The 114,514-nt window shown below is 33.4% G+C and carries 127 protein-coding genes, 1 tRNA gene and 1 riboswitch (1 of these 129 only partly in view); of the genes, 66 read left to right on the top strand and 62 right to left on the bottom strand.

What is annotated here, in order from left to right:
• The 5 genes from pnuC to ED556_RS01120 form a co-directional block, all read left to right on the top strand.
• A protein-coding gene (gene pnuC, locus ED556_RS01140) for a nicotinamide riboside transporter PnuC (protein WP_296318699.1) crosses the window boundary here: on the top strand, positions 1 to 388 show its 3' portion. The gene continues 245 nt to the left of window position 1, outside the view; 388 of the gene's 633 nt are visible here — the last part of the coding sequence; the start codon falls outside the window, past its left edge; its stop codon occupies positions 386 to 388.
• Positions 349 to 912 (top strand): ATP-binding protein, encoded by a 564-nt coding sequence (locus ED556_RS01135; RefSeq protein ID WP_296318698.1) that lies wholly within the window; start codon positions 349 to 351, stop codon positions 910 to 912. The genes pnuC and ED556_RS01135 overlap by 40 nt, the downstream gene beginning before the upstream one ends.
• 1 nt (position 913) lies before the next feature.
• On the top strand, positions 914 to 2,467 hold the full coding sequence (locus ED556_RS01130) for a DUF4301 family protein (RefSeq protein WP_296318697.1): 1,554 nt from the start codon (positions 914 to 916) through the stop codon (positions 2,465 to 2,467).
• A 1-nt stretch (position 2,468) separates the two neighbouring features.
• Entirely contained in the window at positions 2,469 to 2,873 is a 405-nt protein-coding gene (arfB, locus tag ED556_RS01125; RefSeq protein WP_296318696.1) for an alternative ribosome rescue aminoacyl-tRNA hydrolase ArfB, read from the top strand.
• A gap of 54 nt (positions 2,874 to 2,927) precedes the next feature.
• Positions 2,928 to 3,019, top strand: a riboswitch (TPP riboswitch).
• Positions 3,020 to 3,220: 201 nt separating this feature from the next.
• A complete protein-coding gene (locus tag ED556_RS01120; protein WP_296318695.1) occupies positions 3,221 to 5,440 on the top strand; it encodes a TonB-dependent receptor in 2,220 nt (739 codons plus the stop codon).
• Here the strand turns inward: ED556_RS01120 and ED556_RS01115 are convergent.
• Positions 5,437 to 5,868, bottom strand: coding sequence for a hypothetical protein (locus ED556_RS01115; RefSeq protein ID WP_296318694.1), 432 nt, complete (start codon positions 5,866 to 5,868; stop codon positions 5,437 to 5,439). The genes ED556_RS01120 and ED556_RS01115 overlap by 4 nt on opposite strands.
• A gap of 167 nt (positions 5,869 to 6,035) precedes the next feature.
• Here ED556_RS01115 and greA point away from each other — a divergent pair, with 167 nt between their 5' ends.
• The 3 genes from greA to ED556_RS01100 all read left to right on the top strand — a co-directional run bounded on the left by greA (position 6,036) and on the right by ED556_RS01100 (position 7,371).
• Entirely contained in the window at positions 6,036 to 6,509 is a 474-nt protein-coding gene (gene greA / locus ED556_RS01110; protein ID WP_296318693.1) for a transcription elongation factor GreA, read from the top strand.
• A 34-nt stretch (positions 6,510 to 6,543) separates the two neighbouring features.
• On the top strand, positions 6,544 to 6,891 hold the full coding sequence (locus ED556_RS01105) for a hypothetical protein (RefSeq protein ID WP_296318692.1): 348 nt from the start codon (positions 6,544 to 6,546) through the stop codon (positions 6,889 to 6,891).
• An 87-nt stretch (positions 6,892 to 6,978) separates the two neighbouring features.
• Entirely contained in the window at positions 6,979 to 7,371 is a 393-nt protein-coding gene (locus ED556_RS01100) for an HIT family protein (RefSeq protein ID WP_296318691.1), read from the top strand.
• Here the strand turns inward: ED556_RS01100 and ED556_RS01095 are convergent.
• Positions 7,364 to 8,587 carry a HAMP domain-containing sensor histidine kinase gene (locus tag ED556_RS01095; protein ID WP_296318690.1) on the bottom strand — a complete coding sequence of 408 codons (1,224 nt, stop codon included), beginning with the start codon at positions 8,585 to 8,587 and terminating at the stop codon, positions 7,364 to 7,366. The two genes, ED556_RS01100 and ED556_RS01095, sit on opposite strands and share 8 nt — an antisense overlap.
• A gap of 97 nt (positions 8,588 to 8,684) precedes the next feature.
• Here ED556_RS01095 and ED556_RS01090 point away from each other — a divergent pair, with 97 nt between their 5' ends.
• The 3 genes from ED556_RS01090 to aat all read left to right on the top strand — a co-directional run bounded on the left by ED556_RS01090 (position 8,685) and on the right by aat (position 10,857).
• Positions 8,685 to 9,554 carry a flavin reductase family protein gene (locus ED556_RS01090; protein WP_296318689.1) on the top strand — a complete coding sequence of 290 codons (870 nt, stop codon included), beginning with the start codon at positions 8,685 to 8,687 and terminating at the stop codon, positions 9,552 to 9,554.
• 38 nt (positions 9,555 to 9,592) lie between these two features.
• Positions 9,593 to 9,970: a DUF3127 domain-containing protein gene (locus ED556_RS01085; RefSeq protein WP_296318688.1), complete on the top strand. Its 378-nt coding sequence runs from the start codon at positions 9,593 to 9,595 to the stop codon at positions 9,968 to 9,970.
• Positions 9,971 to 10,233: 263 nt separating this feature from the next.
• On the top strand, positions 10,234 to 10,857 hold the full coding sequence (aat, locus tag ED556_RS01080) for a leucyl/phenylalanyl-tRNA--protein transferase (protein WP_296318687.1): 624 nt from the start codon (positions 10,234 to 10,236) through the stop codon (positions 10,855 to 10,857).
• Here aat and ED556_RS01075 read toward each other — a convergent pair.
• The 3 genes from ED556_RS01075 to ED556_RS01065 are packed head-to-tail and all read right to left on the bottom strand — an operon-like array spanning position 10,852 to position 12,647.
• Positions 10,852 to 11,502, bottom strand: a complete 651-nt coding sequence (locus ED556_RS01075) for a DUF2490 domain-containing protein (protein WP_296318686.1) — start codon at positions 11,500 to 11,502, stop codon at positions 10,852 to 10,854. The two genes, aat and ED556_RS01075, sit on opposite strands and share 6 nt — an antisense overlap.
• A 13-nt stretch (positions 11,503 to 11,515) precedes the next feature.
• Complete coding sequence (locus ED556_RS01070; protein WP_296318685.1) at positions 11,516 to 12,118, bottom strand: hypothetical protein; 603 nt, start codon at positions 12,116 to 12,118, stop codon at positions 11,516 to 11,518.
• Entirely contained in the window at positions 12,084 to 12,647 is a 564-nt protein-coding gene (locus tag ED556_RS01065) for a DNA-3-methyladenine glycosylase I (protein WP_296318684.1), read from the bottom strand. Before ED556_RS01065 ends, ED556_RS01070 begins: the two co-directional genes overlap by 35 nt.
• Positions 12,648 to 12,725: 78 nt before the next feature.
• On the opposite strand from ED556_RS01065, the gene ED556_RS01060 reads away from it, so the two are divergent.
• Positions 12,726 to 13,343, top strand: coding sequence for a thioredoxin family protein (locus ED556_RS01060; RefSeq protein ID WP_296318683.1), 618 nt, complete (start codon positions 12,726 to 12,728; stop codon positions 13,341 to 13,343).
• On the opposite strand, the gene ED556_RS01055 is transcribed toward ED556_RS01060, so the two are convergent.
• The 6 genes from ED556_RS01055 to ED556_RS01030 form a co-directional block, all read right to left on the bottom strand.
• Positions 13,340 to 14,062, bottom strand: coding sequence for a hypothetical protein (locus tag ED556_RS01055; RefSeq protein WP_296318682.1), 723 nt, complete (start codon positions 14,060 to 14,062; stop codon positions 13,340 to 13,342). The genes ED556_RS01060 and ED556_RS01055 overlap by 4 nt on opposite strands.
• Before the next feature lie 83 nt (positions 14,063 to 14,145).
• A complete protein-coding gene (gene truB, locus ED556_RS01050; RefSeq protein ID WP_296318681.1) occupies positions 14,146 to 14,841 on the bottom strand; it encodes a tRNA pseudouridine(55) synthase TruB in 696 nt (231 codons plus the stop codon).
• A 98-nt stretch (positions 14,842 to 14,939) separates the two neighbouring features.
• On the bottom strand, positions 14,940 to 15,737 hold the full coding sequence (locus tag ED556_RS01045) for an undecaprenyl-diphosphate phosphatase (RefSeq protein WP_296318680.1): 798 nt from the start codon (positions 15,735 to 15,737) through the stop codon (positions 14,940 to 14,942).
• A gap of 40 nt (positions 15,738 to 15,777) precedes the next feature.
• A complete protein-coding gene (locus tag ED556_RS01040) occupies positions 15,778 to 16,038 on the bottom strand; it encodes a DUF3098 domain-containing protein (protein ID WP_296318679.1) in 261 nt (86 codons plus the stop codon).
• 136 nt (positions 16,039 to 16,174) lie between these two features.
• Entirely contained in the window at positions 16,175 to 16,309 is a 135-nt protein-coding gene (locus tag ED556_RS01035; protein ID WP_296318678.1) for a hypothetical protein, read from the bottom strand.
• 149 nt (positions 16,310 to 16,458) lie between these two features.
• A complete protein-coding gene (locus ED556_RS01030) occupies positions 16,459 to 17,337 on the bottom strand; it encodes a permease-like cell division protein FtsX (RefSeq protein ID WP_296318677.1) in 879 nt (292 codons plus the stop codon).
• Positions 17,338 to 17,458: 121 nt separating this feature from the next.
• Here ED556_RS01030 and leuS point away from each other — a divergent pair, with 121 nt between their 5' ends.
• From leuS to ED556_RS01000, 6 genes are all read left to right on the top strand, one after another.
• Complete coding sequence (gene leuS, locus ED556_RS01025; protein WP_296318676.1) at positions 17,459 to 20,329, top strand: leucine--tRNA ligase; 2,871 nt, start codon at positions 17,459 to 17,461, stop codon at positions 20,327 to 20,329.
• A 63-nt stretch (positions 20,330 to 20,392) separates the two neighbouring features.
• On the top strand, positions 20,393 to 20,752 hold the full coding sequence (locus tag ED556_RS01020) for a hypothetical protein (RefSeq protein ID WP_296318675.1): 360 nt from the start codon (positions 20,393 to 20,395) through the stop codon (positions 20,750 to 20,752).
• Between the two features lie 147 nt (positions 20,753 to 20,899).
• Positions 20,900 to 22,003, top strand: a complete 1,104-nt coding sequence (ald, locus tag ED556_RS01015; protein ID WP_296318674.1) for an alanine dehydrogenase — start codon at positions 20,900 to 20,902, stop codon at positions 22,001 to 22,003.
• 38 nt (positions 22,004 to 22,041) lie between these two features.
• Positions 22,042 to 22,608, top strand: a complete 567-nt coding sequence (locus ED556_RS01010; RefSeq protein ID WP_296318673.1) for a hypothetical protein — start codon at positions 22,042 to 22,044, stop codon at positions 22,606 to 22,608.
• An 83-nt stretch (positions 22,609 to 22,691) separates the two neighbouring features.
• Entirely contained in the window at positions 22,692 to 23,387 is a 696-nt protein-coding gene (locus ED556_RS01005; RefSeq protein ID WP_296318672.1) for a zinc metallopeptidase, read from the top strand.
• 98 nt (positions 23,388 to 23,485) lie between these two features.
• Entirely contained in the window at positions 23,486 to 24,193 is a 708-nt protein-coding gene (locus ED556_RS01000) for a Bax inhibitor-1 family protein (RefSeq protein ID WP_296318671.1), read from the top strand.
• A gap of 50 nt (positions 24,194 to 24,243) precedes the next feature.
• Here ED556_RS01000 and ED556_RS00995 read toward each other — a convergent pair whose 3' ends face one another.
• The 3 genes from ED556_RS00995 to ED556_RS00985 form a co-directional block, all read right to left on the bottom strand.
• Positions 24,244 to 24,714 (bottom strand): Lrp/AsnC ligand binding domain-containing protein, encoded by a 471-nt coding sequence (locus ED556_RS00995; protein ID WP_296318670.1) that lies wholly within the window; start codon positions 24,712 to 24,714, stop codon positions 24,244 to 24,246.
• Between the two features lie 80 nt (positions 24,715 to 24,794).
• Positions 24,795 to 25,313: a hypothetical protein gene (locus tag ED556_RS00990; protein WP_296318669.1), complete on the bottom strand. Its 519-nt coding sequence runs from the start codon at positions 25,311 to 25,313 to the stop codon at positions 24,795 to 24,797.
• A 157-nt stretch (positions 25,314 to 25,470) separates the two neighbouring features.
• Positions 25,471 to 26,835, bottom strand: a complete 1,365-nt coding sequence (locus ED556_RS00985) for a saccharopine dehydrogenase C-terminal domain-containing protein (RefSeq protein ID WP_296318668.1) — start codon at positions 26,833 to 26,835, stop codon at positions 25,471 to 25,473.
• 82 nt (positions 26,836 to 26,917) lie between these two features.
• Between ED556_RS00985 and ED556_RS00980 the strand changes: the two genes are divergently transcribed.
• Positions 26,918 to 27,307, top strand: a complete 390-nt coding sequence (locus ED556_RS00980) for a DUF423 domain-containing protein (RefSeq protein WP_296318667.1) — start codon at positions 26,918 to 26,920, stop codon at positions 27,305 to 27,307.
• Between the two features lie 65 nt (positions 27,308 to 27,372).
• Positions 27,373 to 28,989, top strand: coding sequence for a phosphoenolpyruvate carboxykinase (ATP) (pckA, locus tag ED556_RS00975; protein ID WP_296318666.1), 1,617 nt, complete (start codon positions 27,373 to 27,375; stop codon positions 28,987 to 28,989).
• A gap of 60 nt (positions 28,990 to 29,049) precedes the next feature.
• Here pckA and ED556_RS00970 read toward each other — a convergent pair whose 3' ends face one another.
• Together ED556_RS00970 and ED556_RS00965 are read right to left on the bottom strand one after the other, a co-directional pair.
• Positions 29,050 to 29,799: a uroporphyrinogen-III synthase gene (locus ED556_RS00970; protein WP_296318665.1), complete on the bottom strand. Its 750-nt coding sequence runs from the start codon at positions 29,797 to 29,799 to the stop codon at positions 29,050 to 29,052.
• Between the two features lie 11 nt (positions 29,800 to 29,810).
• Positions 29,811 to 30,470 (bottom strand): DUF4271 domain-containing protein, encoded by a 660-nt coding sequence (locus ED556_RS00965; protein ID WP_296318664.1) that lies wholly within the window; start codon positions 30,468 to 30,470, stop codon positions 29,811 to 29,813.
• Positions 30,471 to 30,578: 108 nt separating this feature from the next.
• On the opposite strand from ED556_RS00965, the gene ED556_RS00960 reads away from it, so the two are divergent.
• The 3 genes from ED556_RS00960 to ED556_RS00950 are packed head-to-tail and all read left to right on the top strand — an operon-like array spanning position 30,579 to position 33,111.
• The gene (locus ED556_RS00960; RefSeq protein ID WP_296319795.1) at positions 30,579 to 31,304 is read left to right on the top strand and encodes a polyprenol monophosphomannose synthase; all 726 of its coding nucleotides are present in this window, start codon (positions 30,579 to 30,581) and stop codon (positions 31,302 to 31,304) included.
• Position 31,305: 1 nt separating this feature from the next.
• Positions 31,306 to 32,649: a dihydroorotase gene (locus ED556_RS00955; protein WP_296318663.1), complete on the top strand. Its 1,344-nt coding sequence runs from the start codon at positions 31,306 to 31,308 to the stop codon at positions 32,647 to 32,649.
• Between the two features lie 3 nt (positions 32,650 to 32,652).
• A complete protein-coding gene (locus tag ED556_RS00950) occupies positions 32,653 to 33,111 on the top strand; it encodes a DUF4296 domain-containing protein (protein WP_296318662.1) in 459 nt (152 codons plus the stop codon).
• On the opposite strand, the gene ED556_RS00945 is transcribed toward ED556_RS00950, so the two are convergent.
• A complete protein-coding gene (locus ED556_RS00945; protein ID WP_296318661.1) occupies positions 33,108 to 34,127 on the bottom strand; it encodes an NAD-dependent epimerase/dehydratase family protein in 1,020 nt (339 codons plus the stop codon). The genes ED556_RS00950 and ED556_RS00945 overlap by 4 nt on opposite strands.
• A gap of 133 nt (positions 34,128 to 34,260) precedes the next feature.
• Here ED556_RS00945 and tyrS point away from each other — a divergent pair, with 133 nt between their 5' ends.
• The gene (gene tyrS / locus ED556_RS00940) at positions 34,261 to 35,559 is read left to right on the top strand and encodes a tyrosine--tRNA ligase (protein WP_296318660.1); all 1,299 of its coding nucleotides are present in this window, start codon (positions 34,261 to 34,263) and stop codon (positions 35,557 to 35,559) included.
• A gap of 84 nt (positions 35,560 to 35,643) precedes the next feature.
• On the opposite strand, the gene ED556_RS00935 is transcribed toward tyrS, so the two are convergent.
• From ED556_RS00935 to ED556_RS00925, 3 genes are all read right to left on the bottom strand, one after another.
• The gene (locus tag ED556_RS00935; RefSeq protein WP_296318659.1) at positions 35,644 to 36,084 is read right to left on the bottom strand and encodes a YHS domain-containing (seleno)protein; all 441 of its coding nucleotides are present in this window, start codon (positions 36,082 to 36,084) and stop codon (positions 35,644 to 35,646) included.
• A gap of 42 nt (positions 36,085 to 36,126) precedes the next feature.
• Positions 36,127 to 37,104, bottom strand: a complete 978-nt coding sequence (locus ED556_RS00930; protein WP_296318658.1) for an acyl transferase — start codon at positions 37,102 to 37,104, stop codon at positions 36,127 to 36,129.
• Positions 37,105 to 37,262: 158 nt separating this feature from the next.
• A complete protein-coding gene (locus tag ED556_RS00925; RefSeq protein WP_296318657.1) occupies positions 37,263 to 39,152 on the bottom strand; it encodes a T9SS type A sorting domain-containing protein in 1,890 nt (629 codons plus the stop codon).
• Between the two features lie 230 nt (positions 39,153 to 39,382).
• Here ED556_RS00925 and ED556_RS00920 point away from each other — a divergent pair, with 230 nt between their 5' ends.
• Both ED556_RS00920 and ED556_RS00915 read left to right on the top strand, forming a co-directional pair.
• On the top strand, positions 39,383 to 40,069 hold the full coding sequence (locus ED556_RS00920) for a response regulator transcription factor (protein ID WP_296318656.1): 687 nt from the start codon (positions 39,383 to 39,385) through the stop codon (positions 40,067 to 40,069).
• The gene (locus ED556_RS00915) at positions 40,069 to 41,109 is read left to right on the top strand and encodes an ATP-binding protein (RefSeq protein ID WP_296318655.1); all 1,041 of its coding nucleotides are present in this window, start codon (positions 40,069 to 40,071) and stop codon (positions 41,107 to 41,109) included. Before ED556_RS00920 ends, ED556_RS00915 begins: the two co-directional genes overlap by 1 nt.
• On the opposite strand, the gene ED556_RS00910 is transcribed toward ED556_RS00915, so the two are convergent.
• Positions 41,092 to 42,135 carry a glycosyltransferase gene (locus ED556_RS00910; protein WP_296318654.1) on the bottom strand — a complete coding sequence of 348 codons (1,044 nt, stop codon included), beginning with the start codon at positions 42,133 to 42,135 and terminating at the stop codon, positions 41,092 to 41,094. The genes ED556_RS00915 and ED556_RS00910 overlap by 18 nt on opposite strands.
• Before the next feature lie 146 nt (positions 42,136 to 42,281).
• On the opposite strand from ED556_RS00910, the gene trmB reads away from it, so the two are divergent.
• The 8 genes from trmB to ED556_RS00870 all read left to right on the top strand — a co-directional run bounded on the left by trmB (position 42,282) and on the right by ED556_RS00870 (position 47,321).
• Positions 42,282 to 42,962: a tRNA (guanosine(46)-N7)-methyltransferase TrmB gene (trmB, locus tag ED556_RS00905; RefSeq protein ID WP_296318653.1), complete on the top strand. Its 681-nt coding sequence runs from the start codon at positions 42,282 to 42,284 to the stop codon at positions 42,960 to 42,962.
• Entirely contained in the window at positions 42,959 to 43,597 is a 639-nt protein-coding gene (locus ED556_RS00900; RefSeq protein WP_296318652.1) for a LysE family transporter, read from the top strand. The genes trmB and ED556_RS00900 overlap by 4 nt, the downstream gene beginning before the upstream one ends.
• Positions 43,598 to 43,927 carry an MGMT family protein gene (locus tag ED556_RS00895; protein WP_296318651.1) on the top strand — a complete coding sequence of 110 codons (330 nt, stop codon included), beginning with the start codon at positions 43,598 to 43,600 and terminating at the stop codon, positions 43,925 to 43,927.
• A 109-nt stretch (positions 43,928 to 44,036) separates the two neighbouring features.
• A complete protein-coding gene (locus ED556_RS00890) occupies positions 44,037 to 45,176 on the top strand; it encodes an Mrp/NBP35 family ATP-binding protein (RefSeq protein WP_296318650.1) in 1,140 nt (379 codons plus the stop codon).
• A 51-nt stretch (positions 45,177 to 45,227) separates the two neighbouring features.
• Positions 45,228 to 45,467, top strand: coding sequence for a NifU family protein (locus tag ED556_RS00885; protein WP_296318649.1), 240 nt, complete (start codon positions 45,228 to 45,230; stop codon positions 45,465 to 45,467).
• Between the two features lie 37 nt (positions 45,468 to 45,504).
• Complete coding sequence (locus tag ED556_RS00880) at positions 45,505 to 46,560, top strand: NAD(P)/FAD-dependent oxidoreductase (protein ID WP_296318648.1); 1,056 nt, start codon at positions 45,505 to 45,507, stop codon at positions 46,558 to 46,560.
• Between the two features lie 50 nt (positions 46,561 to 46,610).
• Entirely contained in the window at positions 46,611 to 46,946 is a 336-nt protein-coding gene (locus ED556_RS00875; protein ID WP_296318647.1) for a 2Fe-2S iron-sulfur cluster-binding protein, read from the top strand.
• A 12-nt stretch (positions 46,947 to 46,958) separates the two neighbouring features.
• A complete protein-coding gene (locus tag ED556_RS00870; protein ID WP_296318646.1) occupies positions 46,959 to 47,321 on the top strand; it encodes a hypothetical protein in 363 nt (120 codons plus the stop codon).
• 9 nt (positions 47,322 to 47,330) lie between these two features.
• On the opposite strand, the gene ED556_RS00865 is transcribed toward ED556_RS00870, so the two are convergent.
• The 5 genes from ED556_RS00865 to ED556_RS00845 form a co-directional block, all read right to left on the bottom strand.
• A complete protein-coding gene (locus ED556_RS00865; protein WP_296318645.1) occupies positions 47,331 to 48,230 on the bottom strand; it encodes a metallophosphoesterase family protein in 900 nt (299 codons plus the stop codon).
• 93 nt (positions 48,231 to 48,323) lie between these two features.
• Entirely contained in the window at positions 48,324 to 49,502 is a 1,179-nt protein-coding gene (locus tag ED556_RS00860; RefSeq protein WP_296318644.1) for an acyl-CoA dehydrogenase family protein, read from the bottom strand.
• Between the two features lie 106 nt (positions 49,503 to 49,608).
• On the bottom strand, positions 49,609 to 50,334 hold the full coding sequence (locus ED556_RS00855; protein ID WP_296318643.1) for a methyltransferase: 726 nt from the start codon (positions 50,332 to 50,334) through the stop codon (positions 49,609 to 49,611).
• 48 nt (positions 50,335 to 50,382) lie between these two features.
• The gene (gene rimM / locus ED556_RS00850; protein ID WP_296318642.1) at positions 50,383 to 50,910 is read right to left on the bottom strand and encodes a ribosome maturation factor RimM; all 528 of its coding nucleotides are present in this window, start codon (positions 50,908 to 50,910) and stop codon (positions 50,383 to 50,385) included.
• Positions 50,911 to 50,971: 61 nt separating this feature from the next.
• Complete coding sequence (locus ED556_RS00845) at positions 50,972 to 51,472, bottom strand: 30S ribosomal protein S16 (RefSeq protein ID WP_296318641.1); 501 nt, start codon at positions 51,470 to 51,472, stop codon at positions 50,972 to 50,974.
• Positions 51,473 to 51,640: 168 nt separating this feature from the next.
• Between ED556_RS00845 and ED556_RS00840 the strand changes: the two genes are divergently transcribed.
• Together ED556_RS00840 and dnaE are read left to right on the top strand one after the other, a co-directional pair.
• On the top strand, positions 51,641 to 52,711 hold the full coding sequence (locus ED556_RS00840) for a DUF6252 family protein (protein WP_296318640.1): 1,071 nt from the start codon (positions 51,641 to 51,643) through the stop codon (positions 52,709 to 52,711).
• A 136-nt stretch (positions 52,712 to 52,847) separates the two neighbouring features.
• Positions 52,848 to 57,233: a DNA polymerase III subunit alpha gene (gene dnaE, locus ED556_RS00835; RefSeq protein ID WP_296318639.1), complete on the top strand. Its 4,386-nt coding sequence runs from the start codon at positions 52,848 to 52,850 to the stop codon at positions 57,231 to 57,233.
• A gap of 2 nt (positions 57,234 to 57,235) precedes the next feature.
• Here dnaE and ED556_RS00830 read toward each other — a convergent pair whose 3' ends face one another.
• Both ED556_RS00830 and ED556_RS00825 read right to left on the bottom strand, forming a co-directional pair.
• Positions 57,236 to 57,565: a metalloregulator ArsR/SmtB family transcription factor gene (locus tag ED556_RS00830; RefSeq protein ID WP_296318638.1), complete on the bottom strand. Its 330-nt coding sequence runs from the start codon at positions 57,563 to 57,565 to the stop codon at positions 57,236 to 57,238.
• The gene (locus ED556_RS00825) at positions 57,555 to 57,980 is read right to left on the bottom strand and encodes an SRPBCC domain-containing protein (protein WP_296318637.1); all 426 of its coding nucleotides are present in this window, start codon (positions 57,978 to 57,980) and stop codon (positions 57,555 to 57,557) included. Before ED556_RS00825 ends, ED556_RS00830 begins: the two co-directional genes overlap by 11 nt.
• Before the next feature lie 275 nt (positions 57,981 to 58,255).
• On the opposite strand from ED556_RS00825, the gene trxA reads away from it, so the two are divergent.
• From trxA to ED556_RS00800, 5 genes are all read left to right on the top strand, one after another.
• Entirely contained in the window at positions 58,256 to 58,594 is a 339-nt protein-coding gene (gene trxA / locus ED556_RS00820) for a thioredoxin (protein WP_366663738.1), read from the top strand.
• 67 nt (positions 58,595 to 58,661) lie between these two features.
• On the top strand, positions 58,662 to 59,591 hold the full coding sequence (locus tag ED556_RS00815; RefSeq protein ID WP_296318635.1) for a DUF58 domain-containing protein: 930 nt from the start codon (positions 58,662 to 58,664) through the stop codon (positions 59,589 to 59,591).
• Between the two features lie 70 nt (positions 59,592 to 59,661).
• Positions 59,662 to 59,735: transfer RNA gene (locus tag ED556_RS00810), tRNA-Asp, on the top strand.
• A gap of 396 nt (positions 59,736 to 60,131) precedes the next feature.
• Positions 60,132 to 60,965, top strand: a complete 834-nt coding sequence (locus ED556_RS00805) for a universal stress protein (RefSeq protein WP_296318634.1) — start codon at positions 60,132 to 60,134, stop codon at positions 60,963 to 60,965.
• A 28-nt stretch (positions 60,966 to 60,993) separates the two neighbouring features.
• A complete protein-coding gene (locus ED556_RS00800; protein WP_296318633.1) occupies positions 60,994 to 61,719 on the top strand; it encodes a VIT1/CCC1 transporter family protein in 726 nt (241 codons plus the stop codon).
• Here the strand turns inward: ED556_RS00800 and ED556_RS00795 are convergent, their stop codons facing one another.
• The 7 genes from ED556_RS00795 to ED556_RS00765 all read right to left on the bottom strand — a co-directional run bounded on the left by ED556_RS00795 (position 61,720) and on the right by ED556_RS00765 (position 66,323).
• Positions 61,720 to 62,361: a hypothetical protein gene (locus ED556_RS00795; protein WP_296318632.1), complete on the bottom strand. Its 642-nt coding sequence runs from the start codon at positions 62,359 to 62,361 to the stop codon at positions 61,720 to 61,722.
• Between the two features lie 8 nt (positions 62,362 to 62,369).
• Positions 62,370 to 63,044, bottom strand: a complete 675-nt coding sequence (locus ED556_RS00790) for a hypothetical protein (protein ID WP_296318631.1) — start codon at positions 63,042 to 63,044, stop codon at positions 62,370 to 62,372.
• A gap of 2 nt (positions 63,045 to 63,046) precedes the next feature.
• The gene (locus tag ED556_RS00785) at positions 63,047 to 63,499 is read right to left on the bottom strand and encodes a hypothetical protein (protein ID WP_296318630.1); all 453 of its coding nucleotides are present in this window, start codon (positions 63,497 to 63,499) and stop codon (positions 63,047 to 63,049) included.
• Between the two features lie 57 nt (positions 63,500 to 63,556).
• Complete coding sequence (locus ED556_RS00780) at positions 63,557 to 64,009, bottom strand: Hsp20/alpha crystallin family protein (protein ID WP_296318629.1); 453 nt, start codon at positions 64,007 to 64,009, stop codon at positions 63,557 to 63,559.
• Between the two features lie 189 nt (positions 64,010 to 64,198).
• Positions 64,199 to 64,606, bottom strand: a complete 408-nt coding sequence (locus tag ED556_RS00775) for a hypothetical protein (protein WP_296318628.1) — start codon at positions 64,604 to 64,606, stop codon at positions 64,199 to 64,201.
• A 13-nt stretch (positions 64,607 to 64,619) separates the two neighbouring features.
• On the bottom strand, positions 64,620 to 65,474 hold the full coding sequence (locus tag ED556_RS00770; RefSeq protein WP_296318627.1) for a universal stress protein: 855 nt from the start codon (positions 65,472 to 65,474) through the stop codon (positions 64,620 to 64,622).
• Positions 65,475 to 65,489: 15 nt separating this feature from the next.
• Positions 65,490 to 66,323: a universal stress protein gene (locus ED556_RS00765; RefSeq protein WP_296318626.1), complete on the bottom strand. Its 834-nt coding sequence runs from the start codon at positions 66,321 to 66,323 to the stop codon at positions 65,490 to 65,492.
• Between the two features lie 122 nt (positions 66,324 to 66,445).
• Between ED556_RS00765 and ED556_RS00760 the strand changes: the two genes are divergently transcribed.
• The gene (locus ED556_RS00760; RefSeq protein ID WP_296318625.1) at positions 66,446 to 66,865 is read left to right on the top strand and encodes a CBS domain-containing protein; all 420 of its coding nucleotides are present in this window, start codon (positions 66,446 to 66,448) and stop codon (positions 66,863 to 66,865) included.
• Positions 66,866 to 66,952: 87 nt separating this feature from the next.
• Here ED556_RS00760 and ED556_RS00755 read toward each other — a convergent pair whose 3' ends face one another.
• From ED556_RS00755 to ED556_RS00735, 5 genes are all read right to left on the bottom strand, one after another.
• Positions 66,953 to 67,795: a universal stress protein gene (locus ED556_RS00755; protein ID WP_296318624.1), complete on the bottom strand. Its 843-nt coding sequence runs from the start codon at positions 67,793 to 67,795 to the stop codon at positions 66,953 to 66,955.
• Positions 67,796 to 67,807: 12 nt separating this feature from the next.
• Positions 67,808 to 68,656, bottom strand: a complete 849-nt coding sequence (locus ED556_RS00750; protein WP_296318623.1) for a universal stress protein — start codon at positions 68,654 to 68,656, stop codon at positions 67,808 to 67,810.
• Positions 68,657 to 69,160: 504 nt separating this feature from the next.
• Entirely contained in the window at positions 69,161 to 70,003 is an 843-nt protein-coding gene (locus ED556_RS00745) for a universal stress protein (RefSeq protein WP_296318622.1), read from the bottom strand.
• 89 nt (positions 70,004 to 70,092) lie between these two features.
• The gene (locus tag ED556_RS00740) at positions 70,093 to 71,151 is read right to left on the bottom strand and encodes a response regulator (protein ID WP_296318621.1); all 1,059 of its coding nucleotides are present in this window, start codon (positions 71,149 to 71,151) and stop codon (positions 70,093 to 70,095) included.
• Positions 71,148 to 72,371: a PAS domain-containing sensor histidine kinase gene (locus ED556_RS00735; protein WP_296318620.1), complete on the bottom strand. Its 1,224-nt coding sequence runs from the start codon at positions 72,369 to 72,371 to the stop codon at positions 71,148 to 71,150. Before ED556_RS00735 ends, ED556_RS00740 begins: the two co-directional genes overlap by 4 nt.
• A gap of 129 nt (positions 72,372 to 72,500) precedes the next feature.
• Here ED556_RS00735 and ED556_RS00730 point away from each other — a divergent pair, with 129 nt between their 5' ends.
• The 3 genes from ED556_RS00730 to ED556_RS00720 all read left to right on the top strand — a co-directional run bounded on the left by ED556_RS00730 (position 72,501) and on the right by ED556_RS00720 (position 74,245).
• A complete protein-coding gene (locus ED556_RS00730; RefSeq protein WP_296318619.1) occupies positions 72,501 to 72,920 on the top strand; it encodes a hypothetical protein in 420 nt (139 codons plus the stop codon).
• Between the two features lie 76 nt (positions 72,921 to 72,996).
• The gene (deoD, locus tag ED556_RS00725; RefSeq protein ID WP_296318618.1) at positions 72,997 to 73,695 is read left to right on the top strand and encodes a purine-nucleoside phosphorylase; all 699 of its coding nucleotides are present in this window, start codon (positions 72,997 to 72,999) and stop codon (positions 73,693 to 73,695) included.
• Positions 73,696 to 73,789: 94 nt separating this feature from the next.
• Positions 73,790 to 74,245: a pyridoxamine 5'-phosphate oxidase family protein gene (locus tag ED556_RS00720; RefSeq protein ID WP_296318617.1), complete on the top strand. Its 456-nt coding sequence runs from the start codon at positions 73,790 to 73,792 to the stop codon at positions 74,243 to 74,245.
• Between the two features lie 16 nt (positions 74,246 to 74,261).
• On the opposite strand, the gene ED556_RS00715 is transcribed toward ED556_RS00720, so the two are convergent.
• The 9 genes from ED556_RS00715 to ED556_RS00675 all read right to left on the bottom strand — a co-directional run bounded on the left by ED556_RS00715 (position 74,262) and on the right by ED556_RS00675 (position 81,205).
• Complete coding sequence (locus ED556_RS00715; protein ID WP_296318616.1) at positions 74,262 to 75,254, bottom strand: 2-hydroxyacid dehydrogenase; 993 nt, start codon at positions 75,252 to 75,254, stop codon at positions 74,262 to 74,264.
• Between the two features lie 407 nt (positions 75,255 to 75,661).
• Positions 75,662 to 76,333: a DUF6624 domain-containing protein gene (locus ED556_RS00710; protein WP_296318615.1), complete on the bottom strand. Its 672-nt coding sequence runs from the start codon at positions 76,331 to 76,333 to the stop codon at positions 75,662 to 75,664.
• 33 nt (positions 76,334 to 76,366) lie between these two features.
• Complete coding sequence (locus ED556_RS00705; protein WP_296318614.1) at positions 76,367 to 76,513, bottom strand: hypothetical protein; 147 nt, start codon at positions 76,511 to 76,513, stop codon at positions 76,367 to 76,369.
• A gap of 263 nt (positions 76,514 to 76,776) precedes the next feature.
• A complete protein-coding gene (locus ED556_RS00700) occupies positions 76,777 to 77,292 on the bottom strand; it encodes an outer membrane beta-barrel protein (protein ID WP_296318613.1) in 516 nt (171 codons plus the stop codon).
• Positions 77,293 to 77,345: 53 nt separating this feature from the next.
• A complete protein-coding gene (locus tag ED556_RS00695) occupies positions 77,346 to 77,492 on the bottom strand; it encodes a hypothetical protein (RefSeq protein ID WP_296318612.1) in 147 nt (48 codons plus the stop codon).
• 43 nt (positions 77,493 to 77,535) lie between these two features.
• Complete coding sequence (locus tag ED556_RS00690; protein ID WP_296318611.1) at positions 77,536 to 78,120, bottom strand: DoxX family membrane protein; 585 nt, start codon at positions 78,118 to 78,120, stop codon at positions 77,536 to 77,538.
• Positions 78,121 to 78,297: 177 nt separating this feature from the next.
• Positions 78,298 to 79,203 carry a T9SS type A sorting domain-containing protein gene (locus ED556_RS00685; RefSeq protein ID WP_296318610.1) on the bottom strand — a complete coding sequence of 302 codons (906 nt, stop codon included), beginning with the start codon at positions 79,201 to 79,203 and terminating at the stop codon, positions 78,298 to 78,300.
• Between the two features lie 15 nt (positions 79,204 to 79,218).
• Entirely contained in the window at positions 79,219 to 79,989 is a 771-nt protein-coding gene (locus ED556_RS00680) for a cupin domain-containing protein (protein WP_296318609.1), read from the bottom strand.
• 19 nt (positions 79,990 to 80,008) lie between these two features.
• Positions 80,009 to 81,205, bottom strand: a complete 1,197-nt coding sequence (locus tag ED556_RS00675; protein ID WP_296318608.1) for a C1 family peptidase — start codon at positions 81,203 to 81,205, stop codon at positions 80,009 to 80,011.
• 109 nt (positions 81,206 to 81,314) lie between these two features.
• On the opposite strand from ED556_RS00675, the gene ED556_RS00670 reads away from it, so the two are divergent.
• The 5 genes from ED556_RS00670 (at position 81,315) to ED556_RS00650 (ending at position 86,707) form a co-directional block, all read left to right on the top strand.
• Positions 81,315 to 82,223 carry an AraC family transcriptional regulator gene (locus ED556_RS00670; RefSeq protein WP_296318607.1) on the top strand — a complete coding sequence of 303 codons (909 nt, stop codon included), beginning with the start codon at positions 81,315 to 81,317 and terminating at the stop codon, positions 82,221 to 82,223.
• Positions 82,224 to 82,274: 51 nt separating this feature from the next.
• Positions 82,275 to 83,447, top strand: coding sequence for a VCBS repeat-containing protein (locus ED556_RS00665; RefSeq protein WP_296318606.1), 1,173 nt, complete (start codon positions 82,275 to 82,277; stop codon positions 83,445 to 83,447).
• A gap of 256 nt (positions 83,448 to 83,703) precedes the next feature.
• Entirely contained in the window at positions 83,704 to 83,877 is a 174-nt protein-coding gene (locus tag ED556_RS00660) for a hypothetical protein (RefSeq protein WP_296318605.1), read from the top strand.
• Positions 83,878 to 83,981: 104 nt separating this feature from the next.
• On the top strand, positions 83,982 to 86,012 hold the full coding sequence (locus ED556_RS00655; protein ID WP_296318604.1) for a tetratricopeptide repeat-containing sensor histidine kinase: 2,031 nt from the start codon (positions 83,982 to 83,984) through the stop codon (positions 86,010 to 86,012).
• A 26-nt stretch (positions 86,013 to 86,038) separates the two neighbouring features.
• Entirely contained in the window at positions 86,039 to 86,707 is a 669-nt protein-coding gene (locus tag ED556_RS00650) for a response regulator (protein WP_296318603.1), read from the top strand.
• Positions 86,708 to 86,948: 241 nt separating this feature from the next.
• On the opposite strand, the gene ED556_RS00645 is transcribed toward ED556_RS00650, so the two are convergent.
• On the bottom strand, positions 86,949 to 87,443 hold the full coding sequence (locus tag ED556_RS00645) for a DUF456 domain-containing protein (protein WP_296318602.1): 495 nt from the start codon (positions 87,441 to 87,443) through the stop codon (positions 86,949 to 86,951).
• 125 nt (positions 87,444 to 87,568) lie between these two features.
• On the opposite strand from ED556_RS00645, the gene ED556_RS00640 reads away from it, so the two are divergent.
• Genes ED556_RS00640 through ED556_RS00625 form a run of 4 tightly spaced genes read left to right on the top strand, consistent with a single transcriptional unit; the run spans position 87,569 to position 91,196 of the window.
• Positions 87,569 to 87,928, top strand: a complete 360-nt coding sequence (locus ED556_RS00640) for a BlaI/MecI/CopY family transcriptional regulator (protein ID WP_296318601.1) — start codon at positions 87,569 to 87,571, stop codon at positions 87,926 to 87,928.
• A gap of 2 nt (positions 87,929 to 87,930) precedes the next feature.
• Positions 87,931 to 89,544, top strand: a complete 1,614-nt coding sequence (locus tag ED556_RS00635) for a M56 family metallopeptidase (RefSeq protein WP_296318600.1) — start codon at positions 87,931 to 87,933, stop codon at positions 89,542 to 89,544.
• Positions 89,545 to 89,547: 3 nt separating this feature from the next.
• Positions 89,548 to 90,681, top strand: coding sequence for a tetratricopeptide repeat protein (locus tag ED556_RS00630; RefSeq protein ID WP_296318599.1), 1,134 nt, complete (start codon positions 89,548 to 89,550; stop codon positions 90,679 to 90,681).
• A 41-nt stretch (positions 90,682 to 90,722) separates the two neighbouring features.
• Positions 90,723 to 91,196, top strand: a complete 474-nt coding sequence (locus tag ED556_RS00625; protein WP_296318598.1) for a hypothetical protein — start codon at positions 90,723 to 90,725, stop codon at positions 91,194 to 91,196.
• A gap of 138 nt (positions 91,197 to 91,334) precedes the next feature.
• Here ED556_RS00625 and ED556_RS00620 read toward each other — a convergent pair whose 3' ends face one another.
• The 4 genes from ED556_RS00620 to ED556_RS00605 form a co-directional block, all read right to left on the bottom strand.
• The gene (locus ED556_RS00620) at positions 91,335 to 92,075 is read right to left on the bottom strand and encodes a Bax inhibitor-1/YccA family protein (RefSeq protein WP_296318597.1); all 741 of its coding nucleotides are present in this window, start codon (positions 92,073 to 92,075) and stop codon (positions 91,335 to 91,337) included.
• A 3-nt stretch (positions 92,076 to 92,078) separates the two neighbouring features.
• Positions 92,079 to 92,942: a hypothetical protein gene (locus tag ED556_RS00615; protein ID WP_296318596.1), complete on the bottom strand. Its 864-nt coding sequence runs from the start codon at positions 92,940 to 92,942 to the stop codon at positions 92,079 to 92,081.
• Positions 92,943 to 93,004: 62 nt separating this feature from the next.
• Positions 93,005 to 94,138, bottom strand: a complete 1,134-nt coding sequence (locus ED556_RS00610; protein ID WP_296318595.1) for a glycosyltransferase — start codon at positions 94,136 to 94,138, stop codon at positions 93,005 to 93,007.
• Entirely contained in the window at positions 94,139 to 95,107 is a 969-nt protein-coding gene (locus ED556_RS00605; protein ID WP_296318594.1) for a lysylphosphatidylglycerol synthase domain-containing protein, read from the bottom strand.
• Positions 95,108 to 95,135: 28 nt separating this feature from the next.
• On the opposite strand from ED556_RS00605, the gene ED556_RS00600 reads away from it, so the two are divergent.
• The 6 genes from ED556_RS00600 to ED556_RS00575 all read left to right on the top strand — a co-directional run bounded on the left by ED556_RS00600 (position 95,136) and on the right by ED556_RS00575 (position 99,403).
• A complete protein-coding gene (locus ED556_RS00600; protein WP_296318593.1) occupies positions 95,136 to 95,774 on the top strand; it encodes an outer membrane beta-barrel protein in 639 nt (212 codons plus the stop codon).
• A 3-nt stretch (positions 95,775 to 95,777) separates the two neighbouring features.
• The gene (gene ruvC, locus ED556_RS00595; RefSeq protein ID WP_296318592.1) at positions 95,778 to 96,332 is read left to right on the top strand and encodes a crossover junction endodeoxyribonuclease RuvC; all 555 of its coding nucleotides are present in this window, start codon (positions 95,778 to 95,780) and stop codon (positions 96,330 to 96,332) included.
• Entirely contained in the window at positions 96,333 to 97,466 is a 1,134-nt protein-coding gene (gene hemW, locus ED556_RS00590) for a radical SAM family heme chaperone HemW (RefSeq protein ID WP_296318591.1), read from the top strand.
• Positions 97,463 to 98,212, top strand: coding sequence for a cyclase family protein (locus ED556_RS00585; protein WP_296318590.1), 750 nt, complete (start codon positions 97,463 to 97,465; stop codon positions 98,210 to 98,212). Before hemW ends, ED556_RS00585 begins: the two co-directional genes overlap by 4 nt.
• Entirely contained in the window at positions 98,212 to 98,841 is a 630-nt protein-coding gene (locus tag ED556_RS00580; RefSeq protein ID WP_296318589.1) for a DUF4230 domain-containing protein, read from the top strand. The genes ED556_RS00585 and ED556_RS00580 overlap by 1 nt, the downstream gene beginning before the upstream one ends.
• 202 nt (positions 98,842 to 99,043) lie before the next feature.
• A complete protein-coding gene (locus ED556_RS00575) occupies positions 99,044 to 99,403 on the top strand; it encodes an MmcQ/YjbR family DNA-binding protein (protein ID WP_296318588.1) in 360 nt (119 codons plus the stop codon).
• Here ED556_RS00575 and ED556_RS00570 read toward each other — a convergent pair.
• Positions 99,398 to 100,237 (bottom strand): AraC family transcriptional regulator, encoded by an 840-nt coding sequence (locus ED556_RS00570; RefSeq protein ID WP_296318587.1) that lies wholly within the window; start codon positions 100,235 to 100,237, stop codon positions 99,398 to 99,400. The genes ED556_RS00575 and ED556_RS00570 overlap by 6 nt on opposite strands.
• 138 nt (positions 100,238 to 100,375) lie before the next feature.
• On the opposite strand from ED556_RS00570, the gene ED556_RS00565 reads away from it, so the two are divergent.
• Genes ED556_RS00565 through ED556_RS00540 form a run of 6 tightly spaced genes read left to right on the top strand, consistent with a single transcriptional unit; the run spans position 100,376 to position 105,811 of the window.
• Complete coding sequence (locus tag ED556_RS00565) at positions 100,376 to 101,290, top strand: dihydrodipicolinate synthase family protein (RefSeq protein ID WP_296318586.1); 915 nt, start codon at positions 100,376 to 100,378, stop codon at positions 101,288 to 101,290.
• Position 101,291: 1 nt separating this feature from the next.
• A complete protein-coding gene (locus ED556_RS00560; RefSeq protein WP_296318585.1) occupies positions 101,292 to 101,558 on the top strand; it encodes a DUF1272 domain-containing protein in 267 nt (88 codons plus the stop codon).
• Positions 101,555 to 103,138, top strand: a complete 1,584-nt coding sequence (locus tag ED556_RS00555) for an aldehyde dehydrogenase (NADP(+)) (protein ID WP_296318584.1) — start codon at positions 101,555 to 101,557, stop codon at positions 103,136 to 103,138. The genes ED556_RS00560 and ED556_RS00555 overlap by 4 nt, the downstream gene beginning before the upstream one ends.
• Positions 103,135 to 104,142 (top strand): 4-hydroxyproline epimerase, encoded by a 1,008-nt coding sequence (locus ED556_RS00550; RefSeq protein WP_296318583.1) that lies wholly within the window; start codon positions 103,135 to 103,137, stop codon positions 104,140 to 104,142. The genes ED556_RS00555 and ED556_RS00550 overlap by 4 nt, the downstream gene beginning before the upstream one ends.
• Positions 104,143 to 104,180: 38 nt before the next feature.
• On the top strand, positions 104,181 to 104,546 hold the full coding sequence (locus ED556_RS00545) for a four helix bundle protein (protein ID WP_296318582.1): 366 nt from the start codon (positions 104,181 to 104,183) through the stop codon (positions 104,544 to 104,546).
• Between the two features lie 20 nt (positions 104,547 to 104,566).
• On the top strand, positions 104,567 to 105,811 hold the full coding sequence (locus tag ED556_RS00540; RefSeq protein WP_296318581.1) for an FAD-dependent oxidoreductase: 1,245 nt from the start codon (positions 104,567 to 104,569) through the stop codon (positions 105,809 to 105,811).
• Between the two features lie 7 nt (positions 105,812 to 105,818).
• Here ED556_RS00540 and ED556_RS00535 read toward each other — a convergent pair whose 3' ends face one another.
• From ED556_RS00535 to ED556_RS00505, 7 genes are all read right to left on the bottom strand, one after another.
• Positions 105,819 to 106,082 (bottom strand): DUF1905 domain-containing protein, encoded by a 264-nt coding sequence (locus tag ED556_RS00535; RefSeq protein WP_296319793.1) that lies wholly within the window; start codon positions 106,080 to 106,082, stop codon positions 105,819 to 105,821.
• A gap of 66 nt (positions 106,083 to 106,148) precedes the next feature.
• Positions 106,149 to 106,625: a nuclear transport factor 2 family protein gene (locus ED556_RS00530; RefSeq protein ID WP_296318580.1), complete on the bottom strand. Its 477-nt coding sequence runs from the start codon at positions 106,623 to 106,625 to the stop codon at positions 106,149 to 106,151.
• Between the two features lie 39 nt (positions 106,626 to 106,664).
• Positions 106,665 to 107,765, bottom strand: a complete 1,101-nt coding sequence (locus tag ED556_RS00525; protein ID WP_296318579.1) for a DUF4407 domain-containing protein — start codon at positions 107,763 to 107,765, stop codon at positions 106,665 to 106,667.
• Between the two features lie 190 nt (positions 107,766 to 107,955).
• Entirely contained in the window at positions 107,956 to 111,309 is a 3,354-nt protein-coding gene (locus ED556_RS00520) for a M56 family metallopeptidase (RefSeq protein WP_296318578.1), read from the bottom strand.
• Between the two features lie 2 nt (positions 111,310 to 111,311).
• On the bottom strand, positions 111,312 to 111,677 hold the full coding sequence (locus tag ED556_RS00515) for a BlaI/MecI/CopY family transcriptional regulator (RefSeq protein ID WP_296318577.1): 366 nt from the start codon (positions 111,675 to 111,677) through the stop codon (positions 111,312 to 111,314).
• Between the two features lie 119 nt (positions 111,678 to 111,796).
• Positions 111,797 to 113,044: a DoxX family protein gene (locus ED556_RS00510; protein ID WP_296318576.1), complete on the bottom strand. Its 1,248-nt coding sequence runs from the start codon at positions 113,042 to 113,044 to the stop codon at positions 111,797 to 111,799.
• Entirely contained in the window at positions 113,041 to 114,432 is a 1,392-nt protein-coding gene (locus ED556_RS00505) for a dipeptidase (protein WP_296318575.1), read from the bottom strand. Before ED556_RS00505 ends, ED556_RS00510 begins: the two co-directional genes overlap by 4 nt.
• Positions 114,433 to 114,514: the final 82 nt, after the last annotated feature.

The following is a 114,514-nucleotide window of genomic DNA, read 5'->3' as shown; positions in this document are numbered from 1 at the left end:
GTATATCTGGACGAGAAAAGTAGACGAAACACATGTAACTCCAATTTCTGTAACTGGATTAAAAGAACAACGAATAAGTGTTTTTATTTTTATAGCTACCCTTGTTTTTGTTTATATTGTATACACGACTTTCGATAAATGGACGAGTTGGGTTGCCTATGCAGATACACTTACAACTGCAATCTTTTTTGTGGGTATGTGGCTTATGGCTAGGCGTAAAATTGAAAATTGGATTTTCTGGATAATAGGTGACATCATATCAATACCTTTGTATCTTTATAAAGGATTCTCTTTTACAAGTTTTCAATATTTAGGTTTTACTATAATTGCCATTTATGGTTATTTAGCATGGAAGAAGCACTTAAACAACAACCTTCAAACTGCATAAAAATTGTTTTGTTTGGTCCTGAATCTACAGGTAAAACAACACTTTCTAAACAGTTGGCAGCACATTATAACACACTTTGGGTTCCTGAGTATGCGCGAGAGTATTTGCAAGACAAATGGGATAGAGAACAGAAAACTTGTGAGCCTAAAGATCTATTACCAATAGCACTAGGTCAGATGAAATCTGAGAACGAGTTTGCTCAAAAAGTAGATTCGCTTTTAATTTGTGATACAGACTTATTAGAAACTAAAGTTTACAGCGAAACCTATTATTCAGGTACATGTGACCCCATATTAGATAAACATGCACTGTTAAATACTTACGACTTGTATTTTTTAACTTATATTGATATCCCATGGGAAAAAGATGATTTACGGGACAAACCTAACGAAAGGGAAGCAATGTTCAAAGCATTTGAAAATGCCTTAAAATCAAACAACAGACCATATAAGGTATTAAAAGGACGTAAAGAAGAGCGATTAGAAAAAGCAATTATTGAAATCGATAAATTATTAAAAAAGTAACTTGGATTTTACAGAAAAAGATATAAAACAAATTGAAGCTCACGGTTTAACAGTTAGTGCTATTAAACAACAGATTGAACAGTTTAAACAAGGCGTTAATTACTCCAACATTTCTTCTGTAGCGACTATAGATGATGGCATTATTGTACCTACATATCTCGAAGTAGATGAATATGTAAAATTCTTTGATCAAGAAAAAGACAGTTTATCTATAGTAAAATTTGTACCAGCATCTGGAGCAGCGACACGCATGTTTAAGTTTCTGTTTCAGTTTTTAAAAGAATACAATCCGGTAATACAGTCATTGAATGCGTATATCAATAGAAATAGCTTAAAGGATTTACCCTTATTTTTAATAGCATTAGAAAAATTTCCATTTTATAATACCGTTTTAGAGCAAATTAAATCTAACGGAATAGAATACAGTAGTTTAAACCCTAACCAAAAGGCACAGGTATTTGTTAATGCAATGCTAGAAGAAACTCAGCTTAATTTTGGAAGTTTTCCAAAAGGATTATTTCCATTTCATAAATACAACAATGATATTTCTACAGCTTTTGAAGAACACTTGTTCGAGATGGCATTTTATGGGTCTAAAAAAGGACCATTAAAATTACATTTTACAATATCTGAGGTTCATAGGGATAAGTTTACAAAAGAGTTTAAGCGTATTGAAGAACGGGTTGAGGATATCACAGGTTTTGCCTACGATATATCGTTTTCTTACCAGCATCAATCTACTGATACAATTGCATTAACAACAAAGAATGAGCCATTTAGAGATGAAGATGGTCGCCTGCATTTTAGACCAGCAGGTCACGGTGCATTATTAAAAAATCTTAATGCAATTGATGCAGATTTGATCTTTATAAGTAATATAGATAATGTCGTAGTCAAGCATTATAAGGCTGAAGTTGCTAAGTATAAAAAGGTTTTGGCTGCATTATTAGTAAAGACTAGAGATAAAGTGTTCTACTATATAAATCAACTTAAGGAAAAAGAATTACATGAAGATGCTTTAAACGAAATTGGTGATTTTTTATCAAAAAAACTTAATTTTTCAATTTCAGAAGAGTTTGAAAAGTATTCGCATAAATATAAAATTGAATATTTATTCGAAGCTCTTAATCGTCCAATTCGTGTTTGTGGTATGGTAAAAAATGAAGGCGAACCAGGAGGCGGCCCATTTTGGGTAAAAGATGAATCGGGAAGATTATCGCTTCAAATTGTAGAGTCAGCTCAAGTCAATAAAAAAGATAAAGAGCAGAAACGCATATTAGAAACTGCTACACATTTTAATCCTGTAGATATTGTATGCTCTATTAAAGATTATAAAGGCGATACTTTTGATTTGCAAGAATATGTAGATCATAAAGCGGCGTTTATAACTATGAAAACTAAGGTTGGAAAAGATATAAAAGCACTAGAATTACCAGGTTTATGGAATGGTAGTATGGCGTATTGGAACACTATTTTTGTAGAAGTGCCAATTAATACGTTTAATCCAGTGAAAACGGTTAACGACTTGCTTAAGCCTACGCACCAACTAAATTAAAGTGGATTTTTCAAGATTATTACATGAGGTTAAATACCGAGCAGTAAGGAGCTCTGGTAGCGGCGGGCAACATGTTAATAAAGTGGCCACCAAGATGGAGTTGTATTTTAATATTCAAACTTCAAGTTTCTTTAGTTATGAAGAGAAAGAAAGGCTGAAAGTTGCTTTAAGTAGTAGACTTAACAGAAACGGTGTCTTAATTTTAAGTTGTTCAGAAACCAGAAGCCAACTTAAAAATAAAACCATAGTTACCAGACGTTTTATTCAATTAGTAACTGAAGGTTTAAAAGAAGAAAAAGAACGCGTTCCTACTAAAATTCCTCGTGCTGTAAAGCAAAAACGCCTAAACAATAAGCGTAGAAATTCTGAAAAGAAAGCCAATCGCAAAAAACCGAATATTGACTAAAAGAATTTCTCAATAAATAGCTGTGATTATTTTTTTGTGATTTATCTTTGTGGCGTTCTCAAAAAGGGGTGCCAATTTTGGCTGAGATCATACCCATTGAACCTAGAACAGGTAATGCTGTTTAGGGAAGCGAGCGTAAACAAAACATCTAGTAGATGTTTTTAGCGAGTGCGATTAGGTTATCAATGTAGGTTTAAATTCTGAATCTTACTAGTGGATACAAATTTACTTTTATAGGATTCTCAATGAAATCAATATGAACTTAATTGTATTAGTAATGCGTTCGAAATATTAATTATTAACCAAGAATAATTACCTCTTTTTATTCGATTATATTTTTAATCGTAATGAAAAACTTATTCAGAAATCTCTCAAAATTAGATCGACAGAGATTAACAATTTTTATTTTTTTAGTCAGCTTGTGTTCAGTATATGGACAAGAAAAGGAAAAAGATTCAACGAAGACGGAACAACTCGATGAGGTCTTGGTAAAGGCTGTACGTGTTAATGCCATATCGCCAATAACGCATAGCAACCTAAGCAAAAAAGAATTGGCCAAGCGTAACTTAGGTCAAGATATAGCAACACAACTTAAGTTTTTACCGTCGGTTGTTACAACTTCTGATGCTGGTGCAGGAATTGGTTATACTGGCTTTAGAGTTCGTGGTACGGCAAATCAAGGGATTAATGTAACAATTAATGGTATTCCATATAACGATGCTGAAAGTGCCACTACATTTTTTGTGAATCTTCAAGATTTTACATCTTCTGTTGAAAACCTTCAGTTGCAACGAGGTGTTGGGACGTCTACAAATGGACAAGCAGCTTTTGGTGCCAGTTTAAATATTTTGACTAATGTTGATACTGATGAGGCAAGTGCGAGCACATCACATTCAATAGGTTCATTTAATACAAGACGCCATAATGTTAAGTTTAGTACAGGATTGTTAAATGACCATTTTATTTTTTCAGGGCGTTTGTCACAAATTACTTCAGATGGTTACATAGATAGAGCGTCTTCAGATTTAAAATCGTATTACCTTCAAGGCTCATATAAGGATGATAATACATTAGTTAAAGCTATTCATTTTGCGGGAAGCGAAGTAACATACCAATCATGGTTTGGTGTCGATAGAGATACTGCAATTAACAATCCTACCTTTAATCCTGCTGGTGCTATTTTAGATGATCAAGGAAATATCGTTGGATTTCATGATAATCAAGTTGATGATTACAAACAAGATCACTATCAGTTACATTGGGCGCAACGCTACAATAACAATTGGAGCTCTAATGTAAGCTTCAATTACACCTATGGGCGAGGCTTTTTTGAAGAATATGAAAATGATGATGATTTAGCTTTTTATGGATTATTACCAGTGCAGATTGGAGGCGAAACTATTACAACTTCTGACATTGTTAGAAGACGTTGGCTTGACAATGATTTCTATGTATTATCCGGAAATGTTAACTACAAAGACAACCAATTTGATGTTAACTCGGGCTTATTTTTTAGCACCTACGAAGGTGATCATTTTGGAGAGGTAATCTGGTCACGTTTTGCAAGTGATTCAGAACTAGGAGACCGTTATTATTTTGGTGTTGGTCAAAAGAATGAGTTTTCAGCCTTTGCAAAAGCCGATTATAGACTAAATGATAAATGGCAATTTTATTTAGACCTTCAAGGTAGGTTTGTCGATTATTCAACTAGTGGTCAGAGTTCTGACGTTGTAGATTTTATAGTAGATGAACAGTATAATTTCTTTAACCCAAAATTTGGAGCGAGTTTTAAATTAGATAGTAAAAATCAATTTTATGCATCATTTGCTAGAGCTAATAGAGAACCTAGTAGAAATGAATTTGAAAACAATGATATCACTCCAAGACCTGAACGATTAGATGATATTGAGTTTGGATGGAGATACAATTCTGAAAAACTTAAATTAAATGTCAACGGTTACTATATGGATTATGTAGACCAATTAGTTCTCACTGGCGCTTTAGATGGTTCAGGAGCGCCAATACGTGCCAATAGTGGTAGCAGTTATCGATTAGGAATTGAGATTGATGCAAATGTTGCACTTAGTTCGAAACTTAACATACAACCTAATGTAGCCCTAAGTGCTAATAAGAATCGAGATTTTTTCTTTCAGCGTGATGGTGTGCTAACCAACTTAGGAAATACAGATATTTCGTTTTCTCCAAATGTTATAATAGGTAATACCATAGCGTATAGACCTACTGAGAATTTATACATAGCACTGTTATCTAAATATGTTGGAGACCAATTTATGAGCAATATAGAAAGTGAAACATCATTACTAGAAGCTTTCTTTGTTAATGATTTTAATGCTACTTATAACTGGAAAGTAAACTCATTTATCGACAGTGTCGACATTTCGTTGTTAGTAAATAACATTTTTAACGAAAGATATATCTCAAATGGATACTTCTTCACGTTTGATGATGATTTTTCTAATCCAGGTACAATTACAACTATTGAAGGCGCAGGATTTTATCCGCAAGCCACAACAAACTTTTTGCTAGGAGCAACACTCAATTTTTAGTTTGTAATCAAAAATTGGTTATTTCCAATAGACTCAACCCTGTATGGTAATAGCGTACAGGGTTGTTGGTTTTCGCCAATAGATTGCCCCGTTATAAGGTTGTACTCTATATCTTCTCCGCAACCGCTTACGGCATTAACTCCCACTATGCTTAATATAGAACAACTGCTAAATTGGCGACTAGGATCAGCACCATCCCATGCTCTTAAAGTTTGACTGCCAGTACGTATAATGATGATACCTCCATTACCTTGGCCTTCTAAACGCACAGGATTTCCAATATTAATAAGTTGACTAAATTGAGGTAAGTTTAGGTTGATAGTTGCATTAACACTAACATTTAACAAGAAATTACAGTTATTAATAGTATTATCACTGCTGCAACTAAAAATGAAAATACTCAGGACTAAAATCAAGATTTTTTTCATAGCATTATTCGGAATAGTTTTTAATTTTTTCTTTTTCGCAATTTACAAACAATTAATACATCAATAAATATTTTATATCTTTGTATTGTTATCTCGTGAAAGCGAGATTTTTTTATGCTGTTCCTACGCAGGTAGATAACAGCTTTTTATTTTAAAACGCATGAGTTATGAGTAAAGTATCTTATTACACAGCAGAGGGATTAAAAAAATTAAGAGATGAACTAAATCACTTAAAAGATATTGAGCGTCCAAAAGCGTCTCAAGCTATTGCAGAAGCAAGAGACAAGGGTGATTTAAGCGAAAATGCAGAATACGATGCTGCAAAAGAAGCACAAGGTATGTTAGAAATGAAAATTTCTAAAATGGAAGAAACCTTAGCTAATGCTCGAGTAATTGATGAGTCACAGTTAGATACGTCTAAAGTTTTGGCCTTGTCAATAGTAAAAATCAAAAATCAGGCTAATGGTATGGAAATGACCTATACATTGGTTGCAGAAAGCGAAGCAGACTTAGCGTCAGGTAAGATATCAGTTAACTCACCTATTGGAAAAGGTTTATTAGGGAAATCAGTTGGTGATGTAGCCGAGATACAGGTGCCTAATGGAATTATGAAGTTTGATATCTTAGAGATTTCAAGATAAAAATCTCTATATTGTAATGTAAACAATAGAAACCATGAAAAAATTTATATACATCGTGTCTTTTGCTTTTATAACTGGAGCAAATTGTTACGCTCAAAAAGAAACTCAAAGTAAAGATGAGTTATCATATTCTTGTGAAGGGGTTGTAGAGCTAGATGCTCAAAAGCAGACAATAACCCTTACAGGGAATGCAAATTTAAAGACTGACGTATTTGAATTTCAAGATGCAGATAAGATTCTAATTAACAAAGTTTCTAATGAAGTGATAATTTCAGGAGCATATAAAGTAAGATTTAAGGGAGGAACAATTGAAAGAGCATCTGAATTAAAGAGTTATCATTTGAGATATAAGATAGGTGATAAAATTGCTTATTTAGAATAAAAAGACATAAAACCATTTAAAAAAGATTCCTGTTCAAGCCTTTGAACAGGAATCTTTTTATATTTATACTATCAATTTCTCCTTAACATGGCTTCTATATTTACTAAAATAGTTAATGGCGATATACCTTCGTATAAGATTGCCGAGACGGAAGATTTTTATGCTTTTTTAGATATTAACCCTAATAGCAAGGGTCATACACTATGCATACCAAAGACAGAAGTCGATAAAATATTTGATTTAGACGAGTCTACTTATATCGGTTTAATGGCATTTTCTCGTCGTGTTGCAAAAGCTATGGAAAGTGTTATACCCTGTGAGCGAATAGGTATGTCAGTAATAGGATTAGAAGTGCCACATGCGCATGTGCACCTTATCCCGTTACATACTATGGAAGATGCACGTTTTAGAACAAAGGCGAAATTAGTTGATGATGAATTCAAGGCTATTGCTAATGCTATTTCAGAAAAATTTATGTAGATTTTTTTAAAGTAACCTGGAATGTTGTGCCTTTACCAATTTCGGATTCGAGTACTCTTATTTTTCCGTTGTGATAATCCTCAATAATTCGTTTGGATAAAGATAACCCTAATCCCCAACCACGTTTTTTGGTAGTATAACCTGGACTAAAAATTGTATACCATTGATTTTTTGGTATGCCTTTTCCTGTATCTTTTACATGGATTAAAACGTGTTTTTCGATCTCTTTTATACTTAGCGTCAGTTGGCCTTTCCCCTTCATAGCATCAATAGCATTCTTAACTAAATTCTCTATAGTCCAACTATATAATTGCTTATTAAGTTTAACGGGTATTTCAGTTTCAGGAATGTCGATATTAAAATCTACAAGTTTAGACGCTCTTGACTCTAAATAATTGAATGATTTTTTAGTTTCAACGACGACATCAGTTGTAATGAGTTCTGGTATAGAACCAATCTTACTAAAACGTTCAGTAATGGTATTAAGTCGATCGACGTCTTTTTCCATTTCAGAAATATAATCGGGGTTTACGTTTTCAGACTTTAATAATTCTGTCCAACCCACTAAAGACGATAATGGTGTGCCAATTTGATGCGCGGTTTCTTTTGCCATTCCTGTCCACAGTTTATTTTGTTCTGCGTTTTTAGTACTTCTATAAAAGAAGTAAACGACTGCAGCGAACAGAAAAATAATTAAGAGCAAGGCTAATGGATAATATTTTAACTTATTAATGAGTGATGAATTGCCATAATAAAGAGTTTGGCCTAAATCACTCATTTCAAGCGGCCTGTTTTCCTTTTGAAATTTAGAAATCAACCAATCTTTATTGGCTTCAACATAAACATTATCTATACTATCATTAAAAACCCTGGCTAATTCGTTTTTTTCCTTTAGATGAGGTTTGCCAAATATATTTCTATGACTAATGATATTCTTTTTCTCATCAATAAGCAACATTGGAGTATTGAGTGTAGAGTCTATAACGATGTATTGTGCAACGACATTAACTTCAAAATCCTCAATATTATCATAATTCTCTAAAGCATCTTTTGCATATTCCGTATATGCAAATGTCCAACTTTTCATTTTGGAGCGTTCTTCAGACTTAAAATGCTGAAAAAAGATATAAGTGTTCCATAGAATTAATGAAACAATCACAAAAGAAGAAATTATTATAATCCATCGGATTACATTTCTATTAATCTGTAGACGCATTAAATTAGATTAGTTAATGGTTTTAAATATAATGTAATTCTATGAATAATATTGTTTCGTTGGTAATATGGTTATCTTTGGTGAAAATGATTTTTATATGGTTTCTTTCCAGCCAAAAGACTTAACTACACCCAAACTACATGGATATTTATTAAGTGCTGTAGCACCTAGACCAATTGCTTTTGCAAGTACAATAGATGAAAATGGTAACCCTAATCTATCGCCATTTAGTTTTTTTAATGTTTTTAGTGCTAACCCACCAATTTTAATATTTTCTCCAGCACGTCGCGTTAGAGATAATACAACAAAACATACTTTAGAAAATGTTGAAGTTGTGAAGGAAGTTGTTATTAATGTGGTAAACTTTGATATCGTTCAGCAAATGTCTTTAAGCAGTACTGAGTACCCTGAAGGTGTTAATGAGTTTGAAAAAGCTGGATTAACAATGTTACAATCAGATAGAGTTAAACCCTTTAGAGTTGCTGAGTCACCTATTCAGTTAGAATGTAAGGTAAATGACATTGTAAAACTTGGAACGGAAGGTGGTGCAGGTAACTTAATTGTATGCGAAGTTTTAAAACTTCATTTGGCTGAAGATATTATAGATGAAAACGGAAGTATAAATCAAGAAAAATTAGATTTAGTAGCTAGAGCTGGAGGTAGTTATTACAGTCGAGCTAAAGATGGGTTTTTCGAAATTCCGAAGCCATTAAAAACTCTTGGCATTGGCGTCGATAATTTACCTGAAAGTATTAAAGAGAGTACTATTTTGACAGGTAATGATTTAGGAATGCTAGCCAATGTTGAGTCTTTACCTACTCAAGATGATGTAAAGCATTTTATTAATGATGCTTTAAAAAATCATCCTGATCTTATTACAATGACCGAAGACGAAAAACATAGAAAGGCACAAAATTATTTAAGCTACGGAGACGTTGATTCTGCGTGGAAGTTATTACTTTCGTAGCTCATTAATTAAATCAATAATACACAAAAATAAAGTCAATGGAAGTACAAGGAAGAATAAAGGTAATTGGTGAAACGCAAACCTTTGGAAGCAATGGTTTTAGAAAGCGTGAAATTGTAGTTACTACTGAAGAACAGTATCCACAGCATATAATGATTGAGTTTATACAAGACAAAACAGACTTGCTCAATAATTATCAAGTTGGGCAACAAGTGAAAATAAATATTAATCTACGTGGCCGTGAATGGGTAAATCCACAAGGCGAGACAAAGTATTTTAATTCTATTCAGGGTTGGCGTATAGAAGCGCTTCAGGCCGATTCTGCGCCATCAGATATGCCACCGGTGCCTCCAGCAACTGCATTCGAGCCAGCAACAGATTTAAATACCGATGAACACGACGATTTGCCATTTTAAGACTACAAAAATGTAAGATAATTAAAAGCCCATTTGTTTCAATGGGCTTTATTGTTTTTATAAAAAAAGTCCTGAATAAATCAGGACTTAATATTGTGGTTTTAGGTTTAACCCTTACGAACAAACTCAAAAAAAAGCAATGATGAACAAAATTCGTAGCATAAAGGTTATTTCAAATATGAGAAAAAAAGCTAATTTACCCAAGATATTGAGCTGATTTAACACATCTAAAACTTACTACAACGTTATAGTTGAGCAAAAAAATGCATTTCTTAAACAAGAAAATTGAATTTCCAAGAGTAACTGAAGCATCGGCAGACGGATTATTAGCTATCGGAGGCGATCTATCTGTCGAACGTTTACTTCATGCATATGCACATGGGATATTTCCTTGGTTTGAAGATGATGAACCTATCTTATGGTGGTCTCCAGACCCTAGGTTTGTTCTTTTTCCAGAAGATTTGAAAATTTCAAAAAGCATGAATCAATTGCTTACTAAAAAAAGGTTTAAGGTTACCATAAATAAAGACTTTGAAGCCGTAATTAGACATTGTTCTTCAATAAAGCGTCATGATCAAAAAGGAACTTGGATTACGGATAATATGATAGAAGCATATACAAAATTGCACCAGTTAGGTTATGCTATATCCGTTGAGGTATGGGATAAAAAAGAATTAGTTGGTGGCTTATATGGTATAGATATGGGCAATAAAGTGTTTTGTGGCGAAAGCATGTTTACTAAAACAAGTAATGCCAGTAAATATGGGTTTATAGAATTTGTTCGTAAATCGAAGTACAATCTAATAGACTGCCAGTTACATACCAACCATTTAGAAAGCTTAGGCGGCAAACACATTTCTCGTATTGAGTTTCTGAAGTACTTATAACTTTAAAATCGCTGAGGTTAATAAGAATAGCTTTTGTTCAGTAGCCATATTAAAGGCTTCAAATCTATACTCTAATCCTGCTTGTAATTTCAATTTTTCTTTCATTAACCAACCGATTTGTATAGTAGTTCTATGGTCTGTTTCAGGCTTAATAGTTTTACCGTGACTTAAGAGTGCTTCCATAGAACTTACAAGGTAACTTTCACCAATATCAAGCTTATCGCCATTTAAAGGAAAATCTAAAGCAAATCGATAGCGGTATCTAAAAATGGTAATGTCTCTTATAAAACGTTGTTCAAACCTAAACCGGTGTCCAAAGCGGGTTGCAAGATTTTGTTTGGTAAAATTATATTGTTGTGTTAATCGTAATTCATTGCTGCCACCATCAAAGTTTTCTCTTAGGCGATATTGAATGCCAAAACTGATACTATTGGTGTAATCTAATTTGTAGGTTGAAAAGTGAACAATATCTACTTGCCGGTTTTCAAATTCGAAGTCATTATCTCGATATAAAAAATAGCGTGCTTTAGCAGAAAAATTAATTCTGTAGGTTTCTGAGACCTTGTGGTTTATTGCAAATGAAGATTCGCCTAATGTTTCAAAATCATTTTGGCCATAGCTTTTTCCACATGTCAAAAGACACATAATTATCAATAGTCTAATAGAGTACATGGCCGTAAGATGAAGGTGCTACATTACGAAAGCCAATAAATTCGCCATTGCTGCTAAACGTAAATTCTCTCAGGTATCGCTTGCTATTTTCTGTGACTTCAGCAATAATTTCATAATTGATGGTCAATGTGTTGGATGAGGATATAATAGATGATAAGAAAGAATTAGGGTTTACTTTAGAATCATTTACATATTGTTTCTGAATTTTAAGCAGTTTTGCTTTCTTAAAATTAGATTTGAAATAAGTTTTTATACTTTCAGAAAGATACTTTTGTTTCTCAATGACTTCAATATCTTCTAGAACACCTTCTATACTGAACTCACAGCTAAAGTGTTGTTTTTGGTATTTGAACTTCACTTCATAGCTCTCTTTGTTACCATCAATTTCTTTATAAAATCGAAGTCGTTTTATAGTTTTAGGAAGTTTGTCGACAAATTGAATAACTGTTATAGGCAATACCTTTTTTTGAATTGAAAATTCGCGCTCTTGTTTGGGTTGTCCAAAAGCATCGTTAGCAGTTATACCTAAAGCGATAAAAACTAATATTACTAATCTAAACTTCATTGTATCTAAAACATAATGTTTCATGGTCATTGACCATTCCTGTTGCTTGCATATGGGCATAAACCACAGTAGTACCAACAAACTTAAAGCCTCGTTTTTTTAAGTCTTTACTTATGGTGTCACTTAGAGGTGTATTTGCTGGAGCATCTTTGTAGTTTTTAAATTTATTTTTTATGGGTTTTTCATCAACAAAACCCCATATATACTTAGAAAAAGACCCAAATTCTTCTTGTATTTTTATAAAAGCTTGAGCATTAGATATGGTAGCTTTTAGTTTCAATTTGTTTCTAATTATTCCTGAATCCTGAAGGAGTTTTTCATATTTATCGTCGTCATAAGTTGCAATTATCTTGTAATCAAAATTGTCAAAAGCTTTTCTAAAATTTTCACGCTTACGCAATACTGTTATCCAACTTAGTCCCGCCTGAAATGTTTCCAGAATTAAAAATTCGAATAAAGTATCATCATCATAAACAGGGACGCCCCATTCTTCATCATGATAGGCTTCATACAATGGATCGCCAACACACCAACCGCATCTGTGCTTAGTCATTTTGTAAGGTTTAAATAATTCCACTACTAATGTAACAACTGTTTCACAATATTGATAATAGAAACTTAAATTTGTACTATGGAAGTTTTAGAACATATGACTTTAAAAAATATACTATCAGACAGCCTAGAAAAGAGCATGTCTTATTCTGAATATAGAGATTTGGTATCTGAATTAACCGCTAACAATTCTACCACGGGACCAGAAAAAACAGATGCGTTGATTAATTATACAATGTTAAACGATAGACGAATGAAGCGTTGGGACAAAACTGTTAAAGTTTCGGATGAAGCAAAAGAAGTATTTGAAAACTCAAACCGAAAAATGACATGGGTTGTACTCACAGAAAGCTGGTGTGGCGATGCAGCACATTTAATGCCTGTAATAAACAAGGTGGCTGAGCTTAATGACAATATTGATTATAAAGTCGTTTTACGAGACGAGAATGAAGCTTTAATGAATCAGTTTTTAACTAATGGTGGTAAGGCTATACCAAAGCTTATTATGATTGATAATGAAACTAACGAAGTTGTAAACACATTTGGACCTCGACCTTCTACTGCAACTAATCTTGTAAATGATTTTAAAGCACAACATGGAGGATTAACTCCAGAGTTTAAAGAAGATTTACAACGTTGGTACAACAAAGATAAAGGCCAAACTACTATTGAAGATTTCGTAGCGCTTTTAAGCTAATTTTTACCCTTAAAATAAAATGTTATTGAGCCAATTTGATTTGCGCGGTTAGATGAATTAAACTGCACTGACTGAGCATACTCAATAGCATGTTCAATTAAACACTCGTTATTGCTATTAGATGAACCATTGATAGCAGCTTCAATAACGTTACCACTGGCATCAACAGTTATTGAAACTACAATTTTACCTGAACGTTCGCATAGGTATCTAGGCGTATCATAACTTAAAAGGCGTCGACCTTTAAGAGAATACGTCAATGTACTATTACCAGATGCATGCTCAGCTATTGTATGTTGTTTTTTGTTAAGAACATCTTTGAGCTTTTCGTAAGATTCTGTTTCATTTTGTTTTAAAGCATAGGCTTTCCCTGCATCGTAGTTTGAAACTGCAGATTCTTCAATTTCAGTCTCCTTTTCCGCTTTATTTTGCTCTAATTGCTTTGTGGTTTTTTCAAAATCATTTGCACTTACAGATTTAAAGTTTTTCATCATATTTTTAAACTCCTCATCTTCATTAAATGCTTTGTTGGTTGTAGCTTTTTGAGATTCTTCAATCTCTTTAATGATTTCTTCTTCAATCTCAGGTTCTATATCGTAGAACGTTTCAGCCATTTCACTTGAAGATTGTTTTAATTGAAAACTAAACATACCGAACGTGACAACTCCGGTAATAAGAGTTGTAATTAAAGCTGCTTTGTATTGTTCAATAAAGCTCATTTTTTAATAGTCTTCAAAAATTGTACCTAAAGCATATACGTTATTACTGACAAATTAGATTAAAAACCAGGAATAAGCATGCTTTATTTTTTTGGCAATGTCTTTATAAATTCTTCTGGAGTCATTCCATCTTCAACTCTAAAATCACCAATACGCGTGCGTCGCAAAACAGATAAATACGCTCCTGAGTTTAAAGCCTTACCAAAATCGTGAGCCAAAGACCTAATATAAGTACCTTTACTGCAAGTAACTTTAAAGTTTACTTCTGGTAATGAAATCCCCGTAATTTCGAATTCTGAAATGGTGATTTTTCGAGATTTAATTTCTACATCTTCGCCTGCACGAGCAAACTCATATAAGCGTTTACCATCTTTTTTTATCGCAGAGAATACAGGTGGAAACTGTTCAATCTCACCGATAAATTGAGATGTAGCTTTATGAATTAATTCTTCAGTAATATGCTCAGTAGGAAACCTTTCATTGATTTCGGTTTCTAGGTCGTATGATGGTGTTGTACTGCCTAACACAAAAGTGCCGGTGTATTCTTTTTCTTGGCCTTGATAGGTGTTAATCTGTTTAGTCATTTTACCAGTACATATCACTAGTAGACCTGTTGCTAATGGATCTAATGTGCCAGCATGGCCAACTTTAATTTTTTTAATCCCAAAGGCTTTACGAATTGCCCAACGTAATTTATTTACCGCTTGAAAAGATGTCCACTTTAGTGGCTTATCTATCAATAAAATTTGACCGTTTTTATAGTCTTCTTCGTTATTCATCTATTTAAATTTTTGTTACGAGCTATGGTTTAGATGCTTAATCATTTCGATGAACACAAACGATTTTTTTTGCCAAATGCCCATTATGGGCTTTCATATTAGCTAAAAAATAACGAGAATCCAATAGCAATAAGTCCAACAACTATACAGTAGATTGCAAAGTACGAGAGCTTACTTTTCTTTACTAGTGAAATCATCCATGTACAAGCAACAATACCAGTAATAAATGCAGCTAAAAAGCCAACTCCTAATACTGTAAAATTTGCTGAGTCGTAAGTTAACTCACCTCCAAGTATATCTTTAGCAATCTTTCCAAAAATCAATGGTACAACCATTAAAAATGAAAAACGAGCAGCTTTAGTTTTGTCATTTCCAAGTAAAACAGATGTAGAAATAGTTGCACCTGACCTCGAAATGCCTGGTAACATCGCCACGGCTTGTGAAATACCTATTATAAAGGCATTACTAAAACTTACATTTTTGCGAGTGTCTTTAGCTTTATCAGCTAGAAAAAGTAAGATAGCAGTAACTATAAGCATGCAACCCACTAATAAAATATTCCCTCCAAAAAGTGCTTCTAATTGTTCTTCAAAAAATAACCCAACAATTACAGCAGGTAGCATTGATATTGCAATTTTTGATATAAACTTGAGGTCATCATTCCATTGAAATTTAAAAATACCTTTAACGATTTCAATAATATCTTTTCTAAAGACAACAATGGTACTTAATGCTGTAGCAAAATGTAGTACAACAGTAAATAATAAGCTTTCTTTTGGGATTGAATTATCTCCTAAAATTGCCTTACCTAACTCCAAATGCCCACTAGAAGACACAGGTAAAAACTCAGTTAAACCTTGAATAATACCAAGTAAAATTGCATCAATTGTATCCATGAGGCAAAAGTATTAAAATAGAATAATTGGAAATAATTAGCTAGTCTTTTTTCTTATCTGGATTCAGTAATATAGCATATACCTGAATGCCAAAGCCAATTAATACAAGTGTTGGTGCTAAACGGATACGTCTCCAATTAAAGATAGACTCATCAAAAACATTTGGATCATCACTGCCACCGCCGGCCATCATTATAAAGCCAATGGCAATAAAAGCAAGACCAATAAAAAGCCATTTGTAATTCCTTTTCCCGAAGATAAATTCGCCCTTGGTTGCTTGTTTTCGTTTTTGTTCGCCCATGCTAATAGTTATAGGTGCTGCAAAGTAAGCATATTTTTAGGATAGATAAGTTAAGGCTATCAAAAAAATAAATGCTCAGCACCGAAAATTTACATTCAGCGTTGAGCATCTATTAGTGTGGGCCTTGTTCTATTTTTTAATAATACCCTGCTTTAGTATGTTTTGTAACAACTTTTGTTTTTTGTGCTTCTTTCTGTTTTGCATTGGATTCACTGAATGCAAAAACCATAATTCCGACGAGGCATAAGCCCACAAACAATATACGATTCATAATCCAAGATTTTAAGTTAAACTTCTCTTAGGTTGGCGTATAATTAAGTCATTAATTTTAGTTTAAGATTAGGTAATAGATAACTCAACTTTTATTCCATTATTGTAATGGTTTGAGTTAAAAGCTGTTAAAGTTTGAATAAAATAGTCTTAATAATAAAGCTGGTCTGTCTTTAAGTTTAGGAAGCGTTGCGTAGCAATAAAAGTGCTTATCCAAGTAATGACAATACCTAATAAGAAAACACCTGCGAATAGAGCAATAACAAGAATCATATTTTCAAGAAGACGCAACTCAGGGAAACTAATGTCTAAATAGTATAAAACAACGCCCATGCCTATCAAAGCAATGACAGCGCCAATAATCCCAAGCTTTACACTTTGCCAAACAAATGGTCTTCTAATAAAGGTTTTGGTAGCACCAACCATTTGCATAGTTTTAATAATAAAGCGTTTGGAGTATACTGCCAAGCGGATAGAACTGTTAATCAATAAAACAGCAATTAATGTAAAAAGACCACTGATAATTAATACCCAAAGCGATATCTTTTTAACGTTGTCATTCATCAATTCAACAAGATCATTATCATAGCGAATTTCTTCGATAAATGATTTTTCAGACAAACCTTCACTTATTTCAGTGAGTTTTTCAGTAGTAACGTAATCTGCTTTTAAATAGACATCTATGGAATTTTTTAAAGGATTGTACCCCACAAAATCCATAAAGTCTTCGCCTGTATCTGCTTTCATAAATTCTGCAGCTTCTTCTTTAGAAACATAAACGGCTTCTTTGGAGTAATCTGCCATTATCAAACTCTTTTCAAGTTGTTTGACTTCAACCTCTTTTGCAGTATCATTGAGGTAGATGGTCATCACCACTTGTTCTTTAAAATGGTCAGCTACTTTTTTAGAATTTAGGACCAATAGTCCAAGGCATCCTAATAAAAACAATACCAATGCTATACTTATTACTACAGAAATGTAAGAGGAAATTAATTTTCGCTTTTGGTATTTGTCAAAAGATGAGGCCATTGAATAGGATTAATGCTGTAAAAATAAAAAAGAATTTAGTTATCTAGAGTATTACAACGTTTAGTTTTTAAATGTGTTGTAATACCACTAAATTTGCAGCTTATTTGAAGGAAATACTAGGATGAAATACAATTTCAACGCAATAGAAAAGAAGTGGCAAGACTATTGGGCCAAAAACCAAACCTTTAAGGCCGAAAATAATTCGGACAAACCTAAATATTATGTTTTGGATATGTTTCCTTATCCAAGTGGTGCAGGTTTACATGTTGGTCATCCATTAGGTTATATTGCCAGTGATATCTATGCGCGTTACAAACGTCATAAAGGATTTAACGTATTACATCCTCAAGGTTATGATAGTTTTGGTTTGCCAGCTGAGCAATACGCAATTCAAACTGGTCAGCATCCAGCAGTGACTACTGAGGCAAATATTAAAACGTATCGACGTCAGCTAGACCAAATAGGATTTTCTTTCGATTGGAGTAGAGAAGTAAGAACCAGTAATCCAGAGTATTACAAATGGACACAGTGGATTTTTATTCAACTATTTGATTCTTGGTATAACAATGTTTCTGATAAAGCAGAGCAGATAAGCAGTTTGATTAATGTGTTTGAAACAGATGGAAATCAAAATGTAGATGCTATTTGTGATGAAGATATACCGAGCTTTACTGCTGACCAATGGAATGCATTTTCGGAAGTTGAAAAACAAGAAGTTCTGCTAAAATATAGATTAACTTATTTAGCAGAGACCGAAGTAAATTGGTGTCCTGCTTTAGGAACTGTTTTGGCTAATGACGAAATTATAAACGGCGTTTCAGAACGTGGTGGTCATCCTGTAGTTCGTAAAAAAATGACCCAATGGAGCATGCGTATTTCTGCATATGCCGAACGATTGCTTCAAGGGTTAGATACGATTGATTGGACAGATTCACTTAAAGAAAGCCAACGTAATTGGATTGGCAAGTCGGTTGGTGCTTCGGTTACATTTAATGTAATGGACGCCGTGCGGAGTCGAAGCAACCAAGATGTGATTTCGACTACGCTCAATCACCAAATCGAAGTATTTACAACACGACCAGATACTATTTTCGGCGTAAGTTTTATGACGCTTGCACCAGAGCACGAATTGGTATCACAAATTACAACTGAAGCTCAAAAAGCTGAGGTTGAAGCTTATGTAGAAGCTACTTCAAAACGTTCTGAACGTGATAGAATGGCAGATGTAAAAACCATTTCTGGTGTGTTTACAGGTGCCTATGCTGAGCATCCATTCACTAAAGAACCAATTCCTATTTGGATTGGTGATTACGTTTTAGCAAGTTATGGTACAGGTGCAGTTATGGCTGTACCTTGTGGTGACCAGCGCGATTACGATTTTGCAAAACACTTTGATATTCCGATACCTAATATTTTTGATGGCATTGATATTTCTGAAGAAGCTTTTGCATCAAAAGACAATGTAAAAATTGCGAATAGCGATTTCTTAGATGGTTTAAATTATAAAAAAGCCTCAAAACGTGCCATTTACGAATTGGAGCAAATTAAGCATGGACAAGGCAAAACTAATTACCGTTTACGCGATGCTGTATTTTCTCGTCAACGTTATTGGGGTGAACCTTTCCCAGTATATTATGTTGATGGTATGCCGCAGATGATAGCTACAGAGCATTTACCACTAACGTTACCAGAAGTTGAAAAATATTTACCTACAGAAGAAGGCGAACCACCTTTAGGTCGTGCTGATGTTTGGGCTTGGGATACAAAAAACAATAAAGTTGTCAGTTCGAGCGCAGTCGAGAACAAGACTATTTTCCCACTTGAACTAAACACTATGCCAGGTTGGGCAGGAAGCTCGTGGTATTTCTTTAGATATATGGAAGAAGTAGCGAATAGAGATGGTGCTTTTGCTACTGAAGACGCGTTAAAATATTGGGAAAATGTAGACTTATATATTGGTGGTAGTGAGCATGCTACAGGACACTTGTTATACTCGCGTTTTTGGGTAAAGTTTTTATACGATAGAGGTTTTGTAGGTGTCGATGAACCTTTTAAAAAGCTGATTAACCAAGGGATGATTTTGGGGACTAGTGCTTTCGTTTATAGAGAAGAAGGTACTAGTAATTTTTATTCTAAAGGTTCGGTCGGAAATATCAAGGTGCAAGAAATTCATGCTGATGTGTCTTTTGTTAATTCATCAGACGAATTAGATGTTAAAGCTTTTAAAAACTGGAGACCAGAATTTAAAGATGCTGTTTTCATTACTGAAGAAGATGGGACTTTTAAGGTACAACGCGATGTCGAAAAAATGTCTAAGTCCAAATACAATGTTGTAAATCCAGATAATATTTGCGAGCAATACGGAGCAGACAGTTTACGTCTTTACGAAATGTTTCTTGGACCATTAGAGCAATACAAACCATGGAATACTGCTGGGATTACAGGTGTGCATAGCTTCCTTAAAAAGCTTTGGAAGCTCTATCTTCCTTTTATAGATGGGTCACTGAGCGGAGCCGAAGTGGAGCCAACAAAAGACAACTTAAAAACACTTCATAAAACCATAAAAAAGGTTGAAGAAGATATAGAGAACTTCTCTTTCAATACCTCGGTATCAACATTTATGATTGCTGTAAATGAATTAACAGCTCAAAAGTGCACGAGTAGAGCCATTCTCGAACCATTATTGATTTTGATTTCACCGTATGCGCCACATATTTCAGAAGAATTATGGGAGCAATTAGGTCATACAGAATCTATTTCATCTGCTCCTTTTCCAAAATTTGAAGCGAGTCATTTGGTAGAAAGCTCTAAAAACTATCCAATCTCGTTTAATGGTAAAATGCGTTTTACACTTGAGCTACCATTAGATATGAGCAAAGATGATATTGAAAAAACAGTTTTGGCTTACGAAAAAACACAAGAACAATTACAAGGTCGTACACCTAAAAAGGTAATTGTTGTGCCAGGTAAAATTGTAAACATTGTAGGTTAATCCCTTAATAAAAAAATGTCATTTCGAGCGTAGTCGAGAAATCTCACGATTCAGAATAAAAAAATGAAGTTTAAGCTAAAAAGAAAAGGTAGGTTAGTATTATTTTTCTTCTTAGCTGTAGTTGTTAGCATATTATTGATGCAATTTTTCGAAGAGCGTTTTAATCAAGAGATCTGGCATACTGCTCCAGAGGAACGCTACAAAATGCTTGATGATATTCTTGAGAATAAATTTCTAATTGGTAAGACTAAGCAAGACGTCATTTCAATTTTAGGCGAACCAGATAAAACTCTAATTTCTGAAGGTGATTATTTTGTATATGAGTTAGGTGACCCACCAAGTTTTTTCGATTCTGATCCTCAATATTTATTAATCACCTTTGAAAATGACACGGTAGTAAAATTGAGCAAAGCGATAGATTGATTTTAGATTACCTATTATAGAATTTTCAGTTTTTTCGTCAAAAATTGAAATATTCGTAATAATAATAAATATCTCATTTTTAACTATTTAATTTCATGAATTAGAGCTAAATTCGAGTCCAATTATTAATCACAATATCTGCCGTAGATGAAAATTGGAATTCCCAAAGAAATTAAAAACAACGAAAACCGAGTAGGCATGACACCTGCCGGAGTTTTTGAACTTACTAGAAAAAATCACACTGTATTTGTACAAAAAGACGCTGGTTTAGGAAGTGGCTTTTTTGATAAAGATTACCAAGAGGTTGGTGCTAAACTATTAGACACCATCGAAGAGGTTTATGCATCAAGTGAAATGATTGTAAAAGTAAAGGAACCAATTGCTCAGGAATACGATTTAATTAAACCACATCATGTGGTGTTTACTTATTTTCATTTTGCATCGAGTGAACCTTTAACTAGGGCTATGATAAATAGCAAAGCAGTTTGCATAGCCTATGAGACGGTCGAAGATGAAGATGGTTCATTACCATTACTAACACCAATGTCAGAAGTTGCAGGACGAATGGCTATTCAACAAGGTGCTAAATACTTAGAAAAGCCGATTAAAGGACGTGGTGTATTACTAGGTGGCGTACCAGGAGTTCCACCAGGGAAAGTATTGGTATTAGGTGCAGGTACTGTTGGTATACAAGCCGCTAAAATGGCAGCAGGTTTAGGTGCGCATGTGACAATCATGGATATAAACATGAAACAATTGCGTTATGTTAATGATGTTATGCCTAACCATGTTGTAACTGAATTTTCGAGTGAATTCAATATAAGAAAGCGTATTAAAAACCATGACTTAATAGTTGGTGGCGTACTTATAAAAGGTGCAAAAGCACCGAAGCTAATCACAAAAGATATGCTTAAAGACATGCGGCCAGGTACTGTAATTGTTGATGTTGCAGTGGATCAAGGCGGTTGTATAGAAACTACGAAAGCAACGACTCACGAAGATCCTACATATATTATTGATGATGTTGTACACTACTGTGTGGCAAATATGCCTGGTGCTGTGCCTTATACCTCGACATTGGCTTTAACTAATGTTACCTTACCTTATGTTTTAAAACTGGCAGAATTAGGTTGGCGAAATGCTTGTGCTAAGGATAAATCACTAGCAAAAGGGCTTAATATTGTTGATGGTAAAATAGTATACGAAGAAATAGCAGAAGCCTTTAATTGGTCTGTTGAGGCAATGGCATAGCGCATACATTTCTCTATCTTTATTGAAAATACTAAAGCATGAAATTTATAAAGTATTTTCTATTAGCAATTGTCATTACTAATTGTAGTGCTCAAAAACAGCGAGATACATCTTCTAAACAAGAAACAGTAGAGCCAATAAATGACCAGCGTTTTCCTGATAATATTCTTGGAAGTTATAAAGGTGATTTAATCATTAAAAATGCCAAAGGTGAGCAGATAATTGGTATGGAGTTTCATATTAAAGCAACAGATTCAGTTGGCAAATACGATTACCAAATTGTATATATTATGGATGGTAATCGGCAAGAACGTAATTATAGTTTAATAACTATGGATGCAAGTAAAGGTGAATTTGTTGTTGACGAAAACAATGGTATTTTATTATCTGCCAAAGTTTATGATAATAGATTATATAGTGTTTTTGAAGTTCAAGGAAATCTGTTATTTACAATAGAAGAATTCTACGATGACCACATGATATTTCAGATTATTTTTTCTAAAGCTAATGAGAAAACTGAGTCTGGTGGTGAGCAAAATAATGTACCTAGCGTATTTTCATATCCAATAAGTGTTAGTCAACGTGCCAAGCTTATAAAGCAATAAACTGACAAAATTTCTTAACATTGATTTGGCTTACTTTTTGCTTAATATCTAGTAAATTTATAATTCAATAAAAGAAGGAAATTATGTTTGGATATTATATTTTAATCGGAGCAATAGCTCTTGTAAGCTGGTTAGTAAGCAATAAGTTGAAGCAAAAGTTTGCATTTTACTCAAAGCGTCAGCTCCAGAATGGAATGTCAGGTAAAGAAATAGCAGAAAAAATGTTGGCTGATAATGGCATATTTGATGTAGAAGTTATTTCAGTTAGAGGTCAATTAACAGATCATTACAACCCAAAAAATAAAACTGTAAATCTTAGTGAGGCTGTATATAATCAACGCAATGCTGCAGCTGCAGCAGTAGCTGCTCACGAAGTTGGGCACGCAGTGCAACATGCTACTGCTTATGGCGCATTGCAAATGCGTTCATCACTAGTGCCAATTGTAAGTATTACTTCTGGTATGTCGCAGTGGTTAGTTATTGGCGGCCTAATAATGGGAGCAGCAGCTGGTATAGGAATGGGATATTGGATTGCTGTTGCTGGATTAGTGTTTATGGCATTCGCAACCTTATTTAGCTTTATTACATTGCCTGTTGAGTACGATGCTAGTAACCGTGCATTAGCATGGTTAAAGAACAAAAACATGGTATCACAGCAAGAATACGAAGGTGCTGAAGATGCTCTAAAATGGGCAGCAAGAACCTATTTAGTAGCTGCTATTGGTGCCTTGGCATCTCTATTATATTGGGCACTACAAGTTTTTGGTGGTCGAGACTAATAACTTTTCTTTAAATATGAATGAGCTCTGAGAAATCAGAGCTTTTTGTTTTCTGTAATTTATGTTTACATTTATGAAAATTAAAAATCAATCAGTTTATGGAAAACCAAATTCAAGGACCAATAATGGTAGGTCATTTAGAGGAAAGTGAAAAAGCTACTTTTTATCGTAAAACCTACACACATGTAGCATTTGCAATTTTAGGATTTATGCTACTTGAATATATCTTTATCGGTATGTTTGAAGAGACTGTTGTCTCTATCATTAACCTCATGTTTGCAAATAGTTTTTCGTGGTTAATTGTTTTAGGTCTTTTTTGGGTTGGAAGTACAATGGCAGATAAACTGGCTCATGACCCTTCAAGGCAAACACAGTATATGGGCTTAGGTCTTTATGTTTTACTTGAAGCTATCATCTTCCTTCCAATGATATATTTAGCAGCGTATCATTCTTCAGGAACAGCTATGTTGACTCAAGCTACTATAATTACACTATGCCTTTTTGGAGGTTTAACGGCAGTAGTTTTTATGTCAAATCAGAATTTCTCTTTTCTTAAAACAGGATTGGTAATAGGTACATTTATTGCTGTAGGCCTAATTGTAGCAGGCTCAATTTTTGGCTTTGATTTAGGACTATGGTTCTCAGTTGCAATGGTAGTTTTTGCTGGAGCAGCAATATTATATCAAACATCTAAAGTAAAATACGAATATACAGGCGACCAGTATGTTGGTGCTGCTTTAGGAATTTTTGCTTCAGTGATGTTATTATTTTGGTATGTACTTCAAATTCTAATGTCAAGAGATTAGTATCAATAAATTTAAAAAATTAAAGGCTCTGGATTTTCAGAGCCTTTTTTTTAGATCTTAATTTGTCGGTTAATCTGCTGTTGCAATGATATAAACGTTTCGGTTCTTGAAACTCCAGTGATACTTTGTATTTGGGTATTTAAAACATGCATTAAGTGTTCATTATCTTTAGACAAGATTTTAATAAAAATGCTCCAGTGACCCGTGGTATAATGACATTCTATGACTTCGGGAATCCGTTTCAGTTGCTTTACAGCTTCAGGATTACTTACGGCCTTATCTAAGTAAATACCAACATAAGCCATTGTTGTATAACCCAAAACTTTAGGATTAACAATAAATTTTGAACCAGCTAGTAGACCAGATTTCTCAAGCTTTCTAAGTCTTTGGTGTATTGCAGCACCAGAAATACCAACATTTCTAGCAATTTCTAATATTGGTGTTCGAGCATCTTCCATTAAGGCTCTAAGTATCTTTTTATCTATACCATCAATAAAAACACCTTTGTCATTAACCTTCATTATTCAAAATGATTAAAATTGAAAGTTAAAAATAGTGAATCAATTTCAAATTGAAAGTTTTTGAAAGGATTTAGTTTTAATTAATCTTCATACTCTAGTTCAATAAATGTACCCGTCATTGTTGTTGATGTTGGATCATTAATGGGGTTTGCGGTAATTTCAAAATTCCCTGATAATAGGCGTATTCCTGATTCTGTCGGGTGAGTTATATTGTCTGTAATTGTAACATTCCCAATCGAAGAGTAATAACTCATTTGAGGATTACTCTGTCTAATCAACACATAAGTGACAAAATTATTGACATCAATATCGCCCATGGTTTTAATTGTGCCAGAATCGAATCCGCCAGAACTATTTAAGAAAATAGTTATCTGGTTGCCATTTGTATCACCTGCATCTATAGTGATTGTATTGTTAGTTGCCTGTTTTGTAACCTGATAAATACTATCAGAAAACTCAAAATTATTGAATGTGCCACCATTTATGACGGCATTGACACCTGGGTTTTCAGCAATTGGATTACCTGTGTTATCATCACTTTCACAAGAAAAAATAAAAAGAGTGATAATTACAATTCGAAAGAAGTGTAAGTTTCTCATAAGTAGGTTTTTTTCGAAAAAAATGACTTATAAGGTCATTGTTTTTCAGGTTTATAATTAGGGTTTTGTCGGCTTAATTTGGGATAAGCCGATATGTAATGTAGTAAATTATAATTAAATCGGGGCTTTAGAGTCTTATTCTATTATAATTTTAGCCTTAAATATTAAGAGGATTATAACCCAAATAAGGGACTTCTTTTTCAGAAAATTCCACACCAAATTCTTTTAATTCTTCTAGTATTGGAGTATAAACTTCTTTTGTAATTGGGATTTGTACTCCTGGTGTTTTTATTTTACCGTTGAGAATAGCTAAAGTTGCTATAGCGACAGGTAAACCAACAGTTTTAGCCATTGCCGTATAAGTTTGATCTTCACCTAATGCCACCATCGTCGCATCAATTTGATGTCGTTTGCCTTTAAGCTCGTAACCAAATTTGTGATACATCACTATCATATCTGTGTCTTCAGAACTCAAGGTCCAGCTATCCATTAATATTTTCTGCAAAATTTGAGCTGGTGTTGCTTTTTTAAGCTCTACTTTTTTGGTGTCGCTAAAAATGTCTAATTCAACAAATTTGTCCCAAACGATATCATCTTGATCAATTTTTAGAGCATGCCTAAACTTCAATTCAACAGAATCTGTTGGGCTGTATGGTAAAAAAGCATTCACAAAATCGCGATAACTCATATTTTCACTATCATCTATAGTGTAGCTATCATCAGTCATTCCGAGTTGGACAAAAACATTCCATGCACGGCTAAAACCTACACGTCGCATTGTGCCTCGATATAATGTTTTTACGTCATCAAGGCCATAAACCGACTGATATTTTAAAGAATCTCTATTGGCATAGGCTTCAAAACGGCCATAACCTTCAACTTCTAAAAATTCTGTTCTTCTAAATAATCTATGATAAGGGATATACTTAAACTGGCTTTCTTGTAAAAATTTTGCCGCACCACCTTGACCTGCTACAACAACATTTCTGGGATTCCAAGTAAACTTATAGTTCCATAAATTATCATCACTTTCTGGGGCAACTAAACCACCTGTAAAGGATTCGAATAAGATAAGTTTTCCACCGTCATCTCTAATCTTATCAATGACTTGCATAGCGCTCATATGGTCGATGCCTGGGTCAACACCGATTTCATTCATAAATACAAGATTGTGCTCTTTTGCTTTATGGTTAAGAGCTTGCATTTCTTGACTTACATAAGAAGCTGTCACCATATGCTTTTTGTAGGTAATACAATCTTTTGCAACTTCAATATGAAAACGAGCAGGTAACATAGAAATCACAATATCAGAATGCTTTATAGCTTCAACTCTTGACTCCGAATTAAAAACATCAAGATGAATTACCGAAACTTCAGGATTATTATCAACTAGCTTTTTAGCGTTATTGATATTAAGGTCACCTATTGTAATCTCAAGTCGTTCTGACTTAGACTTTTCAACTAAATACTTAATGAGGTATGATGAAGACTTTCCTGCTCCGATGATTAAAATCTTTCGCATAATGACTTTATATGATTAATTTTGTTGACCACGAATGTAGTAAATCCTCGATGGATTTTAGATAAATTAAATCACTTTTGTTATGAATAAAAAGTTGTTGGTAACAGGTTCTATTCTTGGAATTTTAGGTATAATTTTAGGTGCATTCGCAGCTCATGGATTAGAAGAGTTGGTCGATGAAAGTGCAATAGATTCATTTAAAACAGGGGTGCGTTATCAGATATATCATGCCTTTTTGCTATTATTTATAGGCGCCACTTCTTTTCTCACTAATAAAGCAAAATCAGCAATCTATATATTAGTTATAGTAGGTGTTGTTTTCTTTTCATTTTCAATATACGGTTTAGCTACTAATGGCCTTACAAGTTTTGATTTTAAAACAGTTGCTTTTATTACCCCAATCGGAGGTTTGCTCTTAATTTTGGCTTGGATTGTGATGTTGATTAATATCTTAAAAAGTAAGACGCTTTAGTAACTTTTAGGGTTAGTATTTAATAATAAAGTTATATTTTTGCGCAGTAATACAATACATAAAATATGGTAAATTCAGACCAATCTACGAAAACGATTTCGTTAGAAAAATATGGTATTAAAAATGCTACGGTTCACTATCAATTACCTCCAAGTGAATTACAGGAAGCAACAATACAAAAAGGACAAGGTATTGCTACAGCTTCTGGTGCTTTAGCAGTAAATACCGGTGAGTTCACAGGCCGTTCACCTCAGGATAGGTTTATTGTTAAAGATGATATCACTAAAGACAGAATTTGGTGGGGCGACATTAATATTCCGTTTGATAGTGATAAATTTCAGAAGTTATACGATAAAGTAGTGGATTACTTATCTGACAAGGAAGTATATGTTAGAGATAGTTACGCCTGTGCGGATGCAAATTATAAACTTAATATTAGGGTTATTAATGAGTATCCATGGAGCAATATGTTTGCTTATAACATGTTTTTACGTCCTACTGAGGACGAGTTAGACGCTTTTTCTCCTGAATGGACAGTTGTAAATGCGCCAGGGTTTATGGCAAATGCTGAAGTAGACGGTACACGACAACATAACTTTGCTATTTTAGATTTTACCAGAAAGATTGCCCTTATTGGAGGTACGGGATATACAGGAGAAATTAAGAAAGGTATTTTCTCGGCACTTAACTTTTTATTACCTGTGTTTAAAAACACATTACCTATGCACTGTAGCGCAAATGTTGGTAAAGACGGTGATACTGCAATTTTCTTTGGACTTTCAGGAACGGGTAAAACTACACTTTCAACTGATCCTGACCGCAGTTTAATTGGTGACGATGAACACGGTTGGACGAATGAAAATTCTGTATTTAATTTTGAAGGCGGTTGTTATGCCAAGGCAATTAATTTGTCAAAAGAACAAGAACCAGAGATATATAATGCTATAAAGAAAGGTGCAATTCTTGAAAATGTTATAATTGACGATCAAGGTAATGTGGATTTTGAAGACACTTCTATAACCCAAAATACAAGAGTAAGCTACCCAATTTATCATATCGATAATATTAAGACACCATCAATTGGTCATAACCCGAAGAATATTTTCTTTTTAACAGCTGATGCATTTGGCGTTTTACCTCCTATTTCTAAGTTGACACCTGCACAAGCTGCATATCATTTTATCTCAGGATATACAGCTAAGGTTGCTGGAACAGAAGCAGGAGTAGTAGAGCCGCAACCATCTTTTTCAGCATGTTTTGGCGCGCCCTTTATGCCATTGCACCCTGCAAAATACGCGGAGATGCTAAGCACAAAAATGAAAGAGGCTGGTGTTAATGTATGGCTAATTAACACTGGTTGGAGTGGTGGACCTTATGGCATAGGTAAACGTATGAAATTAAAATATACCAGAGCCATGATTACTGCGGTTCTTGAGGGTCATTTAGGATTATACAATTATGATGAATACCATATACATTCGGTTTTTGGTGTTGCACAACCTAGATCTTGTCCTGGAGTGCCATCTGATATATTAAGCCCTAGGGCAACTTGGAATGATGATGAAGCTTATTATAAGATGGCATTTAAACTTTCTAATGCCTTTAGAGAAAACTTTAAGCAATTTGAAGCGTATGCTTCTGAAGAAATAAGACGTGGCGGTCCACAACGTTATGCATATTAGGTAATAAAAAAAGCGATTCAATTTTGAATCGCTTTTTTTATACTATGTTGAATTAGAGAATTACTTCCCTTTATTTACTTGATCTATATATTTTTTTAGCGCCATAGTCATTGAAGGTGTTTCAGGAGTTGGAGCAGCAATATCTACGCGTAATCCTTTTGCTTCAACAGCTTTAATTGTTGTGTTTCCAAAAACTGCAATACGAGTGTCATTTTGCTTAAAATCTGGAAAATTATGGAATAATGATTCTATACCAGAAGGACTAAAGAAAACTAAAATATCGTAATAAACATCTGCTAAATCAGATAAGTCACTAATCACAGTTTTGTAAAATGTAGCTTGAGTCCAATTAACACCAAGATTATCTAAAGTACCAGGGATAACTGGCTTTACTTTATCTGTTGTAGGTAGCAAAAACTTTTCGTCTTTATACTTTTTAATTAAGGGTGATAAATCCTCAAAGTTACGTTTACCAACATAAATCTTGCGCTTTCTGTAGACTACATATTTTTGAAGGTAATAAGCAACAGCTTCAGATTGACAAAAATATTTCATAGTATCTGGTACCTTGAAACGCATTTCTTCAGCTACTCTAAAAAAATGATCTACAGAATTTCTACTAGTAAGTATAATAGCAGTAAATTTTGTAAGGTCAATTTTTTGTAATCTTATTTCTTTGGCTTCAACACCTTCAACATGTATAAACGGTCTAAAATCTACTTTAACCTTCTGACGCTCTTGCAAATCAAAATAAGGAGAGTTTTCAATTTTAGGTTCTGGCTGTGAAACCAATATCGTTTTTACTTTCATAGGTTACGCTTTTAAACGATTTTGTCGTTAAGTACCTTATACAAAATAACATAAGGTCCGATTTCGAGAGCGCAAAGATACAATAAAAAATAGAAAAAATGCGGAATAATCAATTTTTGATAGAGTAACAAAAATCTGAAGAAACCACTGATATTAATTAAAAAGAACACGCTAATAGCTAAATATATGACAATTTTTTGGTCTAGATTACTGAATAATAGTAATATATTGAATACGACTAAAATTAGTCCAGAAATGTTTCTATAAGTCGTTTTTTGGAATAAGTTGGCTCTAATAATGCCCGATATTTCAAAAATATAACCCATTAAAAGTTCTAATCCGTTTTTAGCTAGCACAAAAACCACAATGGCAGACAATAACAGAAGTAGAGGAATGAACTCCGTTGTATTAAATGTTGATTGATTAAAATACTTATAGGTAAAATAAATAAAACAACCTGCGGACAACATAAAATTAATTAATAAGATACTATTAAAGAAATCTATCTTTTTATGCTCCTTGGTATATAGTTTTAAGTATCTGTCGTTCCAAATGACAGAAATAAAATCGTAGAAGCGCGAGTTAGACAAATATCTTGCAACAACCACAAGAATTAGACATACCGCAATTAGTATGGTAAAAAAATCTTGTGATAAATAATCTCTAAGCATGCTGCTAATTTATAAAGAATAGTCAAAGATGAAAGGTATATTTATTAGTAAAATAATAGCACTTATAATTGTTCAAAAACTTTACATTTGCTAAAAGCTAGTAATTCTATGACTGATGCTATAGTCATCATACCAACCTATAACGAGAAGGAGAATATTAAAGAAATCATTGAAGTAGTGTTTTCTTTACCAGAAGATTTTCATGTTTTAGTGGTTGATGATAATTCACCAGACGGTACAGCCCAGATTGTAAAAACATTACAAAAGAACTCGCAAAATAAAGTGCATCTCATACAACGAAAAGAGAAAAATGGTTTAGGAACGGCCTACATTGAAGGTTTTAAGTGGTGTTTAGCAAAGCACTATAAATTCATTTTTGAGATGGATGCTGATTTTTCTCATAACCCAATTGATTTGATTAAACTTTACGAGGCTGCTGCACAAGATAATGCAGATGTAGTTATAGGATCGAGATATATCAAAGGCGTTAATGTTGTTAATTGGCCTCTGATGCGAATTCTTTTATCTTATGGTGCATCCTTATATGTAAAGTTAATTACTGGCATGCGTGTGCAAGATCCAACTGCAGGATTTGTTTGTTATAGACGAGAAGTTTTAGAGGAAATAAATCTCGATAAAATAAAATTTATAGGGTATGCATTTCAGATTGAAATGAAATTTAAAGCTTACAAAAAAGGCTTTAAGATTATTGAGATTCCCATTATCTTTACAGATCGAATTAGAGGCAAATCGAAAATGTCTGGAGGTATAATTTCCGAGGCAATATTTGGGGTTATTTCAATGAAATGGAACAGCCTATTTAAAAAAGACTAAGATGAAGAACCAAACGTTGATAAAAAACGCCAAAATTGTAAATGAAGGTGAAATTATTGAAGGCGATATACTTATTGAAGGTAAAACAATTAAAGAAATAAACGATTTTATTAGTGCCAAATCAGCAGATGTTAAGGTAATTGATGTAGAAGGTAATTATGTATTCCCAGGAATGATAGATGATCAGGTTCATTTTAGAGAACCAGGACTTACACATAAAGCCAATATTGAAACCGAATCTAAAGCCGCAGTTGCTGGAGGTATTACATCGTTTATAGAAATGCCAAATACTAAGCCTCAGACAACAACGGTTGAGAAACTTGAGGAGAAGTTTGACATAGCTGCAAAATCATCTTACGCCAATTATTCTTTTATGTTTGGCGGTACTAATGATAATCTCGAAGAGATTTTAAAAGTCGATACCAAAACTGTAGCTGGGCTTAAACTATTTTTAGGATCTTCTACTGGAAATATGTTGGTTGATAATCCTGATGTGCTCGAAAAAATATTTTCTAGTACAGATATGGTCATTTCTGTACATTGTGAAGATGAAGAAACAATTAGAGGAAATTTAGCCAACTTTAAAACAAAATACGGTGATGATATTCCAATGGAAATGCATCCGGTGATTAGAAGTGAAGAGGCATGTTATTTATCCTCTTCAACAGCTATAAAACTCGCTAAAAAAACTGGAGCACGATTGCATGTGTTTCATTTATCTACTGCAAAAGAGACAGAATTATTTACCAATAAAATTCCTTTAAAAGATAAAAAGATAACGGCTGAGGTTTGTATTCATCATTTATGGTTTTCTGATGAAGATTACAAGGCCAAAGGAAGCCATATAAAATGGAACCCGGCTGTTAAAACAAGCGAAGATAGAGATGGACTTTGGAAAGCATTGCTTGATGGACGTATAGATGTAATTGCTACTGACCATGCACCACACACTATTGAAGAAAAGAGTAACCCATATACAAGTGCACCTTCTGGTGGTCCATTGGTACAACATGCATTTGTTGCCTTGTTAGAAGCATACCATAACCAAAAAATTTCTCTAGAGCTTATTGCTCAAAAAACTGCTCATAATCCAGCAATACTTTTTGATGTTGAAAAAAGGGGCTATATTAAGGAAGGTTACTTTGCAGATTTAGTTATTGTAGACTTAAATAATCCATGGACGGTTACTAAAGACAATATACTTTACAAATGTGCCTGGTCTCCATTTGAGGGTAATACCTTTAAGAGTAGAATTACGCATACCTTTGTTAATGGCCAATTAGCATATAATAACTTTAATGTCCTAGACGTTAAAGCAGGAATGCGTTTAACTTTTGAAAGATAAATAATGAAGCATCTTCTTTCTTTAATTTTTATTTCAAGTATTCTTATGAGCTGTGAGCAACGGTTTCAGCCTAATAAACCTGATAATCTAATTCCACAGGAAAAAATGACTAATGTGCTGTACGATATGTTTATAGCCAGTTCTGCAAAAGGTGTAAGTCGCATAAAATTTGAAGCAAAAGGAATAGATCCAGAAACATATATTCTAAAAAAGTATGAAATTGACAGTCTGCAATTTGCTTTAAGTAATGATTACTATGCCCACAATGTTGAACTCTACAATGCAATGATAGAAGATGTTAAAGCTAAGCTAACTGCAGAAAAAACTAAGTTTGAAGCTATTGAAAAAGATGAAAAAGAGAAGAATAAAAGAAAAAAAGACTCTTTAAAACAATTGCTAGAGACTCAAAAAAAAGATCCTAAATACAAAAACTCACCATCAAGAGTTAAGCAAAATGACTAGTGCTTTAGATCTTTTAAGTACAACTCCGAAACCTTTTTTATAGAGACATCGATTGGTGTAAAGTTGTAATTTAAAGTAGTTTTTATTTTAGAATTATCGTGCTTTGTCACTGAAGTTAAAGTTTTAGCAAGTTGCTTAGATAACGTTCTGCGTTTGCCTAATAGTTTGTGGCTCAACCAATCTAATCGCCATAAGAAGGCCAGTTGCCAAGCCTTAATTTCCTTCGTTTTTTTGGAGACACCTAGAGCTTTTGCTGTTTTAATATTAAAATCTTGGAATGGTATATTTTCAGCAATAAGAATAAAACCCTCATTTTTTATATCGCTATCCATGAGTTGCACCATAATGTCAACTGTATCCCAAACATCAATATATGCAGAACTCCCTTTGGTATAAAATGATAAACCGTTATGTATTTGTTTAAACAAGCTTCCGCTACCACCACCATGCCAATAACCTGGACCTAAAATAATACCAGGATTAACAATTACAGCGTTTAGATTTTCTTGTGTACCTCGCCAAACTTCTAATTCTGCGCCGTGTTTTGTAATGGCATATACACTATGGTCAAGTTCGGTATTCCATTCAGTAGTTTCATTTATAAGAGTGTCTGGATTATTGGTTTGCCCTGCAGCAGCGATTGAGCTAACATAACAAAGCTTTTTTACATTGTGCTTTATGCTCAGATTAACAATGTTTGCAGTGCCTTCTATATTTATTTTTCGAAGAGTTCTGTATTTATCGGGCTCAAAAGACACAAAAGCTGCACAATGGTATACGTGTGTTATACCTTTAAAAGCATCAGTTAGGTTTGGTATATTAGTAATATCTGCATCGACCCATTCAATAGAATTAAACAAGTTTTCGTAATCATCAGTATAATAAGAAAACACATGTTTTACAGTATCTAACTTATGCTTTCTACGATATGTAGCGCGTATATTTTTACCTTTTGTAATTAAGTTGTAAAGTAAGTGCGAACCAACTAAGCCAGTACCACCAGTGACTAAAATCATAAAAAGTGCTTTGTGTTAAAAAGGTCGGTTACTGAGTGTAGCCGAAGTAAAGGTAGTGTTTTTTGCATTTGACTTTTGTGTTTTAAAGCGGAAACATATCTTTGCCAAACTAATTTTAGATTAAAGTTACCTCATGGAAAAGAATTTTCTTGAAGAGTTAAAATGGAGAGGAATGCTACATGATAGCATGCCTGGAGTAGAAGACCATCTTAAGGAAGAAATGCGTAGTGCATATATTGGTTTTGACCCAACAGCAGATTCTTTGCATATAGGAAATTTAGTGCCAATAATGCTATTGGCACATTACCAGCGTTGTGGACATCAACCAGTAGCTTTGGTTGGTGGTGCCACAGGTATGATTGGCGATCCATCAGGAAAATCGAGTGAACGTAACCTTTTGGACGAATCTACGTTACGGCACAATCAAGAAGCCATAAAAAACCAATTAGCACATTTTCTAGATTTTGAAAGCAATGCACCAAATGCTGCAAAATTGGTAAATAATTACGATTGGATGAAAAACTTTTCGTTCCTAGAATTTATTCGTGATGTCGGTAAACATATCACTGTAAATTATATGATGGCAAAAGATTCGGTAAAGAACAGAATTTCTGGAGAATCATCTAATGACGGAATGAGTTTTACGGAGTTTACATATCAGTTAGTTCAAGGTTATGACTTTCTGCATTTATATAAGTCTGAAAATTGCACCATTCAAATGGGCGGTAGTGACCAATGGGGGAATATTACTACCGGTACAGAGTTAATAAGACGTATTGGTAATGGTAAAGGATTTGCCATTACATGCCCATTAATTACTAAAAGTGATGGTTCAAAATTTGGAAAATCTGAAGGTGGTAATGTTTGGTTAGATCCTAATAGAACATCACCTTATAAATTTTACCAATACTGGTTAAACTCTAGTGACGAAGATGCTGAAAAGTATATCAGAATTTTTACATTTTTAGAACAAGAAGAAATTGAAACTATTGTTGCTAACCATAAACAAGCACCACATTTAAGGGTGTTGCAAAAACGATTAGCACAGGAGATCACGACTATGGTTCATTCTGAAGAGGATTTTATCAATGCTGAAAAAGCTTCGAATGTTTTGTTTAGTAAATCTTTTAAAGCTGATATTGCTACTATTGATGAAGATACCTTTTTAGATGTTTTTGATGGTGTACCACAAGCAGAGATTTCAAAATCTGAAATTGCTGAAGGTCTTGACATGATTGCAGCGTTGTCTGCAAAGACATCTTTTTTAAGTTCTAATGGAGAAGCAAGACGCGCACTAAAAGAAAATTCTATTTCTGTAAATAAAGAAAAAGTAAAAGAGGATTATAAAATCACCTCAGAGGATTTAATTAATGATAAATACGTGATTCTGAATAGAGGAAAGCGTAGCACATTTATTATTAAGGTAGCATAAAAAAACGCCCAGATGTCTCTGGGCGCTTCCAACCAATCAATCAACTTTCAACTATTAATTAATTTTTCTTTTTCATAGAAAATATTAATTTTTAATAGCCTCCCAATTTTGGTCGGCTTTTTTCTGTAAACCTTTCACATTATTTTTTTGCCATTTTTTTAGCGTGTTTACACCCCAAGAATTATAGAATAAATAAAGCTTATTATCTCTAATTTCGAAGGTCTCAGGATTGATGCTAACCTTTTTAGAATCAACAGCTACAGCATATGCGCAATAACCACCATATTGAGGTACGTACTTTTCTGGAGCTTTTAAAAAGGTGTCTAAATTTTCTTGAGAGCTAAACTTAAATTTCACGCCATCGTATTTGGTAGTGAAATTCTTTTTGCCTTCAACGGCATTATTATCAAAGTATTCTACAACATCGTAACCATTGGCAATAAATCCTTTTTTTAGATTATAGTCAATAGACTGTGCAGATAGAAAAGTAGTAGTTATTAAAAATAGAAAGAATAAAAATCTCATAGTAAAAATGTTTTTAGCTATGTCGAACTTGTTTTTACTTTCTTACAAGACCATAAGATTACAACCGCGAATATCTGAATTGTCGAAACGCCCAAGAATCTCGAATGTGTTGTTATGGACTTTTCCTAAATCTTGTGTTGCTATAAATGAGCAAGAATTGATATTAGCCAAATCAATAACATTAATACCTCCAGTTTTATTAGTGTTTTGAATGCTAAGCGCATCTTCGGTATCACGGATTAAAATTTTCATCCATGGTGGACATTCAAAAATGCCGTTTCCCATAGAATAAGCTTGGCTCAAAAGTTCTGTCATACCATATTCGCTATGTATGAATTCAACACCAAAACCTTGTTTTAAAATGGCATGTAGTTCTGCTCTTATAAGCTCTTTACGTCGACCTTTCATGCCGCCAGTTTCCATAATAATCGTCTGCTCAAGGTTAAATTGAAAGGTTTCAACCAAATCTAATAACGCAAATGAAACACCTATTAATAGTGTTTTTTGCCCTTGAGAATCAAGTTCATTAAGGTTTTGAGCTAGTTGAGATAAGTTGTCTAAATAGAAACCGCTATCTGGTTTATTAGAAGACTTAATTAAATGGTCTACCATATAGATTAATGAAGATCCATCACGCTCTAAATACGATGGTAATAAAGCTAATATAGTATAGTCTTCAATGTTTCCATAAAAATGCTGAAAACCCTTTCTGAAGCTTTCTACATAAATAGCTAAATCAGTAACATGGTGTTTACTAGTAGTTATACCAGTGGTTCCTGAGCTTGTAAATGTTTTTTCTATTGAATTTTTAGTAGATAAAACAGCATGACTTTTAAAAAATTGAATGGGTAAAAACGGAATATCTTCAACAGTTTTTATATCTGCAGGATGCTTGTATAATAAATCACAGAATGACCGATACACAGGATTATTTTCGAACTGAAAACGAAACACCTCTAATGCTAAACGGTTAAATTCAGCCTCAGACGAAATATTAAAAATGTCACTCGTTTTTATCATTAAATTACTACTCGTAGGGTATTTATGAATTGTAAATTGAAAAGAAGTCTATAATTAGGACAAGTCCTTGAAATATAAATCTCGATTATCTCGTAAAATTAATGAAAATAAAAAGCGCTACCAATGGGTAGCGCTTTAAGATCCTTATATTATTAAGCTTACTTAATTACTAACTTTTTAGTGCTAGTTGCACCATCTTGTGTAAGATTAAGTAAGTAAATACCAGATTTTAAATTAGAAACATCTAATGTGTTAGTAATAGTTTCTGCTTTTACTTGTTTTCCTAAAATATCAAACACCTTAACATCAATTGGAGAAGCGTTAATACTAGAAATAGTGACTTCACCAGTATTAGTTGGGTTAGGATACATTGAGAATCTGTTTAAATCAAAATCATTGGTTGATAAAGCAAATGCATTGGCAGAACCAGGAGTTCCTAAATCACCATCACCATATGTGAAACCAGGAGGAACTAGTCCCCAATTTGTTCCAAGGTCATTATCTAGGTTATTCCTTGCTAATAAAGTGTTTGATAACTCCATAGCATTACCTGATGTTGCCGGAGGAAAAGTACCATCCCAAATAACTTGATCAATAATACTACCTTGACACTCAATTACAATTCCATCTGAGCTAGAACCACTATTACTTAATGAAATATCTCCATTATAAGAGTAAGCTCCTGTAATACCTCCATTTGCCATGCTATCTCCATTAATTACAAAAACAAAATATCCACCAGCTGGTACTACCGTAGGTAATGTTATAGTATGAGGTGTTTCGAAACTTGAGTTAATATCTTCATCTCTTATTACCCATCCTAACATATCTATGTCAGACCCTGTGTTATTATATACTTCAAAATATTCACCATTAGCATCACTTACAGCACCTGGATTACGCATAATTTCAGATATAATAATATCACCTGGATTTGCACATACAGATGGTACACAAGCAGGGCTAGTTATATTTTCGGTGAGATCACAGCTACTAGTTGCATCGCCCGTAATATTAAATGTAAAATCTGTACCCTCAAGAACTGATGTAATAAGCATGTAGCCACTCGCATCAACGGTTGGGTTTCCATTACTTACATCTAGAGTACCTATACCGCCAGTATCTACGGTGTAATTAGAAGTTCCTCCACCTGTAAAATCAATTCTTGTAGTGTAAGTATCGGCACCTGCAGTATTTGCATCACATGTAACTATAGGAGTTTCTAGTACTAAGTCACAAGGAAATTCTACTGTAAAGGATATAGCGTCAGAATCCAATAAACCACCATCTACTAATTGAACCTCTACATTATAAGTAGTTCCGTCTGTAGTTGTAATTTCGAATGGGCTCATTTGATCCATTGAAGTTACTCCATTAACAATAACGTTAACTGTTTCTGAACCAGATAGATTATTAGTAGTCCACTCCAAATTAACTGGTGTTGAACCAGAAGGAAGCATTGCCATATCAGCAGGAGATGTAATAGCTATTGTAGGAGTTGCAGCACCGAATGATTGGCCAGTATTAATGGTTCCAGCACTTGAAGCTGATGGTCCAGACCATGTGAAATTTTCATAGGTAGTTCCTGAACCAGTAAGCTGTAATGAATCTCCAACCGCAGTACCACCACCTTCAGATACGCCAATATCTGTTGAAGTAATACCATCTGCAGGGCCACCAGAAGCCATAAATGACCCTTCATAGCTTAAAAATTGGATTAATGTACCGTTATTATCTAACGCAATTCCATCGGGTGCACCATTTTGCATCCCTGCTATCGGAAACCAAACAGCACCAAAACCAGAACCACCTTCGTCAGGAATTGTACCTGAGAGTGTTTCGGTATCATAAGAGCTACCATTACTTCCATTGTAGAGCGTAATTGTATACGTTGATAAATCAGTGCCAGCTGGTCCTGCTATTTCAACACCTTCATTAACATCACTACTTGCATTATCATAATGAATCTCATTAATAAAAACAGTAGTCTGCCCAAAAGAAGCAGTAGATATTAAAATTGTAAAAAGTAAAAAGTAAAGTTTTTTCATATTAAAAATATTAGTTTTTAGAGCTACAAATATACTAAGATTATTGGCTCTAAATAAGTGATACTAAGTAATTAGAGATCATTTTATAATTATTTAATATCAGTATCCATTTGTCGATAAAATAAAGACTTTGACCGATTAATGTTAGGTAATTGTTATCAATTGCACCTTAACTTAAAAATTGTACAGATATAATTATCTTTACAATGCGTTAATAATCATTGCTTATTTTGAAAAAAAGGGATATTAAAATTTTATTGGTCGATGATGAGGCCGATATTTTAGAAATTGTAGGCTACAATTTATCTTCTGAAGGGTACCAAGTTGTTACAGCAAAAAATGGTGTTGAAGCCATAGAGAAAGCCAAAAAGCACAAACCACATCTTATTATTTTGGATGTAATGATGCCAGAAATGGATGGGATCGAAGCCTGTGAAAGACTAAGAGAAATTCCTGAGTTAAGTAATGTTATGATAACCTTCCTAACTGCTAGAGGCGAAGATTACTCTCAAGTTGCCGGTTTTGATGCAGGTGCCGATGATTATATTACCAAACCCATTAAGCCTAAGGTACTAGTAAGTAAGGTTAAGGCCTTACTGAGACGCTTAAAAAATTCCGAAAAGCCAAGTGACGAAATTATCACCATAGGGCAACTTGTTATCAATAGAGAAGAGTATAAGATTACTAACAAAGGTGAAGAGATTATTTTACCAAGAAAAGAGTTTGAATTACTATCTTTATTGGCAACCAAGCCAGGTAAAGTTTTTAAACGCGAAGAAATCCTCGATAAAGTCTGGGGCAATGAAGTTGTTGTTGGTGGTCGTACCATTGATGTACATATTCGTAAACTCAGAGAAAAAATAGGCGATAAATCTTTTAAAACCGTTAAAGGTGTTGGTTACAAGTTTGTAGACTAATGCAAAAAACGCTTAAAAAATCTTACAGATTTGCGCTTAGGACAGCCGCTTATGTCACTACTGTAGCTTCAGTTTTGATGGCGCTGTTTCTTTATATTTTTCATAGTATAGATTGGGAGTTTGCCATCTTTCCATTTGCATGCTATGTTGTTTGTTTTGTAGTTATTCAGTTTAGAGTTGAACGTTTTATCTATCGACGTGTTAAGCAGATATACGACGATTTAACTTTATTGGAATCTACAGACTTAAGGCAACAACCAATTACCACGGACATGTCTACATTAACTCGCGAAATAGACAGATATGCTAATGATAAGAAAATAGAGATTGAAACACTTAAGGTGCGTGAAGAATACCGTAAAGAGTTTCTGGGAAACGTGTCGCACGAGTTAAAAACACCCTTGTTTACTGTTCAAGGTTATATAGAAACACTTCTTGATGGCGCTATGAACGATGAAAAAATTCGAAAAAAATACTTGAACAGAGCTAGCAAAGGTGTTGAACGATTAACCTATATACTTAAAGATTTGGATATGATTACCAAATTAGAGGTTGGTGATTTAAGCCTTAATCGCGAAAATTTTGATATTATAGAATTAGTACAAAACGTTTTTGATCTTTTTGAGATGAAAGCTAACAAAAAGAAAATTACGTTAACATTCGATACAGATTATACACAACCGGTTTATGTTTTTGCTGATAAAGAACGTATTCAGCAAGTATTGGGAAACCTAATAGTTAATTCTATAAAATATGGTTTAGAAAGAGGTACTACTGAAGTTAGTATAGAAAACTTAATAAAAAATAAAGTTATAATCCGCGTTACCGATAACGGTGAAGGTATCGAGAAAGAACATCTTAGTCGACTTTTTGAACGCTTCTACCGTGTTGACAAAAGTGGGTCAAGAAAAGAAGGTGGTTCTGGTTTAGGATTATCTATAGTAAAGCATATTATAGAAGCTCATAACGAAAAAATTTATATAGAAAGTGAGCCTGGTGTTGGTAGTGAGTTTTCTTTTACATTAGAAAAGGCTAAATAATTCCTTAAAATTTATTTCAGAATTCAATGTCTCAAATCCTGAGTAATTAGGATGTACTTTTAAATCTGAACTTGTAATAGTATCTTGTTCGAAAGAAGGTGCAATTAAATTTTCATTTAGTTTTTCTGCAAGATAAAGTTGTTCAAACTGTCCTGGTGTAGGAATAAACACAGCTTTTTTGCCCAACTTAGCCAAATCCATAATAGTTGTATAACCGGAGCGCGAAATAATAAGATTACTTGAATTTATAGCATGTTCAAGTTTTTTGCTAGTCATGTAATTATAAAGCGTAATGTTTCCTAAATAGGTTATTTTCTGCTTGTCCTCGACCATACCCCTAATAAAAACAATATTTTCTTTTTTGTTCTTGAGCTCTAATAATAGCTTTTTTTCGAGTTGAGTTCGTTGTGGTTCAGGGCCAGACAATACAACAAGAATGTCAATGGTTTTATCTAACTTTTCTTTTTCAAACCGGCTTAATGTACCAATATATTTTACATTCTTTATTTTTTGTTTTGGGCGACCTAAATCTCCACTAAGATTTGTGTTACTATCTAAGTCTGGCACCCAGCATTGATCAAATTTCTTGATAATATTTTGATGTAATTTACTACTAATCCATGTGGTTCGCCCGCTTAAAACATTAAGTTGATGCGTAATGTATACTGATGGGATAGACTTGTCTCTAACTCCAAATCGATTATCAGAAATAACACCACTAATTGACTCTTTTTTAACCAATTGTTTTATAACGGATTTCTCTCTTCGAATAGTTCTTAAAATATGAGGTGATGTTTTCAAAAGCTTTAGTTTAAACCTACCAGGTTTTTTAGAATAAGAAATATCGTACGATGGCAACTCAAAAGCTAATAAATTTGGAAACTCTTTTTTTAATAGCTCCAAAGCACTACCATCAGAAGCAATTATAGGCTCAAAATTGTGTTCAATAAGCGCATTTATTAAAGGAATGCATCGTGTTGCATGACCTAATCCCCAATGTAATGGTGCTACTAAAATTCGTTTCATCCTAACAAAGATAAACCTAAAATGTTTCCTTAATTTTGCTTATTGAATAAATGATGTTAGCAGATATCTATAACCTATCGAATAGAGTCGCAATTTCTAGCTAGTAAGAATAATAATTTAAAATCTCGATTATCGAGTAAATAATTGTGGGAAGTAAAAATAAATTAAAACGTTTCAAAGAAAACGAAACCTTCGAAAATGTATTTCAGCCTAAAAGAGATGAACTAATTGAAGGTAAATTTGAGTTGAAGGGCAATTGGAATGAGAAGGTTTTTAAAAATCACAATAAAATAGTCTTAGAATTAGGCTGTGGTAAGGGCGAATATACTGTAGGCCTTGCAAAAAAGTATCCCAATAAAAATTTCATTGGCATAGATATAAAAGGCGCACGTTTTTGGAGAGGTGCAAAAACGGCTTTAGAAGATAACATGTCTAATGCCAAGTTTTTAAGAGCTCAAATCGAACTTATTGAATATATTTTTGCTGAAAATGAAGTAGATGAAATATGGATAACTTTTCCTGATCCGCAAATAAAATATAAGCGTACAAAACACAGAATGACAAATCTAGCTTTTTTAGAACGTTATAAAAAAGTACTAAAACCAGATGGTCTCATGCACTTAAAAACAGATAGCGAGTTTATGCATGGCTATACACTTGGATTACTTCATGGAGCGGGTCACGAAGTGCTTTATGCAAATCATAATGTCTATAAGCTCGAAGGAAGTCCTGAAGAAGTTACGAGAATTCAAACATTTTATGAGAATCAATATTTAGAAGAAGACAAACCAATTACGTATATTAGATTCAAAATCAATCAATCTTGAGCATAACCATAATATTCTTTTTAGGATTATTTGTGGCATTAATTGGTGTAATTCCTCCTGGATTACTTAATATGACTGCAGCAAAAATCAGCCTTAAAGAAGGTGCTGGTAGAGGTATTATGTTTTCAACTGGCGTTTGTCTTGTTGTATTTATTCAAACTTATATTGCATCTATTTTCTCAAAGTACCTTAGCAATAGACCAGATGTTGTTGAAATATTACAACGTGTAGCCTTCGTAATTTTTGTGCTTATCACAGTTTATTTTTTAGTTTTAGCATCAAAGCAAAAACATGAAGAACAAGCCGTAGATGAGGTAGATGTTAGGAGTAAGAAGAGTCGTTTTTTTCATGGGATGTTTTTGTCAGCATTAAATGTTTTTCCTATTCCATATCAAGCATACATGACCATAACTTTAGCATCTTTTGGAATTATGGATTTCGAAAGGTTAAGCATAATAACTTATGTTACGGGAGCTGCTATGGGTACCTTTGTAATGTTGTATGTATATATATTCTTTTTCGATAAAATAAAAAACAAAGCCTTTACGTCTCAAAAAAACATGAATTACATTATAGGTAGTGTTACTGGCTTAGTTTCGTTAGTTACATTTATCAATATTCTAAGAGAACTTTAGATGAAACCAGAAACCGAAAGCTTCTTTGAGCGTGTTTATGAGGTTGCAAGACGCATTCCTTATGGAAGAGTTACAAGCTATGGAGCTATTGCAAAATACCTCGGAGCTGCAAGAAGTGCCAGAATTGTTGGTTATGCAATGAATGGTTCTACAGGAAAAGATGTACCAGCTCACCGCGTTGTAAATAGAAAAGGACTTCTTACAGGTAAACACCATTTTGAAGGGACTAACCTTATGCAACAATTACTTGAAAACGAAGGAATAGTGGTAATTGATAATCAAATTCAAAATTTAGAATCTATATTTTGGAATCCTTCGAAAGAACTTTAATAAAAGCTATTCATAAGCTTTATTAAGGTATATTTCATTTCAATTTTATTAACTAAAAAATAAAAGGTTTTGCAGTATCTTTGCATTTAGAATTAATCTAGATAATTGCGTGAAACTGAATAAACAAGACATATTAAAAGCCTTAAAATCCATTACGGTACCAGGAGAAGCTGAAAACATGATAGACAGTGGTGCTGTAACCAATGTTGTTACTTTTGCTGACGAAGTTATTGTAGATATTACTATTAAAAATCCGAGTCTTCAAGCAAGAAAGAAAACGGAAGTAGAAATTCTGCAGACTATCCATAAAGAAGTCTATGAAAAGGCAAAAATAAAAGTCAATATTAAAGTTGATGCACCTCAGAAGCCAACTGTAAACGAAATTAAAGGAAAACCCATTCCAGGGATTTCTAATATAGTAGCTGTTGCATCAGGAAAAGGAGGTGTAGGTAAATCTACTGTAACAGCAAATTTAGCTGTAACCTTAGCTAAAATGGGGTTCAAGGTAGGTGTTTTGGATGCTGATATCTATGGGCCATCAATCCCAATTATGTTCGATGTCGCCGATGAGAGACCATTGTCAATTAATGTTGAGGGAAAATCTAAAATGAAGCCTATAGAAAACTATGGTGTAAAAGTGCTTTCAATTGGCTTTTTTACTAAGCCTGATCAGGCAGTAATTTGGCGTGGGCCAATGGCAAGTAAAGCATTAAATCAAATGATTTTTGATGCCGCTTGGGGCGAATTAGACTTTTTATTGTTGGATTTACCACCAGGTACTGGAGATATCCATTTAAGTATCATGCAAGCATTACCAATAACTGGCGCAGTTGTTGTGAGTACACCACAGAATGTTGCTCTTGCGGATGCTAAGAAAGGTGTTGCAATGTTTCAACAAGAAAGCATTAATGTTCCTGTTTTAGGTATTATAGAGAATATGGCGTATTTCACACCAGCTGAACTTCCAGAAAATAAATATTATATCTTTGGAAAACAAGGCGCTAAATATCTCGCAGAAGATTTAGAAGTACCTTTCTTGGGAGAAGTGCCTTTAGTACAAAGTATAAGAGAAGCAGGAGATATTGGGAGACCAGCTGCTTTACAAACAGCTACTCCAATTGAAGAAGCGTTTGAAGAGATTACAAAGAATGTTGCTGAGCAGGTTGTTTTTAGAAACGAAAATTTACCAGAAACAGAAGCAATAAAGATTACAACAATGGCAGGATGTTCTGCCGTAAAAAAGAAATAAATAAGCACAGAAGAAAGCGTCAGCTTCGTGAACACAATAAAAAAGATTATTATGTCAAGTGAACAAATTAAACTTAATGTTGAAAAGGCCTTAGATGAAATACGTCCTTTCTTACAGAGTGATGGAGGTGATATTTCTTTGCTTTCTATCGAAGATGATAAATTGGTAAAAGTACAACTTCAAGGTGCTTGTACCTCATGTAGCGTAAACCAGATGACCTTAAAATCTGGGGTTGAAATGACCATTAAAAAATACGCGCCTCAGATAGAACAAGTTATTAATGTTGATTAAGTTTAAAGCATTTATTGCATTTCTATAGTTCAATTTTATGATTGAAACAGATATAATTATAATAGGTGCTGGTCCAACTGGACTTTTTGCTGTATTCGAAGCTGGTTTATTAAAACTAAAATGTCACCTTATTGATGCCTTACCGCAACCTGGAGGACAATGTTCTGAGTTGTATCCTAAAAAACCTATATACGATATTCCTGGTTTTCCAGAAATTTTAGCGGACGACCTTACAAAGAATCTCCTTGAACAATGCAAGCAGTTCGAACCTGGATTTACCTTAGGAGAACGCGCGGATTTAGTAGAAAAACAAGACGACGGTAGTTTTGTCGTTACAACCAATAAAGGCACAAAACACAAAGCACCTGTTGTAGCAATAGCAAGTGGTCTCGGTAGTTTTGAACCTCGCAAACCATTAATCGAAAACTTATCTCAATATGAAGATAAAGGTGTCGAATATATGGTAAAAGAGCCAGAAATGTACAGAGATAAAACCGTAGTAATTGCTGGTGGTGGAGATTCTGCCTTAGATTGGAGTATTTTTCTTGCAGATATCGCATCAAGTGTTACACTAGTTCATAGAAGAAATGAGTTTAGAGGACATTTAGATTCTGTAGAAAAAGTTCAGCAACTAAAAAATCAAGGTAAAATTAACCTTATCACACCTGCAGAAATTACAGCTATTGAAGGTGAAGGTAAACTTGAGCGAATAGAAATTACCAAAAAAGGAGAAGAGCCTTATATGGTTGAAACAGACCATTTAATTCCGTTGTTTGGATTATCTCCTAAACTTGGGCCAATAGCAAATTGGGGCTTAGAGATCGAAAAAAATGCTATAAAAGTTAATAATGCATTAGATTACCAAACCAATGTTCCTGGAATTTTTGCCATTGGTGATGGTAATACATATCCGGGTAAGCTCAAACTAATTTTGTGCGGTTTTCATGAGGCTACTTTAATGTGTCAGGCTGCTTATAAAATTATTAACCCAGGTAAACGATATGTATTAAAGTATACCACAGTTGCTGGGGTAGATGGGTTTGATGGATCACGTAAGGAAGCGCCAAAAGCTGTTGTAAAAGCCATTCAATAATAAAAATATTTAGTACTTTCCCTTTAAATCATGAAGTTTCACAGGCTTATATGGAATCTTTAGACATTAACATAACCATCACAGACCGAGATGGAGTTACACATGAGGTTGAAGCGCCAACGGATATGGCGATGAATCTTATGGAGGTTATTCGCTCTTACGAGCTGGCACCAGAAGGTACCATTGGTGTTTGTGGTGGCATGGCAATGTGTGCTTCATGCCAATGCTATGTGTTGAGTAATACCGAATTACCAGAAATGCAAGATGATGAGGAAGCAATGCTATCCGAAGCATTTTATGTAAAAGATAATTCACGTTTAGGCTGCCAAATTCAAATTGTGCCAGAAATGGAAGGTTTAGTGGTAGAGATAGCACCAGAAAGTTAATATTTGATAATTATGAGTAGGTTTATTTTTTTAGTTTTTGCAGTTAGTTCATTTATCTTTTATGTGAGTACTGACAAGCTTATTGGCAAATGGAATGTGGAAAAAATCGTCACTGAAGATGAAACCATAACTGAAGGCATCAAATTTATTGAGCTTCTCGAAGATGGTAGTATGCGAGGTGGACAAATAGGAAAGGAAGCAACGAAGTTTGGTGAATGGGCTTATGACGAAGCCAGAAAAATCCTAACCTTTGATTCTAAAAAAGAAGGTGGAAGAGGTGGCGATGGAGATTACCTAGTATTAGAACTCACAGATGATTCGTTAGTAATCGAAAAAGACGAGGTCAAAGTCTACTTAACAAAAGAAAAGGAATAATTGGTAACCCTAAGAAGTTTTATAATCTATCAATTTTGTTGGGCCTTCAAGTAGCATTCTTACAATTTTAAGTGTGCCATCTTCTGCAGTAGCAATCTCCCATTTAATTAGAGAAATTTCCCCATTCTCAATTTCTAAACCAGTAATACTTCTTGGATGTACACAACTACCATCATTAAAAAACGCGATATCTCCAGGTTCTGGAAAGCGTGGTCTATGCGTATGACCAGCAATAGTAATTAAATTATCATTATCTATTATCCATTTTTTTGTTCGGCGTTCAACTTTTATGAGTTCTTTGTAATTTTTTGCCGGGCTTGTTGGGTCAGCAATACCCATAACATTTAATGGTTTCCAAAGCACTCTCACCATAAAACGACTCCATTTCCAAAACAAATAATTCCACCAATCTGCTTGATGCCCATGGCATAAAAATAATTTTTGTTTAGTGTCCGAATGTTCTAAAACTAAACCTTCATGGTATACAATATCACAAAATAAATCTTCTTCTTCTCCAGTTTTGGGGTCGAAAAAAGTGTTGAGATGTTTTTTTACATAACTATTATTTCGGTATACCATATCATGATTTCCCCATATCATATGTAGTCGGCCTTCATCATGAAATTGTTTCATGAGCATGTACACATTTTTGTGTGCATGTAATAAGGATTCAAAAGAAAGGTTTTCCCAAAGTTCATCACCATCTCCAAGTTCAATGTAATTAAAGCCTTCTTTGTAATAGTGATTTAAAGCGTGGAAGTAGATATTTCTGTTTTTTGCAAAATCATCAGCAAAGCTATTATCGCCACGATGACAATCACTAAACAAAATAAACTTTGAATTGTCATTAAATGTAACCTGAGATGCTTCTCTATAAGCTTTGTCTAATCTCTTTTTCGCTGAAAACATGAAGTAAAAGTAATTAAAAAATGCTTCCCGTAATTTGGAAAGCATTTAATAAATATATGGATTTGATTAGATGGCAATATGTGCCGTAGCTTCTTATTTAAAAGCATTTAAACCAGTAACATCTAACCCTGTTATTAGTAGGTGTATATCATGTGTACCTTCATAAGTAATTACACTTTCAAGGTTCATCATATGGCGCATAATAGGATACTCGCCGGTTATGCCCATTCCACCTAACATTTGTCGAGATTCTCTAGCAATTTTTATTGCCATTTCAACATTGTTGCGCTTAGCCATAGAAATTTGTGCAGAACTTGCACGTCCTTCATTCTTTAACTGTCCTAATCTGAAAGCTAATAATTGTGCCTTAGTGATCTCGGTAATCATTTCGGCCAATTTTTTTTGCTGTAACTGAAATGCTCCTATAGGTTTGCCAAATTGAATGCGTTCTTTTGAATATCGTAAAGCGGTATCATAACAATCCATCGCCGCTCCAATAGCACCCCAAGAGATGCCATATCTTGCAGAATCTAAGCAACCAAGAGGTGCGCCAAGACCAGATTTATTAGGTAATAGATTTTCTTTGGGTACCTTTACATCTTGAAAGATTAACTCGCCTGTAGCACTGGCTCTCAGAGACCATTTATTATGGGTTTCAGGAGTAGAAAAACCTTCCATGCCACGCTCTACAACTAGGCCGTGAATTCGTCCTTCTTCATTTTTTGCCCAAACGACGGCAACATCACAAAAAGGAGAATTACTAATCCAAAGTTTTGCACCATTTAGAAGATAATGGTCTCCCATATCCTTAAAGTTTGTTGTCATTCCACCAGGATTACTACCATGATCAGGTTCTGTAAGTCCAAAAGAACCCATCCATTCACCAGATGCTAATTTTGGTAAATATTTTTGGCGTTGTTCTTCAGTACCATATTTCCAAATAGGATACATTACTAAAGACGATTGTACAGAAGCAGTACTACGTACACCAGAATCACCTCGTTCTATCTCTTGCATTATAAGACCATAAGAAATTTGATCTAATCCAGCACCACCGTATTCCTCAGGAATATATGGGCCGAAAGCACCAATCTCAGCTAAACCATTAATAATTGACTTTGGAAACTCTGCTTTTTGTGCAGCTTCTTCTATTATTGGAGAAACGTCTCTTTTTACCCATTCACGGGCAGCATCGCGGACAAGTTTGTGTTCTTCGGATAATAAATCATCAAGATTATAGTAATCGGGAGCTTCGAATAAATCTGGTTTCATTATATATATTTTTTCAATTAGATGGTCTTTAGAAATTTTGATTTTTTGCCAAAAACCCATTATGGGTCAAAAGTAACGAAAACGTTTTCTTTACCCAATGCAAAACTTACATTTTCAAATAAAAATCTTTAGTGAGGCTTATATAATCTTCAGTGTAATTATGTCTCCCGTTTTCAATTATTAGTTCAGTTTTTATAGGATTTGATGTTGTATCTTTTTTTATGAAACCAAATTCTATTAAGCTTCGTTTTATTTGCGATTCAGAATTGCCCTTAACATGTAAAATGCGTATTGGAAATAGCTTTGCTTTTTGAGCTAGATTCAAGAACCTAATTTCTTCTTTAAAAGGAATAACAACAGAAAACAGTCCATGTTCTGACATTAGTTTTGAAACGGCATATACTAAATGCTCAAAAGGAAGTGCGTCTTCAAATCGCGCTAGGTTTCTTGATGCGTTTTTAGTTTTATAATTTTCGGAATAAAAAGGTGGGTTACAAATAATGATATCATATTTATCATCGACTTCTTCTACAAACTCTAATAATGAAGCATGATAGCAAAATAGACGATCATTCCAAGGCGAGTTTTCGAAGTTTTCAGAACACTGTTCAAATGCCTCCGCATCAATTTCTATAGCTTCAATTAATGGTGCTTCTGAGCGTTGTGCTAACATTAAGGATAATATACCCGTACCAGTACCTATGTCTAATATTGAATATGGATTATTATCTACAGAAGTCCATGCACCAAGTATAACACCATCGGTACCAATTTTCATAGCGCATCTATCCTGTAGTACTGAAAATTGCTTAAATTTAAATGGGTTGCTCATAACTGTCAATCCTGAGAAAGCGGGAATCTATTTGATATAATTGCATTATTAGTCAATATACAAATCTATCAATCCTTTAGGCGTGTTTACTTCAATAGTTTTATGAGCTCTATCCACTTTTATAATAAACTCATCATTCATAGGGATAAGTATCTCAGTCCCGTTTCTGTCAATTACAAATAGTGCCTGTGCAGTACTATCGTTAATAGATGTGATGATGCCTACTTCACCAAAGTTTTGATCTGTAATTGTAAAGCCAATAACTTCGTGAAAATAAAATTTGTTACCCTCTAAATTTGGCAATAAGTTTAGTGGTAAATACAAATCAGATTTAAGAAGTGCTTCAGCATCATTTTCAGAATCTACATCTTCAAATTTTATGCGTAATAAATCAGACTTATGAAGTTGAGAAGATTCTATAAAAAAGGGTACTAAATTTCCTCTTAAGTCTATAAAAATTGCATCAAGATTTGCGTACAATTCTGGTTCGTCGGTGTCTAACTTTGCCAAAAGTTCACCCTTGAAACTGTATTTTTTTACAATCTTACCTAAATAAAAACATGCGTCTTTTTTCATTGGAATAAAACAAAAAACCCAGACTATATGGTCTGGGTTTAAAAGTATAAAAATATAGTTTTTATTCTTCTTCGTTAGAAGCAGAAGTATCTTCAGCTACTTCTTCTTCAACTTCTGGCGCAGCTGCAGCAACACGAGCTTCGTTCACCGCTTTTTCTGCCTCTAAAGCTTTTGCTTTAGCATCAGCACTGGCTTTTGATAAGCCATCTGCTTTGGCTTGAATTTTAGCTGCTTTTTCTTCTAACCAAGCATTAAATTTTGCTTCTGCTTGTTCTTCAGTTAAAGCACCTTTTTTAACGCCACCAGCTAAATGCTTTTTTAATAAAGCACCTTTGTAAGATAAAATTGCTCTCGCAGTATCCGTAGGTTGTGCTCCGTTTTCTAACCATTTTACAGCACCATCAACGTTTAATTCAATAGTAGCTGGGTTAGTGTTGGGATTGTAAATTCCTAATTTGTCAAGGTATCTACCATCTCTTTTTGCGCGTGCATCCGCCGCAACAATCCAATAAAAAGGTTTTCCTTTTTTACCGTGTCTTTGTAATCTAATTTTTACAGGCATAATAATTAATTAGTTGAGGTTCTCGACCTCGGTTATTAATGAGGGCGCAAAGATAATATATTTTTTTAATTTTCAATGCCTTAACGAACATTAAACAATTTCAAAAAAAAAATATACTTTTGGCATTTAACAAACGTTATTAAATTTACGTTTCCCAAATTAATTGTAATGAATAAAAATATACTTGTCGTTTGTATTATAGCCCTACTTTTTGGATGCTCTGATACCATTGAATTCAATAATCCAGCTGTACAAGCTAACAACGAAGGTCAATCTTGGATAGCAACTGCGGAGACGGCAGCAATTAAAGATGGTGGTCTAGTAATTAGAGCAATTCGTGGCTCGGAAGTTTTACTTTTATTTACGACAAGAACTGATACAGGTGAGTATCAACTTGGCGGTAATAATCAGAACGAAGCAAGATTTAGAGACGCAAATGGAGTGGTATACTCAACGCTTAATGCCCCGGATCCATCGGTTCAAGTATTCCCTTCTGATGGTGTAATCGATATTGAAATTGTTGATGCTGCAAATAATTTAGCTACAGGTACATTTTGGTTTAATGCCTTTACTGAAGATGGTTTAAATAGTATCAACTTTAGCTCCGGTGTATTTTTTCAAGTGCCTATTCGTCAAAATATTCTTGAAGTAACAGGAGGAACAACTTGCGATACGGCTACTGCAGATGTTACTGATTTACTGGGTCAATTTATGTCGGTACCTAGTTTGCAATCTTGTGAAGCTTATCAAAACGCGCTCGCAATCCAATTGCTTGCTTGTGATGATAGTGATGGCATGATTCAAAGTCTAATTAACAATTTAGATTGTAATGATGATGATGGTGATGGACTACCAAATTCGTTTGAAGATGTAAACATGGATGGAAATCTTGATAATGACGATGCAGATATGGATGGTATTCCTAACTATTTAGATAATGACGATGACGGCGATGGTGTTCTTACAAACTTTGAAAATATGCGCGGTGATTCAGATGAAGATGGTATACCAGATTATTTGGATATGGATGATGATAATGATGGAATACTAAGTATTTTTGAAGGTGCTAACGCATCTCAAAATACAGATGGTGACCTTTTGTTTGACTTTGTTGATGCTGATGATGATGGAGATGGTATATTAACTATTAATGAAAACCCAGATCCAAACGGTGATGGCAATCCTGATGATGCTCAAGATACAGACATGGATGGTGTACCAGACTACTTACAGAACTAATATTTGACGACCTAATATCTAGCACGCCACTCAAATTGAGTGGCGTTTTTGTTTACAACTGTTTATAACTTTAGTTTATTAAAGTCCTCATATTTCTTACTTTTAAAATTCCGATTTTTTACAGCAAAAGATTTTTATGTACTTAATTTTTGATACCGAAACTACAGGTTTACCTAAGCGTTGGGATGCACCAATAACAGATGTTGATAATTGGCCAAGAGCAATTCAAATTGCATGGCAATTACATGATGCTATGGGACATTGTATTGAGCATCAAGATTATTTAATACAACCCAAAGGCTTCAATATTCCTTATGATGCAGAAAAGGTGCACGGTATATCGACTGAACTTGCTCAAGAGCAAGGTGTGCCACTAAATGAAGTTTTAGAGAAATTTAATGCCGTATTATCCAAAGCTAAATTTATTGTTGGGCAAAATGTAAAGTTCGATTTAAATATTATGGGTGCTGAGTTTGTTCGAGGAGACATTGCTAACCCATTACAAGAATTGCCAGTTTTGGATACGTGTACCGAGCATACAGCTGTTTTGTGTCAAATTCCTGGAGGTCGTGGAGGAAAGTTTAAATTACCAACACTTACAGAGCTACATCAGTTTTTATTCAATCAACCTTTTGCAGAAGCTCATAACGCAACTGCAGATGTTGAAGCTACTACGAGATGTTTTTTAGAATTAGTAAGGCGAAGAGAATATACCAAAGAGCAGCTTGATGTGCAACCTGATTATTTCGAACAGTTTTCAGAAGCAAATCCTAAGACTATTGCGCTTATAGGATTAAAACACATCAATCTAAAACGTGAAAGCGCTAAGATTAATGAACGACTTCAGAAAGAACAAATAGAAGCAGTTCCTACTGAAACTAATAAAGAAGCAGTATCAAAATTAGCTGAGGTAGATTTTGTGCATTTACATAATCATTCTCAGTTTTCAATCCTTCAATCAACAATAAGTGTTAAAGATTTGGTAGCGGCGGCGGCTAAAGAAAATATGCCTGCGGTAGCATTAACCGATCATGGTAACATGATGGGTGCTTTTCATTTTGTACAAGCAGTTTCAAATCATAATAGAACTATAAAAGCCCAGAATGCCCAAGCAGAAGAAGCGAATGAAGAGAAACAAGGCAAGTTGATTAAACCTATAGTAGGATGTGAGTTTTTTGTTTGTGAAAACCATACCGACAAAACCAGAAAAGATAACGGTTACCAAATTGTATTACTTGCCAAAAACAAAAAAGGCTATCACAACTTAGCAAAATTGTCTTCACTAGCGTTTACTGATGGGTTTTATTATGTACCTCGAATTGACAAGGCATTAATTCAACAGTATAAAGACAATCTGATTTGTCTTACAGGAAACCTTTATGGTGAAGTGCCCAGTAAGGTTTTAAATATTGGTGAAAATCAGGCTGAAGAAGCTTTACTATGGTGGAAAGAAAGTTTTGGCGACGATTTGTATATCGAATTGATGCGTCATAACCAAGAAGATGAAAACCGCGTAAACCAAGTATTAATTCAGTTTGCAAAAAAACATAATATAAAACTTGTTGCAACAAACAACACGTATTATGTTGAGCAAGAAAACGCCAACGCACATGATATTTTGTTATGTGTAAAAGATGGCGAAAAACAAGCTACGCCAATTGGTCGTGGTCGTGGTTATCGTTATGGTTTACCAAATCAAGAATATTATTTTAAGTCTTCAGAAGAAATGAAGGGTTTATTTAGAGATGTTCCTGAAGCAATTGTAAACATTCAAGATGTTGTTGATAAGATTGAGCCTTTTGAGCTTGCTCGCGATGTTCTTTTACCTGCATTTGATATACCAAATGCGTTTAAAGATGAAATGGATAAAGAGGATGGTGGTAAACGAGGAGAAAATGCTTACCTAAAACATCTTACATTCGAAGGCGCAAAAAAGCGTTATGGAGACATTACTCCAGAAATAAAAGAGCGTCTCGATTTTGAGCTGAGTGTTATTGAAAACACTGGTTATCCGGGTTACTTCTTGATTGTTGAAGATTTTATTCGTGAAGCACGAAACATGGATGTTTCGGTTGGTCCAGGTCGTGGATCTGCTGCTGGTTCTGTAGTTGCTTATTGCTTATGGATTACTAATATTGACCCCATTAAGTACGATTTACTTTTTGAGCGTTTTCTTAATCCAGATCGTGTGAGTATGCCTGATATTGATATCGATTTTGATGATGAAGGTCGTGGGCGTGTCATGCAATATGTAATTGATAAATACGGAGCCAATCAAGTGGCACAGATAATCACCTATGGTACAATGGCCGCTAAGTCTTCGATTAGGGATACAGCGCGTGTTTTGGACTTACCATTAAATGAAGCAGATCATATTGCAAAGTTGATTCCTAATATGTCCAAGCTTGGAAAAATATTTGGGAAAAGTGAAAAAGAGTTAGCCCAAAAATTTAGACAGGAAGAATTAGAAAAAGTAAATCAGTTGCTTAATATTTCTGATGGAGAAGATTTACAAGCCGAAACTGTAAATCAAGCTCGAGTATTAGAGGGCTCTGTAAGAAATACTGGTATTCATGCCTGTGGTGTGATTATTACACCAGGAGATATTACAAATTATGTGCCTATAGCAACAGCTAAGGATTCTGATTTATATGTGACGCAGTTTGATAACTCTGTCGTTGAAAGCGCAGGGTTGTTGAAGATGGATTTCTTGGGTTTAAAGACACTTACCTTAATAAAAGATACCGTTAAGATTGTAAAGGCAAAGCATGGTATTGCGTTAGATCCAGAAAATTTTCCACTAGATGATGAAGAAACATATGCATTGTTTCAGCGCGGAGAAACCGTTGGGATTTTTCAGTACGAATCACCTGGAATGCAAAAACACATGAAGCATCTAAAACCTACCGTTTTTGATGATCTTATTGCTATGAATGCGCTTTACCGTCCAGGGCCTATGGAATACATTCCGAGCTTTATTAATCGTAAGCACGGTAAAGAAGATATTGTTTACGATTTACCAGAAATGGAAGAATACCTTAAGGAAACCTATGGTATTACGGTTTATCAGGAGCAAGTGATGTTATTGTCTCAGAAGCTTGCAGATTTTACCAAAGGTGAAGCCGATGTGCTTAGAAAAGCAATGGGTAAAAAGCAGAAAGCGGTTCTTGACAAAATGAAGCCTAAGTTTATAGAGCAAGCTGCAGCTAAAGGTATGGATAAAGAAAAGCTTGAGAAGATTTGGAAAGATTGGGAAGCTTTTGCGAGTTATGCTTTTAATAAATCACATTCAACATGTTATGCTTGGATTGCCTACCAAACGGCCTATTTAAAAGCCCATTATCCTGCAGAATATATGGCAGCTGTACTGTCTAATAACATGAATGATATTAAATCGGTGACATTCTTTATGGAAGAGTGTATGCGAATGCGCTTACCGGTTTTAGGTCCAGATGTAAATGAGAGTTATTACAAGTTTTCAGTAAATAAAGATAACGCCGTGCGTTTTGGAATGGGAGCTATTAAAGGCGTTGGTCATGGTGCTGTAAAAACCATAGTCGAAAATCGAAAAAAGGATGGAAACTACACGTCTATTTTCGATTTAGCCAAACGTATAGATTTAAGAGCAGCTAATAAAAAATCGTTTGAAGGCCTTGCTAATGCTGGTGGATTTGACTGTTTTGCTAATACTCATCGTGCACAATATTTTGCGCATGAAGGTGATAATATTACGTTTTTAGAGAAAGCAATTCGTTATGGTGCTAGGCATCAAGAAAACGAAAATTCAGCGCAGGTAAGTTTGTTTGGAGATTCGAGCGAAGTACAAATTGCAGAACCTCAAGTGCCACCATGTGAAGATTGGGGTACTATGGAAAAGCTTTCACGCGAAAAGGAAGTTGTGGGGATTTATATTTCTGGCCATCCATTGGATGATTTTAAAATTGAAATGAAAACCTTTTGCAATGGCACCATTTCGGTTTTCAATGATTTAGAAGCTATCATTAATAGAGAAGTAACTTTTGGAGGTGTTGTAACAGATGTGCAACATCGCGTTAGTAAACAAGGTAAAGGTTGGGCTGCATTTACTATAGAAGATTACACCGATAGTTTTGAGTTTAGAATCTTTGGAGAGGACTACTTAAAATTTAGACATTTCTTGGTGCAGAATTCTTTTGTTTATGTGAGAGCATATATAAAAGAAGGTTGGACTAATCGTGAAACAGGTAAAAAAGGAGAGCCTAGAATTCAGTTTAATAATTTCCAATTACTGCATGACGTGATGGATGCTTATGCTAAGAAACTATCCGTTCAATTGCAGATTGAAGATATTGAGAAAGATAAAATTGAAGATCTTGAAGATTTATTTAAGTTGCATAAAGGCAACCATGCCTTAAATTTTGTGGTTTATGATAATAGCGAAAAACTTAAGCTACAAATGCTTAGCAGAAAACAAAAGGTCAAAATATCACAAGAGCTACTGCATGAGTTACAAGAATTGGATGTAATGTATAAATTGAATTAGCACTAAGCTTTTTTAGTAGTGTTTAAATAATCGTCTAATTTATCTAAAGAATCATCCCAGTATTGTGAGTAAAATGCCATCCACTTATTTACTTCTTTAAGTGGTTTTGGATCGGCAAAACAAAAACGATTACGACCGTCTTCGGTAATTTTTACCAAACCGGCATCATTAAGTATTTTAATATGTTTAGTTACGCCTTGGCGACTCATATCAAATTGTGTTGAAATTTGAGTAATTGAAAGTGCAGAAGTTGTAAGGACTAAGGCGTGAAAAATTTCACGCCGTGTAGGGTCTGCAATAGCCTTAAATAGCATGTTTATGTTACTCTGCATTGACCATCTCTTTTAAGTAGCTCGATAAGCCATTAATGCAATTATCCCAACCACCATTAAAACTATTGAACATTTCTATAGCGGTTTCTCCAGCATAATTTTCAATTCCCGAGTGTTCGAGGTATAGTTTTGTAGATGCCCCTAAATTTTCAAGTTTCCAGGTTACAGTAGTTGTTGCCGGTGTATCCTTAACAATCCATGTGTATACTAATTTGTATGGATTAGCTTCTAGAACTTCACCAATAATAGGAGAGCAGTTTTCGCCAGTAGACTTAAAGGTGTACTTATAACCAGCTTCAGCTTTAAAATCAGCTTGTAGAAACCATGTTGAAATTTCTTCAGCTTTTGTAATGGCATTCCATATCTGATCTATGGGATGATTAAAAACTTTTTCTTTTGTGATTGTTTTAGTCATGATATTCGTTTTTTGATTAATACGCAACTTTATGGTTGCTAATTTACGTAAATAATTTTAATACGCAACTTTTTAGTTGCATTAATTGTATTGACCCGCGCAAGGGATTGAACTATTTGTTTGAGCTCCTCGAAGAGAGCGAGTAGTGATAGCCCGGTTTGTGCACCAACAAAAAGGATATATATTTAGCCAATGGCTACATAGTCAAATCGAATACTATGGCTGTAAGGTTTGGTGCTTTTTTTGACTAATATTGCATAATTAACAGAAGTAAAATTCGATTAAATAAATATATCATGGCATTAGAAATAACAGATGCAAATTTTGAAGAAACAGTATTAAAAAGCGATAAACCAGTAATGGTTGATTTCTGGGCAGCTTGGTGTGGACCATGTCGTATGGTAGGACCAATCATCGATGAAATCAGTAATGAATACGACGGTAAAGCTGTTGTAGGTAAAGTAGACGTTGATGCAAACCAGGAGTTTGCTGCTAAATACGGTGTAAGAAATATACCTACAGTATTAGTTTTCCAAAATGGTGAAGTTGTAGGTCGTCAAGTAGGTGTTGCTCCAAAAAACACTTATGCTGAGGCTTTAGATTCGCTTTTATAAGATACATTCTAAAAGAAAAGATAAAAGGTTTGTCAAAATGGCAAACCTTTTTTAGTTTCGGTAATTCATGGATTTACAGTTAGAATTAAATAAAGCAGGTGGATTTAAAAACCTAGACCTATTGGCAAAACAAGTGGTCGAAGGTTTTATTGCCGGAATGCATAAAAGTCCTTTCCATGGATTTTCGGCAGAATTTGCTGAGCATAAAATTTATAATCAAGGAGAAAGTACTAAACATATTGATTGGAAATTATATGCCAAAACGGACCGTTTGTACACCAAGCGTTACGATGAAGAAACTAATTTAAGATGTCATCTTATCCTAGATAATAGTGCATCAATGCATTACCCAGAGTTGGCAAAGATGACCATTGGTGACCTCAATAAAATTGCGTTTTCTGCATTGGCTTGCGCCAGTTTAATGCATATTCTTAAAAAGCAGCGCGATGCTGTTGGGTTAAGTATTTATAGTGATACTTATGATTTTTATGCTCCTGAAAAAGGTAGTGAGCGTCATCATCATATGCTTCTTAGTAAGTTGAGTGAATCCGTATTATCTAAGAAAGAAAGTGATACTACCGAAACATATAAGTATCTGCACCAAATAGCGGAGAAAATACATCGCAGGTCGCTTATTTTTGTGTTTACTGATATGTTTCAGACTTCTGAAAATGATGAGAAACTTTTTGAAGCTTTAAGGCACTTAAAGCATAATAAACACGAAGTTGTCTTGTTTCATGTGTTTGATAAATCTAAGGAGTTAACCTTTGGTTTTGATAATCGTCCAAAGCGCTTTATAGATGTTGAAACAGGTGATTTTATCGATTTATATGCGGATAATATCAAAGAGAATTACAACAAAGCTGTAAAGCAATATTTTGAGGATATACGACTAAAATGTGGGCAATATAGAATTAAGTATGTAGAAGCAGATATCAATGCTGGATTTAATTCTATATTGACCACTTACATGATAGAACGTCAAAAATTCACCTAACAAATATTTTTTGGTTATTTGTTTGCCAAATTAAAAATGCAATGTATATTTGCCCTCGCAATAATGCAACGGTCTGGTAGTTCAGTTGGTTAGAATATCTGCCTGTCACGCAGGGGGTCGCGGGTTCGAGTCCCGTCCAGACCGCAAAAAATTGCTAAAGGCCTCTCAGAAATGAGAGGTTTTTTTGTTTTAATGCTTATTAAAGAAAGAATCTTATATAAAAGTTATCTAGGCTATTTTTTGATTATGTTCTTCAGTTTAAATCTATTCTTGGATGAAAATATTATTATAATGAAACAGAGAAATACTATAGTTCTGTTAATCTCTAATGGCATGATTTAGAACACGCTTCAAATAAAGTGTTGTGCAAGTATAACTTAAATTGTGTCTTAGTGTTTATGTAGAGATAATTCAGATACTAAATGTTAATTTAACTCATAGCACTTATCATTTAGAAGCTTCAAATCTATCAATTGTTACGGGTTATTTTTTATGATTTATATCATATTTAATAAGCTGATTCTTAGATATTTTTAGTATGTGAAAACTATACTTTTACTTACCGATTTTTCTGAGAATTCGATTAATGCTATTCGATATTCACTGCAACTATTTGAAGACGATTTATGTAATTTTTTCGTAATGCATGTACATAGTTCATCAAATTATATTTCTGATGATTTGATGCATACTAGTAATAAAAGCATACATCATGCTCTGATAGACAAGTATAAACATAGAATAGTAAAACTTATCGTAAAACTCAAAAATGAATTTAAAAACGACAAGTTTAATTACCAAATATTAGTTGACTATGATTCATTAACAGATGCTGTAAACCAAGTTATTCAATCTAAAAATATTGATTTAGTTGTTATGGGAACAAATGGGGTTACCGGAGCTAAAGAAGTTATTTTTGGCAGCAATACAATTAATGTAATACGCAAGGTTGACTACCCAACATTGGTTGTTCCAGAAGGATTCTCTTATACAAGACCAGAAGAAGTACTCTTACCATTGGACTCTGCAGACTCAATTAGTGAAAGCGCATTTATAGATATTCTAAAATTTATTCAACAGTTTGGCAAAAAAATACACTTACTTAGGGTGAAGCACACTAATGAAACCTCCAAAGAAGCTAAAAAATATAAAGACCACATTAGTTATTTCTTAAAAGATATAGATTACGAGTATCACTCTATAAAACATGTGCCTATTCATCATGCAGTTAGTTGTTATACTCAGACTCACAACATTAATTTCACAGCATTAATAGTTGAAAAAGAAAGTCTATTCGAACGCTTTTTCGCTAATTCTAAAACATCAAAAATTAGTAATAGACTAAAAACACCTTTACTAGTTTTTCATTCATAATATTAAATCATGAATTTAACAATTGCTCATGACAAAAACTTATCTCAATTCATCAAAAAGCTGGCTAAATAAATATCAAAAGTATTTGGGAGAGTTTGTTTACGGAGGCATTGATGGCGCAGTGACCACATTCGCAGTCGTTTCTGGTGCTGTCGGAGCTGGATTAAATAATAAAGTAATTATTATACTGGGATTTGCAAATTTATTGGCAGATGGTTTTGCCATGTCTATCGGTGCATATCTTTCTATAAAATCAACGAAAGACAATTACAACAAACATAGAGCAATAGCACGTTTTGGAATAGAAAACAACCCAGAGAGAAAAAAAGAAAAAGTTAAACAGATTTATCAGAACAAAGGGTTTGAAGGAGAGCTTTTGCAAAAAGTTGTGAATACGATTACTGAAGACAGAGATAGTTGGGTTGATGTAATAATGAAAGATGGCTTAATGCTGGCAAAAGAAACCAAATCTTCTTTAATGACAGGCTTCGTTACCTATATTTCATTTATCCTTATAGGGCTTATTCCGTTAGTTATTTATGTGTGGGATTATATTGTAGCTTTTCCAGGGAATTTGTTTTTATGGACAGGTATTCTTACTTCAATTGGGTTTATTTTCATTGGTCTTTTAAAGACTTATGTTACTCAGACAAGCAAGATAAAAGGGATTTTAGAAACATTATTATTAGGAATACTTGCGGCTGGTGTATCGTATTACGTTGGTGATTTACTTGAAAAAATTATTACCATATAATTACATACCCTTTTTAGAAATTAATGCTTCCTTTTCTAATGATTTTAATACTTTTTTGACGTAATTAACAATAGTTCTTTGAGTATTTTTAGGGTCAATAATGTGATAATTACCAGACCAAACAAGTGTCTTACCTGATTCTGCACAAAGACTATACAAAGAACTCTCAATTTCAAAAATTTGAAATTTTCTTTGTTGATAGTTTTGACGCGTATTTATATTAGGATAGGATAGATATAGCACCAAAAGTTTTGGTAATCTGTAGTTAAGTTTTGGCGGGATTCCGTTGTAAAATGTATTATTATTTATGTCTTTTACTAATGAAACTAAGACCGTATCATATCCTGCTTTTGTAAGTGTATTTAATTGGCTTTCTATCTCTTGTTGGGTATAGGTAGAGTCATTAAATGACTTCTCAAATACTACATTGCTTTTCAGAGCATTTATTTGCCGTTTGTTTAGTTCATTTTTTAACGCTCGTTCAAAAGTATTTCGGACTTCAGCGTTAGAAGTTACACCAATAACCAATATTTTTTTAGGCTTAAAACCAGTGAATTCTGGATTTTTCCAGCTGCTTGTAAGTTTTGTTGAAGAACAACTCGAAAGTAAAAACAAGGTTAATATAATCGTAGCCGTTCTCATCTTGTAGATTATTGGTTAATTATGGTGTTATCGGGTTTCTCTCTAGCAACAATTTTTGGTTCTATGAGTTGACGCTCTTCTAAAACAGCTATTACAGTATTAACATATTCGCTGATTGTTTTCTCTATGTTTACAGGGTCTACGACATCAATATACCCTTTCCAAATAAGTTCTCTGTCTTTGGTTGGACAAATGCAGTACATGGAAGTTTCAGCATGATAAACAGTGTATTCATTATAATAATCAGGATTGTAATAAATGTCTTGATACATCAAAAACTCATCCTTGAATTTTCTATATGTTTCATCAAAACCATCATATGCCTTTTTGTATTCGATTTTGTCTTCTACTCCTACCACCTTAGTAAATAAAATGGTATCAAAACCGTCATCAATTAGACTATTCTCTATAGTTTTTAGTTCTTCATCAGTCATTTTTTCAGTTGTTAACTCTGGAGCGAAACGTTCTAAACTCATAATAGTCTCTGCGCCTCGGTATTCTAACTCAGTATTTAAAAGGTTTTCAAAATGTTCTCTTGCTTCTATATCAGAAGTCATCCCTACAACTAAAACTTTCGTTGGCGCGTAAGTGGTTATATCTGGGTTTTTCCAGTCTTCAACGAGCCGTGCTGTGCCGCAACCAAGCAGCATAAATAGAAGGGCTAATAATGATAAACGTTTCATAATTAAAAGGGTGTTTTAGTGTCCAATAAACGTCTTTGTTTTTCTTGTTTTTTGATGTCTTTTACAATGCCAAACAATTGCTTTTTAAGGCATTGGTAGTGTTTTTTGAACTCATTAATTTTATTGATAAGTGTTCTGTGTTCTTTTTTATAAACTTCTTCTTCATTTGGTTGGTCGACATCATCAACCATAATTCCAAGCGCGTTTTCGTGCTGTTTAACCAGATCTATTAATTGAATTGTTTGTCGTTGAGATGTGTTAACGGCATCAATAACTTGGGTATTATGCGAGAATTTCTCTGGATCAATCAATTGCAATGTGTGTGATTTTATAAGATGTTCAAAAAACAGATGTTCATCTTTTATAAACTCTAATTCTGACAACCATAGTTGAGAACCTTTGTGCATTTCTTCTGCACTTAACCATTCTATATATTTGGCTTGTATTGTTTCCATAATTAACTATTTAAATTAAAAAGCAGGAAGTAACTTTGAATACTTCCTGCTTTTTTATTAAAGCACTTCGATTACTTTTTTAGGTTGTTCTTTAGCTTCTTCTTTCTTTTTAAGATTAAGCTTTAAAATACCATTCTTGTAAGTTGCTTTTACATCTTGGTCTGTGTTTACGGATTTGGGCAAACTTAAGGACCTTTTAAAAGAACTGTAACTAAACTCTTTACGTGTGTAGTCGTCGTCCTTGTCTTCAGATTTTTTCTTCTTTTCACCACAAACATTAAGTACATTTTCGTCAATAGTGACTTTAAAGTCTTCTTTAGAAAAACCTGGTGCTGCAAACTCAATTTCAAAATCGTTTTCATGCTCTTTTACATTCATTGCGGGCATTAAACTATCTTCTTCAAAAAAGTCTGAGTTAAAGAAATCATTAGTATTGAAAAAGTCTTTTAAGCTGTTACTTGACCATGACGGAAACAACCTATCTCTGTTGTTAAATTTAATAAGTGACATAGCATATAGTTTTAGTGTTTTTAATTTTTCCTTTTACTAAATTATATATGATATGTGAGTTTTAAAATGATATATGTCAGCTTAATAAGAATGCGGTTATAAACGCTGAAAAACCTTACCTGATATATAAAAACCGTCAAAATATTAATGACTTTGACGGTCTTAACCTAACTAATAACACATTGAATTTTAAGCCGACCTAAAAAAGTCTCTCACCCAAGCTTTTATTTGGTTATCGGTCATGCTATCTACTTTTTTTACATCCTTTACCTTAGCGCCTAAATCTTTGAAATTGTCTTTTAACTCTTTGTTGAGCTTTTCATTCATTTCAGCTGGGCCAAAAATTACAAGCGCGTCTGTGTCGTTGACCTTGGACACTATAGTTTTAAAGTATGCTTTTATTTGATTTTTTTCTCGTTCAAGATATTTTTTGTCTTGTACAACATCTTGCGGACCACCTTTAAATCTAGTGCCTGATCCACCATGTATATGAAAATGCTCTATGTTGGATGGCACTTGCTCTAAAGATTCGTTTTCATGTTCTATAGTCACAATAATTGCTTTGTCTTTATCTAACCAAATTCCTGTTTTTTTCATGGCAATTGTTTTTTTAGTTTCTTAAATCGTGAAGTGTTAATATGGGAACATTTACATGAAACGTGATATTCTTAACCATTGGGTTTGTAAGGATACTCCCGAAGAATTCATGCTTTTTGTTAATAAACGCCAACATGCCACTTTTTCTACTCTGTATAAAAATACTAACAGCCGTTTCAATAGAGGCATATGATAGATTGTGAATTTCATAATTAATATCTTCAAATATTTCCTCAAGTAACTCTCGGCTTTCTTGCTGTTTTTTACTTAGTTCCTTGTTTTGTGACACATGAAGCACGGCTATTGTAGCACTACATTTTTTAGCAATATTGATTAGGTAGCTTAACTCTCTTTTTTTGTAATGTGTTTTGTAACCCGTCGGAAACACAATCTCTTTTGGCATTGCTAAATCTGCATTTTGCGGAATCACCATGACGGGACAATTACGAACCTTTTCCATAACATATATAGCTGTGCTTCCAAAAGCGGCTTCTGAAGAAGATGTTTCTCCTTTAGTCCCCATGACTATCATCTCTATATCTTTCTGCTCTACTAAGTTTTTAATGGCTTCTATCGGGTTATTAAATACAGAGATAGTTTTAAAACTGTGTTTTGGGTCGCTTTTGTCATTTAATATGAGCTCTTGTAGTGTTTCATTTAAACCCTCTTCGGAATTCTTTTTTTTAGTTTCATACAAACCACTACCGGGTTCAAGATTCATAAGGCTTTCCATGATATTCCCAGTAGCAGAAAACACATTAAGAATATAAAAATCACAAACCTCATCCTTATATAACTCTACGGCATAATTAATAGCATGCCATGCATTCTCTGAGAAATCTGTAGGTAATAAAATCTTTCGTTTCATAATCTTTAATTTATATCATTCCGAGCCAGGAATTACCAGAAATGGAACAGTAGGATGAAAGCCAATTTTCTTTAAAACTGGTTCCTTTATAATGTTTTCTATAAAACTATGTTTGTAATTAATTATAGCAAGGATATTGATGCCGAGCTCTTCAATAAATTCATTTATTGCCTGCGATTTTTTAGCATAATCTGGCATCCAGTGAAAGGTATGCGGGTAATCTTCCAAGTAGGCTTTTAGCATGGAGAAGTTATAGTTCTGAATATCAGAAAGGTTGTTTTCCTCATTGATGTGAAGAATTTTAATTTTAGAATTGTGCAACTCTGCCAATCGTTTTAGAGAGATTAGCTCTTCGCCATAAAAACGGTTAAAATCAGTTGGGAACACAATTTGTTTTGGTGTTTCAAAATCATACTCATCTGGCACCACTAAAACAGGACACTCTTTTATTTTCTTAAAGACATTAACCGTGTTGCTTCCAAATAATATTTCTTTAGCTTTTGTAGCACCTTTTGTTCCCATAACCACTAAGTCTATATTAAACTGAGCGATTGTTCTTTTTATTGAATCATGCAAATCTTCACTACTCAATATTGTTTCAAAATTATGACTGGCGTTAGTATTGGCCTTTTCTGCCATTTCCTTAAGTTCTGCCAGGTCTCTTTTAGCGTTTTCTGTCATAACCCGTAACAACCGATTGGTTATGTTAGACATGGCAGATGCTTTGATTTTTGATGAATGTAAAAAGTAAAATGTGCACTCTTCGTCCGCATATAGCTTTAGAGCATAAACTGCTGCAGACCATGCATTATCCGAAAAATCTGTAGGTAATAATATATTTTTTGCCATGACGTAAGTTTTAATAAGCTTGTATAAAACTAGTATCCACATTTTACTATAACTATGATATTCGTCATATGATATCATTAGGTCTGAAGCTATCTTTATTAAAGAATTTAATCCTTAAAATCATGAAAAAAAGAACACCTATTTCGGCTATAATGACCAAAGACGTTATTACTCTAAACCGTACGGATAGTCTTGAAACAGCAGAGGCTTTGTTCAAAAAACATAATATCCGTCATATACCTGTTGTTTCGGGAAATAAAATTATCGGTATGTTAAGTCATACAGATTTATTACGAATTAGTTTTGCAGATGCTATCTATGACGACGAAGAATATGTCGATGCAGTTGTGTACAATATGTTTACCATAGATCAGGTTATGGCTAAAAACTTAGTAAGCGTAAATACAAGCACCACGATTAAAGAAGTTGCAGAATTATTGGCAGAAAAAGAATTTCATGCGTTACCTGTAGTCGATAAAAATACCCTAATGGGTATTGTAACCACGACAGATTTAATACAATATTTATTGAAGCAATTCTAGAATAAAATCAACTTAAATAGGAAAATAGAACTCATCAAAATAAGGCGTTTTGATGGGTTTTGTATTTAGATTCGTATAGCTATAATGTTAAAATTCAGATGGTATTACTAAAAAGGGAACATTGAGATGAAACCCTATTTGCTTAATGTTAGACTTGAAGAAAATATCCTCTACGAATGAGTGTTTATTATGAAGCATTACCAGTAAGTTGATTTTCAGTTTTATTTGAAAATCATTTATAGCTTCTTGTACTTTTTTGTTTTTTACATCATGAAACAAATGTGTAATCGACTTAAAATAAGTTACTAATTTTCGTTTGTTTTCCTCTTGAAATTCAGAACGACTATTATCGTATACGACATTTAAGAAATGCACTCTTGCACCATAATCATCTGCAATATCGAGAATAGATTCAAGGTGTTTATCTTGAAATTCGATGTGATAATCTGAAGGAAACAAAATTTCATGCGGTGCCTCAAAAGTAAAATTACTTGGTATGGCCAGGACAGGACATTTTGCCTTTTTTATTACATGCACAGTATTTGAGCCAAAGAGTACTTCTTTTAATCCAGTAGCACCTTTTGTGCCCATGACTATTATATCGATAGCGTTATTTCTATAGAGTTCGTCTATTTCCGCAACTAAAGTGTTAAAAGAGGAAAGTTGCACAAATGTATGTTTTGGATTATTAAACTCTGTTGTTATTTTTTGTTGGAGGTTCTCCAATTTTTTTTTGGACGTTTGTTTAACGGCATCCAAGACCTGAAGCGGAACACTACTAGACTGTAAGTGCTCAACTTGATATATCATTGGTGTATATGTATTGAGCAAAGTAAAGCAGCATGTTTTATTTTTAAATAGTTCTAATGCATACGTTATGGCATTCCAAGCATTATCTGAAAAGTCTGTTGGTAAAAGTATTTTCTTCATAATATTATATTATTAATAGCGTCTTATATTTTGTAATGCTAAAAACGGAATGTCTAAGTAGAGACTCATTTCGTCAATTGTAGATTGAAATAATATGCTTTCTAAAAACGAATGCCTTGTATTTACCATCACCAACATATCGACGTTGTTTTCTTTTATATAAGTGTAAATTGCGTTAGTTATTTTTTTGTCATATACGGTTTTAAAATTCAAATGATTTTTACCTAAAGTTTCACGGATAAAACTCTGATTATCGATTTGACGCAATGAAAGTTTGGTTGATTTAGAAATGTAAAGCACATCAATACTAGCCCTATATGGTGAAGCTAGTTCACATAACAGTTTTAATTCTCGTCGTTTGTATGGTATTAAATAATTAGTAGGGAAAAGAATACACCTAGGTTGAATATGACTGTAGTTTTCAGGAATAGATAATACTGGGCATTGCACATATTTTAATACTTGAAGTGTGTGACTTCCAAAGGTTATTTTACTATTATTGGTTTTACCCTTAGTGCCCATAACAATAATGTCAATATTTTCTTTATCTACAATTTTGTTGGCTTCGTCAACAAGCATGTTATTAGCTGAAATAATATGATACTTATGCCTAGGATTGGGAGAAATCTTCTTAATATCCGTAAATACTTGATTTAGTTGACTTTCAGATTTTTCACTTATTATTTTAGTGACTTTTGGCATATTCTCTTTAGACAATAAGTTTTTGTCTGTATAGATATCGTCCATATAGGCATGCATTATAAAGAACTCACTTATGTCGTATTTAAACAATTCAACAGCATACTTAAGCGCGTTCATTGCGTTATCTGAAAAATCAGTAGTGATTAATATTTTTCTCATGTCTAACTAAATAAAAGAGGCCTAAAATTAGGGTTATCTACAAAGAGAAACTATGATATAAATCAGTTGGAAAACAGAGCAATAGCTGGGTTTAAGCAATAAAAATAGGAGCTTAAACAAAAAAACGGGAAGTGATTAACTTCCCGTTTTCTAAGAAATTGAGTTGCTATAATTAAAATCAACTCAACATCTTAATTCCCCTTAAAAACTTTATCTGCTAAACATAAAGTTGTATTAAAGAAACAGGAAGCCGAAACTTCCTGTTTCTGGTTTAGAGTTTAATAACATTATCTACTTTCTCAATCTAAAAATAACCCTACGCATAAAGCTACCCAACCGTGATAAATAAACAATAGTTTTACACTCTGATTATAACCTATAAAGTCTTACGATTTATAGGTCTTTGCTTTTATTTCAATGAACGCTTCTGAATAGTAAGACTAATGTACATAAGTAATATGAGAGAGAGAATGATATATATCAGGTTTAAGAAGAAAATGCATTTTACTCATGCAATACCAGAAAAGGAACTTTTGTATGATAACTAATTTTCTCTACTCTAGAGTGGAATAAAATCTGTTGAAAGTAGTTAAGATTTTTAGCAATCATAGCAATAATATCAACGTCTCTACTTTCTACAAAACATTGCACAGCATCTTCTACTTTTTTATTAGTTAAAAAATGAAAACTACGCTCAGAAGCATCAAAAAAATCATCTAAAAGGTCTTTGTTAGATTGTTGTTCTGTATTTAATTGCTCACCATTTTTATTGATGTGTAATAGTCGCAGGGCAGCTTCCGTTTTTTCTAAAATATCAGACATGGGCTGTAATACTGATATATCATAATTTAATGCATAATCTGTAGGAAACGCCATCTCTTTTAATGGCTTAAATTTTGCATGTTCTGGTACAACTAATGTTGTGCACTTAACCTTGGTAATTATATCACCTGTATTACTACCAATGATGTACTCTTTAAGCCCAGAAGCACCTTTAGTACCCATAACAATAAGGTCTACGCTCTTTTGCCTAACGTAATTACGAATAGATTCTACAAAGAAATTATAGTCAGTAATCGTGTAGAATTTATGATTATCGTTATTAGGAAACTCCTTTGAAATCCGCTTTAAAGTTCTCTTTAATCGTCTTTTTGAAGATTCTGTGTAAGCTTCTTCTATTGATTTATGCACATCTAAATAAAGGCTTTCGTTGTCTATGATATTTTTCATGCGATTAACATGTAACACGTAAAATGTACATTTATAATCCTCTAAAAAGTTGATGGCGTAAGCTATCGCGTTCCATGAGTTTTCGGAAAAATCTGTCGGCAATAAAATAGTCTTCATTTAAATCCCTCTTTATTAAAAACAAATCTAAACGGAAGGATTTTTTCAAAATATGATATCTATCATAATTTGAACATTCTTAAAATAGACTAATAAATATCCTGAAGTTTCTTAAGGTCTAAAATCTTAATATTTCTGCCTTCAATCTCAATAACGCCGTCTTTTTTTAGATTAGACATAGCCCGTATTAGGGTTTCTGTAGCTATACCAGCAACACTAGCCAAGTCGTTACGGGATATTTTTATAGGTTCTTCGGGCTTACGATTTAACTTCTCGGCAAATTTTAAAATTGTATCTGCTGTTTTTTTATGAACAGAACTATATGCCATTTGAAGTAGTTGATTTTTAACACCAGACAAGTCGTCTGTTAGCATGCTAATAATGTCTAATGTTACTTTATGATTTTGGTTTAAAACAGTTTTAAGCTCGCTTTTAGATAAACCTACCAATTTAGTGTTTTCAAGCGCTTTAGCGGTTTCTTGATATGGAATATTCTGTGTGAATGATGTATAGCCGAACAGGTCATCTTCTTTATGCAATGCGGTCGTTAATTCTTTACCTTGCTCGTCTAGCTTATAGCATTTTACAAGTCCAGACACTATAAGATATATAAAGTTAGAGTTAAGCCCTTCGTGATAAATAATATCATTTTTCTTATAATCAAAGGCACTGCCATTATCGTCAAAGAAGTTTTTTAAATCATTAAGATTTCTTAATTCGTTTCCGTTCTCGACTTCTTTTATGGTTTTTGAATGGTCTTCTCGTTGATCTTTAAGGATAGCTGCTTTAGCAATTCTGCTTTCTATAGCACTAATAAGCTCATCTTCAGTAAAAGGTTTGGTGATATAGTCGTCAGCACCAAGATCCATGCCTTTACGCACATCTTGGCGTTCGGTTTTTGCAGAAAGAAAGATAAATGGGATGAATTTTGTAGTCTCATTTTTAGATAAGCTTTCTAGCACACCATAGCCATCTAACTCAGGCATCATGATGTCGCTTATTATAATATCTGGCAAAACTGACTTTGCTTTTTCTACACCTATTTTTCCATTTGGTGCTGCAATAATATCATATCCGGAAAGCTCTAAAAGTTCGGCGGTGTTTTCTCTTAAAATCGCATCATCTTCAATTAGTAGTACTTTTTTCATTGTTCAGCACGGTTAGGGATTTCAATTGTAAAGATAGTTTCTTTCTCTGGTTCGCTTTCAAAATAAATCCGTCCTTTTAAATTTTCAAGATGATCTTTAACAATATTTAACCCAATTCCTGTGCCCTGAGTAAGCAATGCATTTTCCGCTCTAAAATAACGGTTAAATATATTTTTCTGGTCCTTTTTTGGGATACCAATACCGTTGTCTTTAACCTTAAACTGTGTTATGTTTTTGTTTTGAGAAATAGAAATATCAATTACGGTATTTTCAGATGAGTATTTAATAGCATTGTGCACAAGGTTAGAAAGAGCCAATTCCACTATTTTTTCATCCTGATATAAGGATATATTATCTATATCTTCAGGGTAATTAATTCGTTGCCCATCTTTGAGAAGCATATTAGCATTGTATACCACTTCATTCACCACTTTACTAAGTTTAAACATTGTGGGCTTGTACAAGACTTTTCCTTTTTCGAGTTTTTCTACTGATAAAAAATCATTAAGAATATTATTGAGATAATGCACTTTATTAGAAATGGTTTTAATGTGCTTATCTCTTTTTTCTTGTTGTTCTGTTAACTTATACTTGCTTAACAGCATTGTTGAGGTCAAAATACCACTTAAAGGTGTTTTAAACTCATGAGAAACCATAGATAGAAACTTAGTTTTAAGCTCATTGAGCTCTTTTTCTTTTTTTAAGGCTTCTTTAGCGTCTTCTTCTGCTTCAAGACGTTTTTTATTTTCTTGTTTAAGCTCAGTTATTGTTTCACCCAATTCTTTGGTTCGGGCCTTAACCTTTTCTTCTAATTCGGAGTTTAATTCCTGGATTTTTTGTTCTTGAGCTTTTCTGATTGACACATCAATAACCAGAGCCATAACATAATTTTTACCATAGATAGAAAAGGGGTTTAAACCTGCCTCTACTGGGAAAGTACTACCGTCTTTGTGAGCACCAAAAATATCGCGCCCTTGACCCATTTGACGGCGCTCTTTTTTTTTCATAAAGCCGTCAAAATGTTTACCATGACCCGCATGATAATTTTGCGGAATGAGCACATTAAGAGACTGCTTTATAAGTTCGCCTTCTGCATACCCAAACATCGTATTGGCAGCCTCATTAGCCTCAACAATAATCTGCTTTTCGTCTACGATGATAACTCCCTCGGAAACTGAACCCAAAAGAACTTTAAAAATATCTTGATTTTGTTGAAACATGATCAGTGGTTTACCAAGATTAAAAGTACCTATAAATTTTAATTAACCTAATAATTTATTGAGATAACTGATTTATATCATGGCGAAAGAAATATTGGAGCTCTAGATTTACCATCTAAAGGATTTGCTATGAGTGAATATCTAAAATATAACATAAGTTTTTATCAAAATTTAGGTAAGCTGTTTTACGCCATCGCAGCGGCAGATAAAGTAGTTAAAGCCGAAGAGCTTACCAAATTGCAAGAGTTAATAGAGAATGATCTGTTAACAAGCCACATTGTAAATGCCGAGTCTAAAGCAGATGCCCAAAATGCAATCATAAATACGTTTGTATGGCTTGATAACGACAATGAATATAACGCTGAAGCTTGTTACAATAGCTTTGTGTCTTTTTTAGATGAGAACAGAGCGCTATTTAGTAATGAAATTAATTCCGTTATCATGAAGATAGCAGGCAAAATTTCCTCTAGTTTTTCTGGCCAGAATAAGTCGGAGTTGATTATGTTGGCTAAACTAAATCTTGAATTAAAAAAGCAACATGCAGATTAATAATACCCGAAATGTTTGGTTGGGTACTTTTAAATCAGGTGTCTACTAGATTTTGAATGCTTATTAAAACCCATTTATGAGTACACATATAGAAGCCAAAAAAGGAGACATAGCAGAGACCGTTTTATTACCTGGAGACCCCATGCGAGCTAAGTGGATTGCTGAAACATTTTTAGAACACCCAAAATGTTATAATGATGTCCGTGGGATGTTGGGCTATACAGGTTATTACAAAGGCAAGTGCGTTTCAGTGCAAGGTACTGGTATGGGTATACCATCGGCGCTTATTTATTGTCACGAACTTATTAATGACTATGGTGTGAAGAACTTAATTCGTGTTGGATCAGCAGGTTCATATCAAAAAGACATTAAACTCCGGGATATTGTTATTGCTATGGCAGCATCGTCAACTTCAGGTATAAATAATTCTCGCTTTATCAATGCCGATTATTCCCCGACGGCAAATTTTGAGTTGTTTATGAAAGCGGCTTTGTATGCCAAAACGCATAATATTCCTATCAAAGCTGGTAATGTATTATCAGCAGACGAATTTTATGAGGACGATTTCAATTCTTATAAAAAATGGGCAGAATTTGGTGTGCTTTGTGTTGAAATGGAAGCTGCAGGGCTATATACTATAGCGGCTAAGCATAATGTAAAGGCGCTGGCTATATTAACAATTTCGGACTCATTAGTAACATCAGAAAGAACGACCTCAGATGAACGCGAAAGCACATTTAATACAATGGTCGAAATTGCTCTGGGTACACTTTAAATAAATAATTAGAAGTCAATTCTTGTTTTAATGATTTTAGTCATGTTTTTTGATCATTCAACCGGGTATATTGGTTTCGTTAATTGCAGTAATAATGATTAAAAATCTCACAAAACAAGAAATTTCATACGTATTAAAAAGTCACTACATAGGTCATTTGGCATATACGTATTTAGGCAAACCATTTGTTGTGCCTATTACGTATTACTATGATGAAAAGAACACTACAATTATATGTTATTCTGGTGAAGGTCATAAAATCAACGCGCTAAGAAAAAATAATAATGTTGCGTTAGAAGTTTCAGAAATTAATTCAGTGAATAATTGGCGTTCGGTTTTAGTGCACGGGCAATACGAAGAGCTAAAAGGAAGTACGGCTAAAGCAGAACTTCATGGGTTTTCACTCGGAGTAAAAGACCTTATCATTAAAAACGAGCAAAGAGAACTCAATTTTATTAGTGAATTCTCGAGCAAGATTTACAAAGGCGAAATTCCAATTGTATTTAAGATTTTAATTGAAGATATAACCGGAAAGGAGCGCATTAGATAATAGTGAAACTCGATGTCTATTTGGTTAATTCGTTTTCAGTGTTATTTCCATTTTCCCAACAATCTAGATTATAAATAGTAGTGTTTGAGATATTGGTTAATGCTTCGTGAGTTAAAAACGCGTGATGACCAGTAATAAGTACATTAGTTATTGCATTGAGCTTCATTAACATATCGTCATTTGGGATTTTGTCTGAATGATCTTTAAAAAATAAACCTCTTTCATTTTCATATACATCTATACCTAAGGCACCAATCTTACCATTTATTAAACCTTTAATGACACCATCAGTATGTATTACAGCACCTCTTGCAGTGTTAATAATGATAACACCATCTTTCATTTGTGAAATTAAATCTTCGTTTATAAGGTGGTGCGTTTCTGAGTTAAGAGGAACATGAAGCGATATAATGTCTGACTGTTCGCAGAGCGAATTAAGTTCAACATACTCCAGACCGTAATTATCAATCAGCTCTTGATTTTGCATTTTATCATACCCGAACAACTTGCAACCATAACCATTCATGATTTTGGCCATAATAGCACCTATTTTACCGGTGCCTATAATTCCAACTGTTTTTTCATTTAAGTCAAAACCAATTAAGTTATTTAGATCAAAGTTGTATTGCTTTACCCGACGGTTAGATTCTATGAGTTTTCTGTTGAGTGCCATTAACATGCTTACGGCATGTTCGGCTATAGAGTAAGGCGAGTACGCTGGCACATTAGCCACTTTCATTCCTAATCTTGAAGCGGCCCTTAAATTTACATTGTCGTAACCTGCAGATCTGAGTGTAATATATTTTACACCAAAATCCTTGAGTTTTTCTATGGTCAGAAAACACGCCTCGTCTGCTGAAAATATAGACACTGCATCATAACCCACAGCCTTCATTGCTGTGTGTGTAGATAAAGAATCTTTGATAAATTTAAGTTTGTGTTTACCTCTATTAGCCACTTTTAAAAAAGGTACTTCGAAATCTTTAGAACTAAACACTAGTACTTTCATAAGAAAAAACCATTATTTTGATTACCCTAAGGTATCTGTACTTGCATTGAATTTCTATGATAATTATCATATTTTTCTTCTACCGAAAATGTCACAGGTACTAAGAAACGCATAAACAGTAGTTATTGTGCTTAAATAATTAATAGCTTAAATCAACTTTAACTCATAGCCATAAAGACGGAAATGAAATAATAAAAACAGTGCAATGTTTGTATATATCTGTGGCAGTTTCTAAATTTGCCACGTTGTGTTGTGCTCAGATGTATATCTGAGACAAGTAGACCTCCAAAATAATTTGGAGATTTATCAATGAAAGGCTTTCCTTTTTTTACTCAGTAAAAATCGGGATGCTTTTTTGTTTTGTAAAAAGCCGGTTCTATTTGAACTACATAGAACAATGGGCACTTTTATTCATACAATTGAGGTTCGGTAATTCCTTGCTCTGCTAAATATTTTTTATTCAATTCAAAATGCATTATCGTCATATCATTATAATATTCTTTAAAGCTAGGCATTGAATATGCTTTTCTTAAACTATCGACAACAGTAGAGTCAATTAATCCAAACCTTGGTATCGCTTGCCCTTTTTCATTATATGTTAATTGGCTACCAAAACGCTGAGGTCTATTTAAATTTACATTAATTCTATCTTCGAGCATCGCATAACGGTACTTATCTTTACTACCGTTTTCAATTTCCTTTTTTATAGCCTTTAGCATTTTTTTTTGAAAAGCAACATCATTGTCTGCATGTTGTATGGGTAGCCAAAAGTCTGATGCAGCATCTTCACCAATTTTTTTCTCACCCAAATAACCATATTTCATATATAAAGACTTAATCTTTTCTTGGTTTATAAGATCAACACTATCCTGTTGTAATTCAAAAATTTCCCAAGCCTTTTTATTGCCATATTTTTCCCTTAAATTCTCGGGAGGCATTCCTGCATATTCTTGATCAAGTGTTCTAATTGCGTTCAACTCCAATAATATCTGCACTTTATCTTGTTCAGAGATTTTTTTATTACTGTTACAGTTTACGAGAAGAATTCCAAATATTGATAATAATACTATTTTTTTCATAAATCAGTTAAAGATTTTTTATGGTAATATTTTTTAGAAAACAGTTGGGTCATCTTGAATAACACCTTCTATGCTCTCTATTTGATTAATGTATTTATCAGTTTTGGCTTCATCAAAATCAGCAAGGCTGTTGATGATGCCAATCTGAAATAAAATTGAAATTAATAATGATAGTGCCATAATTTTAGTTTTTATTGATTGTTATATGTTTCTTTATAAGGACATTTGTTTTTCACTAGCCTTTAGTATTATTTTTTTTGGTAAAAAAAAATAAAAACAGTCCTGTAAAAATTCCAGAGATTCCTATTATGATGTGTTTTTCAACTATTAAGTAAATACCACTTAAGACTGTTACGATAGCAAAGCCAAAAAAGAAATTACTCCAATATGTGTTTTTTGAAGTCATTGAAATTTATTTAATGCGTATTTACATTTAGTTATTATTAAAAGGTGTATTTTATGTTAGTACCGATTTCTAAAAAGGCACCTGGAGATCGACTATTATAGGTTGAAACAATTTTAAGACCATATTTCCACTTATTGTCCGTTAAGGTAGCGTTGACGCCCAGGTCATATCCAAAACCATTACCATCATTTAAGTTTAATTTATCATCAAAAGATATATATGAAAAACCTATTATTGATTCGATTCCATATTTTGATTTATGGGAATTGAGTCTATAATCTATATTGAAGCTGTATTTATTAATTCCATATTTATCATTAATTAAATCGCCTTCAATTGTCCCATTCAAATAACCAAGGTTAATACCTATGCGTTTTGACACTTGATAACCAAAACCACCTCCAAATCCGAACCCTACATCCGATTTTATTAATATTAAAGATGTATTTCCTTCTATATTAAATCTTGATATATTGGATTGTTCTTGTTGAGCAAATAAAGTAAGTGGGATTAATAGCAAGTAATAGAATAGATTGTTTGTAGTTTTTTTCATTATTGCGTTTTTTAATTTAGTTAAACAATTGCTTTGAGAATACTGAGAGTTTTTTAGAAAACAGTGGGGTCATCAATAATAATACCTTGAGTATTTTCTATATGGTTAATGTAATCGGCAGTTTTTGATTCATCGAAATCAGAAACACTGTTTATAATGCCTAGTTGTAATAAGATTGATAGTAATAATGATAGTGCCATGATTTTAGTTTTTAATTAATTGATAATATGTTTTCATTTATAGCTATAGTAAATCAATAAAGAAGTGCACTATAGCTTTGGGTAAAGCAATTGCAAATTCCAAGATAATTGCAAATACAGGTATTAATATAAAGCCCCAGATAGAGTGCTTATATTTTATAGTTTTATTATCCCAAATGGCCTTCCATATAGTGAGCATTTTGCCTTTGTAGTGTATCAATATTAATATGTCTAATAGGATATAGATAGATAGCCGCCATAAAAACGCATATGCGAATTGTGGAGACATAAAAGAAATATCAATTATTAAAATAGTTGCAACTATTGGAAGGAACATAAATGCTCCTAGTATTACCGTTCTGTTTATCATTAACAATAAAGCGCAGATTATTTGAGAAAGTCCTACAATGAATTTGAAAGGTTGATGATCAAATAAATACCATGAAATTCTAAACAAGGATAAGTCTTTGATAGGTGTATTTAGCTCAACTTCTTTTAATCCAAATTGACCACCTGTAAGCTTTGAATATCCATATTGAAAAAAGATATAGGCTAGCAAACATCTAATTACTAAAATAAAGTAATCCCAGCGTTTTGAGTTAATTATATTCTTTATATTAAGAACCATATGTGGTTATATTATCTCTATGAGACTAATTATTTTGTTAGTTATCAAAACTTTGAATTCTTCATATTGATATATGATTTTGTAAACGTCCTTAGCAAGAGATAGTATACAGGTTATACTCGCTAAATAAATTTTAAAAAACATATGTTTATGCATCATGTAACTTGACAAATAAATTCAGTTTTTGTAAATCTTCTTAATAAAGAATGTGTGGTTTGTGTTTATTTTCATGACATATATTGAGGTTTCTAACTTGCTTAAGTTTATTGTAAACTCAGATGTAGTATTTTGAAGTTTTATCTCTATTACAAGTTTTCCAGATAAATCAAATACTTCTATAGATTTTATTAAAGCATTAGAAGACTTAACTCTAAAAACCCCTTTTCTATTTGTTCTATATAGTTCTACTTCGTCATTCAATTGAACATTAGAATTGCTTAGGGTTGATCCTTCAGACAATTCAATAAGGTCAATTGCCCATTCTTCGCCAGAGGAATTACTAGCAGCTCTAATACGGATGTCTACCTCGCTACCTGTGGCTGAAATTGAGAACTCAAGCTTTTCCATAGTGCCATTAAGTATAAACCCATCGCCTAAATTATCGGCATTAGTATCTTGTGCTAACTGACCATTACCATTTTCCAGGAATGATATTCCTGGCACCCAAGCACCATTATCTATTCGGTATTCAACAATGACATAATCAGCAGTTTCATATGCTAATGAAAGAGCATTTCCGCCAAATAAGGCAGAAAAAAAGATGTTTGTTCGGCCAGAAATATTGATATCATTAATAAGTAACTCTAGTTCTTGGTTTCCAGAGCCTCCAACTTGGGGGTCATCGTGGTCTTCTCCAGCCCAGTAGAATGTGCCAGATTCACCTAGGTAATCGTCCGTAAAATTTGCGGTGTGGTCGGCGTCTTGTACTCGAGCAAAGAAATCATTTTGCCCATCAATGTTTTCGACTTCAGGAAAGTATCGAGTGCCATTACCATCTGTTTCAAAATCTTCAGTGTAGAATACCTGAGCTATAGTCAAGTTTATAGCAAATAAAGTTATTAGAAATGTAGTTTTACGAATCATATTTATTAGTGTTAGTTATGTTTTTTCGATGGTTAGATATTTCACTAAACCATGGCCATCAGATTTCCACGAACCCAATAAACCTTTAGGTAGTACAAAAAAATCATTACTATAAAATGTTTGTTTTGTGCCATCAATTGCTGTAATTGTTATTTGGCCAGATAGTAATTGAACGAGTGTGTCTTTTGAAGATTTTAAGTCCTGTGTAGACGGTTTTTCGGCTTTAAGGTTAATTGTGAGTTCTACACCTTGCTTTAAAGTTTTAATGTATTTTCCGTTACTATCAAGTTCTATTTGCGCGCCAGATAGTAAGGATTTATGAAACAGTAGATGTTCTAAATTTTTGGATTTAATCGTTGAATCTGCTCTTCTGGTAGTGATAACGGAAAGCTCGTAGTGCAAATGATTACCTGCTTTTATTTCCCATTCGCCGGTGTAGCCTTTTGGTGCAAAAAAATAATCTCCAGAATGAAACAATTGGGTTCTACCCTTTTGAGGTTTAATAATTGCCTCTCCATGATACATGTATATAAACTCATCAAACCAAAAGTTCTTAAAATCATTATTCCATGTTTCTGTTGATACAACATAAATACTTATATCTTCACCTTGATATAATTGTTTCTGATAAAAGTCTTTCTCGGGCTCTGCTTTTAGTTCAATTTTTTGCAAACCAACACCAGATAATACTGATTTATCTAATAAAATGGGTGCTAAATTAGTATTCTGTGCATTTACTATTGCTAATACCAATACTAAAACTATTGCTGTGAGATTGATTTTCATATATGGGTTTTAAAATGTTTCATTCTAAAATAAGGCTTGAGCCTAATGACACTTTGGCCAAGTATTCTTTTTCTTCGATACTAGCATCCAGGTTAAATGGCAGAGATTTTGAAGCTTCGTAATGGTTCTCTAAATAGGCTTTTGGCATAGTGCCAAAACCGTTTGTTCCCCAAGAGCTACCCCAACTATTTTTAAAAGTATATTCTTGTTTTTCTGAGTCGTATCCAGTTATAACTATTACATGACCTCCCATGAGTTGTTCATTGTCTTTTGGAGGTATACGGAGTTCTCCGGTTTCCATGTCAATACCATTACGGTAAAGCCAAATATTGACTAATACTGGTTTTTTTTCACTGAGTAAAAAATCACCTATATCTTTAAATGGTATAAAAATGGTCTTAAAAGTTTTAGACATGGGCTTAAAACCATCTGGAGGCATGCCTGTGAAACATTCAACATTTGGAACACCTTGGTTCTTTTTGCATTTTTCATCGTTAGTATTTAGCCAATTATTTTGTTCATAATTCCATTTGGTTTCTTGGGCAGTACCATACTTATAACCTTCTAGAGCAAGGTAACCTGCTAATCCATCAACAGGCTCGTATGCTTTTTTAAGAAAAGAATTTGATAATGCTTTTTTCTTAGATATGTAGTAATTGTAAGATTCTGATAGGTCAATTGTATCTCCTAATTCATCTTTCAGAATATATTCTGCAATTGATGTGGCAGCAAAAGCACTACAAGTATTTCTGTTTCCCTGATGCTTAGCAGGTGTCATTTCAAGCTCTACCTTTGAAGAGCTTGGGTCAGAGTTATATTTATATATCAGTTTATCATGTAATTTGCTTAACTCTTGCATGGCCATTTCTTTATTAGAAACTAGTTTAGATTCTATCTTAGCATATTCAGATATTGTTTTTAAAGTATCTAAAGTACCATCATTAAAGATTTCAATATTAGCTAAGCCTTTATCAGTAGCAATATTTAATTGCTCTAATGCATTATTAAGGTCGTTGGCTTTGGCATATGCAATTGAAGCATAGTAGTGTATGTCTGATTTTAAGGATTCTTTGTTTTCAATGTGATTAAAGTACTCAAGTGCAGATTTAGAATCTCCATATGCCATAGATTGCACAAAACGTTCTTCGTTTGTTTGAGAAGCTAAAAAATGATAACATAAAAAAGCAATAATAAAAAAAGTGTGTTTTCCTTTCATGATTAGTTTATTAATCTTGTTGTAACAAATCTGAAATAATTCGTCAAATAAAAGTGAAGCTAATTTTTTAGTACAATAAAGAAGTGGTAATTATTGCTCAATTTAGTTTATGAAACCATTAGAGATTAACGAATTTAAAGGTTATAAAACTGTTAACTACAACGAAAAACTAAAAGTTAATAGAGCTTTTTTCTCAAGCGTAAAAGACTTTAATGGTAAACTTTCCGAATCTCACTTTTCATTAAAATTTCCCATAACAGGCGTAGAAAATTATTCTGTAGATAATAAAAGATATAAGTTAGATAAATTGAGTTATATCGTTACTAATGCGAGTCAACATATTACTGCCGATGTTAAAAGTAAAAATCCAGTATTAGGCATTTGTATTGGGTTTAGTGAAGAGTTTATGTTCAACTTGGCAGGTTCTTATAACCAGAAACTCGAAGAAGGATTAGAAAACCCTTTTAATAATAAAACACCAATAAGTTTTATAACAAAGAAAAGTCGCATCTGTAACGATAAGTTGAGCTCTATTGTGTCCGCGATTAAAAATGATGTGCTTTGTAATAACATAAAAGACAACTATGAAGAAGAGCAATTTTACATCACTTTAGGCGAGCTACTTATAGAACAACAACAAAAAATATATTCAGATATCAAAAGACTTCCTCAAGCAAAGTTTTCTACTCGCGAAGAGATTTACCGCAGAGTATCTGTTATCAACGACTTTATTTGCGATAACTATAAAAATGATATATCAATAGAGCAATTGTCTAGGTTAAGTGCGTTGTCTAAGTATCATGCAATTAGATGCTATCAAAAAATCAACAAGATTTCTCCTTATCAGAAAATTCAAAAATTGAGATTGGAAGAAGCAAAGCAGTTAATCCTATCAGGCATGAGTGTTGCTGAAGCTGCAAATGAAGTAAATTTTACAGATTATAGGACCTTGTCAAAATTATTTAAAAAACATTATGGCTTAACACCTTCAGAGCTTAAAAACATACATAAGCAATAATTGCCACTTTTTTTTGCTATACTTTTAGTCTATTAGTAAAAATTTAATGTAATGAAATATTTTATAGTTACTCTAATATGTATTATGGCTATTAAGGTTCATGGCCAAACTCTCAAAGATGTGTCGTCATCGCATTTACCAGACATAGTAAAGGTGCCCTTTAATTCCATGGATGCTAATATTAGTGATATAGATGCTGATGGTGACTTAGATATCGTTATTGCTGTTGAGTTTCATAAAAATGTTATTCTTTTAAATAATGGCGATGGTAGTTTTAAGGATGGCTCGTTTTTGCTGCCCAACAAAATAGCCAAACAGTCACCAAAACCATATCAATATTATCCATATCACGACTCTGAAGATGTAATGATAGAAGATATTAATAAGGACATGCTATTAGATATTGTATTTGTAACTGAAGACGATAAAACCAATGAACTTTATCTGCAACAAAAAGATGGAACTTTTAAAGACATGTCAGACAGTTTTCCCATTGGTAATATCTCCAATGCTTTAATAAAAGCAGATTTTGACAATGATGGTTGGGAAGATTTTATTGTTGGGAATAATGGGCAGAACAACTACTTAAAAAATGACAATGGAAACTTAATTGACCAAACCGATAACAGATTACCAAAAGTGGACGATGTCACTCAAGATGTCGAAGTTGGGGACTATGATAATGATGGGGACTTGGATGTATTGATAGGAAATGAAGATGATAACCGTCTCTTGCAAAACAACGGCAAAGGCATATTTACTGATGTAAGCAAAACAGTTTTTACTTCTGGAATTTCTGAAGAAACGCGAGAAGCAGATTTTACAGACATCGATAATGACGGTGATTTAGATATTTATTTTGCCAATATCAGAATGTTTACACCTAAAACACCAATTCAGAGATTATTAATAAATAATAATGGAAAATTTACTGACGTATCTAATGAGCGCTTAAAATTTAACGGCATAAGTGGTGCACTTGATGCAGATTTTTTTGATATTGATAATGACGGTGATCAAGATTTATTGGTTGGTAAGCTTGATGGGCTTACAATAGGTCTTAATGACGGGCGAGGTTATTTTACAGAACAAACAGATACTTACGTTACACCATTTAATGCCATAATTGTAGATATTGAAGTTGCAGACTTTAATAACGATGGTAAGCCAGATATTTATTTGGCATGTTTTAGAGGTGCTGATCGGCTACTATTGGGCCAATAATTAGATCCAACTATTTGGCTGTTTTCTATTATTTTTTATTGAATTTCAACGTTTAAACGATAAAATAGTACATTTAAACGATTAAAAGATGTATAAGGCTTAGCTTTTTGTTACTTTGGTCTCTCTTAAAATAAGCCCTAAATACTTATTTAAAGATATTTTAATTATCCATTGACGCTTCTTCGAGTACGTAGAGGCTTTTCTTATTTAGTACTGTTAATAAAAAAACCAATAATAACGATCTAAATAAGAACTTATGAAAGCTTTAAAAATCTCCCTAGTATTAGTTGCTTTAGTAGTATTAACTGTGTCTGTTGTAACAAAGGAAAATGCAACACAGGATGAAATCACAAATGTGAAAAAAGCCAATACTACATACAACCCAATAGTACATGCAAAAAAGAAGAGAGGTTCTGTAACTGCAGGATAGTTTAATGATATAAAAATTTCTTTGGCTGATATAACTATATCGGCCTTTTTGACTTGTACCTACAAGGTATTTTATTAACTTTAGCAAGTATTCAAAAATAAATAATGCTAAAAAAGTATTTTATTTTATTAGCTCTTGCTTTATTTCCTCTTCTAATTAACTCTCAAATATCTAAAGAATTAATAGATAGTCTTGATTACTTTCGTAATTCTTCTAAAAATCAGAATTATACTTTAAATGAACAAATAGCTTTTGCTGAGAAAGCAAGCTCTATAGCGTCTAGATTGAAGCTAGATTCATTACTCCTTAAAAATAATAGAGAGTTATCATTATTGTATTATTCGGCAGAAATGAATGAAAAATATGAGAGTATTAATAGATTCAATTTAGAATTATCCACAAGATTATCTGATACCTCAGGTATCGCTGCCGCTAGTTTTAACCTTGGAGGAGTATTCGAATTTAATTATCTCAAGACGGATAGTGCATATTTTTATTATTCCAAAGCGTTAAAGGCATATGATTTTATTGATGATACTTATGGTCGTATTAACACTTTAATGGCTATCGCAGATATTCAAGATACTGAGAAAGACTATATAGGAAGTGAAGAAAATGCGGTTCTAGCAATTGAATTAATTAATTTACTTCCTGTAAATGAGCAGAATCTAGAAAATTTATGGAGTTTGAATAACCTTCTTGGTGTGACCTCGCAAAACTTAAGAAGAAATGAGAAGTCTCTTGAATATCATGAAAAGGCATATAAAATTGCTTCAAAAATGAAAAATGGTGATTATAACAAGACTATCACTATTAACAATCAAGCAGGGGTATATAGAAAATTAAAAAATTACGAAAAAGCTCTAGAACTTTATAATAGTTTAATCCCATTACGAAATATTTATGAAGGGTATGACCCTACATTTTACCCTCTTATTATTGATAATATAGCTTATACTAAAGTTGCAGCTGGACATAGTGATAATGATGTAATAAGTAAGATGTTTTATGAAGCTTATAACTTAAGCGAAAAACTAGACGATGATGTTACTAAACTAGCAGTAACTATTGATCTTTCTAAATTTTATAAAAAATTGGAACTGAAAGACTCTACTTTAAAGTATGCTGAAAAAGCCTATAATTTATCTAAGCGTATTTCTTCAAATGACATTCTCTTAGAATCAATGGTGTTGCTTTCAGGGTTAAAAGAGGGAGAAGAAGGAAAAGCTTATTTAATTGAACATATAAAATTAACTGATAGTTTGTTGCAAGTTGAACGAAATGTGTCGAATAAATTTGCCCGAATAGAATTAGAAACTGACCAAATCGAAGCCAAAAACGAGCAAATCTCAAAAGAAAACTTCTACCTATTATTACTTTCTGCCGGCTTATTACTTACTGGGATTTTGGTATATGTCCTAATCTCACAACGTGCTAAAAACAAAGAGCTCAAATATATACAAGACCAACAAGAGGTTAATGAGCAAATTTATAACCTAATGCTCAATCAGCAAGATAAAGTTGAAGAGGCGCGCTCTCAAGAAAAAATTAGAGTATCTAAAGAATTACACGATGGTGTTTTGGGGCGCCTGTTTGGTGCACGTTTAAGTTTAGATAGCCTTAATTTTTCTGAAGGTAAAGAAGCAATGATGAATCGTGCCAATTATATTGGTCAGCTTAAAACCATAGAAGATGATATCCGTAAAATCTCCCATGAAATGAATACCGATTTTGTGGCAGGATCAGGTTTTAAAGAAATTGTGTCCGAGCTTGTAGATAACCAAGCTAGAGCCTATGGCTATACCTACGATTTTGATTTTACAGATGATATAAGTTGGGATTTTGTTCCTAACAAATCCAAGATCAACATCTATAGAATTATACAAGAATCCATGCAGAATATTTATAAACATGCTGAAGCTCAGCATGTTAAAATTAAAGTTTTAAGAGAAAATGACGATATTATTCTGTATATTGTAGATAACGGCAAAGGATTCGATACCACAAAAGCCAAAAAAGGTATTGGTCTAAAAAATATGACCTCAAGAGTTTCTGATATTAACGGTAAGATTCAGTTTTTTTCAGAACTTTCAAGAGGTACTACTGTAGAAGTAAAAATCCCCTATTCAGTTTAAGTAATCTGTAACCCTAACCCTAACCAATGGAAGACTTAAAAATTTTAATGGTGGACGATCATCCTATTATTATCGAAGGATACATGAACGTCCTCATGGCAACCAAAACTGATAATCAAAATCTTATCATAGATACAGCTAATAACTGTGATATGGCAGAGATTATGATTAACAGAGCTGCTAAAGGTATACATTACGATGTTTGCTTTTTTGATATTAGTTTGCCACCTTCTCAAGATGGAAGATATACCTCTGGAGAAGATCTTGCCAAATTGGCAAAAACCATGCTACCAGCTGCTAAAATTATCATCCTTACAATGTTTAACGAATCATTCCGAATTCATAATATCATAAGAGAGATTAATCCCGATGGGTTTCTTATTAAGAGTGATTTAACATCGATGGAATTGGCAGATGCATTTCAGCACATTTTAAAATCACCACCATATTATAGTAGCACCGTACATAACTATGTGAGGCAGACTTTAACTAGTGAAATTTATGTTGATGATATCAACAGAAAAATACTGTATCTGTTATCTCAAGGTATTAAAACCAAAAGCCTTTTAGAGCACATTTCGTTGTCTATGAGTGCTATCGAAAAACGCAAGAAACAGCTGAAATTATTGTTCTCAGTTGAAGACGGAAAGGACGAAACTTTGCTTGCTTTGGCTAAAGAAAAGGGATTTCTTTAAAAAAAAGCCGTTTATCGGCTTTCTAAAAAACGCTTGTAAGTACTATGAATAATGAAAACTACGGTTTTTCCGCATCAAGTCTACGGTTTTCAAGCAGCAAAATGATAAATCGCTTATTTACCTTTGAAGGGTCAACAAGAATTTAATTAATCCCTCTTAAGCAATTGTTGAATTAATAGCTTTTAAACCTAGTAGAATGTCGACCGATGATATTTTGCTAGGTTTTCTATTTGTATAAGAATTATACAATTGAGGTATTTCCTACTAGTTTCGATATAAAAAGTCCAAAGTAAATTACAGCAACAATAAACTTCAAAAATGTTGAAGTAATAAATCCTATAAAAGAGCCAAATGCAGCTTTTGTTGCTCTGTTCATATCATTTTTATGCATAAGTTCACCGATTAATGCACCAACAAAAGGACCAATAATTATCCCAAAAGGAATAGGAGATAATAGACCTATAACTAAGCCAATCGATGTTCCTATCATTCCAGATTTGCTACCGCCAAAGCGTTTGGTGCCCACTGCAGGTATAATGTAGTCCAATATAAATATGAGCAATGCAATACTAAAAGTTACGATTAAAAAGGTTGAGCTGATATCAACGGAGTCAGCATAACTTAATACAAATAGGCCTAGCCAGCTAGTAAGTGGTCCAGGTAAAACAGGTAAAAAACTTCCGGCTAATCCTAATAACATTAGTAATAAAGCTCCAATAATTATAACAATTTCCATATCGTAAATTAATTCAACTGGTTTGACGCTAAGTAACCTGAAATGTTACATTTCAACTAAAAAGTTAGTTGAAACTAAAAAATTAGTTATATTTGTATTCTCAAAATAAATTTCAATACATATATATGAAGCAGTTAACTAAGGCCGAAGAAGAAATAATGCAAGCTTTATGGCAACTTAAAAATGCTAACGTAAAATCGATTATTGATACATTGCCAGATCCTAAACCAGCATATAATACGGTATCTACTATAGTAAGGATTTTAGAATCTAAAGGCTTTGTAGATTATGAAAAGCAAGGTAAAGGGCATATTTACTTTCCTATTGTTGCAAAAGAATCGTATAGTAATCAATCCATCAATAAATTGGTCGATAATTACTTTCAAGGGTCATTTAAGAGCATGGTTTCCTTTTTTGTAAAAAAGAATGATGTCAATATCCAAGATATTGAAGCACTGCTTAAAGAAATTAACAAACCAGAATAGAGATGCTACATTATATTTTACAAATTGTCATATTTCAACTCGTATTCTTAGTAGTCTACGATGTATTTCTTAAACGTGAAACATTCTTTACCTACAATAGATTTTATCTGCTAACGACATCTATTTTGTCTTTTGTTTTGCCATTTGTAAAGCTCGATTTATTTAAGGCTTTACAGCCTGACAACTTTATTGTTGTATTACCAGAAGTAGTTATAGGTAACATTACGCCCGTATCTGAGCTTGACCAACAAATAGCATTGCAAACAGGGATTGAACTAAATAATCCAGGCATACCAATTTGGCAAATAGTTTTAGGTTTTGGGGTAATGACAGCACTGTTATTATTTACTTATAAATTGTTAAAACTTTATTGGCTAAGGCATAAAAACCCTAAACGATGGAAAGGCAATGTGCTCATTGTAAATCTAATGAGGAGTAACGCAGCGTTTTCATTTTTTAATACGGTTTTCTTGGGTGAAAAAATCTCTATTAACGAAAAGTCTACGATACTTAATCACGAGTTGGTGCATGTTAAGCAATGGCATAGTATAGACCTTTTAGTATTCGAAATTATGCGAATCGTACTTTGGTTTAATCCATTAGTTTACATGTACCAAAGTAGAATTAAAGCACTACATGAATATATTGCAGATGCCAGTGCTATAGAACAAAATGGTAAAAGGCAGTATTATGTTCAATTGCTCAACCAAGTGTTTGACACTCAGCAATTGTCTTTTACCAATACTTTTTTTAAATCATCTTTAATTAAAAAACGAATAGATATGTTACAAAAATCAAAATCAAAGCAAATAGCGCTTATCAAGTATTTACTTTTATTTCCAGCAGTTTTTTCTATGCTTCTATATGTGTCATGCGAAAAAGGAGTTTCAGAATTTGAATCTGAACAAGCATTAGATTTAGAACAATACTCTTACTCAATGTCCTTAAGTCGTAATATGGATGATGAAACAAAGAAAATTCATGAAAAGTATGAGGATTTTCTTTTTAACAATAGCAATTATGTGAGCTGGGCGGTAATAAATCACGAAACTAAAGAAATTAGGTATTCAATTCATCATAAAGATGAAGAACTTTCAGGAGAATTTACTGAAGCAGAAGTTGGTAATAAAGATGGGGAAACCTATAAAATGTATATTAACTTTAAGAACCCTTTTGATTTCTTTGCTTCTAAAGGCAAGAGCGTTACAGAAACTGAAAAGCTTGATCCAAGGGATTTTGACGGAAAAACCGAGGTACCGTATGCGGTAATAGATAAAGCACCGACATTTGAAGAGTGTTCACAATTAACAGATGAAGAAGAAAAGAAGAAATGCACTTCTCAAAAGGTGGCCAAGTTTGTAAATAAAAACTTTAATATAGAAAAGGCATCTAATCTTGGCTTAGTTGGTAAGCAACGCATCTCAGTATTCTTTAAAATAGACAAAGATGGTAATGTCATTGATATAAAAGCTAGAGCACCACATCCAGGTTTGGAGGAAGAATCAGTAAGAGTTATAGAATTATTACCACAAATGATACCTGGCGAGCACAATGGAGAAAAGGTAATTGTGCCTTACTCATTGCCTATTATGTTTCAAATCCAGCCCGAAAATTAAGATATGAGAAAAGTAATTCTTTTACTTCTTTTAATTAGTCAAGTTAATGCCGAAGCTCAGTCTTCGGCATTACAAGTTGGAGATAGTTTATATGCTTACGGAAAATATTCTATGGCCATAGAATCCTATAATACATACAATAACAAAACTGAGGTTTATGGTAAAATAGCCAAAGCTTATATCGCCATAGGGAATTTTGGTAAGGCTCTAGAGGCCTATAAAAAAGGTGTAGAATCTAACCCTAAGAATTCTCTTCTCAAATTTGAATACGCACAATTACTATCCCGTTCAAAGAAGTACGAGGAAGCGTCAAAACTATTTGAAGACTTGATCTATTCAGATTATAAAAACCCTAATTACCATTATCAAAAAGGCGTTGTTTTAGAAAAGCTTAATGATTCAACAGCTTTAAATCGGTTTATGTCAGCATACGACTTAGATAAGACCCACCAAAAAGCAATATTTAAAATTGCGAAACATCATCTTATAAAACGCAATCATACAATTTCTCATAAGTATATCAATAAAGGCCTGGAAAGCTATCCTGATAATGTAGAGCTTATAAGCTTAAAAGCGCAAAATTATTATTATCAAGATTATATGGAAGAAACCATAACTTGGTTCAAAAGGCTTATTGATTTGGGTGAATCTTCAGAGTTTATTCATGAAAAATTGAGTATCACTTATGGTAAAAATTCTGATTATGAAGATGCTATTTTTCATAGAAAAAAAGTATTACAATTCAATCCTTATGATGCAACATCTATGTATCTCATCGGCACCTATTACGAACGACTTAATAATTTTGAAAAAGCTGAAGAGTATATAACGAAGTCATTAAAGCTAATGGATACACCATTAAGTAAAGAGTATTCGCAATTAGGAGTGGTTTTAAATCGCCAGAAAAAGTATCCGCAAGCAATTAAAGCCTTCCAAAAAGCTTTAAAAGAAGATCCTAAAGATACGTTTACCAAATTCCGAATTATACGGACAAAGGACGAATATTATTCCGATAGAAAAGCTGTTATAAAATTGTACGAAGACTTCATAAAAAATAACAAAGAAGAGATGTTTAAAAGATTGGCTGAATATCGCTTAAAAGAACTTCGTGAGGAAAACTTTATGGATAAAAACTAAAACCCAAAAATGTTGTACTTTTCGGTTTCAGAATTATGTAAATGAAGCGATTAGTAATCTGTATTGTTCTTCTTTTAGTCTCTTGCAACTATTTTGAAACTAAAAAAGTTAAAGCTGATGATATAGCTGAGCAAGAGTTAGAAACTATTGATTGGAATACTGTTGACGAATACCCTAGTTTTTCGGCATGCGATACTGTTTCAGGAAAACAACCTAGAAAATTATGTTTTGAAACTGTAATTTTACAACATGTTAATGATTACTTGTCTTCACAGAATATTGTTGTTTCGCAAGATATCAGCGATACGATATCAATGAAATTAAGAATAGATAGTATTGGTAAAATTTCGGTCTTAGATATAAAAACACAACCAAAAACTCTAGAAATAATTCCTGATATAAATGACCTTCTTAATGGGAGTATAGAACAATTACCTAAAATATATCCAGCTTTAAAACGAGGCCAACAAGTCAACACTGAGTTTGTGTTACCAGTAATTATTTCAATCAAATAGAGTCTTGTCACCTTGAGCGTGGTCAGTGAGCGAAGTCGAAGTGTAGTCGAAAGGTCTTCAAAATGTAGTTCTTTAAATAGGTGTCGACTTCAGTTTATATTGAGCTTGACCGAAGTACTCAATCGGATATAAATTTTATTATCTAAACTTAATAGCAAATTTTTGAAGTAACCTTAGTGCTTCAACATACAGCCAAATTAATGTCGCTAATAAGCCCCAAGTGGCTAGCCATTCCTTTTGTTTAGGTGCCTTATTTTTATAACGCTCTATATAATCGAAGTCTAAAAGCAATGCAAAAGATGCTACTATAGCAGCTAAAATATTGAACCCAATTGCTAACCAAGACGTGCCCCATATAAACGTTTTAATTCCGAAAAAACCAAGAATCCAGGAGACTAGATAAACAACCATAATACTTATAGTTGCTGTAATAATCACACTTCTTAGTTTTTTTGTCACTACAATAATTCGAGTTTGATATAGTAAGAGCATAACAAAAAAAGTAACGATTGTTACACCAATGGCTTGATATGGTAATTCTGGGTAATTTTTGTGCGCATAAGCAGAAAATCCGCCAAGGAAAACCCCTTTTGCTATAATATATAATGGTACCAAGAAACCAGCCCATTGTGTTCTTAACGAAATAATGATACTTATTACAATCGAGGCTAACATGCCACCTAAAGTAAACCAACCAGTATCAACACCTTCTGTGCTTAATTTCCAGATATAAGATGTAATAGCAGCTATGACTATAATGCCCACAAACGATTTTACAAAAATGCCAAATACGGTCATTTTTTTAGACGAATCTCTACCGTCGTCCCAAAAGTAGTCATTAAAAATAGGGTTAGAAGTACTAGAATTCCGAATACTCATCTATTATAAGTTGAATTTATAACCGACCAAAATATCTGTTGGGAAATCTCCTCTGTTGTCAAGATTTACAGCAAATAATCTATCATAAACAATTGAAATATAGCTATTGTCAGAGATTTTAAAATCCGCACCAATACCAAAACTAAAAGGCACATCAAATTCCGTTTCATCTTGGTTAACTGTCGTAGTATTTATAAGTCTATCTACTGAGAAAATATTGACCGTAGCAAAGTTGTTTTGTACATAAATATTGAAGTTTTCCTTTTTAATAACACGCAGTCTGTATGCTAAAGAAAACTCTGTGGTTTTATAGTCGCCACTAGAGCCAAAAGTTTGTCTAGCTTGCAATAAGCCAGAGTGTCTTGGGTTATTGGTGTCTCCAAATATTTCTAATTCTGCAGCCAACTGAAAAGCAGAATTATTATCAATACTTTCTACTAATGGATGATTCGTAATACCACCAAAAAAGCCTAGTCTAAAGTTTACTCGACTATCTCTATCAACCGCATTATAATCGATATTCACACTTTTATTATACTTATCTAAAAAACGCTTTAGACTTCCTGTTGTTAGTTTTACCTTTTCTGCAGAAAGTCCGCTACCAGTAGTTAATTCATTAAGGGTTTGGATGTAGGCATTGTCATAAGCTCTACCAGATGTTTTATTGTTTTTTAGTTCAATAATTTTATCATCTTTTGTTTTTATAAAAAACCGATAATTCCCATCGGTAATAGTCCATAATAAATCTAATTCGCCTTCAACTTCAGTTTTTAGTTCTAGGGTTTCATCTCCAACTTTATAAAGTTGTTGGGCATGTGATAATGATATACATATCAGAAATAAGCAAAATAGAATAGCATTTTTCATGATGAGTTGTGTTTAGATTTGGGTTTAAAGTCTTCGATTTGGTTAAAGCTACCAAAAAAACTTTAATTTTTAAATATTCTGCCTTTCCATTTATATGACGAAAATGGCGCAACAATGATAATATATGTAGTTATAAATGGGTATAAGAGACTAGAAAACACATACGATAATAGCACAGGTTCTTGTTGGTAAAAGCGTGCAGTTTTAAAAATAATGAGTAGATCTATGCTCGATTTTATGAGGTAGAACATCCCAATTGTTTTCAGACTTAGCAAATTAAATGCCCAAAGTGGAATTAATATTACCATGATAAGATTTGCTAAGAAAACCAAAAGGCCAATACCCTTAGTTATGGCAGAATCATAGCTTTTAGTTTTAGATGCCCAACGTATTCTCTGTTGAATGTATGATTCAAAGGAGTCAGCAACTTTTGCCTGTACCGTAGCTTTTTCGGACTTTATAAAGTCCACTTTTTTAGGGTATTCTTTTTTGAATTTTTGAAGCAAAAAAACATCGTCACCACTAGCTATTATGTGGTTGCCTTCAAAACCATTAACAGTGTTAAAAGCAGTTTTTGAATATGCAAAATTTGCTCCGTTGCACATAAAAGGATGTTTCAAACCAAAACCAGCTATAGTTACACCTTGAAGGCTCAAGGTATCCAATATTTGAAAGCGATTAAAAAAAGACGATAAGCCAACAAACCTTACAGGTCCGGCAATTGCAATAATTTCATTTTTTTGGATGTATTCATCATAACTGTCTAGCCAATATTTTGGCAGCAAACAATCGGCATCTGTCGTTATAATCCAATCATGTTTTGCTTTATATATTGCGGTATTAATGGCATCTTTTTTAGGCGAATTTGATGTTCTATGATTCTCAATTATGCTCACATTAAATTCTGATAGGTTCTTGCCTAAGAAACCAGTAATAATTTCAACGGAATTGTCTTCAGAAGCATCATTAACTAAAATAATTTCATAGTGTGATTTAGGATAATGTAGATTGCTAATTGCGTTAAGTAGTACTGGGAGATTTTTAGCTTCGTTTCTAAACGGAATAATTACGGTAAATTGAGTCTTCGGTTTTAAATCTTGAAGTTGAAATTCTTCAACTTTATTAAATCCCCAATTAAACCAAGCAATTAATGCTAGGTAGAGGCATATAATACTGAAACAAATACCAAATAACATCTAATCTTCTGTTTTAGGAAGTTGAAAATTAATGACGAAGTAACTTCCAAAAACACTAGGTAAAATAAAATTAAGAAGCCACATGGTCGTCGATACACTCAAAATAGTTAACTCATCTATATCTAAGAAACTAAATAAAAATACAGCTGCACTTGTTTTTATTAGGACATCAAAAGCCGCTAATGTTGGAATAATCGAACTTAAAAAATACATGCTGCTTATGGCGACCATAGCAGTATAATAGTCAATATCTACACCAAATATTTGCAACAAAAGATAAAATTGAAAGGAAAAAGTAGCGTACCTAAATACTGAAAGTAAAAACGTATGCCTATGAATTTTATAGGGTATATTTTTAAGGTAATTTATGACGCGCTCAATGGAAAATCCTTTGATTTTAACTTTTGATTGTTTAACGCCAAATATTGTGAATAGACCGACAGCACAAATAATTATAAGGAATCTTGATATTTTATAGTAGTTTAGTTCCATCTCATATGTTTTATAGAATGTCACTAAACCTAAGATTCCAAATAGTGTAGTTACCGCCATTTGATTCATATTGGCAAGTAGATTGAGCAGTACAATTTGTTTTCTGTGAGTCCTTGAATAGTAAGCAGATTTTGCGCCATAGTCTCCAATTCTGTTAGGTGTAATTAATGAAGCTGTATGGCCACCGAGACTTTGCTCTAAGGCTTCAAAAAAAGTAATTTTTTTAATAGAATTAACTAATTTTTGCCATTTCAGAATTTCGAAAAACCAATTAAAAATGGATAAAAAGAGTAAAAAAAGAACGTTTTTAACTGAAAAAGTATCATTTTTCACTAAAAATGAAGCAAATTCACTAAAATTGAGTTTTGGGTTGCTAAGTAACTTATTGTAGATATAATATGTGGCTCCAACTATTATACTTAGTTTAATAATGGCAATTAAGAATTGCTTAGTTTTGTATGGAATGCTTTCAAACACGCTACAAATTAAACCAAATTATAAGACTATGCGACATAAGTTTGCAAAATACCTGCTAGTTACAAACCTTCTATTTTTCTTAAGCATTACATATGCTCAACGCATAGATAATAGCACTTGGAAAGCGCAAATATCTCTTGGTGTTAATTCTCCGTCAAAATCAGGCTTTATAGATAGTGCACCTGCTAAAGGTTTAAATTTCCCAACAGTAAATTTAGGCATACAACGTATGTTTAGTAGAACTTTAGGTGCAAAATTAGATTATGGGTTTAATCGCTTTGCTAGTGAAGATGGCATGCAAGAGTTCAAGGTAAATTATTCACGTATTAATGCACAATTGGTGTATAATCCATCGCAGTCTTTAACCTTTTTACCAGAGCATTTTCAAGTGGTTTTACATGCAGGTCCAGGGTATTCAAATGCAAAGCCTTTAGGAAATTTGGGCGATAATAAACAATCGTATCTAAATTTTATTCTTGGCTTTGAAGTGCATTATTCAATTAATAGAAAAATAGCTTTGTACAGTGACATTTCGTATATCTATGGCTTTACAAGTTTAGATGATTATAACCCCGAAATATTGGGCTTAGGTGCGTTTAATGGTAATGTATTTAATGTAACTTTTGGAGTATCAATAGCTTTAAGTGGCTGTTATTATTGTGATTAATTTATGGCTTCAGAACAAATAATATTAGGTATTGACCCAGGAACTACAGTAATGGGTTTTGGGCTTATAAAAGTTGTGGGTAAAAAGATGGAGTTTTTACAACTTAATGAGTTACAACTTAAAAAGTATAATGACCATTACCTAAAACTCAAACTTATTTTTGAACGCACAATAGAACTAATTGACACCTATCACCCAGACGCAATTGCTATCGAAGCACCTTTTTTTGGCAAGAATGTACAAAGTATGCTAAAGTTAGGTCGCGCTCAAGGTGTGGCTATGGCAGCAGGCTTATCGCGCGAAATCCCAATTACCGAATATTCACCTAAAAAAATTAAAATGGCCATCACAGGTAATGGTAATGCCTCAAAAGAACAAGTGGCAAAAATGCTACAAAGCTTGCTAGGGTTAAAAGAGTTACCGAAAAATCTAGATTCTACGGATGGTTTGGCAGCCGCCGTTTGTCATTTTTACAATCAAGGTAGATTACAAGTGGGCAAAAGTTATTCTGGTTGGGCAAGTTTTGTAAAGCAAAATGAGGGTAGAGTGAAGAAATAAATGTCAGGCATCTACATCCATATTCCATTTTGTAAACAAGCATGTCATTATTGCGATTTTCATTTTTCGACATCACTAAAAAAGCGTGATGAAATGGTCGGTGCTCTAGCTAAAGAATTAGAGCTTAGAAAAGATGAGTTTAATGGGGTAACTATTGAAACGATTTATTTTGGCGGCGGCACACCTTCAGTATTATCGATTAAAGAATTACAGTTTTTAATTGAATCGGTCTATAAAAATTATAAGGTTTCTGATAATCCTGAAATTACATTAGAAGCCAATCCTGATGATTTATCACCTGAACGCATACAAAATTTAACGCATACACAAATCAACAGATTATCTATTGGTATTCAGTCTTTTTTTGATGAAGATTTAAAATTGATGAATCGTGCTCATAATTCTGAAGAGGCAAAAAACTGCTTATTAGTGGCAACTCAGCATTTCGATAATATTTCGGTAGATCTAATTTATGGGATTCAAAATGCGACCAATACGCAATGGATTCAGAATATAGAAACTGCATTGAGCTATAATATACCTCATATATCTTGTTACGCACTAACTGTTGAGCCCAATACAGCTTTGGCTTCGTTTATAAAAAAGGGTATTATTGATGATGTTAATGACGAAAAAGCGCAAGAGCAATTTTATATTCTAAAAGAGACTCTAGAAAATAAAGGTTTTGTGCATTATGAATTGTCAAACTTTGGGAAAGAGGGCTTTTTTAGCCGTAATAATTCGGCCTATTGGCAAGGTAAATCCTATATAGGTATTGGACCTTCAGCACATTCATTTAATGGTAAACAACGTGGATGGAATGTGCGTAATAATTCAAAATATATAAAGGCAATTCAAAATGGGGAATTACCTATTGAGCTAGAAACATTGACAAAGACTGACCGCTATAACGAATATGTAATGATAGGATTACGTACCATGTGGGGAATTTCAATTGCTAAAGTTGAGAAAGATTTTGGCACAGTTTTTAAGGATTATCTTTTGGAGCACGCAAATGCATACATTAACCAACATTTGTTGTATATTGATGAGGAGCATTTGCGAGTAACCAAAAAAGGGCAATTTTTAAGCGACGGAATTGCCTCTGAATTATTTAAACTCAATTTATCTTGATTACAACCGTTCAGTATAATTCAAAAAAAATTAAGATTGATTTGTCCAAACCTTTAGATATTTCTATTCCTATTCGTGATGGAGAAAAAAATGTAAATGCATGGTATATTGGACCACCAAAAATTCAACCTGAAGTTTTTGATGGTGATATTATTAGTGTTTCGGAAGGTGCTGTAGTCAATTTTAACACCATAACTTTTAACCCACATTCTCACGGCACACATACCGAAACTGTTGGCCATATTGTAGACGGAAAACATTCTATAAATAAGCAATTAAAACAATTCTTCTTTTTAGCTGAGGTGATAACAATACCACCGGAAAAACAAGATGAAGATTATGTGATTTCAAAAAAACAGCTTCAGTTTGCATTAGGAAACAAAAAAAGAGATGCCGTGGTCATTAGAACTTTGCCTAACGCAAAGTATAAGAAAACCTATCAGTACTCTAATACAAATCCTACTTACATGCTCGAAGAAGCAGCAATTTATTTGCGAGATAAAGGCGTAAAACATTTATTGATCGATTTGCCAAGTGTTGATAAAGAGAAGGATGATGGTGAGCTCTTATCACACAATGCGTTTTGGAATACGTCAGGTAAATTAAGAACCGATGCTACAATTACCGAGTTTATATATGTGTCTAATAAAATAGAAGATGGATGCTATATGCTCAATTTACAGATAGCGCCTTTTGATAATGATGCTACACCTAGTAAGCCTATTTTATATAAAACCTTGGAGTAATGGATACATTTTTAATTGTTATAATTAGTATTCTAGTAACCTTAGGTTTAGTTACGGTTTACAAGCAATTTCGAAGAAGAATTAGACGAAAAGCACAGTCGGTAATTTTACTAGATAAAATAAAGCGCGTGTGCAAGTTCATTACCGTTGAAGGTGATTTTGCTGAAATCTATCATTATGAGGATGTGAAAGAAAAGTTTTTAAAACTTATTTCAAGTAAAAAGAAAGCACTTGTGGTTATCAATGCTAAAGCTCATGTTGGGTTTGATTTGAATAAACTCAAAATGGATGCTAACCCAGCAACCAAGCGAGTCGTATTAACTCATTTTCCTCAGCCTGAAGTTTTATCGATTGAGACTAATATGAATTATTACGATAAGCAAGATGGCGTGTTCAATAAGTTTGAAGCTTCAGATTTAACAGAATTAAATGCAAATGCCAAAACACATATTGAAGAGAAAATTCCTGAAAGTGGCTTGTTTAATGTCGCTAGAGGTGAAGCTCTTGCTGCAATTCAGTTAATAGAATCTATAGTAGAAACCATTGGTTGGACACTAGATTATACAGCTTTAGAAATAGATACAGCACCTGAGCCAAAAAAAAATTTCAGAGTAAAATGTGACATTTAGCATTAAATGAGGTCTAACTAATACAAAACAATATTTTAAGACTATGAGTTGGTTAATAAGCCAAATCAATAACATACTAGTTAGTTTAGATATTCCGCCGATAAAACTGCAAAAAGAGACTAACCAATCATCAAGAACTTCGAACTCTAAAGAAGAGCTGTAGCAGATTGTATTTTTTTGAAATTTATGCCTAAATTTAGGTATGACTATAGAAGATTACAGAAATTATTGTATTGCAAAAAAAGAGGTGACTGAGCACTTTCCATTTGATGAAGACGTGTTAGTCTTTAAGGTTTGTAATAAAATGTTTGCTTTAGCTTCATTAAAAAAGTGGGAAGAAGGCAATGGGTTTATAAATCTTAAATGCGACCCAGAATATGCAGAAGAGCTCAGAGAAGCTTACGATGGTGTTACACCAGGTTATCATATGCATAAGCGATTATGGAATAGCGTAAGCATACATAATTCAGATGTAACTGTAAAGCTCATTCTTCAGCTCATAGATCATTCTTACGAACAAGTTGTAAAAGGCTTACCAAAAAAACTTAGAGACAGTTTATGATTTTTTAAACTCTAAGGGACTCAAATTTTTTAGTTTTTTAAACTGCCTATTAAAATTGGATAAGTTATTAAAACCTGTTTGTTCAGCAATTTCAATAATTGGTAAGTCTCTTTGAGATAATAGAAGTTTACAAGCATGCTCAATGCGCAATTCATTTAAAAATTGAATATAGGTTTTGTTAGTTCTCCTTTTAAAATATTTACAAAAGGCATTTTTGGTCATATTTGCTACTTCGGCAATGGTCTCTAAATATATGGTGCTGTTGTAATTTTCCATGGTATACTCAAATACATTACGCATTCGAGTACCTTCAATATCCGTGTAAGTTTTATTATAAATAAATGATGATAGACTATGATAATTAGCCTTACTTATTATTTGTAGTAACTCTAAAAGCAAAATGAAGCGTTTTAATTTCGATGCTTCTTTGAGTTGAAGGAATAAATCTTTGATTTTCTTTTTATGTGATGTCACTCTAAAACCATGCGTTGAGCGTTTAAAAAAAATAGATGTTTCTTTTAGTTCTTCTAAGTCAAAGAAATCTTTCCCAAAGGAATTTTTAGTGAAGAAAAGTGTGAGCATGTGTGAGTTTCGGCTAGCATTAATATCATTTTTAAATACATGCGGTAAGTTGCTGCCAATAACCAAAACATCATTTGATTTATAATAGTTAATTGTATCGCCTACTATAAGTGTACCATCTCCTTCAAGAATTAGACTTACCTGGATTTCTTCATGTTGGTGCAACTTATCAAAAAAGGTAATGGCATTATCTTCTTGAAAGATTAAAGCGTCAAATTCTGGTTTAGGTATCTTAAACGGAAGGACTTTCATTATAACAAAAATACACAAATACTATTCATTTAAAGATAAAATAGTAATAATTAGGATAATATAGTATTAGTATTGGATAAATTAAGAACACTCTATCCTTGGGATCTAATGTAATTTTAGCATATCAAAATTAATATTATGAGTATTCAATGGAAAGGTGTAATGCCTGCAGTAACAACTAAGTTTACAGATAATGATACTTTAGACTTGCACATGTTTGAACACAATATTGAAGCGCAATTAGAAGCCGGTGTGCATGGAATTGTTCTTGGCGGTACACTAGGGGAAGCAAGTACATTAAGTGAAGATGATAAACGTGTACTTACTAGAGCTACTGTAGATATTGTTAAAGGCAAAGTGCCCGTTTTAATGAATGTAGCTGAGCAAACCACAAAAGGTGCAATTAGTGCTGCTCAAAAAGCCGAAGAAGATGGTGCAAAAGGTCTGATGATGTTGCCACCAATGCGCTACAAATCGGGCGATAGAGAAACTGTTGAGTATTTTAAGTCAGTTGCCAATAGTACATCTCTACCAATAATGGTATATAACAATCCTGTAGATTATAAAGTAGAAGTAACTCTAGACATGTTCGAAGAACTTTTAAAATGCGATAATATAGAAGCTGTTAAAGAATCAACGAGAGATATTTCTAATGTTACACGAATTAGAAATCGTTTTGGAGATCGTCTTAAAATTATGACAGGAGTTGATACGCTTGCATTGGAGAGTTTATTAATGGGTGCAGATGGTTGGATCGCAGGTTTGGTATGTGCGTTTCCGAATGAAACAGTAGCGATTTATGAGTTACAAAAAGCAGGTAGGATACAAGAAGCATTAGAGATTTACAGATGGTTTTTGCCATTGTTAGAGTTAGATATAAACCCTAAATTAGTTCAGAACATTAAATTGGCTGAAGTCGCCACAGGAATAGGTACAGAAAACGTTCGTGCGCCGCGTTTGCCATTGCATGGTGAAGAGCGTAAACATGTTTTAAACATTATTGAAACAGGTATAAAAAATAGACCTGAATTACCAGATTATAAAAACTTGTAAAGTGTTAGAGATTAGACCCACATGTGAGCATTGCAATAAAGACTTACCCTTCGATTCCGAAGAGGCAATGATCTGCACATTCGAATGTACATTTTGTAGTAATTGTGCAGAAAATGTATTGTTAGAAGTATGTCCAAATTGTGGCGGTGGTTTCGAAAAACGCCCCATTAGACCTAAACATTTATTAGAAAAATATCCTGTTTCAACAACAATAGTTCATAAACCCGTCAATGTTGAAGCACACCTAAAAAGAATTAAGAACAGATGATTACAGGAAAAAATTATTTAGGAAATCAATTATCTGCTAAAGGTAGTATTACATATAAAACGTTTAATCCACAGCTAAATATTGAAAATGAATCTGTGTTTATTGAGGCAAATTCTGAAGAAATTAACCAAGCAGTTACTATAGCGACTTCAGCGTTTAAAAGCTTTCGAAACATATCAGGTAAACGAAAAGCAGAATTTTTGAATGCAATAGCAGATGAAATTTTAGCACTAGATGATAAGTTAATAACAACCTATTGTTCAGAGACTGGATTACCAGAAGGACGTGCTAGAGGTGAACGCGGACGTACCATTGGGCAATTACGAAGTTTTGCCAATTTAGTTGAAGAAGGTTCCTGGGTCGAAGCAACAATTGATACATCGCAACCAAAGCGCAAGCCACAACCTAAACCAGATATCCGTAAAATGAATATTCCACTAGGTCCTGTAGTTGTTTTTGGAGCTAGTAATTTTCCATTAGCATATTCTACTGCAGGTGGTGACACAGCAGCAGCACTTGCTGCCGGTTGCCCGGTGATTATAAAATCACATCCCATGCATGCCGGAACAGGAGAATTAGTAGCCTCGGCAATTGTGAAAGCAGCTGAAAAAACTGGAATGCCAAATGGTGTGTTTTCAAACTTAAATTCAAGCGGTATAGAAGTTGGACAACAACTAGTATCACATCCTGAGGTTAAAGCAGTAGGATTTACTGGCAGTATTCATGGTGGTAGAGCTTTATTAGATTTAGCAGCAAAACGTGACGAACCAATCCCTGTTTTTGCAGAAATGGGAAGTATAAATCCTGTTGTTATTCTTCCAAATGCATTACAAAACAGAAACGAAAGTATAGCAAAAACTTATGCAAGCTCTATTACTTTAGGAACAGGACAATTCTGTACTAATCCTGGTTTAATACTCGGCATAAAGAGTAAATCGTTAGCCGACTTTATTCAAAATTTATCAGACGAAATTGTAAAGATTGAGCCATCGTGTATGTTGCATCCAAACATTATCGGTGCTTATGAAACAAATAAACAACATGCACTTGCTCAAACTAACTTATCGGTGACAGCTGATTATGGTAGAAATGTGCAAACAAACTATGCAAAACAGGCCATAACAACTGTTGAAGGCAAAACGTTTTTAGAAAATTCGACCTTACATCAAGAAGTTTTCGGACCATTTTCATTGGTTGTACAATGCGAAAATGAAAACCAGTTAGAGCAAATTATTTCGCAATTAGAAGGCCAACTTACCGGAACTGTAATTTCTGATGGTAATGAAGTAGCTGATTATCCTAAGATCATTTCAGCTTTGCAAAATAGAGTAGGACGCATCATTTTTAATGGCGTTCCAACTGGTGTTGAGGTCTGTCCTTCTATGGTACATGGTGGTCCATATCCATCATCTACAGATAGCAGATTCACAGCAGTTGGTATTCATTCTATTAAACGTTGGGTAAGACCATTTAGCTATCAGCAGTGGCCAAATACGCTGCTTCCAGACGAGTTAAAAAATGAAAATCCTCTAGATATTTCGCGATTAGTAAATGGTGAACAAACTTCAGCTCAAATATGAGGTCAGTTTTTGAATGTATAGATGCACATACCTGCGGGAATCCGGTTAGAGTCGTAAAAAAAGGCGGACCAGATTTAATGGGTGAAAACATGAGCGAAAAACGGCAGCATTTTTTAAAAGAATACGATTGGATTAGAAAAGGATTGATGTTCGAACCTCGTGGTCATGATATGATGAGTGGCTCAATTTTGTATCCTCCACACAACCCAGAAAATGATTTTGCAATCTTATTTATTGAAACTTCGGGTTGTTTGCCAATGTGTGGTCATGGTACTATTGGTACAATTACTATCGCAATTGAAGAAAGATTAATATATCCAAAAGTTCCAGGGAAAATTAGAATGGAAACACCTGCAGGATTAGTTGAAATAGACTATCAACAAACTAATAATAAAGTAGATTGGGTAAAATTAACCAATGTAAAAAGTTATTTGGCAGCTGAAAATTTAATGGTCCAATGCCCAGAATTAGGTGAAATTAATTTTGATGTTGCTTATGGCGGTAATTTTTACGCCATAATAGACCAGCAAGAGCATTTTTCTGGGATTCAAGATTTTACGGCATCAAAGATTGTTCAGTATTCACAAATTATAAGAGAAAGGATCAATGAAAAGTACTCTGATGAATTTATTCACCCAGAGAATGATACCATTAGAGACGTGTCTCATGTGCTTTGGACAGGGAATCCAATAGATACAACGTCTTCTGGTAGAAATGCAGTATTTTATGGTGATAAAGCCATAGATCGAAGTCCTTGTGGAACGGGAACTTCCGCTAGGCTAGCACAGCTTTATGCTAAAGGACAACTAAAAATTGGAGAACCTTTTATTCATGAGAGTTTTATTGGGAGTAAGTTTATAGGGACCGTCGAAGAAGAAGTAGCTTTAGGTAATAAAAAAGCCATTGTACCTAGTATTAAAGGTTGGGCAAAAGTGTATGGTTATAATACCATCATTATTGATGATGAAGACGATCCATACGCACATGGATTTCAAGTGATTTAATTGATTATATAATGTTGAATGAATTAATGAATTAAATTATGGATAAATCTGAGTTTATAGAGCAATTAAAAAATAGAACAAAAAAATTAGCTGTAGATATTATTTTATTTTATGATAAAGTTAATAAGACCGATGCTATTAGAATTATAGGAAGGCAATTAATCCGATCAGTAACTTCAACTGCAGCTAATTATAGAGCTGCTTGTATTGCACGTTCTCAGAAAGAATTTTTCTCAAAAATGTCAATTGTAGTTGAGGAAGCTGATGAGACTTTATTTTGGTTAGAATTATTAGAAGAATCAAATTTTGCTTCCCAATTGGAGTTAAAACCTTTCAAGGATGAGGCTTTGGAAATACTTAAAATCGTTTCGAGAGCAAGAAAGAATGTTAGTAATAAAAATTGATTCATTAGGTCATTAATTAAATGAAACATTGTGTAATAATTGGCGGAGGAATTATAGGCTTATGTTCAGCATACTATTTGCACCAAGCAGGACATAGGGTTACGGTTGTCGATAAATCTGATTTCACTTCTGGTGCTTCTTATGTTAATGCGGGTTATATTACACCAAGTCATATCATTTCTCTAGCTGCTCCAGGAATCATTACGAAAGGCTTAAAGTGGATGTTTGATACATCGAGTCCGTTCTATGTAAAACCACGTTTAGAGTTGGATTTTTTAAAATGGGCTTGGCAGTTTAAAAAATCGGCCACAAAATCAAAAGTAGAAAAGGCAATTCCGGTTATAAAGGATATTAATATTTTGAGTAGAACGTTGTATGAAGAACTAAAATCTTCGAACGATTTTAATTTTCATTATGAGCGTAAAGGATTGCTCATGTTATATCAAACGGATAAAGCTGGAGAGGAAGAATGGACTACAGGAAAGAAAGCTATTGATTTAGGTTTAAAAGTTGAAAATCTCTCTAAAAATGAAGTTCAGAAGTTAGAGCCTAATGCAGATTTGAATATTAAAGGCGCTGTTTATTATCATTCTGATGCACATATGACTCCTAATAATTTTATGCAACAAATGAAGCTCTTTTTAGAGCAACAAGGTGTTTCGATATTAGCCAATGAAGAAGTGCGAGATGTTCTTGTTTCAGATGAAAAAATCACGTCTATAAAAACGTCAAGTAGAGAATTGACTGCTGATGAGTTTGTTTTAGCTACAGGTTCTTGGACACAAAACTTTGCTAAGAAATTAAATACTAAAATTTCTCTTCAGGCAGGTAAGGGTTATAGAATTAATGTTGAAAGAGAAACAGGTATTACCATACCAGCAATTTTAATGGAAGCCAAAGCTGCCGTTACGCCTATGGATGGATTTACACGTTTTGCCGGAACGATGGAAATAGGAGGTATTAATCATGATATTAACCCTATTCGGGTAAATGCTATAGCGAATGCAGGAGAAAGATATTATAATGGTTTACAAATCCAACAACACGAAAAAGATAGTGCGCAATGCGGTTTACGTCCTGTTTCACCCGATGGATTGCCGTATATAGGAAGGTTGTCAAAAATTAAAAATGCAACTGTGGCTGCTGGTCACGCTATGATGGGTTGGAGTATGGGACCAGCTACAGGTAAGTTAGTGTCCGAAATAATTAATAACGAAAAGAAGTCTATGAGCTTAGATGCTTTTAATCCTCAAAGACGATTTTAATGAAACATTAGACTAATAATAAAACATCAATTATAGTATCTATTTCAAGGCTTAGCTTTTTTCTAATATTTGCTTTTATAGGAAGTAAATACGTATCGGCTTTTGTGTCGAACCAAATAGCAGTTTCCCATTGCAAATCTTCAACTTGAGCAATAACTTTAAGTCTTCCCCAACCTTCTTCTTGCCACTTAAGATGAGTTCTTATTTCTTCAGATATTAGTTTTGGAAGCGATACAAAATGCCAACCACCATCACTATTGTGTTTCCAAATTTTTGCAGAGAATGTGTATGTGATTTTTGCTTCGATATAAACTATTTTAATGCTAAAAAACGCCCATCAACAACTCATATCTGCCACAATTTTCCATTCACCATTAATTTTCTTGAATACAATAATAAATACACCGTCAGCATCACCAATTTCACGTTTAAGATGATATTCGCCCATTACCCAATAATTAGTTCCTTCAATTTGAGAAATATCCTTAATCACAAAATTTAAAGTTCCTGTTTGGGCTTTAGAAGGGTAACCACGTTTGTAATTATCTAAGGTATTTTGCCAACCTTTGGTAAGTCCATTTCTGCCATAAAATTTAAGTGAATCACTTTTCCAATAGCCTTGCATAAAACCCTCTAGGTCACCATTGTTCCATGCTATCTCTTGGTCTCTCATTACTTTGAGAATAGCCGATTTAGCATCATTATAATTGGTGGTTTTTTCAGCTATAGTGTTACTATTAGTGACATCTGCTCTTACACTAATACATGCATAGGTCAATAATGATACGCTAAAGATTAAAAGAAATTTTTTCATAGGTTGATTATTTATTCAACCTAAAATTACAACTAAATTTTAAAGCACTCCTTTTTGGTTCTTGAAAAAAGCATCGGCTTGTATTTGCATTAGCTCTCTAGCTTTCTTCCGTTTGTAATTGATGACTTCTTCTTCATCAGCAATATCGTCATAAACTCTATTGTTGACATCATTATCCGTTTTAAGTAGTAATTTACGCTCATTAACTTGTTGCATTGTCCAAGTCTTTACGATAGTTTCCTGGTCTTGTAAACGGAAATCGTATTCACCTTTTGGTGAAAGAAGCTTAGCAAAAATAGGTGAGGTCTCAATAGCTAAGAACAGTAGAAATATAAAAAATGATGGTAACCATGGTAACTCACCAAGAGCGTTAACACGAGCCATTAAACCATCAAAATTATCTATTATAGGTTGCGATTCGGCAACATTAGTTTTTTGCTGTGTTTGTAGTGTAGCAATCTCAGTTTCAATATTGGCAATCTTAGTTCTATTATCTGTTTTAAGTTGCTGTAATTCGGCTAATGCCGCATCGTGTTTTTCACGCTTTTCTTTATACACAGGACCTTTACCTAAAAGATTAGTGCCCGATGTGCCTTCGGCTTCACCAATATAAACATCATAAAGCGCATTTACCTCTGCTTCTTTAGTATCTATTTCAGACTGTAAGGCTAAAATAGAGTTTTCTAACTCTGCAATTTTGGGAGTATACTGCTCAGCAATTTGATTTTGATTAGCTAAGGTTAAGTCATTTTTTTGCTCTAATAGAACTTGATTAATTTCTTTTTCAAAAATCTTTAATTCTAAAGGTTTAGAAATTACTATGGCAATAATGATTGCTAATAAAATACGCGGTGTAGCCTGAATAATTTCATCGATAACATTGTCACTTTTTTTAATGGTAGAAACAATATATCTATCTAAATTAAAAATCAGTAAACCCCATATAAGACCAAAAAATATTGAAGTAAATAGATTATCAAAAACTGTGTAAAGTGCATAACTCGAAGCTATGGTTGCCATTACAGCAGTAAAAAATACAGTTGCGCCTATACCGGCAAATTTATTCTGCTCACCAATAGAGCAATCTTTGAGTATATCTGTATCCGCACCAGAGCAGATAATAAAGAATTGTTTTAACATGGCACTATTTTGATTGATTAAACTATTAGAACGCTAAAACTTTGGTTTTGTTACAATTCCGTATCAAAAAAGCCCCGAAATTTCGAGGCTTTAGATAAATTTAACAATAGCTTTTAGTTTTTTCGAGTTTTCTTATCTTCATTAAGATTCTAGACCCGAAACATAATGAACATTAAGATGGTAAAGCTTATTAATGCTTTACTTTACTGTGAAGAATTTTCGTTCCGTTAGTTTTTTGATAATTTTTAAAGACTTTAGTGTAGACTTTTTGTAATTCAGCTAAACTCATTTTTTCACTTTTACTTTTAGAAAATTTTAGAATATTTGTTTCCCCTTCAATAAAGAAAATGTCAGCATCTTGATGTTTTTTAATATACGCTTCAACGGTATTTAAGTCACTTATTTCATTATCTATCTTGTAAAGTAATTGTTTAGTTTGTTTTTTACTTGCAAGTAATATAATCTCCCTAATGTTTAAATCTCTATTGCGTTCACCACTTTGATTGTTAGCATTTGGCCCGCCTTTTTCTTTTTTATTATACCCAGGATGAGGTGGCGGCGGTGGTGGTGCATCAGGAAACGGTTGTGCTTTTTTACGCTGTTCATCTGTCATGCTATTGTAGATCGCTTTATAGGCTTTTACCTCTTTAAGTTTTATAATAGCATAATCGTTAGTATTATTGGCCTCGGCAGCATTGTTTTTGTCGTTTATTTTCTTTGCCCACGCATTATATGCTGCTACTTGTTTTTTTGATGCTTTCGGTGGTGGCGGTGGCGGAGGAATAGGAGTATCAATTTCATCGGCCTTACGAGCCTTCGCTGCTTTTTTCTTTTTTTCAGAGTATTTTCTTTCATACTCGTCGTTCAATTTCTTGTATTTTGCTTTTACTTCAGGAGTAGCATTTTCTGGTGCAGGTGGTGGGGGTGGCGGTGGCGGAAAGTTTGGCCAAGGTACGGCGTTTTCACGTTGCGCATAAGTCATTCTGCTATAAATACTTTTGTATTTTAATACGTCATTCTCTCTAACAATTGGGTAAGCCTTTTTTGAATTAGATCTAGCCGAATTAAGAGATGCATTCATTTTTTTTGCCCAAGTGTTATATTCAGAAATTTCTTTTTTGGTTGCAGGTTCTTGTTGATTTGATTTAGGTAAATAGCGGATATTTGTTGCCGTAGGCATTGGCCACTCAGTGACTAAAACGGCTTCGGGTAAAGATTCTGCACCATTCTTCTGTTGAGATGACATTCGATCATAGATATCGTTATAGTATCTAAAGGTTTCGTCGTTGATAATGTATGGACGGCCTAATACAGTTTCAGACTTTGGTCTTTTTTTGAACTCAGCTTTCGTTTTTTTAGCCCAAGCATCATATGCTTTAACTTCTTGTTCGGTAACAAGTTTTTGCTGTTTAATAAGAATCAATTTGCTGTAATTCTTCTTACTACCTAATAGCTTTATATTTAAAATTTGAGCAGGTGAATTGCCATTATACTGAGAAACAATAGCTCTGGTTTTTTTATTTAATTTGTTTCCTTGGTTACCTTGTGTTGGATAGCCTTTAAATTTTACAGCGAAACTATTAACTTCATTTCCTGAGCTTGAAGTTAATTTCATATTAATAAGTTCCTCTTTAGTGAGTTCACAAGGGTCACAATTTTTACCATTTAACAGAATTGAGGTGTCATTCTTAGCACTTCTGAACGGTGTATTTCCTTTGCTCCTCACAACTTCTTGTTTTTTTGTAACTAAACGATGAAAACCGTAATCTAAAAGCGCATCATATACAAACCAAACTTCTTCATCGGTTTCCTTATCTGCAAAGGTCAGATGAATATTTATGATCTTATTACGTACTTCTGATGAAATGTCTTGATGAAATTTATTTACGGTTGACACCAACGATGCTTTATTGGCCTTTATACCGTTTACGTCATACGTTCCATTGTCTAAGACTTTTATGCTAATACTTCTAGCTGTATGAGATGTTTTCTTAGCTGGAACAGGTGGAGGCATTTTAATGTTACTGGTCTTTAATTCTTCTTGAGAAAAAGTGGAATATATCTTATAGGCTTTTTCATATAAAATCCATAACTCAGAATTATCAGTTCTAGGACCTTTTAAGAATTTAGCAATTTCATCCGAATATAATTTTATTGCTTTCTCATAACGTCTTAGCTGTGAGTCTTTATAAGTGTGTTTAAACCCTTCTTTTGTGTAAAGATGGTATTGATTTGGTTGTGGGAATTTTTTGCTTCGTGCATTTTTAGCAACTTTAGAACCCGAATAATGAACAAAATCTGACGCGGAGTAATTATCTAATATTGAATTGGCAATATGTTTTCCATCTATCCAAATAGCGTATTTATCTTCATTTTTAAAATCTTCGAATATTGAATTTGTTAGTTTTCGAGGTGTGGTTTTAGACAAATTGGGCATAGGGATTAATCGTGGTGGATATTTCTCTACCGATGCACGTTGCTCTGCCGACATTAACTTGTCGTAAATAATTATTGCACGTTCATAAGTGCCTCCATAAATGATTTTAGTCTCATTATATTTCTTGATAAAAGCCCTATATTCTCTCATGTTTTTATCGGTTGCCCCAATTTTAAATTCTTCAGAAGAATTTACATTTTGTGCAACATCAATTATAGGTTCAAGAGGCTTTTCAATTAGTTCCCTTGAGCTAAAACTGTAAAGTAGTATACCTAATATTGGTAGTAATAGTAAGCTGCTTAACCACAGCTTCTTTTTTGATGTTTTTGTTTTCATAACTGTAAATCGTTTTTTGAATGATGAATAATTTATTGCATTAGCTAGAATAAAATCTTGATGAGGATTAGAAAATTCTAGTAATGTATTTTGGTAAATCTTTGGAGAGATACCATTGTGTAAGACTGAAGCATCTGCTAAGAATTCGTGATTTAATTTTATATCTTTTTTAATGAGGTATATTAGAGGGTTAAACCAAAAAACAACCTGTAAAATCTCGACTATTAGTATGTCTAAACTGTGCTTTTGTTTTGCATGCGTTTCTTCATGAAGGATAACTTCATTAGGAATCCCTTGAGTTTCAATCTTAGTTTTATTAAAGAACAAATAATTAAAAAACGTATGTGGTGGCTCTAATTTTTGCAATAGGACATGAATAAAACTACCATTGGTTCGTTTTTCGTTTTGCTTAATTTTTACGATTAGCCTTGATAGATTGATGCCAAATCTTGTTGCAAAGAATAGTACACCTAAACCATAAATAAACCATAAACTTATTAAGACGTAGTTGATTCCCTCATTGATTTCCACAGGAGTTTCAGCCGGAAAATATGGAGGTGTATTTATTGACTCTGGATTAAAAGTACCAAAATCTAATACGGGTTCTATGTACTCTATAAAAGTTATAAATGGTATAATACCAGAAACCAAAAGTGCAAAAAGCAAATAAAACCGTTTGAATTGGTGATAGGATTGTTTTTCAAGAACAATTTTATAAAATACCATAAGTATGGCCAGACACGCTGCAGATTTTAAAAGAAGAAGTCCCATAGCTACTTTTTTTGTATTTCTTTATCAATCAAAGTTTTTAATTCTTCCAATTCCGATTTTGATAAATCTGTTTTGGTTGTAAAAAATGAAGCAAACTGTGATGCACTGTTATTAAAAAAGTGCTTAATTAATCCGTTAACATGTTTCGAGAAATAATCTTCTTTCTTAACCAAAGCATAATACTCTCTAGATTTTCCAAAGGTGTTATAAGCAACAAAACCTTTATCAGTCATGCGTTTTAATAATGTTGCAATAGTTGTAGTGGCTGGTTTAGGTTCAGGGTAAGCATCTAGCAAATCTTTCATATATGCTTTCTCTAATTTCCATAGGTGTTGCATGAGTTGCTCTTCGGTTTTTGACAGATTCATTTCTACAAGTTTAGAATTAACTCTACAAATGTAGAAATAAAATTTTAATTCTACAAACGTAGAATAATTATTTTTTGAAAATCAAATGTTGAAGCAACTTAATTATGATCAGAAGGGATTTAATTATTATAAGGACGCTCGTTAATCCAATTAAACTTACGAGATTTTAAAGTGAAGTCATTAAGTTCTTTTCGTTTAAAAATAACAGCAAGACTATCATTTTCTAGTGTTCCCCATAGTTTTAAGACGTCAGAATCTACGAGTTCAAAATCAAAAAAGCTATCTTTTTCAGAGTCTTCATTATACACTGTGATTTTGTTTTCAATAGAATCTGTTACAAAAGTGTAAGCAATTAAATCGTCTGTCATTGTCTTTACAATTGCTCTATCTTTACGTTCAATTAATAGATAACGCCATCTTTCAGAATCAGTTAACATTGGAGGTATTGTATCATTGTTCTTAATGTAAGTTTGAGTTTCCCAGATGCCATAAAGTTTAGGTCTATGATTGACATCGCTTATATTTAATTGTGCTAAATAACCTAAAACGCATCCAGCAATTATTGCGACAGATAGAAGTATTTTTTTAAGAATACCAATAGTTTTATAGTAGCTTTTAGATGTTACAGGATAGTAATAGTCGTAACTTTCAACAGCTTTATTCTTGAAAAATACAGAAACAAAACGCTTAATGTCCGTTACGAAAATAACACCTGCCATTAATATTAAATGAATCGAGAATATTTTTACTGGGATATCGAACATTAAATTCATCATAGCAACCTGTGTCATTACACCCATCACTATAAAAGCTCCTAAAGTTGATGTACGACGCCAGATTAAAAGCAGACCTCCAATAATTTCCATAAATCCGGCAAACATTCCAAATCCTTTAGAATAGCCCATGTACTGCCAAGCTAATCCCATAGGTGAAAATTCGCCTAAAGGTTGAAGTAGTTTTACAAACGACGCTGGTTGAAATTGAATCTGAAATACCTTCACAAAACCATACAGTAACATGGCCAGAATGATGAATACACGGATAACAACTAAAAACCAATAAAAACCCCTGTTATAAGATGGTCTCTTTTTATCTACCAAAGACCATATCAAAGTAATAATAATACTTAGAGCAAAGTTTACAAAAAGGGTGATGTAGGCAAAAGTATTATCACCACTACCATAACCACTTACATCATATTCGTAATTGAGTCCTAAAAAAGTTTTACCAATCCACCTAAAAGGTGTCTCCAATAATGCACTGGTAAACATTAATAGAATATATAACGAGAAGTAAGTGAAAATAAACCGGAATATAAGTTTACTTAAAGAGCTCCAGTTTTCTTTGTATGTCTGGTCTAAAATCATTTATTTTTCAATTCAACAAAATGTTTGTAAAAATGTGGAATAGTCTCAATACCTTTTAAATAATTCCAAATCCCGAAATGCTCATTTGGTGAGTGAATTGCATCGCTATCTAATCCAAATCCCATTAAAATAGTCTTACTTTTTAATTCTTGTTCAAATAATGAAACAATAGGTATACTTCCGCCGCTTCGTTGTGGTATTGGTGTTTTTCCAAAAGTGTGCTCATACGCTTTTGAAGCTGCTTTGTAGCCAATACTATCTATTGGTGTAACATAACCTTGACCTCCATGATGCGGTGTAACTTTTACTTTTACAGCCTTAGGCGCTATGCTTTCAAAATGCGTCTTAAATAATTGTGTAATTTCTTCCCAATCTTGGTTAGGTACCAAACGCATTGAAATTTTGGCATAGGCTTTACTAGCAATAACTGTTTTTGCACCTTCACCAATATAGCCACCCCAAACACCATTAACATCTAATGTTGGTCTGATAGAATTACGCTCGTTAGTAGTATAGCCTTCTTCACCATACACAGCATCAATATCTAAGGCATTTTTATACTTCTCTAATGAAAAAGGTGCTTTAGCCATTTCTGCTCTTTCTTCATCCGAAAGATTTTCTACCTTATCGTAAAATCCTGGTATTGTAATATGATTGTTTTCATCATGGAGTGATGCAATCATTTTTGTTAAGATATTAATTGGGTTAGCAACAGCGCCACCATAAAGCCCAGAATGTAAATCGCGATTAGGACCTGTAACTTCAACTTCAACATAGCTTAAACCACGTAAACCAGTAGTAATAGAAGGCACATCATTTGCAATCATTCCTGTGTCGGAGATTAGAATAACATCGTTCTGTAACTTTTCTTTATTCGCCTTAACAAATACACCTAAGTTTTCGCTACCAACTTCTTCTTCGCCCTCAATCATGAATTTCACATTGCAAGGTAACTCATCATGCGCTGTCATATACTCAAGCGCTTTTACATGCATGTACATCTGTCCTTTATCATCACAAGCACCTCTGGCGAATATTGCCCCTTCAGGATGTAATTCTGTGGCTTTAATAACAGGTTCAAATGGTGGAGAATCCCATAAGTCTAATGGGTCTGGTGGTTGTACATCGTAATGACCGTAAACCAATACCGTTGGGAGATTAGGGTTAATTATTTTTTCTCCATATACAATTGGGTATCCATCAGTTTCACAGATTTCAACAGTATCACAACCAGCTTTTAAAAGACTAGATTTTATAGCATCAGCTGTGTTTAAAACATCATTTTTATAAGCTGAATCAGCACTAATAGAAGGGATTTTAAGCAGCTCTATAAGCTCGTTTAAAAACCGTTCTTTATTTTCAGAAATATAAGTTTGAATATTCGACATTTTTTTGATTTTGGATACTAACAAAAATAGCAAAAAGGTTAGTGATTATTAATTGTTTTAATCTTATTTGAATATTGAAAAC

This window comes from Winogradskyella sp. (assembly GCF_003712105.1).
Taxonomy (GTDB): Bacteria; Bacteroidota; Bacteroidia; order Flavobacteriales; family Flavobacteriaceae; genus Winogradskyella.
The sequence above is the reverse complement of the archived record's forward strand: the minus strand, read 5'-3'. Positions and strand labels throughout refer to the sequence as shown.

Excerpts from the sequence above, each read along its gene's own strand:
- ED556_RS00870 (WP_296318646.1), top strand. The coding sequence starts at position 46,959 with ATGAGTAGGTTTATTTTTTTAGTTTTTGCAGTTAGTTCATTTATCTTT.
- ED556_RS00735 (WP_296318620.1), bottom strand. The coding sequence starts at position 72,371 with ATGTTTCAACAAAATCAAGATATTTTTAAAGTTCTTTTGGGTTCAGTT.
- ED556_RS00705 (WP_296318614.1), bottom strand. The coding sequence starts at position 76,513 with ATGGCACTATCATTATTAATTTCAATTTTATTTCAGATTGGCATCATC.
- ED556_RS00745 (WP_296318622.1), bottom strand. The coding sequence starts at position 70,003 with ATGAAGACTATTTTATTGCCGACAGATTTTTCCGAAAACTCATGGAAC.
- ED556_RS01060 (WP_296318683.1), top strand. The coding sequence starts at position 12,726 with ATGGAAGTTTTAGAACATATGACTTTAAAAAATATACTATCAGACAGC.
- ED556_RS01000 (WP_296318671.1), top strand. The coding sequence starts at position 23,486 with ATGGAAAACCAAATTCAAGGACCAATAATGGTAGGTCATTTAGAGGAA.
- ED556_RS00930 (WP_296318658.1), bottom strand. The coding sequence starts at position 37,104 with ATGATAAAAACGAGTGACATTTTTAATATTTCGTCTGAGGCTGAATTT.
- leuS (WP_296318676.1), top strand. The coding sequence starts at position 17,459 with ATGAAATACAATTTCAACGCAATAGAAAAGAAGTGGCAAGACTATTGG.
- ED556_RS01010 (WP_296318673.1), top strand. The coding sequence starts at position 22,042 with ATGAAATTTATAAAGTATTTTCTATTAGCAATTGTCATTACTAATTGT.
- ED556_RS01090 (WP_296318689.1), top strand. The coding sequence starts at position 8,685 with ATGGTTTCTTTCCAGCCAAAAGACTTAACTACACCCAAACTACATGGA.
- ED556_RS00665 (WP_296318606.1), top strand. The coding sequence starts at position 82,275 with ATGAAATATTTTATAGTTACTCTAATATGTATTATGGCTATTAAGGTT.
- ED556_RS00530 (WP_296318580.1), bottom strand. The coding sequence starts at position 106,625 with ATGAAAAAATTTCTTTTAATCTTTAGCGTATCATTATTGACCTATGCA.
- ED556_RS01095 (WP_296318690.1), bottom strand. The coding sequence starts at position 8,587 with ATGCGTCTACAGATTAATAGAAATGTAATCCGATGGATTATAATAATT.
- ED556_RS00795 (WP_296318632.1), bottom strand. The coding sequence starts at position 62,361 with ATGAGAACGGCTACGATTATATTAACCTTGTTTTTACTTTCGAGTTGT.
- ED556_RS00830 (WP_296318638.1), bottom strand. The coding sequence starts at position 57,565 with ATGCAGAGTAACATAAACATGCTATTTAAGGCTATTGCAGACCCTACA.
- ED556_RS00825 (WP_296318637.1), bottom strand. The coding sequence starts at position 57,980 with ATGACTAAAACAATCACAAAAGAAAAAGTTTTTAATCATCCCATAGAT.
- ED556_RS01035 (WP_296318678.1), bottom strand. The coding sequence starts at position 16,309 with ATGAATCGTATATTGTTTGTGGGCTTATGCCTCGTCGGAATTATGGTT.
- ruvC (WP_296318592.1), top strand. The coding sequence starts at position 95,778 with ATGGCTTCAGAACAAATAATATTAGGTATTGACCCAGGAACTACAGTA.
- ED556_RS00790 (WP_296318631.1), bottom strand. The coding sequence starts at position 63,044 with ATGAAACGTTTATCATTATTAGCCCTTCTATTTATGCTGCTTGGTTGC.
- ED556_RS00765 (WP_296318626.1), bottom strand. The coding sequence starts at position 66,323 with ATGGCAAAAAATATATTATTACCTACAGATTTTTCGGATAATGCATGG.
- ED556_RS01040 (WP_296318679.1), bottom strand. The coding sequence starts at position 16,038 with ATGGGCGAACAAAAACGAAAACAAGCAACCAAGGGCGAATTTATCTTC.
- ED556_RS00670 (WP_296318607.1), top strand. The coding sequence starts at position 81,315 with ATGAAACCATTAGAGATTAACGAATTTAAAGGTTATAAAACTGTTAAC.
- deoD (WP_296318618.1), top strand. The coding sequence starts at position 72,997 with ATGAGTACACATATAGAAGCCAAAAAAGGAGACATAGCAGAGACCGTT.
- hemW (WP_296318591.1), top strand. The coding sequence starts at position 96,333 with ATGTCAGGCATCTACATCCATATTCCATTTTGTAAACAAGCATGTCAT.
- ED556_RS00845 (WP_296318641.1), bottom strand. The coding sequence starts at position 51,472 with ATGCCTGTAAAAATTAGATTACAAAGACACGGTAAAAAAGGAAAACCT.
- ED556_RS00750 (WP_296318623.1), bottom strand. The coding sequence starts at position 68,656 with ATGAGAAAAATATTAATCACTACTGATTTTTCAGATAACGCAATGAAC.
- ED556_RS00610 (WP_296318595.1), bottom strand. The coding sequence starts at position 94,138 with ATGTTATTTGGTATTTGTTTCAGTATTATATGCCTCTACCTAGCATTA.
- ED556_RS01020 (WP_296318675.1), top strand. The coding sequence starts at position 20,393 with ATGAAGTTTAAGCTAAAAAGAAAAGGTAGGTTAGTATTATTTTTCTTC.
- ED556_RS00770 (WP_296318627.1), bottom strand. The coding sequence starts at position 65,474 with ATGAAACGAAAGATTTTATTACCTACAGATTTCTCAGAGAATGCATGG.
- ED556_RS01100 (WP_296318691.1), top strand. The coding sequence starts at position 6,979 with ATGGCTTCTATATTTACTAAAATAGTTAATGGCGATATACCTTCGTAT.
- ED556_RS00935 (WP_296318659.1), bottom strand. The coding sequence starts at position 36,084 with ATGAGATTTTTATTCTTTCTATTTTTAATAACTACTACTTTTCTATCT.
- ED556_RS01055 (WP_296318682.1), bottom strand. The coding sequence starts at position 14,062 with ATGAGCTTTATTGAACAATACAAAGCAGCTTTAATTACAACTCTTATT.
- ED556_RS00860 (WP_296318644.1), bottom strand. The coding sequence starts at position 49,502 with ATGAAACCAGATTTATTCGAAGCTCCCGATTACTATAATCTTGATGAT.
- ED556_RS00510 (WP_296318576.1), bottom strand. The coding sequence starts at position 113,044 with ATGATTTTAGACCAGACATACAAAGAAAACTGGAGCTCTTTAAGTAAA.
- ED556_RS00755 (WP_296318624.1), bottom strand. The coding sequence starts at position 67,795 with ATGAAGAAAATACTTTTACCAACAGACTTTTCAGATAATGCTTGGAAT.
- dnaE (WP_296318639.1), top strand. The coding sequence starts at position 52,848 with ATGTACTTAATTTTTGATACCGAAACTACAGGTTTACCTAAGCGTTGG.
- ED556_RS01105 (WP_296318692.1), top strand. The coding sequence starts at position 6,544 with ATGAAAAAATTTATATACATCGTGTCTTTTGCTTTTATAACTGGAGCA.
- ED556_RS00615 (WP_296318596.1), bottom strand. The coding sequence starts at position 92,942 with ATGAAAAATGCTATTCTATTTTGCTTATTTCTGATATGTATATCATTA.
- ED556_RS01135 (WP_296318698.1), top strand. The coding sequence starts at position 349 with ATGGAAGAAGCACTTAAACAACAACCTTCAAACTGCATAAAAATTGTT.
- ED556_RS01085 (WP_296318688.1), top strand. The coding sequence starts at position 9,593 with ATGGAAGTACAAGGAAGAATAAAGGTAATTGGTGAAACGCAAACCTTT.
- ED556_RS01065 (WP_296318684.1), bottom strand. The coding sequence starts at position 12,647 with ATGACTAAGCACAGATGCGGTTGGTGTGTTGGCGATCCATTGTATGAA.
- ED556_RS00775 (WP_296318628.1), bottom strand. The coding sequence starts at position 64,606 with ATGAAAAAAACAGGAATTTGGTTAGATAAAGACAAAGCAATTATTGTG.
- ED556_RS00970 (WP_296318665.1), bottom strand. The coding sequence starts at position 29,799 with ATGAAAGTAAAAACGATATTGGTTTCACAGCCAGAACCTAAAATTGAA.
- ED556_RS01005 (WP_296318672.1), top strand. The coding sequence starts at position 22,692 with ATGTTTGGATATTATATTTTAATCGGAGCAATAGCTCTTGTAAGCTGG.
- ED556_RS00760 (WP_296318625.1), top strand. The coding sequence starts at position 66,446 with ATGAAAAAAAGAACACCTATTTCGGCTATAATGACCAAAGACGTTATT.
- ED556_RS00800 (WP_296318633.1), top strand. The coding sequence starts at position 60,994 with ATGACAAAAACTTATCTCAATTCATCAAAAAGCTGGCTAAATAAATAT.
- ED556_RS00550 (WP_296318583.1), top strand. The coding sequence starts at position 103,135 with ATGAGGTCAGTTTTTGAATGTATAGATGCACATACCTGCGGGAATCCG.
- ED556_RS00960 (WP_296319795.1), top strand. The coding sequence starts at position 30,579 with ATGACTGATGCTATAGTCATCATACCAACCTATAACGAGAAGGAGAAT.
- ED556_RS00730 (WP_296318619.1), top strand. The coding sequence starts at position 72,501 with ATGAGTGAATATCTAAAATATAACATAAGTTTTTATCAAAATTTAGGT.
- ED556_RS00515 (WP_296318577.1), bottom strand. The coding sequence starts at position 111,677 with ATGAATCTGTCAAAAACCGAAGAGCAACTCATGCAACACCTATGGAAA.
- ED556_RS00840 (WP_296318640.1), top strand. The coding sequence starts at position 51,641 with ATGAATAAAAATATACTTGTCGTTTGTATTATAGCCCTACTTTTTGGA.
- ED556_RS01115 (WP_296318694.1), bottom strand. The coding sequence starts at position 5,868 with ATGAAAAAAATCTTGATTTTAGTCCTGAGTATTTTCATTTTTAGTTGC.
- ED556_RS00570 (WP_296318587.1), bottom strand. The coding sequence starts at position 100,237 with ATGAAAGTCCTTCCGTTTAAGATACCTAAACCAGAATTTGACGCTTTA.
- ED556_RS00785 (WP_296318630.1), bottom strand. The coding sequence starts at position 63,499 with ATGGAAACAATACAAGCCAAATATATAGAATGGTTAAGTGCAGAAGAA.
- ED556_RS00600 (WP_296318593.1), top strand. The coding sequence starts at position 95,136 with ATGCGACATAAGTTTGCAAAATACCTGCTAGTTACAAACCTTCTATTT.
- ED556_RS00575 (WP_296318588.1), top strand. The coding sequence starts at position 99,044 with ATGACTATAGAAGATTACAGAAATTATTGTATTGCAAAAAAAGAGGTG.
- ED556_RS00520 (WP_296318578.1), bottom strand. The coding sequence starts at position 111,309 with ATGGGACTTCTTCTTTTAAAATCTGCAGCGTGTCTGGCCATACTTATG.
- ED556_RS00505 (WP_296318575.1), bottom strand. The coding sequence starts at position 114,432 with ATGTCGAATATTCAAACTTATATTTCTGAAAATAAAGAACGGTTTTTA.
- truB (WP_296318681.1), bottom strand. The coding sequence starts at position 14,841 with ATGAATAACGAAGAAGACTATAAAAACGGTCAAATTTTATTGATAGAT.
- ED556_RS00925 (WP_296318657.1), bottom strand. The coding sequence starts at position 39,152 with ATGAAAAAACTTTACTTTTTACTTTTTACAATTTTAATATCTACTGCT.
- ald (WP_296318674.1), top strand. The coding sequence starts at position 20,900 with ATGAAAATTGGAATTCCCAAAGAAATTAAAAACAACGAAAACCGAGTA.
- ED556_RS00685 (WP_296318610.1), bottom strand. The coding sequence starts at position 79,203 with ATGATTCGTAAAACTACATTTCTAATAACTTTATTTGCTATAAACTTG.
- ED556_RS00690 (WP_296318611.1), bottom strand. The coding sequence starts at position 78,120 with ATGGTTCTTAATATAAAGAATATAATTAACTCAAAACGCTGGGATTAC.
- pckA (WP_296318666.1), top strand. The coding sequence starts at position 27,373 with ATGGTAAATTCAGACCAATCTACGAAAACGATTTCGTTAGAAAAATAT.
- ED556_RS00895 (WP_296318651.1), top strand. The coding sequence starts at position 43,598 with ATGAAACCAGAAACCGAAAGCTTCTTTGAGCGTGTTTATGAGGTTGCA.
- ED556_RS01075 (WP_296318686.1), bottom strand. The coding sequence starts at position 11,502 with ATGTGTCTTTTGACATGTGGAAAAAGCTATGGCCAAAATGATTTTGAA.
- ED556_RS00580 (WP_296318589.1), top strand. The coding sequence starts at position 98,212 with ATGGATACATTTTTAATTGTTATAATTAGTATTCTAGTAACCTTAGGT.
- ED556_RS00660 (WP_296318605.1), top strand. The coding sequence starts at position 83,704 with ATGAAAGCTTTAAAAATCTCCCTAGTATTAGTTGCTTTAGTAGTATTA.
- ED556_RS00700 (WP_296318613.1), bottom strand. The coding sequence starts at position 77,292 with ATGAAAAAAACTACAAACAATCTATTCTATTACTTGCTATTAATCCCA.
- ED556_RS00630 (WP_296318599.1), top strand. The coding sequence starts at position 89,548 with ATGAGAAAAGTAATTCTTTTACTTCTTTTAATTAGTCAAGTTAATGCC.
- rimM (WP_296318642.1), bottom strand. The coding sequence starts at position 50,910 with ATGAAAAAAGACGCATGTTTTTATTTAGGTAAGATTGTAAAAAAATAC.
- greA (WP_296318693.1), top strand. The coding sequence starts at position 6,036 with ATGAGTAAAGTATCTTATTACACAGCAGAGGGATTAAAAAAATTAAGA.
- ED556_RS01120 (WP_296318695.1), top strand. The coding sequence starts at position 3,221 with ATGAAAAACTTATTCAGAAATCTCTCAAAATTAGATCGACAGAGATTA.
- ED556_RS00910 (WP_296318654.1), bottom strand. The coding sequence starts at position 42,135 with ATGAAACGAATTTTAGTAGCACCATTACATTGGGGATTAGGTCATGCA.
- ED556_RS00865 (WP_296318645.1), bottom strand. The coding sequence starts at position 48,230 with ATGTTTTCAGCGAAAAAGAGATTAGACAAAGCTTATAGAGAAGCATCT.
- ED556_RS00565 (WP_296318586.1), top strand. The coding sequence starts at position 100,376 with ATGAGTATTCAATGGAAAGGTGTAATGCCTGCAGTAACAACTAAGTTT.
- ED556_RS00885 (WP_296318649.1), top strand. The coding sequence starts at position 45,228 with ATGTCAAGTGAACAAATTAAACTTAATGTTGAAAAGGCCTTAGATGAA.
- ED556_RS00675 (WP_296318608.1), bottom strand. The coding sequence starts at position 81,205 with ATGAAAGGAAAACACACTTTTTTTATTATTGCTTTTTTATGTTATCAT.
- ED556_RS00695 (WP_296318612.1), bottom strand. The coding sequence starts at position 77,492 with ATGGCACTATCATTATTACTATCAATCTTATTACAACTAGGCATTATA.
- ED556_RS00915 (WP_296318655.1), top strand. The coding sequence starts at position 40,069 with ATGCAAAAAACGCTTAAAAAATCTTACAGATTTGCGCTTAGGACAGCC.
- ED556_RS00980 (WP_296318667.1), top strand. The coding sequence starts at position 26,918 with ATGAATAAAAAGTTGTTGGTAACAGGTTCTATTCTTGGAATTTTAGGT.
- ED556_RS00620 (WP_296318597.1), bottom strand. The coding sequence starts at position 92,075 with ATGAGTATTCGGAATTCTAGTACTTCTAACCCTATTTTTAATGACTAC.
- ED556_RS00720 (WP_296318617.1), top strand. The coding sequence starts at position 73,790 with ATGATTAAAAATCTCACAAAACAAGAAATTTCATACGTATTAAAAAGT.
- ED556_RS00855 (WP_296318643.1), bottom strand. The coding sequence starts at position 50,334 with ATGAGCAACCCATTTAAATTTAAGCAATTTTCAGTACTACAGGATAGA.
- ED556_RS00875 (WP_296318647.1), top strand. The coding sequence starts at position 46,611 with ATGGAATCTTTAGACATTAACATAACCATCACAGACCGAGATGGAGTT.
- ED556_RS00545 (WP_296318582.1), top strand. The coding sequence starts at position 104,181 with ATGGATAAATCTGAGTTTATAGAGCAATTAAAAAATAGAACAAAAAAA.
- ED556_RS00525 (WP_296318579.1), bottom strand. The coding sequence starts at position 107,765 with ATGTTAAAACAATTCTTTATTATCTGCTCTGGTGCGGATACAGATATA.
- ED556_RS00880 (WP_296318648.1), top strand. The coding sequence starts at position 45,505 with ATGATTGAAACAGATATAATTATAATAGGTGCTGGTCCAACTGGACTT.
- ED556_RS00715 (WP_296318616.1), bottom strand. The coding sequence starts at position 75,254 with ATGAAAGTACTAGTGTTTAGTTCTAAAGATTTCGAAGTACCTTTTTTA.
- ED556_RS00555 (WP_296318584.1), top strand. The coding sequence starts at position 101,555 with ATGATTACAGGAAAAAATTATTTAGGAAATCAATTATCTGCTAAAGGT.
- ED556_RS01030 (WP_296318677.1), bottom strand. The coding sequence starts at position 17,337 with ATGGCCTCATCTTTTGACAAATACCAAAAGCGAAAATTAATTTCCTCT.
- ED556_RS00710 (WP_296318615.1), bottom strand. The coding sequence starts at position 76,333 with ATGAAAAAAATAGTATTATTATCAATATTTGGAATTCTTCTCGTAAAC.
- ED556_RS00945 (WP_296318661.1), bottom strand. The coding sequence starts at position 34,127 with ATGATTTTAGTCACTGGTGGTACTGGCTTAGTTGGTTCGCACTTACTT.
- ED556_RS00680 (WP_296318609.1), bottom strand. The coding sequence starts at position 79,989 with ATGAAAATCAATCTCACAGCAATAGTTTTAGTATTGGTATTAGCAATA.
- ED556_RS00990 (WP_296318669.1), bottom strand. The coding sequence starts at position 25,313 with ATGAGAAACTTACACTTCTTTCGAATTGTAATTATCACTCTTTTTATT.
- ED556_RS00655 (WP_296318604.1), top strand. The coding sequence starts at position 83,982 with ATGCTAAAAAAGTATTTTATTTTATTAGCTCTTGCTTTATTTCCTCTT.
- ED556_RS00965 (WP_296318664.1), bottom strand. The coding sequence starts at position 30,470 with ATGCTTAGAGATTATTTATCACAAGATTTTTTTACCATACTAATTGCG.
- ED556_RS00985 (WP_296318668.1), bottom strand. The coding sequence starts at position 26,835 with ATGCGAAAGATTTTAATCATCGGAGCAGGAAAGTCTTCATCATACCTC.
- ED556_RS01045 (WP_296318680.1), bottom strand. The coding sequence starts at position 15,737 with ATGGATACAATTGATGCAATTTTACTTGGTATTATTCAAGGTTTAACT.
- ED556_RS00950 (WP_296318662.1), top strand. The coding sequence starts at position 32,653 with ATGAAGCATCTTCTTTCTTTAATTTTTATTTCAAGTATTCTTATGAGC.
- ED556_RS00625 (WP_296318598.1), top strand. The coding sequence starts at position 90,723 with ATGAAGCGATTAGTAATCTGTATTGTTCTTCTTTTAGTCTCTTGCAAC.
- ED556_RS00780 (WP_296318629.1), bottom strand. The coding sequence starts at position 64,009 with ATGTCACTTATTAAATTTAACAACAGAGATAGGTTGTTTCCGTCATGG.
- ED556_RS00540 (WP_296318581.1), top strand. The coding sequence starts at position 104,567 with ATGAAACATTGTGTAATAATTGGCGGAGGAATTATAGGCTTATGTTCA.
- ED556_RS00740 (WP_296318621.1), bottom strand. The coding sequence starts at position 71,151 with ATGAAAAAAGTACTACTAATTGAAGATGATGCGATTTTAAGAGAAAAC.
- ED556_RS00955 (WP_296318663.1), top strand. The coding sequence starts at position 31,306 with ATGAAGAACCAAACGTTGATAAAAAACGCCAAAATTGTAAATGAAGGT.
- ED556_RS00815 (WP_296318635.1), top strand. The coding sequence starts at position 58,662 with ATGGATTTACAGTTAGAATTAAATAAAGCAGGTGGATTTAAAAACCTA.
- aat (WP_296318687.1), top strand. The coding sequence starts at position 10,234 with ATGCATTTCTTAAACAAGAAAATTGAATTTCCAAGAGTAACTGAAGCA.
- ED556_RS00650 (WP_296318603.1), top strand. The coding sequence starts at position 86,039 with ATGGAAGACTTAAAAATTTTAATGGTGGACGATCATCCTATTATTATC.
- ED556_RS00640 (WP_296318601.1), top strand. The coding sequence starts at position 87,569 with ATGAAGCAGTTAACTAAGGCCGAAGAAGAAATAATGCAAGCTTTATGG.
- ED556_RS00635 (WP_296318600.1), top strand. The coding sequence starts at position 87,931 with ATGCTACATTATATTTTACAAATTGTCATATTTCAACTCGTATTCTTA.
- ED556_RS00645 (WP_296318602.1), bottom strand. The coding sequence starts at position 87,443 with ATGGAAATTGTTATAATTATTGGAGCTTTATTACTAATGTTATTAGGA.
- ED556_RS01070 (WP_296318685.1), bottom strand. The coding sequence starts at position 12,118 with ATGAAACATTATGTTTTAGATACAATGAAGTTTAGATTAGTAATATTA.
- tyrS (WP_296318660.1), top strand. The coding sequence starts at position 34,261 with ATGGAAAAGAATTTTCTTGAAGAGTTAAAATGGAGAGGAATGCTACAT.
- ED556_RS00995 (WP_296318670.1), bottom strand. The coding sequence starts at position 24,714 with ATGAAGGTTAATGACAAAGGTGTTTTTATTGATGGTATAGATAAAAAG.